General features: G+C 63.6%; 111 protein-coding genes and 1 pseudogene (1 of these 112 only partly in view). 53 read left to right on the top strand and 59 right to left on the bottom strand.

Going from position 1 to position 111,042, the window contains the following annotated elements:
- Positions 1-757 carry the 3' portion of an alpha-L-fucosidase gene (locus BBF93_RS00865; protein ID WP_162786357.1) on the top strand. 368 nt of this gene lie to the left of the window's left edge, so the window shows 757 of its 1,125 coding nt (coding positions 369-1,125); the start codon falls outside the window, past its left edge; its stop codon occupies positions 755-757.
- An 11-nt stretch (positions 758-768) separates the two neighbouring features.
- On the opposite strand, the gene BBF93_RS00860 is transcribed toward BBF93_RS00865, so the two are convergent.
- The 3 genes from BBF93_RS00860 to BBF93_RS00850 all read right to left on the bottom strand — a co-directional run bounded on the left by BBF93_RS00860 (position 769) and on the right by BBF93_RS00850 (position 4,231).
- Complete coding sequence (locus tag BBF93_RS00860; protein ID WP_114104727.1) at positions 769-1,239, bottom strand: hypothetical protein; 471 nt, start codon at positions 1,237-1,239, stop codon at positions 769-771.
- Between the two features lie 132 nt (positions 1,240-1,371).
- A complete protein-coding gene (locus tag BBF93_RS00855) occupies positions 1,372-2,262 on the bottom strand; it encodes a DUF6624 domain-containing protein (RefSeq protein WP_114104726.1) in 891 nt (296 codons plus the stop codon).
- Positions 2,263-2,419: 157 nt separating this feature from the next.
- A complete protein-coding gene (locus BBF93_RS00850; protein ID WP_114104725.1) occupies positions 2,420-4,231 on the bottom strand; it encodes an aminopeptidase P family protein in 1,812 nt (603 codons plus the stop codon).
- Positions 4,232-4,395: 164 nt separating this feature from the next.
- Here BBF93_RS00850 and BBF93_RS00845 point away from each other — a divergent pair, with 164 nt between their 5' ends.
- Together BBF93_RS00845 and BBF93_RS00840 are read left to right on the top strand one after the other, a co-directional pair.
- The gene (locus BBF93_RS00845; protein ID WP_035599162.1) at positions 4,396-4,590 is read left to right on the top strand and encodes a hypothetical protein; all 195 of its coding nucleotides are present in this window, start codon (positions 4,396-4,398) and stop codon (positions 4,588-4,590) included.
- Positions 4,591-4,819: 229 nt separating this feature from the next.
- A complete protein-coding gene (locus BBF93_RS00840; protein ID WP_114104724.1) occupies positions 4,820-6,094 on the top strand; it encodes an esterase family protein in 1,275 nt (424 codons plus the stop codon).
- A gap of 3 nt (positions 6,095-6,097) precedes the next feature.
- On the opposite strand, the gene BBF93_RS00835 is transcribed toward BBF93_RS00840, so the two are convergent.
- Positions 6,098-6,919, bottom strand: coding sequence for a 50S ribosomal protein L11 methyltransferase (locus BBF93_RS00835; RefSeq protein WP_233349226.1), 822 nt, complete (start codon positions 6,917-6,919; stop codon positions 6,098-6,100).
- 181 nt (positions 6,920-7,100) lie between these two features.
- Between BBF93_RS00835 and BBF93_RS00830 the strand changes: the two genes are divergently transcribed.
- The 6 genes from BBF93_RS00830 to BBF93_RS00805 all read left to right on the top strand — a co-directional run bounded on the left by BBF93_RS00830 (position 7,101) and on the right by BBF93_RS00805 (position 9,778).
- Positions 7,101-7,466, top strand: a complete 366-nt coding sequence (locus tag BBF93_RS00830; protein ID WP_035599153.1) for a PRC-barrel domain-containing protein — start codon at positions 7,101-7,103, stop codon at positions 7,464-7,466.
- Between the two features lie 164 nt (positions 7,467-7,630).
- Positions 7,631-7,921 (top strand): TM2 domain-containing protein, encoded by a 291-nt coding sequence (locus BBF93_RS00825; RefSeq protein WP_035599252.1) that lies wholly within the window; start codon positions 7,631-7,633, stop codon positions 7,919-7,921.
- A 196-nt stretch (positions 7,922-8,117) separates the two neighbouring features.
- Entirely contained in the window at positions 8,118-8,594 is a 477-nt protein-coding gene (locus BBF93_RS00820; protein WP_035599149.1) for a VOC family protein, read from the top strand.
- A gap of 4 nt (positions 8,595-8,598) precedes the next feature.
- Positions 8,599-8,973, top strand: a complete 375-nt coding sequence (locus BBF93_RS00815) for a cupin domain-containing protein (protein ID WP_051612573.1) — start codon at positions 8,599-8,601, stop codon at positions 8,971-8,973.
- Complete coding sequence (locus BBF93_RS00810; protein ID WP_035599147.1) at positions 8,970-9,317, top strand: helix-turn-helix transcriptional regulator; 348 nt, start codon at positions 8,970-8,972, stop codon at positions 9,315-9,317. The genes BBF93_RS00815 and BBF93_RS00810 overlap by 4 nt, the downstream gene beginning before the upstream one ends.
- Complete coding sequence (locus BBF93_RS00805; RefSeq protein WP_114104722.1) at positions 9,314-9,778, top strand: SRPBCC domain-containing protein; 465 nt, start codon at positions 9,314-9,316, stop codon at positions 9,776-9,778. Before BBF93_RS00810 ends, BBF93_RS00805 begins: the two co-directional genes overlap by 4 nt.
- Before the next feature lie 100 nt (positions 9,779-9,878).
- On the opposite strand, the gene BBF93_RS00800 is transcribed toward BBF93_RS00805, so the two are convergent.
- Positions 9,879-10,247 carry a GFA family protein gene (locus tag BBF93_RS00800; RefSeq protein WP_114104721.1) on the bottom strand — a complete coding sequence of 123 codons (369 nt, stop codon included), beginning with the start codon at positions 10,245-10,247 and terminating at the stop codon, positions 9,879-9,881.
- Between the two features lie 116 nt (positions 10,248-10,363).
- Between BBF93_RS00800 and BBF93_RS00795 the strand changes: the two genes are divergently transcribed.
- From BBF93_RS00795 to recR, 6 genes are all read left to right on the top strand, one after another.
- Positions 10,364-11,290, top strand: coding sequence for a peptidylprolyl isomerase (locus BBF93_RS00795; RefSeq protein ID WP_051612571.1), 927 nt, complete (start codon positions 10,364-10,366; stop codon positions 11,288-11,290).
- 246 nt (positions 11,291-11,536) lie between these two features.
- On the top strand, positions 11,537-12,829 hold the full coding sequence (locus BBF93_RS00790) for a macro domain-containing protein (protein ID WP_162786356.1): 1,293 nt from the start codon (positions 11,537-11,539) through the stop codon (positions 12,827-12,829).
- 156 nt (positions 12,830-12,985) lie between these two features.
- Positions 12,986-14,020, top strand: a complete 1,035-nt coding sequence (locus BBF93_RS00785) for a ribonucleotide-diphosphate reductase subunit beta (protein ID WP_035599141.1) — start codon at positions 12,986-12,988, stop codon at positions 14,018-14,020.
- Between the two features lie 202 nt (positions 14,021-14,222).
- Complete coding sequence (locus BBF93_RS00780; RefSeq protein ID WP_114104720.1) at positions 14,223-15,959, top strand: DNA polymerase III subunit gamma/tau; 1,737 nt, start codon at positions 14,223-14,225, stop codon at positions 15,957-15,959.
- A gap of 15 nt (positions 15,960-15,974) precedes the next feature.
- Positions 15,975-16,298: a YbaB/EbfC family nucleoid-associated protein gene (locus BBF93_RS00775; protein ID WP_035599135.1), complete on the top strand. Its 324-nt coding sequence runs from the start codon at positions 15,975-15,977 to the stop codon at positions 16,296-16,298.
- Between the two features lie 54 nt (positions 16,299-16,352).
- Positions 16,353-16,958: a recombination mediator RecR gene (recR, locus tag BBF93_RS00770; RefSeq protein ID WP_114104719.1), complete on the top strand. Its 606-nt coding sequence runs from the start codon at positions 16,353-16,355 to the stop codon at positions 16,956-16,958.
- On the opposite strand, the gene BBF93_RS00765 is transcribed toward recR, so the two are convergent.
- Both BBF93_RS00765 and BBF93_RS00760 read right to left on the bottom strand, forming a co-directional pair.
- Positions 16,955-17,611: a hypothetical protein gene (locus BBF93_RS00765; protein WP_162786355.1), complete on the bottom strand. Its 657-nt coding sequence runs from the start codon at positions 17,609-17,611 to the stop codon at positions 16,955-16,957. The genes recR and BBF93_RS00765 overlap by 4 nt on opposite strands.
- Positions 17,612-17,902: 291 nt before the next feature.
- Positions 17,903-18,787: a hypothetical protein gene (locus tag BBF93_RS00760; protein WP_114104717.1), complete on the bottom strand. Its 885-nt coding sequence runs from the start codon at positions 18,785-18,787 to the stop codon at positions 17,903-17,905.
- Between the two features lie 366 nt (positions 18,788-19,153).
- Between BBF93_RS00760 and BBF93_RS00755 the strand changes: the two genes are divergently transcribed.
- The 3 genes from BBF93_RS00755 to BBF93_RS00745 all read left to right on the top strand — a co-directional run bounded on the left by BBF93_RS00755 (position 19,154) and on the right by BBF93_RS00745 (position 21,807).
- Positions 19,154-19,495 (top strand): UrcA family protein, encoded by a 342-nt coding sequence (locus BBF93_RS00755; protein WP_114104716.1) that lies wholly within the window; start codon positions 19,154-19,156, stop codon positions 19,493-19,495.
- 301 nt (positions 19,496-19,796) lie between these two features.
- A complete protein-coding gene (locus tag BBF93_RS00750; protein ID WP_114104715.1) occupies positions 19,797-20,423 on the top strand; it encodes an energy transducer TonB in 627 nt (208 codons plus the stop codon).
- 121 nt (positions 20,424-20,544) lie between these two features.
- The gene (locus BBF93_RS00745) at positions 20,545-21,807 is read left to right on the top strand and encodes a sel1 repeat family protein (RefSeq protein WP_162786354.1); all 1,263 of its coding nucleotides are present in this window, start codon (positions 20,545-20,547) and stop codon (positions 21,805-21,807) included.
- A gap of 7 nt (positions 21,808-21,814) precedes the next feature.
- Here BBF93_RS00745 and BBF93_RS00740 read toward each other — a convergent pair whose 3' ends face one another.
- Positions 21,815-22,000, bottom strand: coding sequence for a hypothetical protein (locus tag BBF93_RS00740; protein ID WP_114104713.1), 186 nt, complete (start codon positions 21,998-22,000; stop codon positions 21,815-21,817).
- A 243-nt stretch (positions 22,001-22,243) separates the two neighbouring features.
- Between BBF93_RS00740 and BBF93_RS00735 the strand changes: the two genes are divergently transcribed.
- Positions 22,244-22,516, top strand: coding sequence for a TonB family protein (locus BBF93_RS00735; protein WP_162786353.1), 273 nt, complete (start codon positions 22,244-22,246; stop codon positions 22,514-22,516).
- Positions 22,517-22,623: 107 nt separating this feature from the next.
- Here BBF93_RS00735 and typA read toward each other — a convergent pair whose 3' ends face one another.
- Positions 22,624-24,456 (bottom strand): translational GTPase TypA, encoded by a 1,833-nt coding sequence (gene typA, locus BBF93_RS00730; protein WP_114104711.1) that lies wholly within the window; start codon positions 24,454-24,456, stop codon positions 22,624-22,626.
- A 179-nt stretch (positions 24,457-24,635) separates the two neighbouring features.
- On the opposite strand from typA, the gene pgeF reads away from it, so the two are divergent.
- Positions 24,636-25,400 carry a peptidoglycan editing factor PgeF gene (gene pgeF, locus BBF93_RS00725; protein WP_114104710.1) on the top strand — a complete coding sequence of 255 codons (765 nt, stop codon included), beginning with the start codon at positions 24,636-24,638 and terminating at the stop codon, positions 25,398-25,400.
- A gap of 93 nt (positions 25,401-25,493) precedes the next feature.
- A complete protein-coding gene (locus BBF93_RS00720; protein WP_035599105.1) occupies positions 25,494-26,432 on the top strand; it encodes a ribose-phosphate pyrophosphokinase in 939 nt (312 codons plus the stop codon).
- Positions 26,433-26,467: 35 nt separating this feature from the next.
- On the opposite strand, the gene BBF93_RS00715 is transcribed toward BBF93_RS00720, so the two are convergent.
- Both BBF93_RS00715 and BBF93_RS00710 read right to left on the bottom strand, forming a co-directional pair.
- Positions 26,468-26,752: a hypothetical protein gene (locus BBF93_RS00715; RefSeq protein ID WP_035599102.1), complete on the bottom strand. Its 285-nt coding sequence runs from the start codon at positions 26,750-26,752 to the stop codon at positions 26,468-26,470.
- Between the two features lie 88 nt (positions 26,753-26,840).
- Positions 26,841-27,551, bottom strand: a complete 711-nt coding sequence (locus BBF93_RS00710; protein WP_035599099.1) for a molecular chaperone DjiA — start codon at positions 27,549-27,551, stop codon at positions 26,841-26,843.
- A 234-nt stretch (positions 27,552-27,785) separates the two neighbouring features.
- Between BBF93_RS00710 and BBF93_RS00705 the strand changes: the two genes are divergently transcribed.
- From BBF93_RS00705 to BBF93_RS00695, 3 genes are all read left to right on the top strand, one after another.
- A complete protein-coding gene (locus BBF93_RS00705) occupies positions 27,786-28,316 on the top strand; it encodes a fasciclin domain-containing protein (protein WP_084324299.1) in 531 nt (176 codons plus the stop codon).
- A gap of 206 nt (positions 28,317-28,522) precedes the next feature.
- Positions 28,523-29,086, top strand: coding sequence for a fasciclin domain-containing protein (locus BBF93_RS00700; RefSeq protein WP_035599233.1), 564 nt, complete (start codon positions 28,523-28,525; stop codon positions 29,084-29,086).
- Positions 29,087-29,226: 140 nt separating this feature from the next.
- Entirely contained in the window at positions 29,227-29,769 is a 543-nt protein-coding gene (locus BBF93_RS00695; RefSeq protein WP_035599097.1) for a fasciclin domain-containing protein, read from the top strand.
- 69 nt (positions 29,770-29,838) lie between these two features.
- Here the strand turns inward: BBF93_RS00695 and BBF93_RS00690 are convergent, their stop codons facing one another.
- The 7 genes from BBF93_RS00690 to petA form a co-directional block, all read right to left on the bottom strand.
- Positions 29,839-30,315, bottom strand: coding sequence for a DUF4440 domain-containing protein (locus BBF93_RS00690; RefSeq protein WP_114104709.1), 477 nt, complete (start codon positions 30,313-30,315; stop codon positions 29,839-29,841).
- A complete protein-coding gene (locus tag BBF93_RS00685) occupies positions 30,293-31,255 on the bottom strand; it encodes a hypothetical protein (RefSeq protein ID WP_114104708.1) in 963 nt (320 codons plus the stop codon). Before BBF93_RS00685 ends, BBF93_RS00690 begins: the two co-directional genes overlap by 23 nt.
- Positions 31,256-31,325: 70 nt before the next feature.
- Positions 31,326-32,204: an S-methyl-5'-thioadenosine phosphorylase gene (gene mtnP / locus BBF93_RS00680; RefSeq protein ID WP_114104707.1), complete on the bottom strand. Its 879-nt coding sequence runs from the start codon at positions 32,202-32,204 to the stop codon at positions 31,326-31,328.
- 17 nt (positions 32,205-32,221) lie between these two features.
- Complete coding sequence (locus BBF93_RS00675) at positions 32,222-32,710, bottom strand: GNAT family N-acetyltransferase (protein WP_114104706.1); 489 nt, start codon at positions 32,708-32,710, stop codon at positions 32,222-32,224.
- Positions 32,711-32,726: 16 nt separating this feature from the next.
- The gene (locus BBF93_RS00670) at positions 32,727-33,686 is read right to left on the bottom strand and encodes a cytochrome c1 (protein ID WP_114104705.1); all 960 of its coding nucleotides are present in this window, start codon (positions 33,684-33,686) and stop codon (positions 32,727-32,729) included.
- A gap of 25 nt (positions 33,687-33,711) precedes the next feature.
- Positions 33,712-35,172 carry a cytochrome b N-terminal domain-containing protein gene (locus BBF93_RS00665; RefSeq protein ID WP_035599083.1) on the bottom strand — a complete coding sequence of 487 codons (1,461 nt, stop codon included), beginning with the start codon at positions 35,170-35,172 and terminating at the stop codon, positions 33,712-33,714.
- Between the two features lie 15 nt (positions 35,173-35,187).
- Complete coding sequence (gene petA / locus BBF93_RS00660) at positions 35,188-35,751, bottom strand: ubiquinol-cytochrome c reductase iron-sulfur subunit (RefSeq protein WP_035599079.1); 564 nt, start codon at positions 35,749-35,751, stop codon at positions 35,188-35,190.
- 174 nt (positions 35,752-35,925) lie between these two features.
- Between petA and hemF the strand changes: the two genes are divergently transcribed.
- Positions 35,926-36,846 carry an oxygen-dependent coproporphyrinogen oxidase gene (gene hemF, locus BBF93_RS00655; RefSeq protein ID WP_233349225.1) on the top strand — a complete coding sequence of 307 codons (921 nt, stop codon included), beginning with the start codon at positions 35,926-35,928 and terminating at the stop codon, positions 36,844-36,846.
- 4 nt (positions 36,847-36,850) lie between these two features.
- Here the strand turns inward: hemF and BBF93_RS00650 are convergent, their stop codons facing one another.
- From BBF93_RS00650 to BBF93_RS00625, 6 genes are all read right to left on the bottom strand, one after another.
- Positions 36,851-37,237 (bottom strand): type II toxin-antitoxin system death-on-curing family toxin, encoded by a 387-nt coding sequence (locus BBF93_RS00650; RefSeq protein ID WP_114104703.1) that lies wholly within the window; start codon positions 37,235-37,237, stop codon positions 36,851-36,853.
- Positions 37,234-37,458, bottom strand: coding sequence for an AbrB/MazE/SpoVT family DNA-binding domain-containing protein (locus BBF93_RS00645; RefSeq protein WP_035599074.1), 225 nt, complete (start codon positions 37,456-37,458; stop codon positions 37,234-37,236). The genes BBF93_RS00650 and BBF93_RS00645 overlap by 4 nt, the downstream gene beginning before the upstream one ends.
- Before the next feature lie 109 nt (positions 37,459-37,567).
- A complete protein-coding gene (locus BBF93_RS00640) occupies positions 37,568-38,773 on the bottom strand; it encodes a CCA tRNA nucleotidyltransferase (protein WP_035599071.1) in 1,206 nt (401 codons plus the stop codon).
- Positions 38,760-39,113 carry a DUF6111 family protein gene (locus tag BBF93_RS00635; protein ID WP_035599069.1) on the bottom strand — a complete coding sequence of 118 codons (354 nt, stop codon included), beginning with the start codon at positions 39,111-39,113 and terminating at the stop codon, positions 38,760-38,762. The genes BBF93_RS00640 and BBF93_RS00635 overlap by 14 nt, the downstream gene beginning before the upstream one ends.
- 77 nt (positions 39,114-39,190) lie before the next feature.
- Complete coding sequence (locus tag BBF93_RS00630; protein ID WP_035599066.1) at positions 39,191-39,814, bottom strand: CoA pyrophosphatase; 624 nt, start codon at positions 39,812-39,814, stop codon at positions 39,191-39,193.
- 7 nt (positions 39,815-39,821) lie between these two features.
- A complete protein-coding gene (locus BBF93_RS00625; protein ID WP_114106961.1) occupies positions 39,822-40,409 on the bottom strand; it encodes a DUF1285 domain-containing protein in 588 nt (195 codons plus the stop codon).
- Positions 40,410-40,484: 75 nt separating this feature from the next.
- On the opposite strand from BBF93_RS00625, the gene BBF93_RS00620 reads away from it, so the two are divergent.
- From BBF93_RS00620 to BBF93_RS00600, 5 genes are read left to right on the top strand one after another with little or no spacing between them, the layout of a single operon-like run.
- Entirely contained in the window at positions 40,485-41,480 is a 996-nt protein-coding gene (locus BBF93_RS00620; protein WP_035599063.1) for a MoxR family ATPase, read from the top strand.
- Positions 41,477-41,866, top strand: coding sequence for a hypothetical protein (locus BBF93_RS00615; protein WP_114104702.1), 390 nt, complete (start codon positions 41,477-41,479; stop codon positions 41,864-41,866). Before BBF93_RS00620 ends, BBF93_RS00615 begins: the two co-directional genes overlap by 4 nt.
- The gene (locus BBF93_RS00610) at positions 41,863-42,729 is read left to right on the top strand and encodes a DUF58 domain-containing protein (protein ID WP_114104701.1); all 867 of its coding nucleotides are present in this window, start codon (positions 41,863-41,865) and stop codon (positions 42,727-42,729) included. Before BBF93_RS00615 ends, BBF93_RS00610 begins: the two co-directional genes overlap by 4 nt.
- Positions 42,726-45,593: a DUF4159 domain-containing protein gene (locus BBF93_RS00605; RefSeq protein WP_114104700.1), complete on the top strand. Its 2,868-nt coding sequence runs from the start codon at positions 42,726-42,728 to the stop codon at positions 45,591-45,593. Before BBF93_RS00610 ends, BBF93_RS00605 begins: the two co-directional genes overlap by 4 nt.
- Complete coding sequence (locus BBF93_RS00600) at positions 45,590-47,629, top strand: hypothetical protein (protein ID WP_114104699.1); 2,040 nt, start codon at positions 45,590-45,592, stop codon at positions 47,627-47,629. The genes BBF93_RS00605 and BBF93_RS00600 overlap by 4 nt, the downstream gene beginning before the upstream one ends.
- Before the next feature lie 13 nt (positions 47,630-47,642).
- Here the strand turns inward: BBF93_RS00600 and BBF93_RS00595 are convergent, their stop codons facing one another.
- The 3 genes from BBF93_RS00595 to BBF93_RS00585 all read right to left on the bottom strand — a co-directional run bounded on the left by BBF93_RS00595 (position 47,643) and on the right by BBF93_RS00585 (position 50,579).
- Positions 47,643-48,992: an MFS transporter gene (locus BBF93_RS00595; RefSeq protein ID WP_114104698.1), complete on the bottom strand. Its 1,350-nt coding sequence runs from the start codon at positions 48,990-48,992 to the stop codon at positions 47,643-47,645.
- A 119-nt stretch (positions 48,993-49,111) separates the two neighbouring features.
- Positions 49,112-49,603, bottom strand: a complete 492-nt coding sequence (locus BBF93_RS00590; protein WP_114104697.1) for a GNAT family N-acetyltransferase — start codon at positions 49,601-49,603, stop codon at positions 49,112-49,114.
- Positions 49,604-49,673: 70 nt separating this feature from the next.
- Positions 49,674-50,579, bottom strand: a complete 906-nt coding sequence (locus BBF93_RS00585; protein WP_114104696.1) for a GNAT family N-acetyltransferase — start codon at positions 50,577-50,579, stop codon at positions 49,674-49,676.
- 242 nt (positions 50,580-50,821) lie between these two features.
- Between BBF93_RS00585 and BBF93_RS00580 the strand changes: the two genes are divergently transcribed.
- The 6 genes from BBF93_RS00580 (at position 50,822) to BBF93_RS00555 (ending at position 55,305) form a co-directional block, all read left to right on the top strand.
- Complete coding sequence (locus BBF93_RS00580; protein ID WP_035599038.1) at positions 50,822-51,262, top strand: response regulator; 441 nt, start codon at positions 50,822-50,824, stop codon at positions 51,260-51,262.
- A 95-nt stretch (positions 51,263-51,357) separates the two neighbouring features.
- Positions 51,358-51,972: a rhomboid family intramembrane serine protease gene (locus BBF93_RS00575; RefSeq protein ID WP_114104695.1), complete on the top strand. Its 615-nt coding sequence runs from the start codon at positions 51,358-51,360 to the stop codon at positions 51,970-51,972.
- 14 nt (positions 51,973-51,986) lie between these two features.
- Positions 51,987-53,114: a cell division protein ZapE gene (gene zapE / locus BBF93_RS00570; RefSeq protein WP_114104694.1), complete on the top strand. Its 1,128-nt coding sequence runs from the start codon at positions 51,987-51,989 to the stop codon at positions 53,112-53,114.
- Between the two features lie 411 nt (positions 53,115-53,525).
- Entirely contained in the window at positions 53,526-54,422 is an 897-nt protein-coding gene (rpoH, locus tag BBF93_RS00565) for an RNA polymerase sigma factor RpoH (RefSeq protein WP_035599022.1), read from the top strand.
- A 68-nt stretch (positions 54,423-54,490) separates the two neighbouring features.
- Entirely contained in the window at positions 54,491-54,823 is a 333-nt protein-coding gene (locus tag BBF93_RS00560; protein WP_035599019.1) for an RcnB family protein, read from the top strand.
- 125 nt (positions 54,824-54,948) lie between these two features.
- Positions 54,949-55,305 carry an RcnB family protein gene (locus BBF93_RS00555; RefSeq protein ID WP_084324295.1) on the top strand — a complete coding sequence of 119 codons (357 nt, stop codon included), beginning with the start codon at positions 54,949-54,951 and terminating at the stop codon, positions 55,303-55,305.
- A gap of 15 nt (positions 55,306-55,320) precedes the next feature.
- On the opposite strand, the gene BBF93_RS00550 is transcribed toward BBF93_RS00555, so the two are convergent.
- Both BBF93_RS00550 and BBF93_RS00545 read right to left on the bottom strand, forming a co-directional pair.
- Positions 55,321-55,836, bottom strand: a complete 516-nt coding sequence (locus BBF93_RS00550) for a hypothetical protein (protein ID WP_114104693.1) — start codon at positions 55,834-55,836, stop codon at positions 55,321-55,323.
- Complete coding sequence (locus BBF93_RS00545; protein WP_114104692.1) at positions 55,833-56,402, bottom strand: hypothetical protein; 570 nt, start codon at positions 56,400-56,402, stop codon at positions 55,833-55,835. Before BBF93_RS00545 ends, BBF93_RS00550 begins: the two co-directional genes overlap by 4 nt.
- Positions 56,403-56,438: 36 nt before the next feature.
- Here BBF93_RS00545 and BBF93_RS00540 point away from each other — a divergent pair, with 36 nt between their 5' ends.
- The gene (locus tag BBF93_RS00540; protein ID WP_114104691.1) at positions 56,439-57,263 is read left to right on the top strand and encodes an RNA methyltransferase; all 825 of its coding nucleotides are present in this window, start codon (positions 56,439-56,441) and stop codon (positions 57,261-57,263) included.
- A gap of 123 nt (positions 57,264-57,386) precedes the next feature.
- Here the strand turns inward: BBF93_RS00540 and BBF93_RS00535 are convergent, their stop codons facing one another.
- From BBF93_RS00535 to cysG, 6 genes are read right to left on the bottom strand one after another with little or no spacing between them, the layout of a single operon-like run.
- A complete protein-coding gene (locus BBF93_RS00535) occupies positions 57,387-58,121 on the bottom strand; it encodes a phosphoadenylyl-sulfate reductase (protein WP_114104690.1) in 735 nt (244 codons plus the stop codon).
- Positions 58,122-58,143: 22 nt separating this feature from the next.
- Positions 58,144-58,626, bottom strand: coding sequence for a DUF934 domain-containing protein (locus tag BBF93_RS00530; protein ID WP_114104689.1), 483 nt, complete (start codon positions 58,624-58,626; stop codon positions 58,144-58,146).
- Positions 58,613-60,271, bottom strand: a complete 1,659-nt coding sequence (locus tag BBF93_RS00525) for a nitrite/sulfite reductase (protein WP_114104688.1) — start codon at positions 60,269-60,271, stop codon at positions 58,613-58,615. Before BBF93_RS00525 ends, BBF93_RS00530 begins: the two co-directional genes overlap by 14 nt.
- On the bottom strand, positions 60,271-60,897 hold the full coding sequence (locus BBF93_RS00520; protein ID WP_114104687.1) for a glutathione S-transferase family protein: 627 nt from the start codon (positions 60,895-60,897) through the stop codon (positions 60,271-60,273). Before BBF93_RS00520 ends, BBF93_RS00525 begins: the two co-directional genes overlap by 1 nt.
- 12 nt (positions 60,898-60,909) lie before the next feature.
- On the bottom strand, positions 60,910-61,221 hold the full coding sequence (locus tag BBF93_RS00515) for a DUF2849 domain-containing protein (protein ID WP_114104686.1): 312 nt from the start codon (positions 61,219-61,221) through the stop codon (positions 60,910-60,912).
- The gene (cysG, locus tag BBF93_RS00510) at positions 61,218-62,669 is read right to left on the bottom strand and encodes a siroheme synthase CysG (protein ID WP_114104685.1); all 1,452 of its coding nucleotides are present in this window, start codon (positions 62,667-62,669) and stop codon (positions 61,218-61,220) included. The genes BBF93_RS00515 and cysG overlap by 4 nt, the downstream gene beginning before the upstream one ends.
- A 109-nt stretch (positions 62,670-62,778) precedes the next feature.
- On the opposite strand from cysG, the gene gcvA reads away from it, so the two are divergent.
- On the top strand, positions 62,779-63,711 hold the full coding sequence (gcvA, locus tag BBF93_RS00505; protein WP_035598992.1) for a transcriptional regulator GcvA: 933 nt from the start codon (positions 62,779-62,781) through the stop codon (positions 63,709-63,711).
- A 9-nt stretch (positions 63,712-63,720) separates the two neighbouring features.
- On the opposite strand, the gene BBF93_RS00500 is transcribed toward gcvA, so the two are convergent.
- Positions 63,721-65,736, bottom strand: a complete 2,016-nt coding sequence (locus BBF93_RS00500) for a hypothetical protein (protein ID WP_035598989.1) — start codon at positions 65,734-65,736, stop codon at positions 63,721-63,723.
- Positions 65,737-65,817: 81 nt separating this feature from the next.
- Positions 65,818-65,961, bottom strand: coding sequence for a hypothetical protein (locus BBF93_RS19425; protein WP_157532803.1), 144 nt, complete (start codon positions 65,959-65,961; stop codon positions 65,818-65,820).
- Positions 65,962-66,128: 167 nt separating this feature from the next.
- On the opposite strand from BBF93_RS19425, the gene BBF93_RS00495 reads away from it, so the two are divergent.
- Positions 66,129-66,515, top strand: coding sequence for an Hpt domain-containing protein (locus BBF93_RS00495; RefSeq protein WP_114104684.1), 387 nt, complete (start codon positions 66,129-66,131; stop codon positions 66,513-66,515).
- On the opposite strand, the gene BBF93_RS00490 is transcribed toward BBF93_RS00495, so the two are convergent.
- The 3 genes from BBF93_RS00490 to yghU all read right to left on the bottom strand — a co-directional run bounded on the left by BBF93_RS00490 (position 66,476) and on the right by yghU (position 68,751).
- A complete protein-coding gene (locus BBF93_RS00490; protein WP_114104683.1) occupies positions 66,476-66,820 on the bottom strand; it encodes a chorismate mutase in 345 nt (114 codons plus the stop codon). The two genes, BBF93_RS00495 and BBF93_RS00490, sit on opposite strands and share 40 nt — an antisense overlap.
- A 77-nt stretch (positions 66,821-66,897) precedes the next feature.
- The gene (locus BBF93_RS00485) at positions 66,898-67,875 is read right to left on the bottom strand and encodes a hypothetical protein (RefSeq protein ID WP_114104682.1); all 978 of its coding nucleotides are present in this window, start codon (positions 67,873-67,875) and stop codon (positions 66,898-66,900) included.
- Positions 67,876-67,878: 3 nt separating this feature from the next.
- Positions 67,879-68,751, bottom strand: coding sequence for a glutathione-dependent disulfide-bond oxidoreductase (gene yghU / locus BBF93_RS00480; protein ID WP_035598979.1), 873 nt, complete (start codon positions 68,749-68,751; stop codon positions 67,879-67,881).
- Between the two features lie 155 nt (positions 68,752-68,906).
- On the opposite strand from yghU, the gene BBF93_RS00475 reads away from it, so the two are divergent.
- Positions 68,907-69,614, top strand: a complete 708-nt coding sequence (locus tag BBF93_RS00475) for a class I SAM-dependent methyltransferase (protein ID WP_114104681.1) — start codon at positions 68,907-68,909, stop codon at positions 69,612-69,614.
- On the opposite strand, the gene odhB is transcribed toward BBF93_RS00475, so the two are convergent.
- The 7 genes from odhB to BBF93_RS00440 all read right to left on the bottom strand — a co-directional run bounded on the left by odhB (position 69,611) and on the right by BBF93_RS00440 (position 79,703).
- Entirely contained in the window at positions 69,611-71,152 is a 1,542-nt protein-coding gene (gene odhB / locus BBF93_RS00470) for a 2-oxoglutarate dehydrogenase complex dihydrolipoyllysine-residue succinyltransferase (RefSeq protein WP_114104680.1), read from the bottom strand. The genes BBF93_RS00475 and odhB overlap by 4 nt on opposite strands.
- Positions 71,153-71,181: 29 nt before the next feature.
- On the bottom strand, positions 71,182-74,190 hold the full coding sequence (locus BBF93_RS00465) for a 2-oxoglutarate dehydrogenase E1 component (RefSeq protein WP_035598973.1): 3,009 nt from the start codon (positions 74,188-74,190) through the stop codon (positions 71,182-71,184).
- Positions 74,191-74,344: 154 nt separating this feature from the next.
- A complete protein-coding gene (sucD, locus tag BBF93_RS00460) occupies positions 74,345-75,247 on the bottom strand; it encodes a succinate--CoA ligase subunit alpha (protein WP_035598970.1) in 903 nt (300 codons plus the stop codon).
- Between the two features lie 5 nt (positions 75,248-75,252).
- Positions 75,253-76,446, bottom strand: a complete 1,194-nt coding sequence (sucC, locus tag BBF93_RS00455; protein ID WP_035599218.1) for an ADP-forming succinate--CoA ligase subunit beta — start codon at positions 76,444-76,446, stop codon at positions 75,253-75,255.
- A 131-nt stretch (positions 76,447-76,577) separates the two neighbouring features.
- Positions 76,578-77,828, bottom strand: coding sequence for an MFS transporter (locus BBF93_RS00450; RefSeq protein ID WP_035598967.1), 1,251 nt, complete (start codon positions 77,826-77,828; stop codon positions 76,578-76,580).
- A 36-nt stretch (positions 77,829-77,864) separates the two neighbouring features.
- Positions 77,865-79,088, bottom strand: coding sequence for an alkaline phosphatase D family protein (locus BBF93_RS00445; RefSeq protein ID WP_114104679.1), 1,224 nt, complete (start codon positions 79,086-79,088; stop codon positions 77,865-77,867).
- A 69-nt stretch (positions 79,089-79,157) separates the two neighbouring features.
- The gene (locus tag BBF93_RS00440; protein ID WP_233349223.1) at positions 79,158-79,703 is read right to left on the bottom strand and encodes a DUF2306 domain-containing protein; all 546 of its coding nucleotides are present in this window, start codon (positions 79,701-79,703) and stop codon (positions 79,158-79,160) included.
- Positions 79,704-79,890: 187 nt separating this feature from the next.
- Here BBF93_RS00440 and BBF93_RS00435 point away from each other — a divergent pair, with 187 nt between their 5' ends.
- A complete protein-coding gene (locus tag BBF93_RS00435; protein WP_051612561.1) occupies positions 79,891-80,646 on the top strand; it encodes a LytTR family DNA-binding domain-containing protein in 756 nt (251 codons plus the stop codon).
- 2 nt (positions 80,647-80,648) lie between these two features.
- Here the strand turns inward: BBF93_RS00435 and BBF93_RS00430 are convergent, their stop codons facing one another.
- From BBF93_RS00430 to rsfS, 3 genes are all read right to left on the bottom strand, one after another.
- The gene (locus BBF93_RS00430; protein ID WP_233349222.1) at positions 80,649-81,944 is read right to left on the bottom strand and encodes a TAXI family TRAP transporter solute-binding subunit; all 1,296 of its coding nucleotides are present in this window, start codon (positions 81,942-81,944) and stop codon (positions 80,649-80,651) included.
- Positions 81,945-82,046: 102 nt separating this feature from the next.
- Complete coding sequence (gene rlmH / locus BBF93_RS00425) at positions 82,047-82,511, bottom strand: 23S rRNA (pseudouridine(1915)-N(3))-methyltransferase RlmH (protein WP_114104677.1); 465 nt, start codon at positions 82,509-82,511, stop codon at positions 82,047-82,049.
- 3 nt (positions 82,512-82,514) lie between these two features.
- Positions 82,515-82,868 (bottom strand): ribosome silencing factor, encoded by a 354-nt coding sequence (gene rsfS, locus BBF93_RS00420; protein ID WP_114104676.1) that lies wholly within the window; start codon positions 82,866-82,868, stop codon positions 82,515-82,517.
- A 281-nt stretch (positions 82,869-83,149) separates the two neighbouring features.
- Here rsfS and BBF93_RS00415 point away from each other — a divergent pair, with 281 nt between their 5' ends.
- The 3 genes from BBF93_RS00415 (at position 83,150) to BBF93_RS00405 (ending at position 85,304) form a co-directional block, all read left to right on the top strand.
- Complete coding sequence (locus BBF93_RS00415; RefSeq protein ID WP_035598957.1) at positions 83,150-83,845, top strand: BON domain-containing protein; 696 nt, start codon at positions 83,150-83,152, stop codon at positions 83,843-83,845.
- Positions 83,846-83,912: 67 nt separating this feature from the next.
- Positions 83,913-84,863 carry a glutathione synthase gene (gshB, locus tag BBF93_RS00410; RefSeq protein WP_114104675.1) on the top strand — a complete coding sequence of 317 codons (951 nt, stop codon included), beginning with the start codon at positions 83,913-83,915 and terminating at the stop codon, positions 84,861-84,863.
- A 27-nt stretch (positions 84,864-84,890) separates the two neighbouring features.
- Positions 84,891-85,304 carry a hypothetical protein gene (locus tag BBF93_RS00405; protein ID WP_162786352.1) on the top strand — a complete coding sequence of 138 codons (414 nt, stop codon included), beginning with the start codon at positions 84,891-84,893 and terminating at the stop codon, positions 85,302-85,304.
- A 12-nt stretch (positions 85,305-85,316) separates the two neighbouring features.
- Here the strand turns inward: BBF93_RS00405 and mutS are convergent, their stop codons facing one another.
- Positions 85,317-87,989 carry a DNA mismatch repair protein MutS gene (mutS, locus tag BBF93_RS00400; protein WP_114104673.1) on the bottom strand — a complete coding sequence of 891 codons (2,673 nt, stop codon included), beginning with the start codon at positions 87,987-87,989 and terminating at the stop codon, positions 85,317-85,319.
- Positions 87,990-88,138: 149 nt separating this feature from the next.
- Here mutS and BBF93_RS00395 point away from each other — a divergent pair, with 149 nt between their 5' ends.
- Complete coding sequence (locus BBF93_RS00395) at positions 88,139-90,406, top strand: NADP-dependent malic enzyme (RefSeq protein WP_114104672.1); 2,268 nt, start codon at positions 88,139-88,141, stop codon at positions 90,404-90,406.
- A gap of 22 nt (positions 90,407-90,428) precedes the next feature.
- Here BBF93_RS00395 and BBF93_RS00390 read toward each other — a convergent pair whose 3' ends face one another.
- The 4 genes from BBF93_RS00390 to dusA all read right to left on the bottom strand — a co-directional run bounded on the left by BBF93_RS00390 (position 90,429) and on the right by dusA (position 95,025).
- On the bottom strand, positions 90,429-92,165 hold the full coding sequence (locus tag BBF93_RS00390) for a beta-lactamase induction signal transducer (protein WP_114104671.1): 1,737 nt from the start codon (positions 92,163-92,165) through the stop codon (positions 90,429-90,431).
- Positions 92,162-93,652: an ATP-binding protein gene (locus BBF93_RS00385; RefSeq protein ID WP_114104670.1), complete on the bottom strand. Its 1,491-nt coding sequence runs from the start codon at positions 93,650-93,652 to the stop codon at positions 92,162-92,164. Before BBF93_RS00385 ends, BBF93_RS00390 begins: the two co-directional genes overlap by 4 nt.
- A 60-nt stretch (positions 93,653-93,712) precedes the next feature.
- Positions 93,713-93,973, bottom strand: coding sequence for a hypothetical protein (locus tag BBF93_RS00380; RefSeq protein WP_114104669.1), 261 nt, complete (start codon positions 93,971-93,973; stop codon positions 93,713-93,715).
- A 65-nt stretch (positions 93,974-94,038) separates the two neighbouring features.
- The gene (gene dusA, locus BBF93_RS00375) at positions 94,039-95,025 is read right to left on the bottom strand and encodes a tRNA dihydrouridine(20/20a) synthase DusA (RefSeq protein ID WP_114104668.1); all 987 of its coding nucleotides are present in this window, start codon (positions 95,023-95,025) and stop codon (positions 94,039-94,041) included.
- Positions 95,026-95,135: 110 nt separating this feature from the next.
- Here dusA and BBF93_RS00370 point away from each other — a divergent pair, with 110 nt between their 5' ends.
- The 5 genes from BBF93_RS00370 (at position 95,136) to BBF93_RS00350 (ending at position 100,020) form a co-directional block, all read left to right on the top strand.
- Complete coding sequence (locus tag BBF93_RS00370) at positions 95,136-96,197, top strand: site-specific integrase (RefSeq protein WP_114104667.1); 1,062 nt, start codon at positions 95,136-95,138, stop codon at positions 96,195-96,197.
- Positions 96,198-96,388: 191 nt separating this feature from the next.
- Positions 96,389-97,507 (top strand): Fic family protein, encoded by a 1,119-nt coding sequence (locus BBF93_RS00365; protein ID WP_114104666.1) that lies wholly within the window; start codon positions 96,389-96,391, stop codon positions 97,505-97,507.
- A gap of 190 nt (positions 97,508-97,697) precedes the next feature.
- Positions 97,698-98,063, top strand: coding sequence for a transposase (locus tag BBF93_RS19420; protein WP_162786351.1), 366 nt, complete (start codon positions 97,698-97,700; stop codon positions 98,061-98,063).
- The gene (gene tnpB, locus BBF93_RS00355; protein ID WP_114104665.1) at positions 98,060-98,407 is read left to right on the top strand and encodes an IS66 family insertion sequence element accessory protein TnpB; all 348 of its coding nucleotides are present in this window, start codon (positions 98,060-98,062) and stop codon (positions 98,405-98,407) included. Before BBF93_RS19420 ends, tnpB begins: the two co-directional genes overlap by 4 nt.
- A gap of 50 nt (positions 98,408-98,457) precedes the next feature.
- The gene (locus BBF93_RS00350) at positions 98,458-100,020 is read left to right on the top strand and encodes an IS66 family transposase (protein WP_114104664.1); all 1,563 of its coding nucleotides are present in this window, start codon (positions 98,458-98,460) and stop codon (positions 100,018-100,020) included.
- Positions 100,021-100,075: 55 nt separating this feature from the next.
- Here the strand turns inward: BBF93_RS00350 and BBF93_RS00345 are convergent, their stop codons facing one another.
- Entirely contained in the window at positions 100,076-101,188 is a 1,113-nt protein-coding gene (locus tag BBF93_RS00345) for an IS110 family transposase (protein WP_162786350.1), read from the bottom strand.
- Between the two features lie 69 nt (positions 101,189-101,257).
- Here BBF93_RS00345 and BBF93_RS00340 point away from each other — a divergent pair.
- Both BBF93_RS00340 and BBF93_RS00335 read left to right on the top strand, forming a co-directional pair.
- Positions 101,258-101,476, top strand: a pseudogene (locus BBF93_RS00340) (transposase domain-containing protein); the annotation flags it as partial.
- A complete protein-coding gene (locus BBF93_RS00335) occupies positions 101,473-102,042 on the top strand; it encodes a plasmid pRiA4b ORF-3 family protein (RefSeq protein WP_114104663.1) in 570 nt (189 codons plus the stop codon). The pseudogene BBF93_RS00340 and the gene BBF93_RS00335, both read left to right, overlap by 4 nt.
- A gap of 198 nt (positions 102,043-102,240) precedes the next feature.
- Here BBF93_RS00335 and BBF93_RS19415 read toward each other — a convergent pair whose 3' ends face one another.
- From BBF93_RS19415 to BBF93_RS00315, 3 genes are read right to left on the bottom strand one after another with little or no spacing between them, the layout of a single operon-like run.
- Complete coding sequence (locus tag BBF93_RS19415; RefSeq protein ID WP_162786349.1) at positions 102,241-102,840, bottom strand: hypothetical protein; 600 nt, start codon at positions 102,838-102,840, stop codon at positions 102,241-102,243.
- Between the two features lie 51 nt (positions 102,841-102,891).
- Complete coding sequence (locus BBF93_RS00320; protein ID WP_114104660.1) at positions 102,892-105,207, bottom strand: hypothetical protein; 2,316 nt, start codon at positions 105,205-105,207, stop codon at positions 102,892-102,894.
- Positions 105,197-106,333, bottom strand: a complete 1,137-nt coding sequence (locus tag BBF93_RS00315; RefSeq protein ID WP_162786348.1) for a hypothetical protein — start codon at positions 106,331-106,333, stop codon at positions 105,197-105,199. Before BBF93_RS00315 ends, BBF93_RS00320 begins: the two co-directional genes overlap by 11 nt.
- Positions 106,334-106,632: 299 nt before the next feature.
- On the opposite strand from BBF93_RS00315, the gene BBF93_RS00310 reads away from it, so the two are divergent.
- Positions 106,633-110,388 (top strand): hypothetical protein, encoded by a 3,756-nt coding sequence (locus tag BBF93_RS00310; RefSeq protein ID WP_114104658.1) that lies wholly within the window; start codon positions 106,633-106,635, stop codon positions 110,386-110,388.
- The last annotated feature ends 654 nt before the right edge of the window (positions 110,389-111,042 follow it).

Raw genomic sequence — 111,042 nt, 5'->3', positions numbered from 1 at the left:
CGGCCTCTGCCTCTGGCCGACGGAAGTGGAAAATCCCCACCGCCCCGGCTGGCACACGGAGCGCGACTTTGTCGGCGAACTCGCCGATGCCGTCCGCGCCCGCGGCCTGCGCTTCGGCCTTTATTATTCCGGCGGCCTCGACTGGACCTTCCGAGACACACCGATTGCCAATCTCGGCGACATGTTCGCCGCCGTCCCCACCGAGCAGGACTACCGCGACTACGCCCTCGCCCAGGCCAAGGAGCTGATCGACCGCTACAAGCCCTCGATCTTCTGGAACGACATCTGCTGGCCCAATGGCGAGGATGTGCCCGTCCTGCTTGACTATTATTACAAGGCCGTGCCCGACGGCGTCACCAATGACCGCTGGCTGGGCGCGCACGATTTCTTCAATTCCCTCCGCGATGACGCCACCCGCAAGGGCTTCAACGACATGATGAAGCAACGCTCTGCAGGCGGCGCGCAGGAAGAAACCCCTGCCCCGTATGCGGACTATCGCTGCGTAGAATTCGGCCTCGGCGTCGTGCCCAAGGAACACAAATGGGAAGCCTGCCGCGGCCTTGGGCTCGGCTTTGGCTACAACTCCGCCGAAATCCCCGAAGACTACATGACCAGCGATGAGGTGATCGCCCTCTACAAGGACGTCACCTCAAAGCGCGGCAACCTGCTGATCAATATCGGCCCCCTCGCCGACGGCACGATCCCCGATCTGCAGAAGACACCGCTGCGCGCGTTGGGCCAGTATCTGAAGGGCTGATGGCGGGGGCTTTACCCCGCCCGCTCCACAACATCCGCCACCGGCCGGCGCCGCGCGCCGTGCCGGCCCTTGAAGCGCACCTTCTGGCCCACCCGCACATACACCCGCCCCGGCGCCAGCTTGAACTGCACCGGGCTTTTCACCCGGTCACACCGGATGAGGCCCACGGCCTTGTACCGGTCAAGATGGATCACATTGCCCGACACCCATTCGTCCGGGTCAAGATCAGGCCCCCGGGCCGGGCCGGACGCGGCCTGCGCCAGCATCACCAGGGCCGGGCCGTCCGACAGAGCCACCGGCGCGGCCCCCGCCACGGTCAAGGGCGCCTTCGCCCCGCGCCCGCCGGTCAGCCGCGCAAGAACCGCCACCGCCAGAACCAGGATCACCGCTCCTGCCAGCCCCACCACCAGCATCCGCGCCGTCTCATCCCACGCCGCCGGCAACAGCGATGTCACCGGGCTCAGTATTTCCTGAATATCCAAGTCTGCCTCCCTCAAGCAGCAACCAGGATTAGATCGCCGCCCCCCGCCGCCAAGCACCGCTGCGATATTCGGCAACCGGAAACCCCGCGCTGCCTGATTTTCAGGCAGCGCCTGCGCCCCCGCCCTGCCGCGCTATTGCGGACACATGGCGTCGATGCGCGCCTTGTTCTCTTCAAAGGTCACCTGGATGTCGAAGGCCGCCCGCCGCGCATTCACCTCTTCTGCCGGCGCTTCGATTTCAAACGCCACCCAGTCGCCCGGCCCCATACATCTGCCCTGCGTGCCAAAGCGTTGCGGCCGCTCCTGCGCCACTGCCACACGGTCCCACAGATAGGCGTAATTGTTCCGGTTCACGTTCCCGGTCTCAAGCAGGGGCACCATCTTCTCCAGCGCCATCTGCTGGAAGGCGGGGGTCTGGTCGGCATGCTGTGTCAGCAGCCAGATATTGCTGGCCGTATCGGCGCCCACCTCCTCCACCGTCCACCAGCGTCCGCCGCGCGCCTCGAGTTCGCGCTGCAGAAACGCCGTATTGTCGAGATCGGTGCGGACAAGCGCACGCATTATCCGGTCCCCGAAGGCTACCCCGCCTTCCTCGTCCAGCTCAAACCCCAGGCGCGCGGCCAGCGCAACCGGCGCCTCCGGGGTCATCGGTCCATCCATGCGCCCATACTGATCCAGCGCCACGCGCCGGTAGACCTCCTTCACAAACGGGTCATCGCTTTCGTCGGAAGTCTGTTGGTAGTCTCTCATCTTCTGATGCCAGTCGAGGAAGGGCGCCTTCTCTCCTGCAAGGATGGCATCGCGCTCGGCGGTCCACGCCGCCAGCACTTCATCAGCCTGCGGATGAGGCGCCGGCGGCGTCGCCAGCCAGTCGCTGAGATCCAAGTTCGCTTTGGGCTTTTTCTCCTCTTCGGCCGCCTCGGGCGCGGTCTCTTCCGGCGGCGCGGCAGGCTCCCCCGCAAAGGAGGGCGCCGCAAACCCGCCGAGCGCCGCCATCACCAGACCCATCAGATAATACCGCATCCCTCAGCCCTCCTGATCTCCAGAGGAAACAGTCTAGCCGGGCATATCCCCAAGACAAGGAAATAATTGCTACCTTAGAGATTAATAATGATTGCCCTGAAACAAAACGCCCCAGCCTTTCGGGCCGGAGCGCTCGTGACTTTCTGTGATCGCGAAATCAGATTTTCGCGCACGCCTTCTTCAGCCAGTCTTTCACTTCGCCGTCGAGTTTGCGGCTGAGCAGTTTCAGAACGCGCTTGTGATAGTCGTTCACATATTTGCGCTCTTCCTTCGTCAGCATCTTCACATCGATCAGATCACGGGCGAGCGGCGCAAAGGTCAGGCATTCAAAGCCGAGCATCGCAATTTCCCCGCCCGGAATATCCTCCGCAGGCGTCACATATTGCAGGTTCTCGATGCGGATGCCGTATTCCCCGGCTTTGTAGAAGCCCGGCTCGTTGGAAACGATCATCCCCGGCATCAGCGGCACAGGGTTCCACGGCTTGGCAATCCGGTGGGGCCCCTCATGCACGCCGAGGTAAACCCCCACGCCGTGGCCCGTGCCATGCTGATAATCCAGCCCCGCCTGCCACAGCGCGTGGCGCGCCAGCACGTCTAGATGCGTGCCCGTCGTGCCCGGCGGAAAGCGCACGGTGGCCAGCGCAATATGCCCTTTCAGCACGCGGGTATAGTTTGCGCGCATTTCCTCCGTAGGCGTCCCGATCGGCACGGTGCGCGTTACGTCCGTCGTGCCGTCCAGATACTGCCCGCCCGAATCGATCAGGAACAGCGATCCGCGCGCCAGCTTGCGGTCAGAGGCCGTGGAAACCCGGTAATGCGGCAGCGCGCCATTCGGCCCCGCCCCCGAAATCGACGGGAAGGAAAGATCATTGAGATTGCCGAGCTCCTCGCGGAACGCTTCCAGCTTCACCACCGCGTCAATCTCGGTCACTTCCCCGCTCTGCGCTTCGGTGTCCAGCCAGTGGAGGAACTTCGTCAGGGCAATACCATCGCGCGCATGCGCCGCCGTCGTGCCCTTGATCTCCGCCGCGTTCTTGCACGCCCGCGGCAAGGCCACCGGGTCGCGCTGACGCAGGATATTGGCGCCCGCTTCCTTCAGCGCGTCGAAGAACCAGGCCGAGGCCACGTCCGGGTCAAGGCTGACGGTCTTGCCCGAAAGGCCTTTCAGCCCCTCGTCCAGCTTGCTCAGAGGGCGGAGCGTTACCTTGTTGCCCAGATGCCGGCGCAGCGCGGCGTCGGTCTTCTCCTCGTCGATGAAGAGGTCCGCCGAGCCATCCGCATGCAGGATCGCCCGCCCCAGCGGCAGCGGCGTACAGCTTACATCCCCGCCGCGAATATTGAATGCCCAGGCGAGCGAGGCCGGCGAGGTCAGCACCGCCGCGTCCGCCCCGTCGCGGGCCAGCTGCGCGCCAACCGCTTCCAGCTTGTCGGTATGCGCCACGCCCGCATGTTTTACCGCCTGGGGCACCACCTTCGCCATCGGCTGGGGCGGACGGTCCGTCCACGCCGCATCGATCGGGTTCTCGCTAACCGCCACCAGCTCCGCCCCGGCCTTCGCCGCCGCTGCCGCCAGCGCAGCCACGTCATTCGGGCTCATCAGGCGCGGGTCATACCCCACCTTCTTGCCCGCAAGGCTCTGCTGCGCCAGCCAGCCAAACGCGCCGGGGTCAGGAATCCCCACCACCTCAAACAGCGCCGGGTCTGTCTGGTCGCCCGCCTGCAAAGTGTAGCGCCCGTCAGCAAACAGCACCGCCTTGCCCGCAAACACGAAGGCCGAGCCGAACGAGCCGGTAAACCCGCTCATCCAGGCCAGCCGCTCATTTGCGTCGGGCAGGTATTCATTCTGATATTCATCGTCATGGGGCACGTAGAAGCCGTCGAGGCCCTGGCGCGCCAGTTCACGGCGAAGCAGCGGAAGATGGGCCCGGCCGTCCTGCGGCCCGCCCTTGATGTCGAATGTCTGTCTCATGCCCTTTCATAGCGCCAAGTCGCCGCGCCGGAAAGCAAGCAAGCTATGCAAATAAACATGGAAAAATGTCACTTTCCATACTGTTTTGTTTAGCTCGCACCCTATATAGGCCGCACACAGACATTGCTGCGCTGCAGCAAAACAAGAATTAACAAGGTATTAACATGAAAACCGAAATTAACCTCTCGCAATCGGCCGATATGGTGATCGAGAGCGTCCTGCGCCCGGCAATGGACACCCAGGCTGCAACTGCTGCTGCGCCCGCCGCGCATGAAAGCGCCCGCGACGCCCTCGTCCGCCTCAACATCCTGGCCCGCCGCCAGCAACGCTGGGATCGCCGCGCCGCCCGCGCGTCCTGATCCGTCCTTATTCTCCTGCCGCCCCGCACCCTCCCATCGGGGGCGGCAGCTGAAGATCGCCCGGCCATGCGTCCTCCCCCACGCGCCGGCGCGATCCCCTCCCCGCCCATCCCTCCCCAGGGATGGGCCGGAGGGCCAAGGGAGCCTCTCCAAAGTTTAACTTCCCGCCGAAATTATACCCCCTAAAGTTGCTCTTTAGACATCACCTGATGGGCAAGGGGAAACACCTATGGCGTTCTGGCACCACACGGGCGCGGCCTTCGCCGCCCTGCTCACGGCATGCAGCACCGCGCCCACGCCGTTGGCCGCTGCCGGCAGCACCGATGTTCGTCCGCGGTCGGTCGAGATATCCCTGCCCTGCGCAGACCATGCGGCCCGCCGCCTGGAGGAAACCAACCCCATCCAGCTCGCAATGCTCGATCTTCTGGCAAACGCCTGCGCGCTGCCTACGGACGATCTCACCCTGGCGGAAGCTGAAGCCACGCTCGCCGGCAAAGCGCTCGCCCTCACCGCCGAAGGGAACACGCTCACCCTCTTTCAGATCGCGGAAAGCCGGGAACCTTCCCTCTGCTGCTCCCTCCAGAGGGCAAACTGGCGCGACCTTGGCGATGGGCGCACCTATGCCGCCCGCTTTCATCTCAAGGATCTGCAGTCAGGCATGCTCAAACTGACAGCAAAGCCGCTGGATCAGGAGTGGGTGGAGGATGACTTCATCCTCTGGCGCGGGCCGGACGCGCCGGGCGAGCCCATCTTCAAGCCTGACCTAGAGGGCACACTTTCAGATCACACGCTTTACAGCCCCGAACTCGGCGAAACGCGCAAGCTGATCATCTACCAGCCTTCGCGCCGCGAAGAGGGCCGCCTGCCCACGCTCTATCTGGCTGACGGCGATGACTTGCATTTCCTGGCCCGGATCATCGAGCCGCTGATCGATGCGGGCGAAATCGCCCCGCTCCTGATTGTCGGTATGCGCAGCGGCCAGGAAGGCATCGTGGAGGATCGCAGCGAGTTGGGCCGAGACATCCGAAGCCTCGATTACCTCGCAGTTGACTTTCCCGGAGAGGCGCCCAGTCGGTTTGAACCCTATCTCGCCTTTGTCGCAGACACGCTGGTGCCGTGGGTGGAGGAAACCTTCCCGGCGGCGCCGGACCGCCAGATGCGTGCGGTTTCCGGCAAATCCAATGGTGGGGGCTTTTCCCTCAACGCCAGCTATCGCAGACCAGATGTCTTTGGCCATGCTTGGCCGATGTCCATTGGTGTCGGTGAGATCAAAACCGCCACCCTGCCAGAAGGCGAGCCCGCCCGTTTCCGCATCAGTGCGGGCTATTACGAACCGTATTTCCTCCGGGCCAGCCGGGTCAGCGCGCAAGCACTCCACGACGCCGGATACTCCGTAGACACCCATTGGTATGCCGCCGGCCACATGACTGACCAGTGGCACCACCGTCTGCTCGAAAACCTCAAATCCGTTTTCCCCGGACCGGCCAGCGCCAGCGCCGAGTAAGCCTCACCCCCGCTTCCGGAACACCAGCGTTGACCAGCCGTCGCGCTTGATGCGTTTCTGGAAGAGGAGGTTATGCCCCTCATAGGCGGCGCGCACCGGCGCGGCCTGATGGTGGAGCAGTCCGGAGAGGATGATCGTCGCGCCCGGCGCCGAAAGCTGTTCGATCTCTCCGGCAAGGCCAATCAGCGGCTTCATCAGGATATTGGCAAACACCGTATCATAAGGCCCCGCCTGCCGGATCGCCGGATTGTTGGCGCCTGCCACATGATGCACGAAGAAGCGGCTGACATGGTTCTTCTTGGCGTTCTCGCGCGCCACGAACACCGAGTCCCGGTCAATGTCGGTGCCAGAGGCCATCTCCGCGCCCACTTTCAGCGCCGCAATCGCCAGCACGCCTGATCCGGTGCCCAGGTCCAGCACACGCCCCGGCTTGCGATAGCGCCGCGCCTCCGCCAGTGCCAGGAGGCAGCCCAGCGTGGTGCCATGATGGCCCGTGCCGAAGGCAGGGCCTGCTTCAATCAGTACAGAGATTTTTCCCGGCGAGGACTGGGTCAGCGCATGGCTGCCCGCAACCACGAACGGCCCGGCATTTACCGGCGGCAGCCCTTCCAGCGACAGCGTCACCCAGTCCCGCTCGACAATCTCCTCGATCCGCGCGGTCAGCTCCGGCGCGGCTTCCTCGATGAGGGCGACGCATTCTTCGGCCTCTTCCAGCGTTTCGCAGAAGGCGTCGATCCGCCAGGCGCCGCGCGCATCTTCCTTGGCATCGACCGCGCCTGCGGGCGAAGGGTCCGCCCAGGCGAGCGCCTCCCATGCCGTTTCCACTGGCCCCCGCGGGCCTCTTGCCGTGATCTGGTACATGGACGCGGCGCTTAGCAGGCCGCCCCCGGCTTGGGAAGCGGGCAAGGCGCGCGGCGCCGCCCCCATCCTAACAAAGTTTAACACAACCTATGCGGGCTCGCGGCGTTGGTCCCGTACAGCAACCCCGAAAAAGGAGACGACCTTTATGCCGACCCCATCCGGACATACCAGCGCTATCCCCGCCAGCCGCACGATCGGCACCTCCGTCTACAACACTGCCGGCGACAAGATCGGCAAGGTGGAAGACGTGATGCTCGACAAGCTCGATAACTCCATCCTGTATGCTGTTGTCGGCTTTGGCGGCTTCCTGGGCATGGGCGAGAAGTACCATCCCGTTCCGTGGTCGACGCTCGACTACAACAAGGACAAGGATGGCTATGTCGTGCCTTTCACCAAAGAGCAGCTGGAAGCGGCCCCGGCCGATTCCATCGAACAGCTGACCAAGAATGACGGCTACGCCGCCCGCGACGCCGCCTACAACTACTACAAGGTCCAGCCCTACTGGCTCTGATCCCCTGCCAGTAAAGCCTGGATAGAGGGCGGTGGCTCCGGCCACCGCCTTTCCTATTGCTCCTGGCCCCTAATTCAAGAAATTGCCGTTTTTCGATAAAAAGTTCTGGAAACGCTCCCGCCCGTTCCTATATGATAATCGATAAGACAGCAGAGGAGCCGAAAATGGCCTTCACCACCGAAGACATGATCCTGATCGAGCAGCGCGCCGCCAATGAGAAGAAGAGCGCCGGCGCCGCCTATCTGCTCTGGTTCTTCCTGGGCTGGATCTCGGCGCACCGCTTCTATCTCGGCAAGCCGGTCACGGCGGTCCTGCAGATCGTCAGCTATTTCTTCCTCATCGGTTTTGTCTGGTGGGTGCTGGATCTCTTCCTCATCCCGGCGATCATCGAGCAGAAGATGGATGCCGCCCGCTCCGACGCGGCCTGGTCCATCCGCCGCAGCCGCTACGCCTGACAAGGGCAATACCCCAGCGGCTGCCCTCCTCCCACAGCCGCGCCCCAAGGCCCCGGAGCTTCCCGCTTCGGGGCCTTTTCGTTTCCCCCCCTCTCCTCGCCAGCCCTCACCCCGCCCCCTCCACCTGGCGAAACTTCCCCTTGACATATATTTTCACTTTTGTAGAAATATTATCAAGAAACGGAAGGAAACGCAGATGTCAGATTTCTCTCGCGGCAAGGGCGTCTCCAGCGCCGTCACCTATGTGGACCCCAACGCCGCCTTCCGCTGGCTGGAGGAAGCCTTCGGCTTTGAGCCGGTGATGGTGATCCTGGATGAGAATGAGCGCATCGCCCATTCGGAGATGGCCTTCGGCAATGGCCTCATCATGGTCGGCGGCGAATGGTCTGAAAACCATCGCAGCCCGAAAAGCCTCTCCGGCGTCAACACCCAGTCCGTCCACATACAGCTTGCGCCCGGCGAAGATATTGATGCCCATTGCGCCCGCGCGCAGAAATCCGGCGCCGAAATCCTTCAGATGCCGGATGATCAGTTCTACGGAGACCGCACCTACCGCGCCCGCGACCCTGAAGGCCACATCTGGACCTTCGGCGTCACCGTCAAAAAGATGAGCCCCACCGAATGGGACAAGGCCGCCGGCGGCAGCCTCCACACCCGCACCCGGCTGGATTGATCCGATGCGTTTTGATCTGGAAACCACCTATCTCGCCATCGATGGCAAGGGCGAAGTCATCCCCATGCCCGTCACCGACACCTTCTGGCAGACAATCGACGCCTCCCCCGCCGCCACCCGCTCGATGCTGGCCGTCTACCCGATGACGGCAGATTGGGTCAGCTGGGAGCGGCACCCGGAGGGAGAGGAAGTGCTCGTCCTGCTCGAAGGCCATATCGAGATGCTGATGGATGATGGCAACCGCCAGACCGTCGCCGAAATGCGCGCCGGCACCACGCTGGTTGTGCCCGCCGGCGTCTGGCACCGCGCTCTGGTGCGCACGCCCGGCCGCCTGCTGGGCCTCACCTATGGGCCGGGCACGGATCATCGCCCGGCATGAACAGCGCCCGCCTCGATACCGTCTTCGCCGCTCTGGCCGATCCAGACCGCCGCCGCGCGGTGGAGCTGCTGGGAGAGCGCCCCCGCAGCGCGGGTGAGCTTGCCAGCGCGCTTGGCCTGGCCGCTCCGGCGATGAGCCGGCATCTGCGCCTCCTCAAACAGGCAGGCCTGGCGCAGGAAAGCCATCCGGAATTTGATGCCCGTGTACGGATCTATTCCCTGAAGGAGGGCGCCATGGCGGATCTGAAACTCTGGCTGGCCGAAACCGAAGCCCTCTGGACCGGCCAGCTCGCCGCCTTCAAGGCGCATGTCGAGGGCAAGGCAAAGGCGCGGAAAAAGCCGTGAGCGCGGTGATCGTCTCCCTCCGCGTTGCCGCCAGCCCGGAAGAGGCCTTTGACATCTTCACCGCAGAGATTGCCGCCTGGTGGCAGCCCTCCGCCCTCTTCCAGCTTACCCCGCGCGGGGATGGCACGCTGAGCTTTGAGGAAGAAGTCCGCCTCATCACCACACTCCCCAATGGCAAGGTGTTCGAGATTGGCCGCGTCACCGCCTGGCAGCGCGGCCAGCGCCTCGCCTTCTCCTGGCGCCAGGCGACCTTCACGCCAGACCAGATCACCCATGTTGACGTCCACTTCGAGGCGGTCGGCGAAGAAACCCGCGTCACGGTGGAGCATCGCGGCTGGGACACGATCCCTCAGGAACACGTCGCCCGCCACGGCTTTCCCCTCGCCGCCACCCAGATGCGGCTTGCCGAATACTGGCGCGCCCAGCTCGCCGCGCTCAGCCGGGCCCGTAGATCGCCGTGAAGTGATCCCACAGCGCCGCGCGCGTCGTGGTGGACGCCTCCACCACCAGCGCATCCGTGGCGGCCACCGCATCGGGCCACGCCTCCTCGACGAAGATGTGCTAGGTCGGGATCGCCCAACCGGCAGCGTCCAGCGTTCCGGCGCAAAGGATGATCAGGTCCGGCGCCACATCCGGCCCGTGCCACAGGCGCGTCCCGCAATGACGGCAGCGATAGATGGAGATCTGATTGCCGCTGCCCCCGGTGCGCCGGAAAAGGTCAAGCTGGCCAGAGGTCACCTCAAACCCGGCTTTCGCCACATGCAGGTAAACCCCAAACGGCGCCCCGGCGAGGCGCTGGCAATCCCCGCAATGGCAGGCATTCACCGCCATCGGCCGCGCGCGCACCCGGTAACGCGCCCGGCCGCAATGGCATCCCCCCTCCAGCGGCAGGGAGGGCAAAGGCGGGCGCAACACATCCATCCGTTTCATATTCAAATCTTGCGCCGCCCACACCGCCCGAACAAGCCCCGCTTTTGCATGGCTCGTTTCCGGCCTGGCTCCGCCGGCAATTGACGGGCGCGCGGGGGTGGCAGACAGTTGCGCGCATGAAACGCGCTCTTCTTGCCTCCGCCGCCCTTTTCTGTGCCGCCTGCGTCACATCCAGTCCGGTCCTGTCCGAAACTGTCCCGGAACTGACCGAAGCTGACCCCGGCTGGCGCGCGGTTGACCCGGAAAATCTGATCATCGTCACGCTGGAAACCGGCACGGTCGCGATCGAGCTTTTCCCGGACGCGGCCCCCGCCCATGCCGCCCAGATAAGGGAAGCCGTGCGCGAGGGCTTCTATGACGGGGAATATTTCTACCGCGTGGTCGAAGGCCATGTGGCTCAGGCCGGCCGCGAATTCGACATGGCCATCGCCGCCTGGCCCACCCTGCCCTTCGAGGCGGAACGCGCAGTCGCCGCCGAAGGCTTTGCCCCGCAGGGGAACGTAGACCTTTACGCAGAAGAAGTTGGCCACAGACAAGGCTTTGCCGTTGGCCGGGAGGGGGACAGGGAATGGCTTCTCAACTGCCCCGGCGCCCTCGGCATGGCGCGCGATACCAACCCCGAAAGTGGCTCCACCGAGCTCTACATCCCCCTTCAGCCGCGCCGCTATCTGGACCGGAACTACACCATCTTCGGCCGGGTGATTGACGGGATGGAATTCATCCACCGCCTGCCCCGCGTTGATCCGGCCACGGAAGAAGAAATGAACGCGATGATGGGGGAAGACGAGGAACTCGCCCATCAGATCAGCCAGTATCGCCGCTCCAAACTGGCGGATAACCAGATCATATCGGCCCGTATGGCCGCCGATATCCCCGTGGACAGCCGCCCGGCCTATGACGTCATGATGACGCCCTCCGCCGAATGGGAAGCCCTGAAAACCTCCAAGCGGGATTACACCGGCATCGCCGCCCTCGCCTACACCCCGCCCAAGGTGCTGGACATCTGCTCCCTCCCCGTGCCCGCCCGCCGGGCGGGGGAGTGACGCACGGATGGGCACTGCCCGGCCTCCGGCGAACCTTACGCATTTATAATCTCCCGCGAATCCATCCGGAAACAGAGCACTAGCACGCGGCCTCTCCTGTCGGGCGAAGCGGCGGAGCTCTCCTGTCTTGCCAGCCTTGCCGGGCCATAGTTTCGTTTTGGTTCGGGTGCCCCGGGCTGCCGGTCCGGGCGGGTGGGCTTTGCGCCTTGCGGCGGGGTGCCGGAATGGCTTCGAGAGGCAGGGCGTGTGAGCATGGCGTTCGAGGGAAAGTCGCAGGGCGAGGGCCGCCCCGCCGAGACCGAAGGCAAGACCCAGACCGGGCGGCGCTGCTTCGTCATCCTGCCCTATCCGGCCAGCGAGGAAGCCGCATCCGGACCGGATTTCGACGCGGTGTATGAAGAGCTTATCCGCCCCGTGATCGAGCATCTCAACCTCGACATCCTCCGCGCCGACCGGGTGAGCCGCTCCGGCCTCATCCATAAGGAGATGATCGAAAACCTGCTGGAAGCCGACGTTGTGATTGCCGATGTCACCCTCGGCTCGCCAGACGTGTTTTTCGAGCTCGGCATCCGCCAGACCGCGCGCCGGGCGGGCACCGTCATCCTGCGCCATGCGAAAAGCGCCGTGCCCCTTGCCATATCGGGCATGCGGGCGCTGGATTATGATCTGGACGCGCGCGGGGGCATCTCGCGCCAGCAGGTGATCGAGGATTGCCGCATCCTCTTGCGCACGCATGTGAGGAACAGCCTCGACAATCCGAGCACGGACAGCCTCGTCCACACGCTGATGCCGGGGATGGACGTCTCCCTGCCCGGCCGCATCATTCCTGAGCGGCGCTACATCTCCTACCGCGTTGGCCCACAGGGGCCAAAACCCTCGAAGCTGATCGAACTCGTCACCGGCGACATTGCCGACATTGACGACATGGATGTGTGGGTGAACCCCGAGAACACCCGGATGGAGTTTGGCCGGTTCCACGAAACCACCATCTCGGCCGCCATCCGCTATCTCGGCAGCCGGCGCGACCGGCATGGCTTTGTGCGCGACGACATGATCGCCCGCCTCCTGGCCCAGCGCGCCGGCGGCCACCAGCTGCGCACCGGGGTGGAGCCGGCCACCGCGCTGATCACGGAAGCAGGCATGCTCAGCCGGTCCAACAAGGTGCGCCTGCTGGTGCACACCGCCGCCTATCAGGGCGAGCCGGGGCGCGGCTACCGGCTGATCGGGGCCTATCGCAAATGCGTCAGCAACGCGCTGGCCGCCGTGGACGCGGAAAACCGCCGCTTTGGGGTCAGCCCGAAACGGGCGCTGAAATCGGTGCTCATCCCCCTCTTCGGCACGCGCAGCAGCGGGGAAAGCCCGCATGAACGCGCCCAGGGCCTGATCCAGACCGCCCAGCAATACCTCCTGAACTGGCCGGACTCCCGCATCGAGCGGGTGGCCTTCCTCTGCCATACCCAGGCCGACCTCGACCTCGCCCAGGCCGCGCTCTACCGGATGGGCCTGCGCGCGGTTGCCGTGCCGAGGGGCGCGCGCTAGGCAGGCAGGGAGGGGCTTTTTTGTGGGATTCGCTGGGGTGCGGCACATGCACATCTTGCGGTATTAACCCATTTTAAGCACTATATGTGGTGTGTTGAGTGTCCGAACCGGCCGGATTCGCCGGCCTTAACCGACCTGATGAATGGAGCCCGCCCCATGGCAAACGTAAGCAATGATCGCCCCGGCCTGCTGACGCCGAGCCTTGCCTACAAGCCCTTCCGCTATCCCTGGGCGTACGAGTTCTGGAAGAAGCAGCAACAGGTTCACTGGATGCCCGAGGAAGTGCCCCTCGGCGAGGACTGCAAGGACTGGGCGGTGAAGCTCTCGGACGCCGAGCGCAACCTGCTGACCCAGATCTTCCGCTTCTTCACCCAGTCGGATGTCGAAGTCGGCGCCAACTATATGGAACACTACATGCCGCTGTTTAAGCCGGTGGAAGTGTCCATGATGCTGTCGTCCTTCTCCAATATGGAGACGATCCACATTGCGGCCTATGCGCTGCTGCTGGAAACCATCGGCATGCCGGATTCGGAATTCTCCGCCTTCATGGAATACAAGGAGATGGCCGCCAAGCACGACTATCTCGGCCAGTTCGGCACGGAGACGAACGAAGACATCGCCCTGTCGATGGCCGTGTTCGGCGCGTTCACTGAAGGCCTGCAGCTCTTTGCCTCCTTCGCCATGCTGATGAACTTCCCGCGCTTCAACAAGATGAAGGGCATGGGCCAGATCGTTTCCTGGTCGGTGCGCGACGAGAGCCTGCACTGCGAGGGCATGATCAAGCTGTTCCACACCTTCTGCGCCGAAACCGGCGTGATGACGGACGAGCTGCGCGAGCGTATCCGCGAAAGCTGCCGCACGGTGGTGAGCCTGGAAGACAAGTTCATCGAGCTTGCCTTCGAGATGGGCCCGGTCGAAGGCATGACCGCCGACGATATCAAGAACTACATCCGCTATATCGCCGACTGGCGCCTTGGCCAGCTGAAGCTGGAGCCGATCTACGGCATCACCAAACACCCGATCCCCTGGCTGACCGAAATCCTCAACGGGGTCGAGCATGCCAACTTCTTCGAGCAGCGCGCGACGGAATATTCCAAAGGCGCCACGAAGGGCGACTGGCACGGCGATGACGGCGTCTGGGGCCGCTTCGACGCCCGCCGGAAAGCCGCAGAGAACGTGCCGGCGGAGTGATCTGCTTCCAAAGCCCCTTCTCCCTTGGGAGAAAGGGTTGGGGATGAGGGGGAAAGCCCTCACCCGATCATGCTTCCTCTATCTTGCTCCCCCTCACCCCTGCCCCTCTCCCGCAGGAGAGGGGTGAGTTGCTCTGCGGAGGAGAAGCAGCTGAACTCCCATTTGCGCCCCAGCCCCGGCCCCGCTAAGGTCCGGCCGATCCATGAGCGCTGACGATTCCTCCACAGGCGATGACGCCACGGGCGCCCTTTTCGGGGGCGAGGACACGCCTGCGCGCGGCAAGGCGTATGAGGTGCTGGCGCGGAAATATCGCCCCCGCCGCTTTGAGGATCTGATCGGCCAGGAAGCGATGGTGCGCACGCTCTCGAACGCCTTCGAGACGGGGCGGATTGCGCATGGCTTCATGCTGACGGGCGTGCGCGGGGTGGGCAAGACGACCACAGCGCGCCTCCTCGCCCGCGCCCTCAATTATGAGCCCAAGGCGGACACCAAGGGCAAGAAGGGCAAGGCTTCGGGCCCCTCCATCCATCTGGACCCGCCGGGCGAGCATTGCGACGCGATCATGGCGAGCCGGCACCCCGATGTGCTGGAGCTGGACGCAGCCTCGCGCACCGGCGTGGCGGATATGCGCGACCTCCTGGACTCCGCGCGCTATGGCCCGGTTTCGGCGCGCTACAAGGTCTATATCATCGACGAAGTTCACATGCTGTCGAATGCGAGCTTCAACGCGCTCCTGAAGACACTGGAAGAACCCCCGCCGCATCTGAAGTTCATCTTCGCGACGACCGAGATCCGCAAGGTGCCGGTGACGGTTCTCTCGCGCTGCCAGCGGTTTGATTTGAAGCGCCTCGATACCGGGGAACTGGCGGCCCATCTAGGCAATGTGGCCCGCAATGAGGGGGCGAATGTTTCCGAAGAGGCGCTGGCGCTGATTGCGCGGGCCGCCGAAGGCTCTGTGCGCGACGGGCTGTCGCTGCTGGATCAGGGCATTGTTCAGACCACGGATGGCGAGGAAGTTTCCGGCGCCGCCGTGCGCGCGATGCTGGGCCTGGGCGACCGGGCCCGCCTCTTGGACGCGGTGGAGAAGGCCGTATCCGGCGACGCCAAGGGGGCCCTTGCCGAAGTGCGCGAGCAGGTAGCAGGCGGGGCAGACCCGGCGGTGATCCTGAAAGACATCCTTGATATTGCGGCCGATATTTCCGTGGCCCAGGTAACGGGCGATGACTGGACACCGGCCGGACCGGCAGATTGGGCAAACCGCACAAAGGCGCTGGCCCAGCGCCTGACCCCGGCGCAGGCGGCGCGCAACTGGCAACTGCTCCTGTCGGGTTATGGCGACCTGCAGGTGGCGCCGGACCCGGCGACCGCGCTGAACATGGTGATCCTGCGGCTGGCGGCGGCCTCCACCCTGCCCTCGCCGGAAGAGGCCGCGCGGATGATTGCCGAGGGGGCCCGGCCGCCGGGAAAGGATAGCCCGCCCCTTAAGGCCCCGCCGCAGGTGCCCGGCGGGATACACAGCTTTGCCGACATGATCGCCATGATGGACGCGACCCGCGAGGTGGCACTGCAGGTGGACACCGAACGTTTCGTGCGGCCTTCACGGTTTGAGCCGGGGCGGCTGGCCTGCGCGCTGGCGCCGGGGGCGCCGGCGGGGCTGCTGGGGCGGCTGAAGATATTCCTGGAAAGCTATAGCGATCTCGACTGGACCGTCGAGGAAGCCGAGACCGATGCTGAGTCCATGCGCGAGCGGGAGCGGCGGGAAAAGACCGAGCGGATTGAGGCGGCGATGCAGCATCCGCTGGTGGCGGCGACCCTTTCGGCGATCCCCGGCGCGGTGATCCTGGATGTGGGCCAGATGCCGCCGCCGCTTGAAATCGAGCCATCGCAGGACGATGTGGCCAGTAACATTATTCCTCTCAAAACCCGCCGGCCGGCCTGACGGAGACAATATCCCATGAAAGACCTCGCCCAGATCATGCAGCAAGCCCAGGCCATGCAGGCCAAGATGGCCGAAGTGCAGCAGAAGATCGAAAACACCGAAGCCGACGGCGTGGCCGGAGCGGGCCTCGTGCGCGTGAAGCTGCGCGGCAAGGGAGAGATGGTGTCCGTCACCATCGACCGGAGCCTGATGGGGGACGATCCGGAGATCGTGGAAGACCTGATCAAGGCGGCCCATTCGGACGCCCGCAAACGCCTCGACCAGGCGATGGAAGAGGCGATGAAATCGGCCACCGCCGGCTTTGGCGGCCTGATGCCGGGGTTCAAGCTGCCGTTTTAGGCGCAGACGCCGCCAGGATGACATACCCTTCAGACTCAGGCAGAAGCCCTTTCCATGTCCCAACGTTCTGCCGGTCCTGAGCTTCTTCGATTGATTGATCTGATTGCCAAGCTGCCGGGCCTGGGGCCGAGGTCGGCGCGGCGTGTGGCGCTGCATCTCCTGAAACGCAATGACACGCTGCTGAAGCCGCTGGCCGAGGCGATGGCGCAAGCGGGCGCGAAGATCCAGAAATGCCATATCTGCGGCAATTATGACACCGTGCAGCCCTGCGCCGTGTGCCAGATGCCGGGGCGCGATGAAGGCGTGATCTGCGTGGTGGAGGATGTTCCAGACCTTTGGGCGCTGGAGCGCGGGGGCGCGTTCCGCGGGCGCTATCATGTTCTGGGAGGGGCGCTTTCCGCCATTGACGGGATCGGGCCGGAAGACCTTGGCATTGCCAGCCTTGTGGCGCGGATCGAGGCGGGGGGTATCCGCGAGGTGATCCTGGCCCTGAACGCAACAGTAGATGGTCAGACCACGGCGCATTATGTGGCCGACCTGCTGGCCGGGAAAGGCGTGGATGTGACGCGGCTCGCGCACGGGGTTCCCGTGGGCGGTGAGCTGGATCATCTGGATGACGGAACGCTGGCGGCGGCGCTGCGCGCGCGGCGCGGGCTTTAACCGGTATCCCGCCGCATCTGCAGCAGGGCGCCCTCAACCAGGCCCTGCACCTGCCCCAGCAATCGGAAATTCACGGCATTGTCACTGGCAGCGCGGGCAGCCTCAAAGCCCCGGCGCGACAGGATTGCTTCCGGGCCGGGCGCCAGAAGGCGGCGCATCCGCAGAATGTTCGCCTCCGGATCAAGGAAGACGGTTTCCAGCGCCCGGAGGCGGCGGACCAGCCGCGCCGTGGGCAGCAGCGTGTCTTCGGTGAGGGGCGGCGCGGCATCGCCGGGATTGGGGGTAGGCGGAGGAACTTTCTTACCGATGCGGCGGCGCGCATCTGGTTCCGTCAGGCAGAAAAGTGGGGCACTGATGCGGGCCGGCGCATCGGGTAGAGCCCTGCCGCTGGAAGCGGGCCGCGCCTTTGACGGCGAAACCTCTCTCGGTAATGCGCCGCGCGCGGCGGCAATCAGGAACAGGGCGCGGCGCGCCATGGCTTCGATGAAGGTAAGCTCTGCCGCGATGGCCTCATGCACGGGCCGGGGCAGAAAGACCGTGAAGCCGAACCGTCCAAGACCAAGACGCGGGACGAGCGCAACCGCCAGCATCTCTGCCGCAATCTGGGCAAAGCGAATGAGGCTGGTGGCCCAGGGAGCGAAGTCTGCACGCATGGGCATACTCTAAAGCCGGGCCCGGCGTGTTGGATAAGGCGGAGCGGCGGAGGGGGAAAGCCCTTTCCTTTCAGGGCGCAGGCGGGGAAACGGCCTGCGGATTGGGGCGCGCTTATCCCCCTTTCTGGCGGTGTCAGAACGCGGACATTTCCGGACACCTGCGGACAGGCCCGGACAGGCGGTGGACAAATCCGGACATTTTCGGACAAAACGGGGCAAGGCGCGGACGCGCCGGAAGGAACCCCGCCCCTTCCCGAGGAGAGAGACTTCAGAAGATCGTCTGCTGGCGGATCACTGATCCAGATCGGGGAATTTTTCCTGCAGGGTGACTATCATGCGGCTGAGGAAGCCGGCATTTTCTTCCGCGCCGCTGCCCCGGATGGCCGGGGCGGCGCGGCTGAAGGCGGCGGCATGGGCGAGCGCGGCGCGGGCATGTTTGCGGGCCTCCCCGGGGCGGAACTCGTTGGCATAGACGGCGCGGTTGAAATAGGAGGCGAGCGCCCAGTCGAAATAGGCAGCCCGCTCCGGGCAGGCCGCCTGCAGACGCAGGAGACGCCCGGAGATGCGGCCCACGGCGCCCGGATCGGCCGGCGCTCTGGACAGCGCGCGGGCCTCATATTCCGCGCCGCTGCCACGATCTTCCGTATAGGGACAGGCTTCTAGCGGGGCATCCTGCGCGAAGATCGGATGAACCCGTTCCATGCCCGGCGTGGTGGCCAGCACGGCAAGCTGCGGGATGATGACCGATTCCAGCGTCGTGAAGGCCGGGCCGTAGAGATAGAGCTTCACCTCTGCGCCATCGGTACCGGTGACGACGGTGCCCGTGCCGTTGGCATAGGCGTGGTCGGCGCGCAGGGCCGCGTCATAGGCTTTGCTGAAAAGGGTCAGCTGGGTGCCGGGATCTGGCACGGCGCTGGCGAGGGAGACGAACAGGAGGGAAGCGAGGCCCTGAATATCGCTGCTGCCGGGACAATGGGTGGCGGCGATTTCGGCCGTCTCATAGATTTTTTCCAGCGTGGGGGCCGCGCCTAGCTCGATTGCGGCCTGCATGTTGAACACGATCTGGGCAGCGTTTTCGGGGCAATCGGGGGCCGCAGGGGCGCCCTGCCCCGTCTCCGCCAGCATCGGGGCGGCGGGCAAACAGAAGAGGGCAGCCGCAAGGAGCGCGCGAATCATGGGGGCAATCTTCCTGTTGTTTCCGCCTGACTGTGGCGAGGCGGGCAAGGCCGCGCCAGCCCCTGTCTCGGGGGGCGGATTTCAACGCCTGTTCAAAGATTGGGCAGGTTTGCCTGCCCGCGGGGCAGTGAGGAGTGAACAACAGCGGTTTTGTTCAGAAGGGGGCCGATTGTCATTGCTTTGTCGCACCTGCGAGCTAATTGTTGCGATGCAGCATGAGCTGGGCCGCTCCGGTCAAGGCCATGGCGCGAGGCACCCCGTCCACCGGGACCCCGCCCCATACCGGAGCAGGATAAGCCCCCGGACGCGCTGCGGGAGGAGTTTTCCTGCCGGCAAGACCGGCGCTAACTCTGAAGGACTGATCCAATGCTGAAAGCTACCTCGATGATCCTGGCTGCTGCCATGGCTCTCACCCCCGTTGCCGCTGCAGGCTCGCTGAAGGAAGTGACCCTGTCGATGGACTATGATCCGGCCCTGCTGACCACCGAAGCTGGTGTCGAGACACTGGTTTCCGAGCTTGAAAGCAAAGCCCGCAAGCTGTGCTCGCAGCGCGTGCCGGCCCTCGGCTCGATCTATCTCGACGCTGATTGCTCCGCTTCGCTGGTGAAGGCCGCCGTGCAGCAGATCCATGCTGACCAGGCCAACAGCGTTGAACTGGCGCCTGGCTTCCAGCGCCTGGCCGCTGTGGACTACGCGCTCGCCAACTGAGCCCCCCCGATTTTCCGGAACAACGCCAGACCAATGTTTCCTCCCGGTCCGCGGCGTTGGAGGGGCCATCTGAGGCCAAGGGTGGCCCCTCACTCCGGCTTTGCCTTTCACTGTGCCTGAGCACAGGGCGCCCGGCTTTCACGCCGGGATTGCGCCTTTCTCCACTTTGCCCTTGACGCAGCGTCACTCTCCCCTAGCGTAAAGCTGGGCAGCAAGGGGCTGCCTCATCCGTGACCGGGCCATCAGAGCCCTGCCGGATACCGCCCGCAGAGACGGGCCGCAAAGCTGGAGGAGAGACGACATGATTTCCATGAATACAGGACCCTACCGCCTGACGCTGGCCACGCTGATGGCGGCGCCGCTGGTCTATGGCCTGTTCCTGGCGGCCAATGCGCTGATCACGGTGCGCGAGGTGAACCTGGTGGCGAGCCCGCAGCGCGTGCTGGAAAAGGTGACGCCGCAGATTCCCGAGCCGAGCAAACCCAACACGAAGCCCAAGCCCCTGCTCCTGGAGGTCGCGCCGAAACCCCCGCCGCCACCGCGCCCGGCGGTGGCCAGCGAGGGCCTGGTTCCCACCGGCCCGGTCTGGAGCGGGGATACGCCGGAGATCTTCGACATCGGCAAGATCACGTTCGGCGCCATCTCTGCCAGCCCGATTGACGGGCGCGATCTGGTGGCGGTGCGCCCGCCGATGCCGGTGATCCCGCCGGGCGCCATTTCGCGGGGAATTTCCGGCAGCTGTAACGTCTCCTTCGATGTGGACACGGCCGGGCGGCCGCAGAATATTTCGGCGCAGTGTACGGATAATGTGTTCCGGGCCGAGGCAGAACGGGCCGTGCGCCGGGCGGAATTCCTCCCCGCCATCCGCAACGGCCAGCCCGTGATCCAGAAGAATGCGGTCTACCCGATCGAATTCATCGTGGAGTAGCGGGCCCCGGGGCAGGCCTGCCCTGCCCCGGTTCTGCGGCTTTTCCCCCCACCGCCCCCGGTGTTGACCCCTTGAGCGACGCCGCCAATAGTGCGCCGGGGTCGACAAGCGGGGCCAATGCATGAGGTTTGGATCGAGACTGGCGGGCCTTCTGGCGATGCTTGGAACGCTGGCGCTGATGCCGGCGGCGGCCGCGCAGGAGGCGGGCGCAGAGGGTGGCGTGCTGGAGGCGGCCTGCGGCGCGGGCGAAGCGGAGGCGTGTCTGGCGCTCGGGCATCTGGAGGCCGACGGGGAACGGGCGCTGGCGCTTTACCGGGAGGCCTGCGCGCTGGAGAGCGGAACAGGATGCCTGGCGGGCGGCGCGCTGCTCTATGGCGGTCGCGGCGTGGCGGCAGATATTCCGGGGGCGGTGGATCTGTTCGAACAGGGCTGCGGCCTTGGCGAGGGCGAAGCCTGCCTGCGCCTGGGCGGGGAGCTGGAATTTCCAGACTTTGGCGAGGCCGACAGCGCCGGCGCGCTGGAAGCCTATGCGCGCGCCTGTGAGGCCGGCCGGCCGGAGGGATGCGAGAAAGCGGGGATCGAGATGCCGGCGGCGCCTGTGGAGACGGCTGGCGCGCCGATGGCCCCGGCAGAAGCCGACAAGGACGCCGCCGTGATCGTGACGGCCTATGCCCCGCCCGCAGAGGATGAGACGCCGGCAGAGCGCGGGCCGAGCTTTGCGGCTGAGGCGCTGCCGGACCTTGATTTCGGCGCAGCGATGGGGGAGCCGGAGATTCTGCCCGAGGATGAGGCAGCAGAGGCGACAGCGGAGAGGGCCGAAGACAGTCCGCCCTCGGAGGAAGATCTGGCGCTGGCCGAGGAGCGCCGGACGATGGCCGACGCCTGCGGGCGGGGGGATCTGGAAGCGTGCGAGATATTTGCCGCCTGGCTGCGCGATGGCACGGGCGGGGAGGCAGACGCGGTGCGCGCGCGGCGGATATTCTCCGTGATCTGTACCGAAGGCTCGGTCAAGGGGTGCTATGAGCTGGCCTGGATGATGTTTGACGCCGGACAGGAACCGGAGGCGAGCCCGCTGGAGCTTTCGCGCGCGCGGTTCCTGTTTTCCGAGACGTGCAAGGCCGGGGTGATCGAAGCCTGCCTGCAGGCGGGCGATCTGCGCCGGGAGGGCGTTGGCGGCACTATCGATATCGCCGGCGCCGGGCGGCTCTATGCCATTGCCTGCGAGGCTGGGCTGGAGCCCGCCTGCCCGCTGGCGGCGGAGGGAACGCCGCCAGCGGAGGAGACCGCCGCGCCGGAGGAAGCGGACGAAGCGGCGGCGGCCTCAGAGGACGATCTGCCCGCGGACGAAGACGCCCCGGCAGAGGACGAGACCATTTCTGACTGAATGCAGCTTATTCGCTGGTGGGCGTGTGGTCTTTCTGGCGGGTTTTGCCGACGCCCATGACCATGCCGAGGCCGAGAAGGGTGACCGCGCCAACGAGGATCCAGGTGAGCGCGATGCCCAGAAGGAACGCGCCATAGGCAAGGCCGCCGACGAACAGCAGGAAGCCGATCAGATAAATGGCAAAGGATGACATGACGAACTCCAGACTCCTTGTGATGAGGAGTTAAACGGCTGCCGGGCAGCAAGGTTCCTTTGTTCTTTTTCAGGGCTTGGCGCGCCGCGCTTGACGGCGGCGCCTATAGGGATACACTTTCCCGCGGAGGTGGCGCGCATAAACCGCTTGACGTTACTGATCGCCGCAGGCCTGGCGGTAGCGGGCTGCGCCACGCAGGAGGCCCCTGCCCCTGAGCTGGCTGCGGTCTGCCCTGTGCCGGCAATGCCCCTGGTTTTTCCGCACCCATACTATCCCGAACCCGAAGCCCAGAATGGCTATGAGGATCGCTGCACGGTGCGCTTTGATGTCGGCGCGGCGGGCACGCCTGAAAATGTGACAGCGCGCTGCACCTACAAGGCCTTTGCCGACTCTGCCGAAGCGGCGATGCAGGACGCCCGGTTTGATCCGGCGCTTTCAAAGGCCCTGCCCCAGGGCGCCCAATGCGCGGGCTTCAACTTCGAATACAGCCTGGAGCCTCTGCCCGAGGCCTCCTGACGGGCAGAAGGACGGCATGAAAAAAGCCCTCCCCGGCCAGGGAGGGCTTTTTTGGGAGAGAGGGTCCCGGATAAGCGCTTTTGCGCTTTCCGGGATGACACCGGGGCCTAAGCGTCGGCGCTCTGTTTGGAGCGGCGCTTGCGTTCGTTGGGGTCGAGGTAGATTTTCCGCAGGCGGATGTTTTTCGGGGTAACTTCGACGAGTTCATCGTCTGCGATGTAAGCCAGCGATTTTTCCAGCGTCATCATCAGCGGCGGGGTGAGGCGGACGGCTTCGTCCGAGCCCGAGGCGCGCATGTTGGTGAGCTTCTTGCCCTTGAGGACGTTCACTTCCAGATCATTGTCGCGGTTGTGTTCGCCGACGATCATGCCGCCATACACCTTGTCGCCCGGATGGATCATCATCGGGCCACGGTCTTCCAGGTTCCAGAGGGCGAAGGCGACGGCTTCGCCCTGCTCCATGGCGATCAGCACACCGGTATGGCGGCCCTGGATCTTGCCCTTGTGGGGGGCGTATTCCTGGAAGATGCGGTTCATGATGGCGGTGCCGCGCGTATCCGACAGAAGCTCGCCCTGATAGCCGATCAGGCCGCGCGTCGGCGCATGGAAGACCAGGCGCGTGCGGCCAACGCCCGAGGGGCGCATGTCGAGCATTTCGGCTTTGCGCTCGTTCATCTTCTGGACGACGATGCCGGAATGTTCGTCATCCACATCGATGATGACTTCCTCGATCGGCTCGAGCTTCTCGCCGCCGGGGCCTTCCTGCATGACGACCTGCGGACGGGCAACGCCCAGCTCAAAGCCTTCGCGGCGCATGGTTTCGATCAGGACGGAGAGCTGCAGTTCGCCCCGGCCGGAGACGGTGAAGGCTTCGGCATCGGTGGCGCGCTCAACCTTCAGGGCGACGTTGCCTTCGGCTTCTTTCAGGAGGCGGTCCCAGATCATCCGGCTCGTGACTTTCGTGCCTTCCGTACCGGCGAGCGGCGAATCGTTGACGCGGAACGTCATCGAGATGGTCGGCGGGTCAATCGGCTGGGCGGCGAGCGGCTCGGTGACCGAGGGGTCGCAGAAGGTATCGGCGACGTTGGCCTTGGTCATGCCGGCGAGGGAGACGATGTCGCCTGCGGAGGCTTCTTCGACCGGCACGCGCTCAAGGCCACGGAAGGCGAGGACTTTGGAGACGCGGCCCTGCTCGACGAGCTGGCCATCGCGCGAGAGTACCTTGATCGACTGGTTCGGCTTCACCGTGCCCGAGGCGATGCGCCCGGTCAGGATACGGCCGAGGAAGGGGTCTGCCGAAATCGTGGTGGCGAGGAAGCGGAACGGGCCTTCGGAAACTTTCGGGACCGGCACATGGTCGACGACGAGTTGGAAGAGCTCGTCCATGTTGGCGCGGGTCTCTTCATACTGTTTCGACATCCAGCCCATCTTGCCGGAGCCGTAAAGCACCGGGAAATCGAGTTGGTCGTCGGTGGCGTCGAGATTGGCGAAGAGATCGAACACTTCGTTGAGCACCTCATCGACGCGGCGCTCGGCCTTGTCGATCTTGTTGATGGCAACGATGGGGCGCAGGCCGAGCTTCAGGGCCTTGGACACCACGAACTTGGTCTGCGGCATGGGGCCTTCTGCCGAGTCGACGAGCACGATCACGCCGTCCACCATGTCGAGAATACGCTCCACTTCCCCGCCGAAGTCGGCGTGGCCGGGGGTGTCGACGATGTTGATGCGGTAGCCGTTCCATTCGACCGAGGTGGTCTTGGCGAGGATGGTGATGCCCCGCTCTTTTTCCAGATCGTTGGAGTCCATCATCCGCTCGGCCGTCTTTTCGTTGGCGCGGAAGGTTCCGGACTGTTTCAGGAGTTCGTCAACGAGCGTGGTCTTGCCATGGTCAACGTGGGCGATGATGGCAATGTTGCGCATCTTTTCGAGCGGCGTGGTCATAAGAATAGGCTTTCCGGCGGGCGGCGTTTGGGAGGAAAACGGGCGCTGTCTGGTGGATTTGGGCGCCCCCTAGCAGACATGCGGCGTTTTGCATATGGCAGAGCGGCAGGTTTTGACGCAGCCCCTGCAGCGGGGAGCGGGTCTTGACGGAGCCGCCGGGGACCGGCAGCACGGGAGGCATGAGCCCGCCGCTGACCCCTGCCCCCCTGCTCTCCTGTATTTCCGGGCTAAGTCATGGTTTCTTCGGGCGGCGCGGCGGGGTTTCCGGCGGGATTTATGACAGCCTGAACTCCGGCGAGGGATCGGGCGATGATCCGCGCAATATTGCGGAAAACCGGGCGCGGATTGGCGCGGCAATCGGGGCGAAATGGCTGCTCTCCTGCTATCAGGTGCATTCCCCGGACGTGGTGCGGGTAACCGCGCCCTGGGACGAGCGGCCGAAAGCCGATGCGATGGTGACGGACCGTCCGGGGCTGGGCCTCTGCATCCTGTCGGCAGACTGCACCCCAGTCCTTTTTGCGGACCCAGATGCGGGCATTATCGGCGCGGCCCATGCCGGCTGGAAGGGCGCGATTGGCGGCGTGCTGGCGCGGACGCTGGACGAGATGGAGGCCTTGGGCGCGCGGCGGGAGCGTATTCGCGCCGCCATCGGGCCGACCATCCAGCAGGCGAGCTATGAGGTGGGCCCGGAATTCCGCGATCAGTTTCTGAGCCAGGACAGCGCCAGCGAAGACCTGTTCATTCCCGGCAAGGGCGACCGGTTTCACTTTGACCTGCCGGGCTTCTGCCAGCGCCAGCTCACCTCTGCCGGGGCGGGCGAGGTGTTCAACCTTGGCCATGATACCTGCGCGATGGAGGAGATGTATTTCTCCAACCGGAGGCGAAATCTGCGCGGGGAGCCCGACTATGGACGCAATGCGTCGGCGATTGTGTTGCTTCCATAGACCGCAGAGATTCCAGAATCCTGTGGCTTGCGACTCGGGCCGCCCTGTTACAAAAGCGTCGCGAACCCCGCCCGGTCACGAGAGAGCCCTCCCATGAAGCTGATTTCCTGCAACGCCAACCGGCCCCTCTCCGAAGCCATCGCCGATTATCTGGACATGCGGCTGACCCGGTCAGAGGTCAAAACCTTCGCGGACCAGGAAATCTTCGTCCGGATTGATGAGAATGTGCGCGGCGAGGATGTGTTCGTCATCCAGTCCACCTCTTTCCCGGCCAACGACAATCTGATGCAGCTGCTGATCACGATGGACGCGCTGCGCCGCGCCTCGGCCCGCCGCATCACCGCCGTGATCCCCTATTTCGGCTATGCCCGGCAGGACCGCAAAACCGATGGCCGCACGCCGATTTCGGCCAAGCTGGTGGCCAATCTGATCTCTACCGCAGGCGCTGACCGCGTGCTGACGGTGGACCTGCATGCCGGGCAGATCCAGGGCTTCTTCGATATCCCGACCGACAACCTGTTTGGCGGCCCGGTGATGGTGGACGACATCAAGGAACGCTACGGCAAGGAAAAGATCATTGTCGTCTCGCCTGACGTCGGCGGCGTGGTGCGGGCGCGCTCGCTGGCCAAGCGCCTGGACGACGCAGACCTCGCCATCGTCGACAAGCGCCGGCCGGAAGCGGGCAAATCCGAGGTGATGAACATCATCGGCGATGTGAAGGGCTGCCGCTGCATCATGCTGGACGATATGTGCGATAGCGGGGGCACGCTGGCCAACGCCGCCGCCGCGTTGAAAGAGCATGGGGCAAGCTCTGTTTCCGCCTATGTGACGCATGGGGTGCTGTCAGGCTCAGCCGTCAGCCGGATCGAGAATTCGGTTCTGGACGAGCTGGTGATGACCGACACGATCCAGCCTTCGGAAGAAGCGCTGAAATCAAAGAACATCCGCGTTCTGCCGATCTCGCCGCTGCTGGGCGAAGCGATCCGCCGGATTGCGAACGAGGAAAGCGTATCGAAACTGTTCGACCGCTGAGGGGACGGCCCCTCCCTGCTCCGGAATTTTGAAGTTTACTCGACCGTCCAGCCGCGCGGCGTGCGGCGGGCTTCCAGGGTGATGGCGCCTTCCGGCATCGCGGACGCCTGCGAGGGGCCGGCGCGGCGCGCGGCGGTGAGACGCATGGCGATGGCCGCCGCGGCCAGCGTGATACCGGCAATCGCCGTGACCAGGGCCACAAGGCCCGCCACCAGTACCAGCATCAGCCCGGCCAGCACCTGAACGGCGAGGGCAACGCCCATCCGCAAGGCGGTGAGCAGGCTGGCGACGGGATCGGAGGGGGCGCGTGTATGTACCATGTGTGTCACTTTCGCATCGCAAGATGGCGCGATGATGGCGGAGCGTCAACGCTGGTGAGGCATTCTGCGCGCGAACAAGGCAGCCGGGCTAATCCTGACGTACCAGCAGGCCGCGTTCAGCCCGGATCTTGGCATAGGCCGCCGTGATGGCCGCCGCCTTGGCATGGACGCTGTTTTCGAACTCGCGCGGGGCGCCCTTCTGGATGATCAGATCGGGATGGTGGTCTGCCATCAGGCGGCGATAGGCGGAGCGGATGACGGGAAATTCCGCGTCATGGGGCACGCCGAGCACATGATAGGGATCGTCCCGGTCTGGCCCCAGATGGCTGGCGCGGATGCGGCGGAAGGTGGCTTCGTTGAAGCCGAAGGCATCCGACACGGTGCGCAGATAGGTCAGCTCCGGCTGGGTAATCACGCCGTCTGCGCCTGCGATCTGGAACAGGCCATCGAGCACGCCTTCCAGGAGGCAGGGCCGGTCACTGTACCGCCGGCCAATGCGCCGGGCATAGGATTCGTAGCCCTTCACCGTCTGCCGGGCGAGATTGAATACCCGGCGGACATTCTCCGCCTCTTCCGGCGGGGCGCGGAAGACGCGGGCGAACACCATGATTTCCTGATCGGTGACATGGCCATCGGCCATCGCCATCTTGGCGCCGAGACCGACAACCGCCGCCGTGAAGCCGACATCATTGGCATCAGGCGCGCAACGTTCTCCATTCGGTTCCGGCGGGGGGGCCGGGTCCGGTCCGTGGTCAAACAGGCGTCTGCCGCTCTCGAGAAGTGTCGTCCATAAACTCATGATCAACCCTGAGTATAGCAGGGGTTCGACTGCCTTGGACAGAGACGGTTTCTGACAAGCACGTGAAGTAATCTCAGCCATACCCCGTATACGGGCGGGGGCGGTGATGGTTGCGGGGCGAGGAGATCATTAAAGTTCGGTCATCAAGTGAGCTATTTCGTATACGGCTCCGTATGCGAAACCAGCTGGAGAAAACTTCAGCGCGATTTTTCCAACTGACAGGACCGACGCCCCATGAAGATGTTTGTATCCGCAGCTGCTGCTGCGCTTCTGATCGCCCTTCCCGCCGCCGCGCATAACCATGGCGACAAGCCCGCCGCCGAAAAGGCGGACAAAGCCGAGTATGCCAAGGCGACCGCCGACATTGTGGACACAGCCGCCGCTGCCGGTTCGTTCACCACGCTGCTGGCCGCTGCCGAAGCGGCCGGCCTGGTGGACGCGCTGAAGGGAGATGGCCCGCTGACCGTGTTTGCGCCGACCGATGAAGCCTTCGAGAAGCTGCCCGAAGGCACGGTGGCGTCCCTGCTGCTGCCGGAGAACCAGGACCAGCTGGCCGGCATTCTCAAGCTGCACGTGATTGCCGGCAAGGTGAAATCGAAAGATCTCGCCGGCCAGCAGATCGAAGCAGAAACGCTGAACGGCACCGTCTCGATTGACGGGACCGACGGCGTGACCGTGAACGGCGCGAAAGTGATTTCCGCCGACATCAAAGCCTCCAACGGCATCATCCATGTCATCGACACGGTGCTGCTGCCGGCAGGCTGATCCTACCCCTCCCCTCCTCAGACACCCCGAACCTTGCCTGGGCAGCCTCCTCGCTGCCCAGGCTTTTTCGTGCGATTGGGGTATGCCCGGGACAAAAATTAACCATTTTGAAAGAATCCGCGCTTGCTCCGGGAACGAATCTTTCCGCGCGCCGTTTGATCTTCATCGAACAGAGAATCCACGCCGAGCTTGCCGGAGGATCGAAGATGAAGACGTTTGCCTTTGCTGCCCTCGCAGCCCTGATGATGAGCCCGGCAGCCTTTGCCGATGCCGACAAGGCCGCGCCCGCGAGCGCCAGCCTGCAATTGGGCGCCGCCCGCGCCGTAGCCGCTGTGCCCGCAGCCAAAGGCGAGCGCGCGGTGGAGAAAGCCTCCAAGACCGGACGGTTCAACACGCTGATGGCCGCCATCGATGCCGCCGGTGTGCGCGATGATCTGGGGCAGATGGGCACTTACACTTTCTTTGCGCCAACCGACGCCGCCTTTGAAAAACTTCCCCCCGGCGCCATGGAGCGCCTGATGCGCCCGGAAAACCGGGATCAGCTGATCAGCCTGCTGCGCATGCATGTGGTGGCCGGCGAAGAACTGACGGCAGAGCGGATGCGCGGCGCTCAGATGACTGCCGAAACCCTGAACGGCCCGGTTGCCATTGACGGAACCGATCCGTCCACGGCCGTCTGGGTCAATGCCGTGACGGTGAGCGGACCCGACATCCGCGGACCGGACGGCGTTTTCGTGGGCATCGACACGCTGCTGTTGCCGACCGGCTGAACTGATAATTCCCGCCCGAGACAGCGCGGGGATTAAAGCTTGGTCATTTGGAGGAACTTGGCCGGGCCTCAATCGTCATTACTGCAGCGAGTGAGGCAACAAAGCCTGTTTTCAGCCAAATCCCGGAAAGGCGCGATCTCATGAAAAGCATCCTTCCCCTTGGCGCGGCCCTACTGCTTTGGGCGTCGCCCGTGATGGCCGCGCCGCAGACTGCAGGCGACGAACCCGCCCAGCAAAGCGCCGCGCAGGATAATCAGCCCACGAATGACCTGATTGAAGTGGCCAGCCATACCGGCGCCTTCAATACGCTTGTGGAAGCGGCGGTGGCAGCCGGGATTGAGGATGATCTGCGGGCAGAGGGGCCGTATACGGTCTTTGCGCCGACCGATGCAGCCTTTGCAAAATTACCAGCCGGCACGGTTGACCGGTTGATGCAGCCGGAAAACCGGGGCGAGCTTATCAGCCTCATCCGGATGCATGTGATCGCCGGGGCGCGGCTGACGACGGCAGACCTGGCCGGGCAGCAACTGACCGCAGAGACCCTTAACGGCCCGCTGGCGATTGACGCTTCGGATGCGATCACCGGTGTGCGTGTCAATGATGCGTCGGTGACGCTGACCGATATTGAAGCTTCGAATGGCGTGATCCATGCCATCGATACCGTTCTCCTGCCGGCCAACTAGGCCGAAAGGAGAGTACCCCGTGTGTGGGCCCCGTCTGGACTTCAAATCCAGGCGGGGCTTGGCGAGGGATTACTCAGCGGCGGTTGTGGTGTCCGAAACGATGCGCCACTCGCCGCCGGTCTTGCGCAGGACAAGCGTGTAGAGGCCCCAGGGCTGCTCACCCTGCCAGTCGAGCTGCCATTTGCCATGGGCGATGGCGGCATCGGCCGAGAGGATTTCGATTTCATGATCGGTGGTGGTCAGCGTGCCCATCTCGGCGCCGGTGCCATAGCGCGCCTTGTAGCGGGCAAGCGTCTCGTCCCAGCCGCGCGTGATATTGCCACCCGAGGCAAAGCGCAGATCCGGCGAGCGCAGATAGCCGGCCATGAAGCCCTCGATGTCGCCCTGGTTCCAGGCGCTATCCTGCGCTTCGAGCAGGCTGAGGATGGCGGCTTCGTCAGCGGCGCGCGCGGCCGGGCTGACCCCCGAGGTGGCGCAGGCGGCCAGCAGCAGGAAAGCGGCGCCCGGCAGCGCAGCGGTGAGCCTAGTTGGTACGCTGAGGATCATGGTCTTGCCCGGGGATGTCCTGTTCCTCCAGGGAGGTCTCGTCTTCATAGGTGTAGCCGGTGTCCTGGGGGGCGGCCTGCTGATAGGTGACCTCTTCAGCGGCAACCTGATCCTCTGGGCCCGGATCGTAGGCGGCGGCAGGCGCAAGCTCTGCGGCGTCATCTTCTACCGGCGCGTCCTCTTCCTTCTTGCGGCCAAAGCCGAAGAGGCCGCCCTTGCCTTCGGGCTTTTCCTTCTCTGCCTTTTCCGCCCGGCGGCGGCCAAGGGGCCCGCGCTCATCGGCGTGACGGTCATACTGCATGGAATAGTATTCCCAGGCTGTATGTGTCAGCGGGCGGGGCGTCAGTTCCAGGCCGTAAAGGCGCAGGCGCTCGACCACCTCATCGCGCAGGTGCATGCCGGGGAAAGCATCGGCGCGGAAATTCTTGGTCTTCATCCAGTCGCGCACCGACCAGCTGCGCACCCGGCCAATTTCGGCGGGCAGCGCGCCCTTGTGGACTTCCCAGATATAGAGCGCGGCGATGCCGTTGATGGCCGCGTCCATAGCATCGTCCAGCTCGGTTTCCGGCGCCCTGCCCTGAGCGAGGATGGCGCGCAGGCCGAGCTTGCGGGCCTCCATCTCCTGATAGGTGGAGCCGAGAACGGCAATGCCGTTGCGGTTGGTGTTGATCAGGGACCGGTTGACCCCATCCAGCTGCGGGCTGCGGATCGGCAGCAGCACATCCGGGCCAACGCCGGGATGATGGGCGACCTGGGACAGCTCGCTGATCATCCGGTGGAGATTGATGCGCAGCTCATGCGCGACGCCTGCCAGCGCCGAGGCGCGGCCCGCGCTGGCTTCTTCCCGCATCCGCCAGAGGTTCCAGGCGACCAGGATCAGCAAAGCGATGGCCAGCGAGAGGCCACCGGTCAGAAAGGTATAAAATTGTGCTTCGCTCATTCTGAGTCCCCCTGCGACCAGCCCGAAACGGGGCAGCGCGCGCCGGGCTGACGCCAAGCGTTACCAACTTCTAAACGCCGAGCGCGCGGCCTGCAATCGCCTGCAGCTTATCAATCATGACAGGATCGCGTAGCTGCGGCGCCGTGATGAGGGCAGAATCCAGACAGGATTCAATGCCCTGCGGAGAGGGTGTACGCGGCGTACCGCTCAGCCGGGCGGCAAGCAGGAGGATGGCGCGGCGGGCAAGAGCCGTATTCTGCGCCATGATTTGGAGCACATGGGTGACGCTGACGGCCTCGGTATCGGCGCGCCAGCAGTCATAATCGGTCACCATGGCGAGGGTGGCGTAAGGCAGCTCTGCCTCCCGCGCGAGCTTGGCCTCTGGCATGGCCGTCATGCCGATCACATCGCAGCCCCATTGCCGGTAGAGATGGCTTTCGGCGCGGGAGGAGAATTGCGGGCCTTCCATGGCGAGATACGTGCCGCCGCGATGGACGGTGCCGCCGGCCGCTTCCATGGCGCCGGCCGCCAGGGCCGACAGGCGGGCGCAGACCGGCTCTGCCATCGAGACATGCGCAACAAGGCCCGCGCCAAAGAAGCTGGACGCGCGCGAGACCGTGCGGTCGATGAACTGATCCACGGCAACCGTGTGGCCGGGGGCATAAGCCTCCTGCAGGGAGCCGCAGGCGGAAATCGAGAGGATGTCGGTCACCCCGGCCATCTTCAGCGCGGCGATATTGGCGCGGTAGGGCACCTCGCCGGGGGAAAGCCGGTGGCCGCGGCCATGGCGCGGCAGGAAGACAAGCTCCACCCCGCCGATCCGGCCGGAAACCAGCCTGTCGGATGGGGCGCCCCAGGGCGTCTCGACCTCTGTTTCGTGCCGGTCTTCCAGCCCATCGAGCGCATAGAGGCCGGAGCCGCCGATGATCCCGAGTTTCCAGCCGCTCATGGCGCGCTCCCCTGCCCTCAGAACCACTTGCGCATGCCGATGGGCGGGGGCGAGCGGGGGTTGGGCGTTGTCAGTTCAACATCTCCGGCAAGGACGTAGCCAAGACCGGCATAGAAGTCGATCAGGCGGGGCTGGTCGGTGCGGATGGCAAGCTGGGCGCCGGCGAGGGCCTGTTCCCGGCCCATCTCTTCGAGCGCTTCAAGGATGCGCGCGCCAAAGCCGCGCCCGGTAAATTCCGGCAGGACGCCGATGCGCTTGATTTCCATCCAGCGGCCCTGCCCACCGGGGCCGGGCACGCCGACCCAGCGGCCAGACCCGATGGGCCCCGCCCCCGCCTCGAGGATCACGGCCCCGCCCTTGGCGATCTGCGCGGCAACGGTTTCGGGTGTTTCGCTGAAGACTGTGGATTCGGCCGAGACCCGGCCTGTCCAGATGCGGCGCGTCAACGCCTCAACGAGAAAGCCATCCGAAGGGGTGGCCCCGCGGATGGCTATCAGTGGATTCATGCTGGACGGGGTGAGACTAGTGCTCAACCTTCCGCCAGATTTGCTTGTAGGAGAACCACAGCAGCGTGCCGAGGATCAGCAGGAAGACCATGGTGCCAAGGCCGGTCCGCTTGCGGGCTTCCAGCTTGGGCTCAGCGGCCCAGGCCAGGAACTGCGACACGTCATAAGCCATCTGGCTGACAGTTGCTTCGGTGCCGTCGGTATATTCCACGCGGCCCGGCGTCAGCTGCGGGGCCATGGCGAGGAAGCCGCCCGGCGGGGCGTGGCGCGGGTCGCCCTCATAGTTCGGCTTGGTGTCGCCGGCCATGTAGGGGTTGTAGTACTGGCCAGCCGGCTGGACGAGATAGGCCGTGTGCTCAGGGCGGTAGTGGCCGAGTTTCTCGAACTTCGAAACGTCGAGCACCTTCTGATACAGCGTTTCGCCATTCTCCTGGACTTCACGGTCCTCGAAGAGGGCCGGGTCCGGATAGCCGGTCATCAGGTTGTAGACATAATCGGCGCCATAATGGCGGGCCTTGACCATCACCGACAGATCCGGCGGCAGAGCGCCGCCATTGGCCGCGCGGGCAGCCGCATCGTTCGGGAAGGGCGAGCGGAAACGGTCTGCCGGCATGGCCGGACGGAAATCAAATTCGCCAGCCTCGTTGGGCTCGGCATTCATGACTTCGTTCTCAGCCGCCAGCGCCTTCACGAACGGGTTGTCGTTCGGGTTGGGATAGGCCGGATCATAGAACGGGCCGCCCGGCTCACCGAGGTTACGGTAGCTCAGCAGTTTCATGCCGTGGCAGCTGGAGCAGACCTGTTTGTAGACCTGATAGCCGCGCTGGACGGACGCCTTGTCATACTGACCCGTGACGCCTTCGAACGGCCAGCCCCCTTCGGGACCGTGCGGGTGCTTGGCACCGCCAGCGGCATGGGCGAGGCCCGCAAAGGCCAGGCCGGCAAGACCAGCAGCGAGGATGCGGAAGGTTTTCATGTTCTTTCTTTCCCCAGCTTGCATCTTACTCAGCCGGCACTGCGTTGCCCGTATCCTTGGGCTTACGCTTGAGCACGGATTTATGGATCGATTCCGGCAGAGCCTTCGGCTTCTCGGTCAGGCCGATGAAGAACAGGGCCACGAAATAGCCGAAGTACAGGAATGTCAGGATCAGCGACAGGTGACGGAAGGCGAAGGTCGGCGCCGGGACAGCCGCAAGGCTGGGATTGGCGCCGGCCGGCAGGCTGGCCATGAAGGCCTTTGCCTGCTCGAAGGCTTCTTCGCCGCCTTTATAGCTGGCCGTGGCGGGCGCGCCTTCGACCGTGTAGCTGACCACGAGGCTCGGATCGCCTTGCAGCGCCGGGATCACCGCGTCATCCGGATTGGCCGCGCCGCACCAGCCGAGCAGGAAACAGACCACGACAAAGCCGAAGAAGAACTGACGGGCCACCGGACGGTAGCGCATCGATTTGACTTTCGACGTGTCGAGCCAGGGCAGCACGAAGAGGACGGCAATGGCGGCGAACATGAAGATCACGCCGAGCAGTTTCGCATCGATCGGGCCAAGGTCGAAGGTGATGGCGCGCAGGATCGCGTAGAAGGGCAAGAGATACCATTCAGGCACGATGTGGGCCGGGGTCACCAGGGCGTTGGCTTCGATGTAGTTGTCGGCATGGCCCAGAACGTTGGGCGCATAGAAGACGAAGACAGCGAACATGATCAGGAAGATCACGATGCCGAAGGCGTCCTTCACCGTATAGTACGGGTGGAAGGGCACGGTGTCTTTCTCGACTTCCTTCACTTCAACGCCGGTCGGATTGGTGTTGCCCGGAACGTGCAGCGCCCAGATGTGCAGGACGACGGCGCCGGCAATCATGAAGGGCAGAAGGTAGTGCAGCGAGAAGAAACGCTGGAGCGTCTGGTTGCCGATCGAGGGACCGCCCATCAGCCAGGTCTGGATGCTTTCGCCGACCAGCGGGATGGCACCGAAGAGGCCGGTGATCACGTTCGAGCCGTGATAGGACATCTGGCCCCAGGGCAGCATGTAGCCGAGGAAGGCGGTGGCCATCATGAGAAGGTAGATCACGCAGCCGATGATCCAGAGCACTTCGCGCGGGGCCTTGTAGGACCCGTAGTAAAGGCCGCGGAACATGTGGATGTAGACCGCGAGGAAGAACATTGAGGCGCCGTTGGCATGGATGTACCGCAGCAGCCAGCCATAGGGCACGTCGCGCATGATGCGCTCGACCGAAGCGAAGGCGCCATCGACGCTGGCTTCATAGTGCATGGCCAGGATGACGCCGGTGATGATCTGGATGGCAAGGCAGACGGCCAGGACGCCACCAAAGATATACCAGTAGTTCAGGTTCTTCGGCGTCGGGAAATTGATCATCGTGTCATTCGCGAAGCGAATGATCGGAAGACGGGTGTCGAGCCAGCGCTCAAAGGCTGAGTTCGGCTTGTAGGTAGACTCATGTCCGCTCATCTAAAGGTATCCTTCTCAGAGGGAGATGTTGACGACCGAGTCGGAGACCCAGCGATAGTTGGGAACGGGAAGGTTCGACGGCGCGGGACCTTTGCGGATGCGGCCTGACGTATCGTAGTGCGAGCCGTGGCAGGGGCAGTACCAGCCGCCATAGTCGCCCGTATTGCCCTGAGAGGGACCGACAGGCACGCAGCCAAGGTGGGTGCAAGAGCCGGAGGTGACGAGGATCGCCTTGTTCAGCGAGCCATCGGCCTTCGGGCGAAGACGGGCATCATCGGTTTCCGGATCAGGCAGGATCGAGATGTTGACCGATTCGGCAGCCGAGATTTCAGCCGGCGTGCGGTGGCGCACGAAGAACGGCTTGCCGCCGATCAGGATGCGGATCTCGCCGCCCAGCGGAACCTTGGAAACGTCGACGTCGAGCGCCGAAGCCGCGCGCGTATCGGCGGCCGGGTTCCACTGGTCCACCAGCGTCCAGGCGAACATGGCGGCGCCGCCGAGAGCTACTGAACCGGTGGCGATGTGAATAAAGTTGCGGCGGTCTTCATCGACCGCCTCGGCGTGGGTCTCTGTCGTCACGTTTCTATCCGTCCCTGGTGCGTGGCGTTAGCCGCTGTCTTTACTAAAGCTGCGCGGGCCGCACATTGCGGCAAGTAGGCGCGGGGCGCGGCAGAAACTGCGCGTCCTGCCCCCAGTTGGGAGAGGGCGTTACCGCCGTTCCGCCCCTGTGACAACTGGGGACTTGCGAGGCAAATGCCCACAGCGCAACAGTCGGGCATGATCAGTGCCACCCAGACTGCCGAGTTTACGGCGCGCAAGGCGCAGGCAAGCGCCTGGTTCCGCGCGCTCCAGGAAGACATCATAGCCCGGTTCGAGGCGATCGAGGACGCCGCCCTGCCCCCGCTCTATCACGGGGACGCGGGGCGATTCGTGCTGAAGGAGTGGCGCCGGGGCGATGGCAGCGCGGATCTGGGTGGGGGCCGGATGGGCCTGATGCGCGGGAAAGTGTTCGAGAAGGTGGGCGTGCATTTCTCCGAAGTTCACGGCACGTTTTCCGAGGCCTTTGCCGCGCAGATCCCGGGGGCGGACAAGTCTGGGGGGCAATTCTGGGCGAGCGGGATTTCGCTGATTGCCCACCCGCTGAACCCGCGCGTGCCGGCTGCGCACATGAACACGCGGATGCTGGTGACCAGCGAGGCCTGGTTTGGCGGGGGCGGCGACCTCACCCCCCTGCTGGCCTATCAGCGCGACCAGAGCTTTGAAGATACGGTGGATTTTCACGCCGCCATGAAGGCTGCCTGTGATACCCATCCCGGCGCCGATTACGCGCACATGAAAGAGTATTGCGAGACCTACTTCCACCTGCCCCATCGCAGCGAGCCGCGCGGCACAGGCGGCATTTTCTATGACCGGTTCAATACTGGCGACTGGGACAAGGATTTCGCCTTTACCCAGGAAGTGGGCCGGCAATTTGCCCATATATATCCGGCCCTTGTGCGCCGGCGGATGAACGAGGCCTGGAGCGAGGCCGAGCGGGACGCTCAGCTGATCCAGCGCGGGCGGTATGTGGAGTACAACCTGCTCTATGACCGGGGCACGACCTTTGGCCTGAAGACCGGCGGGAATATCGAGAGCATTCTCTCGTCCATGCCGCCCATCGTGAAATGGCCTTGAAAGATCAGACCTTTTCGCAGGACCGGCGGAGCCAGGCGGCGTAAGCTTCCTCGGAGATTTCGCTGGCGGCGAGCTGTAGTGTGTAAGCCAGGCGCTCGGCCATGGGCGCAGCCATCTTCCAGCCATTGGCCTCCAGGAAGAGCAGCGCGGCGAGAAAGCCGATGCGTTTGTTGCCATCGAGGAAGGGATGGTTCTTGATCAGCCCGCCTGCATAGAGCGAGGCCAGCGTGAAAAGGTCCGTCTCGCCATAGGACCAGGCGTTCAGGGGGCGGGAAACGGCGCTTTCCAGCAAGCCGGGATCGCGCGTGCCGGGAAGTCCGCCATGCAGGTCAATCTGCCGGTCATGCAGGCGGATCAACAGGTCGAGAGGGAGCCAGAGGGGCTCGCTCATTTCGCCAGCGCCCGCAGAACCTCACGGTTTTCATCCATGATGCGCTCGGCCATCTGCATCAGCTTGTCCACCTCTTCATCGGAGATGGAGAGCTTCACGCCCGTTTCGGTGGGCACGACATCCAGCGTGTCGCCCTCTTTTACCTTCAGCTGGTCGAGCACCTCCTTGGGCAACACGACGCCGAGGGAGTTGCCGATCTTGCGGATTTTCAGCTTGGTCATGGGGACCTCCTGATGGAATAACATGCGTTATAACATGGGGCGGGAATTCTGGGAACCAAGGGCGGCCAGCGCGGGTTCATCCGGCGGACAAAGCCGGACACGCCCTGCCTCACTTCAGGCGTGAGAGCAGGTCTTCGCGGGAGAGCCGGAAGCCGGACGCAATCCAGGCCTCTTCCAGGGCGTGGAGCCGCTTGCCGATGTCGGGGCCCTTGAGGCCGGCGGTCAGGGCGTCCTCGCCCCCGACCGGAAAGACCGGGCGCATCCAGCTGGACTTGTCCGTCAGGATCGGGGCGAGCTTGTCCTCTCCCCCGCTGGCCGCTTCGATCAGGGCGCGGTCGAGCACCGCCTGGGGGGTAAACCGGTAGAAGGCTTCCCGCCGGGCGCTTTGGCCGAGGCCGAGCATGTGGCCGAGCGCCGGATCGGCCCAGGCCTGCAGCCGGGCGGCCTCCTGATTGGAGAGGCGCAGGGCGGTGGCTGCCTCCGACATGTTGCGCGGGCGGCGGGGCAGCATCGCCATCAGGCGCTGCATGGGATCTGCGGCCAAGCCATGGGCGGCCTCGACTTCCACCAGCCCGGGCACAAAAGCCGCTGTCGCGCCCGGCAGGACGATGGCCAGGACGCCGGCCTCTTCCATCGCCATCAGGGCCGTGGATGGATCGGGCGCTGAAAGCGTGCGCTTCAGCTCCTTCCAGATCCGCTCGGCAGCGATTTTCTTCAGCCCCTCCCGCTGGCGGGCGCAGGCCGCCTGCCCGGCCCCATCAATTCCGGCGCCATACCAGGCATTGAAGCGGTAGAAGCGCAGGATGCGCAGATAGTCCTCGATCAGGCGCTGATCAGCCTCACCGATGAAGATGACACGGCCGGCAAGGGCGTCTTCGATCGAGCCGGGCACGACTTCGTAAAGCGTCCCCTCCGGCCCGGCATAGATGGCGTTCATGCGGAAATCGCGGCGGGCGGCGTCTTCGGCCCAGTCTTCCGTGAAGGCGACGACAGCGCGGCGGCCATCGGTTTCGACATCCCGGCGCAGGGTGGTGATCTCCACCGGCACGCCCTTGAAGAAGGCCGTGACGGTGCCGTGCTCTATCCCTGTCGGGATGACGCGGATGCCAGCCGCTTCCAGCGCGGCGACGGTTTCGGGCGGGGTGAGCTGGGTGGCGACATCGACATCATCGGCGGGCAGGCCGCGCAGGGTGTTGCGGACGCAGCCGCCGACATAGCGCGATCCATCCTTGCGGGCTGCTTCCAATGCCGCCATCACGGCCCGGCTTGAGGGCGCCTCCAGCCAGCTTGCCGCAATTTGCTCAGTTCGGGTCATCTGCGGGCGGGGTCTCGGCAGGCGCCGCAGGGGGCGCGAGACGCCCGCGCTGCAGGCCAACATCTTCGGGATGGCGCTCGCACGGATAGGTGCGCTGCGGGATCAGCTGGCCGTTTTCATAGCGCGCGGGCTCCACACACATGTCGCGCTCACGCGGCTCCAGCGCGATCAGCACGAACCAGGCGATGGTGGCCAGCCCCAGGCCAATGGCGAACAGCATCTGTATGGGCCATTTGCGTTTGCCGGCTTCCTCGGCCGAGCGGGTCGCGAGCGAGTAGATGCCGAACACGAGGAAGGGCAGTGAGAATATAAAGACTTCAAACAGCAGGCGTCCGGCCATGTCGGTACTTTCCCCGCAACTCTTACAAGGTCTACATAAGGCGCTGAAAGGGTTTGAGAAACCCTGAAGCGCCAAGATCAGTCGCTTTCGTAGAGCGTCTGGTAGAGGCGGCGGATGATGCCGGCGGTGACGCCCCAGATGCGATAGCCGTTATAGGGCATCTCGTAATATTCCCGGTGGGCGCCCTTATAGAAGGCGGTGCCGGTCAGGTAGTTCTTGGGGTTCATCAGCAGTTCGAGCGGGGTCTCGAAGATGGCGGCGACTTCGCCCGGCTCCGGCACCGGCTGGAAATCAGCCGGCAGCAGGCCGACGACCGGGGTGATGCGGTAGCGCGTGCCGGTGATGTAGGGCGAGGCCTTGCCCAGAACGTCCACATCGTTCGGGTGGGCGCCGACTTCCTCATGCGCTTCGCGCAGGGCGGCGGCGACCTCATCCAGGTCAATCGGGTCCACCTTGCCGCCGGGCAGCGCGACCTGGCCGGCATGGTCGGCCATCGTGGTGGGGCGTAGGGTGAGGAGCGCCGTGGGGCCTTCCCGGCGCGGGATGACGCCGAAGAGGACCGCCGCCGGGCGGATGATGGCGACTTCTTCGGGCGTGAGGAAATCCATGTCGCCCATTTCGGTAAGCCGCCCCTGCCCTGCGGGCGGGTCGAGCTTGGCGGTGACGCGCTCTACAAAGTCATCAAGGGTGCGAAAGGACATCGGGGGCCTATGCCGCAGGTCCGAGCGGAAAGAAAACCCCTTTGCTCCAGACGCCCAGCAGATTCTCGTCCTCCAGCGAGGGTTCGGCGAGGTCCACCAGTTCATAGAAGACCGGGCGGGCGAGCTTGGCCTCGAGGCGGCCGCGCACGAGAACGTAAGGCGCAGGCTCGCCGGTTTCGGGGTCTGTCTCGACGCGGATAGGGCGGTCTGGCCCGGCAATGGTTACGTCGCCCACCGTGGTGACAAAGCCGATTTCCTGATCCCGGCCCGGCGCGCCCAGCAGATCCAGCCGGCCGGCAATGAAAGGTGCGTCTTCGACATGCACGATCACTTTTTCATGAGGGGTGACCAGGAAAGTCTGCCCATCGGCGTCCTTGCGCAGGATGCGGGCGAAGAGTTTGACCAGGCTGGCGCGCTTGATCTCGCCGCCTTCATGCCACCAGCTGCCATCGGCGCGGATTTCCATGCCAATGTCTTTGACCCCGGCAGGATTCCATTTCTCCACAGGGGGTAACTCAGCACCAAACTTGCCTTCCGGCAGGATGGCCTTAAGCGTTTCCTCAACGCTCAGAATTGTGCCGGGACTGGATGTCACATCTTTCTCCGCCAAAATGACGCCTTAGACATAGGGCTGATAGCCAGAGACGTGAAGCCGGAGGCGCCTGAACACATGGCCGATACCACAAACACCGAAACTGCCGTGGCAGATGCAGAGGCTGCCGCCGAAGCCCTTGCCCGCGTGAAAGCCGAGATCGGCAAGGCCGTGTTTGGCCAGGAGAAGGTGGTGGAGCTGTCGCTCGCCGCCGTGCTGGCCGGGGGGCATGCGCTGCTGATCGGCGCGCCGGGCCTGGCCAAGACACGGCTGGTAGAGGCGATGGGCACGGCGCTGGGCCTTGCCAATCAGCGCATCCAGTTCACGCCCGACCTGATGCCGTCCGATATTCTCGGCTCTGAAGTGCTGGACGAAAGCCCGAGCGGGGAGCGCAGCTTCCGCTTCATCAAGGGGCCGGTGTTCACCCAGCTTCTGATGGCCGACGAGATCAACCGCGCCTCGCCCCGCACCCAGTCTGCCCTTCTGCAGGCGATGCAGGAGAAGCATGTGACGGTGGCCGGCGCCCGGCATGACCTGCCCGCGCCCTTCCATGTGCTGGCCACACAAAACCCGATCGAGCAGGAGGGCACCTATCCCCTGCCCGAAGCCCAGCTTGACCGGTTTCTGCTGAAAGTGGACGTGGCCTATCCCGACCTCGACACCGAGCGGCGCATTCTGATCGAGACGACGCGCGGCGCAGAGGCGCCGGTGAAAGCCGCGCTGAACGCCGCCGAGCTTCTGAAAATCCAGGCGCTGGTGCGCCAGATGCCGGTGGGCGAGAAGCTGGTGGCGACGATCCTGAACCTCATCCGCGAGGCACGGCCCGAGCAGACCACGGATGCGCGCGTGAAGCGGCTGGTGGATTGGGGGCCATCGCCGCGGGCGGGCCAGGCGCTGATGCTGGCGGCGCGCGCGCGCGCGCTGCTGCGCGGACGTCTTGCCCCGTCGATGGAGGATATTGAAGCCCTCGCCGACCCCTGCCTCGGCCACCGGATGGCGATGCGCTATGACCCCACGGGCGACGCGCCGAAGCTCAGCGAGCTGATCAATGATCTGGTGAGGAAGGCTGCATGAACTTTCGCATACTGGCGGGGGCCGGAACCGGATTGCTCGCGTCTGCCTGCGCAGGCGGGCCGCAGGCCGGGCTGGACGCGGCAGTGATCGCCTGCGGCGATACGCTGGCGCAGAACGCTGCCTATGTGCGCCAGCATGTGGAAGCGCGCGAGGAAAAGCTGAAGGTCATCCGCTTTGCCTCCGAAGAAGCGATGGACGCCTATAATGAGGTGACCGACACTTTCACCGTTCTGGGCATCGACCTGGTGGCCATGCGCAATGTGATCGAGACGGAACGCGGCCTGCCGGATGACACGGCGACCTACACATTCGATCACACTACGGATGAAGAAGCGACCGCGCGGATCGAGGCGGCCAAGGCGTGCGCGGGTCCGCTTCTGGAATGAGCCTGCCTTCTGACCTGCGCGCCGAAGCGGAAAGCCTGGCACGGCAGTTGCCCGGCTTGAACTTCAAGGCAGAAGCCTCCGAAGCCGCGCATATCGGCTCGGCCGGGCGGCGGCGTGCGGGGACGGGCGAGAATTTCTGGCAATATCGCCGCTTCACCCAGGAAGACGCGCCGGGGCGCATTCACTGGCGCCGATCGGCCAAGGGCACGGAGCTGTTCGTGCGCGAGAGCGAGCTGGAAACAGCGCGCACGGTCTTGTTCTGGGTCGATGATGCGGCGGGGTTTCGCTGGAAGGGCGCGGGCGACCTGCGCACGAAGGCCGAAGAAGCCACCCTCCTGATGCTGACGATGGCCATCCTGATGTCGAAAGATGGCGAGCGCATTGGCGCGCTGGGCTCTGGCCGAAGCCCCAGCTTTGGCAAGCGCGCGGTGGACCGGCTGCTGGACGACCTCTCGCGCGGCACCAAGGGGCAATTCCCGCCCCCGCCGAAGGCAAGCGCAACGATGGTGGTGGCGTCTGACTTTTATGATCCGCCAGCGGAATGGCAGGCGCGGCTCGGCCCCCTTGCGGGAAGGTGTCCCGAAGGCGTGCTGCTGGCCGTGTCGGCGCCGGTGGAGATTGCGTTTCCCTTCGAGGGGCGCACGAAGCTTTCCCGCCCCGGCACGGGCGATGAGCGCATCCTTGGCCGGGCCGAGACGATGCGCGAGGAATACATGCGCCGCTTCACCGAGCAGCGCGAGGCGCTTGCCACGCTTGCCGCGCGCATGGGCTGGGGACTGGTGACGCATGTGACCGGCAGCCCGGCGCTGTCTGGCGCCTCCCGCCTCAAGGCCGAGATCGAACGCTTCGGAGTGGCGCGGTGACGGCAATCGGGCCTTTTCTGCTGGGGGCGCCGCTGGCGCTGTTTGCGCTGCTGGCGCTGCCACTCATTTGGTGGGTGCTGCGGGCGACCCCGCCTGCGCCGAAGGAGGCCGAGCTTCCCTCGCTGCGCCTGCTGGAAGGGGCAGAGCCTGAGGAAGAGACGCCCGCGCGCACGCCCTGGTGGGTGTGGCTGATCCGTACACTGGCGGTCATCGCGGCGATCCTTGGCCTCTCCCAGCCCGTCTGGGCGCCGGGCGCGCGCACGACCGAGGCAGGCGGCGGGCCGCTGTTGATCGTGATCGACAATGGCTGGGCCTCTGCCCCGCGCTGGGGCGAGCTGACCAATGCGGCGAGCGCCACGCTGGACGCGGGCGACCGCGACGGGGCGGTGCACCTGTTGCTGACAGCGCCGCGCCAGCTCAACGCCGACCCCGCCGAGCGGCTTTCCCGCGCAGACATGGCCCGGCGCCTTTCCAGCCTTGATCCCCAGCCCTGGGCGACCGACCGCGGCGATGCCCTGGCCCGGCTGGACGCGTCAAACCTCACACCGGCGCGGATATTCTATGCCAGTGACGGGCTGGAAACCGAAGGGGGCGCCGCCTTTGCTGCGGCCCTGGCGGCACGCGCGCCGCTGACCGTGTTTGCCGCACCGCCCGAGGGCCCTGCCGTGATCACCGGACTTTCGGCGCAGACCGATGCGGTGACCGTGCGCCTGGCCCGGGCCGATGCGCGGGGTAGCGCGCGGGCCTTTGTTTCAGCGCTGACGCAGGACGGCTCGGCGCTCGCTTCTGCCGAAGCGGTGTTTGCCGAGGGCGCGCGCGAGGCCGAAGCGCAATTTTCCATTCCCGCCGCAGCCCTCGCCCGGATTGCGCGGTTCAATGTGACCGGGCGGGCGGGCGCGGGCACGGTGTGGCTCTGGGATTCGGCGAAGCGGACGCGCCGCGTCGGCATCGTCGACACGGGCACGGCGGCCCAGCCGCTGCTCTCGGACATGCACTATATCCGCAAGGCGCTGGAGCCCTTCGCCTCAATCTCCACCGGAGACATCGAGACGCTGGTGGCCGCCGCGCCCGACGCGATCATTCTTTCCGATGTCGGACAGATACCGAGAGCCGATACCGAGCGGCTGACAGAATGGGTGGAGAATGGCGGGGCACTGATCCGCTTTGCCGGGCCGCGCCTGGCCGCGCAGGGGGACGACCTTCTCCCCGTGACGCTGCGCCGGTCTTCCCGCGCCATTGGGGGCGCGCTGGCCTGGGAAGAGCCGCAGGGGCTGGCCCCCTTCCCCGATACTTCGCCCTTTGCGGGCCTGCCCGTGCCCGGCGATGTGCGCGTGCGCCAGCAGGTGCTGGCGCGGCCCGAGCCTGATCTGGCGCGCAAGACCTGGGCACGGCTCACCGATGGTTCGCCCCTCGTCAGCGCGGACAGCCGGGGCGACGGGACGCTGATCCTCTTCCACATCACCGCTGGGCCGGACTGGGGCGACCTTGCCTATTCCGGCGTGTTCGAACAGATGCTGCGCCGGGCGATTGCAGCGGGCCGGGGCGAAGCGGTGGAAGATGGCGACGGCACCTATATGCCCCAGCTTTCCCTCGACGGATTTGGCCGCCTGACACGGGCGAGCCCCAATGCCGCGCCGGTCAGGGCTTCCGAATTTGCCACGATGAAGCCTTCCGAAATCCACCCGCCGGGGCTTTATCAGGGGCCATCGGGATCGCGCGCGCTGAACATTGGCGCAGGCGCCGCGCCGCACCTGATGACGCAGTGGCCGGCTTCGGCCCGCCTTCTGGGCGACGCAGAGGCCCGCTCCCTGCGCCTGGCCGGGCCGATGCTGGCGATTGCCGCAGGCCTTCTGGCGCTGGACCTTTTCATTGCCTTGTTCGTAGCCGGACGGCTGCGCGGGCTGACACGCCGGGGCAAGGCGGCGGCCAAGAAAACAGGGGGGGCGGTGGGCGCGCTGATCCTGGCCTTTGCCTTCCTGCCGCAGGAGCCGGCCCACGCCCAGGGCGGCTATGAGCTGTTGCCCGATGGCAGCTATCGCGCGATCCCCTCGCCCTCCACCCGCGTGGTGCCCCTGCCGGCGGGCAAGGCGAGCGAGAAGGAAATCGAAGCGGCCCTGGTAATGCGGTTTGGCTATGTCGAGACCGGCGACCGGACCCTCAATGAGCGCACGCGCGCGGGCCTGCGCGGGCTGTCCAATATCCTCAACATGCGCACGTCAGTGGAGCCGGCAGAGCCCCATGCGCTGAACCTGGAAACCGACGCGCTTGAGCTTTATCCGCTGATCTTCTTTGTGGTGCCGGAGAATGCCGCGCCGCTGACAGACCGGGCGGTGGCGCGGCTCAACGCCTATCTGCGCGCGGGCGGCGCGCTGGTGATCGACACGCGCGTGGGCGGGGACCCGGCAGCGCAGACGGATGTGTCCCGGCTGGAAACCCTGCTGGCAGGCCTCGACGCGCCGCAGTTGCAGACCGTGCCGGACAATCATGTGCTGTCGCGCAGCTTTTATCTGATCAAGGATTATCCTGGCCGGTTTGCCGGGCGGCGCCTCTGGATCGAGAAGACGAGCGAGCCCGGCGCCACGCGCGGGGACGGCGTCTCGCGACTGTTCATCGGCGACGCGGACTGGGTGTCCGCCTGGGCTGTGGATGAGAATGGCCGCGACCTCTATTCCGTTGACGGAGGACCGCAGCAGCGCGAGACCGCGCGGCGGTTTGGCGTCAACCTCGTGATGTATGTGCTGACGGGCAGCTATAAGGACGACCAGGTGCATATTCCGGCTCTGCTGGAACGCTTGGGCGAACAGAATGAAACCCCCGAGCCTCTGCTGCCGGGCGGCAATCTGCTGGATGGGGGGCCGCGATGACTGAAGCGGTGCGCCTCAGCCTTGAGCCTTTCCTGGGCTGGCCCCTGATCTGGGCGCTGGTGACGCTGACGGTTGGCGCGTGGACGGCGTATTTCTTCCTGCGGGGCCGGGCCTGGCTGACACGGGCGGTGGGCCTTCTGGTGGTATCTGCCGCGCTGCTGAACCCCACTCTGGTGCATGAGGAGCGCGAGCCCCTGCCCTCAGTGGCGGCGCTGATCCTCGACAAATCCGAGAGCATGCAATTTGGCGAGCGGGACCGGGCGGCGGCAGCCGCTTATGAAGCGCTGAAGGCAAAGCTCGCCGAAGATACGAGCCTGGAAGTGCGCACGCTGGAGACAAGCCCCGGCGATGACGGCACCTATCTCTATGGCGCGCTGGAAGGTCTGATGGCGGATGTTCCGCGCGACCGGATTGCCGGGGCGATCATGGTGACCGACGGCCAGGTGCATGATCTGCCTGATCCGGCGCGCGTGGAGGCGATCATCGGGCCGCTGCACGGCGTGATCGCGGGCGATGAAGACCTTGGCGACCGGCGGATCGAGATCGTCAATGCGCCGAATTTCGGCATCGTGGGCGAGACAGCCACCCTCATGGTGCGCGCCGAAGACCCGCGCGGCGGAACGATGGACCTTGCCGTTTCGCTGAATGGCGGGGCGCCCGAGCGCGTGCGCGTGGAGGCGGGCAAGGAGACGCCCGTGCCGATCGAGATCGAGCGGCGGGGCGAGAACATCGTAGTGATCGAGGCGCCGCCGGGGCCGGAGGAACTGACGCTGGCCAACAACCGCGCGGCCACTTCCATTGCCGGCGTGCGCGACCGGCTGCGCGTTCTGCTGGTGACGGGCAAACCCAACCAGGCGGGGCGCGTGTGGCGCGACCTGCTCAAATCCGATCCGTCCGTAGACCTTGTACATTTCACCATTCTGCGCCCGCCCTTCAAGGTGGACTATGCGCGGCCCGATGAGCTGGCCCTCATCGAGTTTCCCACGGAGGAACTGTTCGAGCAGAAGCTGACCGAGTTCGACCTGATCATCTTCGACCAGTATGAGCGCCAGGGCGTGATCACGCAGGCCTATCTCAACAATATGTCTCGCTACGTGGCGGATGGCGGGGCATTGCTGATCGTGGCGGGCGAGCAGTTTGCCGGGCCCGCCAGCCTCGCGCGCTCGCCGCTCGCCTCGGTTCTGCCTGCTTCCCCCACCGGCGTGATCCGCACCGGCGAGTTCGTGCCGCAGCTGACCGGTCCTGGCAAACGCCATGCCGTCACCGCGCCACTGGACGGGCAGCAATGGGGCGGCTGGATGCGCTATATCGAGGCCAACGCCGTAGGCGGCGATGTGCTGATGAGCGGGCCGGACGGGCGCCCGCTGCTGATCGTTGACCGCGTGTCCAAGGGGCGCGTGGGGATGCTGATGTCGGATCAGGTCTGGCTGTGGGCGAGCGGGCATGATGGCGGCGGGCCATTTGCCGAGCTGATCCGCCGGGTGGTGCACTGGATGATGAAGGAGCCGGAGCTGGAAGAACGCCGGCTGGCCCTGACCATCGAGGCAGGCGAGGCAAAGATCGAGTTGCGCACACTGCTGGACGCGGCCCCGCCGCTGGAGGTGCAGACGCCGGAGGGCGAGGTGCTGACCCCGCGCTGGGCCCCGGCCGGTCCCGGCGTCTTTACGGCAGAGGCGCCGGTCGAGGAGCTGGGCATCTACCGCGCGCGCTCGGGCGGGCTGGAGGCGATTGCGCTCAGCGGGCCGGAAAACCCGAAGGAATATGCCAATCTGGAATCGACCACGGCGCTGATCGCCCCGGTGGCGGCAGCGACCGGCGGGGGCGTGTTCCGGCTGAATGATACGGGCACGAACATTCCGGATGTTCGCCGCGTTGGGCCGCGCGGCAACGCCGCCGGGAATAACTGGCTGGGGCTGCGTGAGCGGGGCGCCTATGCGGTGCGGTCCTCCACCAGCCAGGGGCTGGTGCCCGGCATTCTGGCGGCAGGCCTTCTGGTGATCTTCCTGCTGCTGGCCTGGCGGCGCGAAGGGCGCTGACGCCCCCCCTGTGTCAGGGTGGCGGCGCGGCTTCCGCCTGCTTCATCCGCTGGCGGACCATCCAGATGAGGATCAGCGGCGGAAGGGCGGCCAGCGGGCTGAGTGAGAAGTAGAGCGCAAAGCCGCCCATCGAGGAGCCGGTGACGCCCTGCAGCGCGGTGACCCCCAGCCCGGCAAAGCCGCCGAGAAAACCGCTGAGCAGAGACATCAGCGAAGAGAGCAGCGCGAACTGGGCGGCGGTGGCGATGGGGTTGGTGAGGCGGCTGGCCCAGGCGACGATGGCCGCCATGGCGAGGCCGCCGCTGAAGCCTTCCACCACCGTGATGCCAGCCCAGATGAGCTTCGAGCCACCTGACAGGGCAAGGATGCAGAAACCGAGATTGGAAAGGCCCGCCAGCGTAACCCCGATGGCCATGGCCGCGAGCGTGCCGAAGCGCAAGCCTATAAGCCCGGCGGCGACCACCCCGCCCAGCGTCGCCGGGAAGCCGATGGCGGTGCGCATGCCGGCAATTTCGGCGGTGGAGAAACCAAGGTCTATATATAAGGGCCCGACCATCGGCACGATCAGCCCGTCCGGCAGGAAGAACAGCGCGATCAGCGGCAGGAATACATAGAGGTTGCGGCCATGGTCCTGCCAGAAAACCTTCACGGGACGGACGAGCGCGCCGCCAACCGAGGCAAGGCCTGTCAGCGGCTCGAAATTACGCGGCTTCTGCGGCTCCCGCGCCAGCAGGAGCGCCGAGAGGCCCGCAATACCTCCCAGCGAGGCAAAAGCGTAAGCCATCTGCCAGCCAACAATGCCGGAAGCGGCCAGTAGCGGCACATTGCCGAGGAAATAGCCCGAGCGCAGGCCAAGGATATAGGCCGAGGCCATCAGATCCTGCTCTTCATCCTTCGCGCTTTCGATGCGCCAGGCATCCACCGCGATATCCTGCGTGGCGGCGGCAAAGGAGGTGAGCATGGCGAAGCCGGCAAACACCGCCAGCCCGCCGGAAGGGCCGGTGAACGCCATGCCAAGAATGCCGATTGTGACGAAGATCTGTCCAAGGAGCATCCAGGAGCGGCGATGGCCGAGCCGCTTGCCGAGGAGGGGCAGCCGGATCCAGTCCACAAAAGGCGCCCACAGGAATTTGGCGGAAACGAAGATGCCAACCCAGCCCATGAAGCCGATGGCGGTGAGCGCGATGCCTTCCTGCCGCAGCCAGTAGCCGAGCGTGGCGCCGACCATGACGGGCGGCATGCCCGTGGCAATGCCGAACACCATCGCAATGGCGACCTTCGGCTGGCGGAGTGATCCCAGAACTTCGCGCAGGCCGGCCTGTGGCCGAACCGGCTCGTCCTGGCCGGTCACAATGTCGGCCATACTTCCTCCCGAAGCGCAGCCGGCCAGCCCCTCGCCTCATGGGCGGGCAAGGTTTTGATGTACGGTCATTTGCGCTGAGGCGGAGTGTGTCAGCGCCTCCCCCGCCCTGCAAGCAGAAATCAGGCTGCCGTTACGAGACCTTCGAGCAGGCTGGCATCGCCTGCCAGATCCTTCACCATAACGCGGGACTGGTCCTGGGGCCCTGGGAAAGTCAGGCGGCCGCGCGGCGTGACGGTGAAGCCCACCTTGCCGAAAAGGCTGTGCGCGCCAATGAGAATGGCTGCCGGCCAGCCAGCTTGCCTGCCTGCGTCGAGGGCCGCCTCGGTAATCTTCAGGCTGAGGAAACTGCCGCGATAGGCGGGGTCAACCGCCACCGGGCCATAGAACAGGGCCGGCATCCGGGAGGGCCCGACCACCAGCGGCCAGACGCGGCAGACGCCGATCACTTTTCCGTCATCGAGGGCGACGCGGTTCACCTCCGGCAGCGAGTGGGAATACTCGCGCAGGCGCTCTGCCGTCTTGGCAAAGTGGCCAGGGCCGAAGGTGCGGTCGAAGAGGGCTTCGATCGCTTCGGCATGAAGGCTTGGATTTTCCGGTACAATCTCGATCATGGCGGGGCGCTCTAGGGCGCATTTGCCCGCCCCGCAAGCGCCTTGGTGTGAACGCCCGCCCTGCCCCCATTTACACCGGGCGAAAGCGCGCGTCCGGGTTCTCCAGAAGGGCGTAAGCGACATGCGCCTTCAGGGCTTCGGTCAGGGCCACTGGGTCGCCGGCCAGGGCGGCGGGCGGGATTGTTTCGCCAAAGGTCATCCGGAATTGCGAGCCGCGCTTGTTCAGAAGCTCGTTGAAGAGGGTGATGTCGCGCAGCTCGTTGGAGAGATCGCAGAAAAGATAATAGAGCGCCGAATTGCGGGCATCGAGATTGAGCGGAATGACCGGCGCACTCTGCTTGCGGGCAAGGCCCACCACGGTGGGGAACCATTCCTTCTCGATCATCCGGCCATCCTTGCGCAGCGCCAGGCGGCCGGAGGGGAAGATGACCACGCATTTCTCCTCGGCAAAGGCGGCGGCAGCGCGCTTCAGGGTTTCGCGCGTCTTGGCGGGCGAGCGCTTCTCCGCCACCCATTCGACCGGGATGATGACATCCTCAAAGCGCGGATTGACCCGGATGGCGTCTGCATTGGCGAAGAAGACGATGTCGTCGCGCTTCTGTTTCAGCAGATCCCAGACGGCGATGCCGTCGGCAAGGCCCGTGGGATGATTCGCGGCCACGATGCAGCGGCCCTTCTCCGGCAGGCGGTCCAGGCCACCCACGGAAATATCAAAGGCCAATTGTTTTGAGAGGCGGTCAAAACTTTCCCGGCCCGTCAGCTGAACCAGTTCATCGGCCATCCGGCGGGCCTTGCTGTAACCCAGAATGGAATAAAGCAGCGGCCGGGCAACCGGCCAAGCCGGGCTGGCGCGCAGGCGCGGACAACGCTCCTCGATCAAAACATCAACAATATGCACGTCACGGCGCTCTGCCTCGGGCAGAAATGCCGATTGCGCAGCGGGAACTGCAGGATGGGAGAGAGGGCCGTCTGTCATCGAGAATGTGCTTCCTTCCACCCCAAATAGGTGTGCGCAAAGCATAGAGCCGGCCGGATAAAACGGAAAGATGGCTGCTTTCCCCTGCGGCCAACCCTGAAATCCATCGGAATTTCAATACTTCGGAAAGTTTCGCTTTACCAAGACGCAAGACGCCCGTGGCATTGTGAACGTCAGACGGGCAGCGGCTTAACACCTCTTACCCCGCTGCCATTCAAAAACATCCAATGGGGTTGAGTTTCATGAAGGTGCTTTGGATCGAAGATCACGAGCCGGTGCGTACGATGCTGGCGCATGCAGCCGACAAGGCTGCGCGCGCGCGTATTCCGGTGGATCTTGTTATGGCGGAAGGCCTGCTGGCGGCTGAGCGCCGCCTGCGCCTTGAGCGCTTTGATCTCGTGATCGTCGATCTGCAGCTGCCGGAAACCGGCGATGATGTGGATATGGCGGTGGCCCGCGTGGCCAATATGGGCAAGCACCGCATTGCGGTGGCCTCTTCCCGGCCGGAACGCGACGAGGTGGTGTCTTCGGCTGTGCGCTGCGGCGCCAATATCCACCCGCAGGCGGTTTTCAAGGCGGGCCTCAACTTCAACCGCTTCATCCAGCGGCCGGAATCCTTCGAGGATTTCCTGCTGGAACTGATGCCCGCCGCCGGCGCGCGCAGCACCGTTCGCGCAGCCTAACACCGCCAGGCGCTTGCCGCCCCACGGCCAGACTTGCTAAGCCGCCCGAAGGCCCTTCGGGCGGTTTTTACTTCTGAAGGGAAAGACCAAGGCGCATGGCAGACATCTTTTCCTACCCGGCGACGCTGACACTGATCGTGCTGAATGTGTTTGCCAGCCTCATTGCGCTGCGCAACCCCGCATTCAACGCCCAGAACATCCTGTGGGTGCGCCCGATGCGAGAGCAGGGCGAATGGCACCGGCTGATCAGCTCCGGCTTCCTGCACGTGAACGGGTTTCACCTCTTCATCAATATGTATGGTCTCTACATGTTCGGCCCGGTGATCGAGCATGTTCTGGGGGGCGTGAACTTCCTCATCATCTATCTTGCCTCCCTGATCGGCGGCAGCGTCTGGGCCTATCTGTGGAACCGGGCCAATCCGGATTACCGCGCGGCGGGCGCCTCGGGCGCGCTTTCGGGCATCATCCTGGCCTTCTGCATGATCGCGCCTTTCTCCACCCTGTTGTTTCTGTTCATCATTCCGATGTGGGGCATCGTGTTTGGCGTGGCCTTCGTCGCGCTGAGCTATGTCTTCTCGCAGCGGGCTGACCGGATCATTGGCCATGAGGCGCATCTGGGCGGGGCGGTGGTGGGCATCGTGACGACGCTGCTGGTGGAGCCGCGGGTGTGGACCTCCTTTCTGGCGCAGCTTGCTGAAAAGTTCGGGTGAGGACAGTTCAGACGATGGGCGGTGTGCGCGCGAAGTATGAGGCGAAGGTGGCGAGCGGCGCGCTGTCGGAGGATCCGGCGCAGGCAGAAGCCGCCGGACTGCTGGATGACCTTGCCCGGCGCCTGGCCGACCAGCCAAAACCCGGTTTGTTTTCAAAGCCGAAGCCTGTGCGCGGGGTATATCTCTGGGGCGGTGTGGGCCGGGGCAAGTCCATGCTGATGGACCTCTTCTTTGGCGAGGCCGTGACCCAGCCCAAGCGCCGGGTTCACTTCCATGAGTTTATGGCGCAGGTGCATGAGCGGCTCGGCATCTGGCGCAAGATGACGGACGCGGAGAAGAAACGCTCGCCCTGGCGGGTGAAATCAGCCGGGGATGACCCGATCCCGCCGGTGGCCAAGCAGATTGCGGCGGAAGCCAGGCTGCTGTGCTTTGACGAATTTCAGGTGACGCAGATTGCCGATGCGATGATCCTGGGGCGGCTGTTCGATCAGCTGTTCCAGCGGGGTGTGACCGTGGTGGCGACCTCCAACCGCCACCCCGACGAGCTTTACAAGGACGGCATCAACCGCCAGCTTTTCCTCCCCTTTATCAAGGAGTTGAAGGATCGCTGCGCGGTGCTGGAGCTGGTATCGGCGCGCGATTACCGGCTGGACCGGCTGGTGGAAGCGCCCGTCTGGTATGCGCCGCTGAACGCCGCGAGCACTGCCGCGCTGGACAAGGCCTGGGACCGGCTGACCCTGGGGGCCGAACCGCAGCACTGCGTGCTGACGGTGAAGGGCCGCAAGCTGGAGGTGAGCCGGGAGGCCGCCGGGGTGGCGCGATTTACCTTCGAGGAGCTGTGCGCGCGGCCGCTGGGGCCGATCGACTACCTGGCCATTGCCGGGACGTTTCACACGGTGATCCTGGAGGGCATTCCCCTGCTCTCTCCGGACAAGCGGAACGAGGCAATGCGCTTCGTCAGCCTGATCGATGCCCTCTACGAGGCGAAGGTGAAGCTGGTGGCGAGCGCGGAAGCGGAGCCGGGCGCGCTTTACCCGGAAGGCGACGGATCGTTCGAATTCGAGCGAACGGCGAGCCGGCTTTTCGAGATGCGGTCGAAAGATTATCTGAGCCTTGAGCGCCAGGATGTCGATCTGAGCTGAACACCCTGAAAAATCAGGACATTTCAGGTATTTTGAGCGCCCACGGCGGGACAGGGCGTGACACCGGATGGACAAATCCGGACAGTTTCGGACAAATCCGGACACTTCCGGCACGGTGATGGCCACAACTTGCGCTGGGCGGACGGTTTCTTACATTCCCTTCAGGACCGGCCCGGATATACCCCGGCCCGACCTGACAACACGAAGGTGTGAAGCCGGCGGGAAACCCGTTACCGGCCCTCTTCCACATGCATGCCTCAATTCCTATTTATGCATCTGCGCGATGAGTGAATTGCGCACGCCTGGAGACGACGCCGCCGCTAAGCGGGGCTAAGGTTTCAAGGTGAGCCCCAAAGACGGGAACAGGCTGCCGCGCCAAGACGGGGCCGGTTCCGAGAAGGAGGAATGAACATGGCGAATGCGAACGCAAAAAGCTCGGTTGCCCTTAGCCCCGAACAGGGCATGAGCCGCTATCTGAGCGAAATCCGCAAATTCCCGATGCTCGAGAAGAATGAGGAATTCATGCTGGCGCGCCGGTGGCGCGACCATGAAGACACCGAAGCGGCCGAGAAGATGGTGACCTCCCACCTGCGCCTCGTGGCGAAGATTGCCATGGGCTATCGTGGCTATGGCCTGCCGATGGCCGAGGTGATCTCGGAGGGTAACGTTGGCCTGATGCAGGCGGTGAAGAAATTCGACCCCGACAAGGGCTTCCGCCTGGCCACCTATGCGATGTGGTGGATCCGCGCGGCCATTCAGGAATACATCCTGCGCAGCTGGAGCCTGGTGAAACTTGGCACCACGGCCGCGCAGAAGAAGCTGTTCTTCAACCTGCGCCGCCTGAAGGGCGAGATGCAGGCGCTGGAAGAAGGCGACCTGAAACCTGAGCAGGCCCGGCTGATTGCCGAGAAGCTGAACGTCACCGAAGCCGAAGTGTTCTCGATGAACGGGCGGATGAGCGGGTCTGATGCCTCGCTGAACGTGCCGATGGGCACCGATGGCGACATGGAATGGCAGGACTGGCTGGCCGATGATGAACCCGGCACGGCCGAAACCTTCGCCAACCGCCAGGAACTCGACGCGCGGATGGACCTGCTGACCCAGGCGATGGAAGACCTTTCCGAGCGCGAACGTCACATCCTGACCGAGCGGCGCCTGATCGACGAGCCCAAGACGCTGGAAGAACTGTCGGAGCAGTACAATGTCAGCCGCGAACGCATCCGGCAGATTGAAGTACGCGCTTTCGAGAAGCTGCAGAAGGCGATGAAGCGCATGGCCAAGGAACAGGGCCTGCCCGTCGGCGCCTGACGCATATGTGAGGGAACCCTCCGGAGCAGTTGCGGGTTTATTCCGCGTAACTGCAACGGAGATCCCTCATGTATCTCAAGACAATTACTCTGTTGATGGCCGGCGCCATGGGCGCGGGCGCCGTCGCCTTTGCTGACCCGCCGCACCGGCGTGGGCATGACCTTCCCCCTGGCCTTGCCAAGCAGGGGAAAATCCCGCCGGGACACGCCAAGAAGATGTGGCGCAAGGGCGATCATCTGCCCGTGCATTACCGCGAGGTATATGTGCGCGATTACCACTATTACGACCTGCGCGAGCCGCCCCGCGGCTACCGGTGGGTGCATGTGGATGAGGACGCCTATCTCGTTGAGATTGCCAGCGGGCTGATTGCCGAAGTGCTCGTCAACGCGCTGTCGAACTAACCCGGCGCTGCGCCCCCCTCCCGTTTACGCGCCGCCCCTCTCAGACCCCGCCTCTGCTGGCCGTTTCCCCGGCTGGAACCAGAGGCGGGGTTTTCGCGTTGGGGAATTGAGAGGAGAAAATTTCAATGTCTTTGCGCGCCGTGATCCTTTTATTGGCATCTGCCATGGGTGGAGGACTGACGGCGTTGGCAGACCCGCCGGCAAGCGAGGCGCCGGCGCAGGCGTCGTTTGATCTGGCCAGCGTTGACCAACCTCACCCCGGCGACGCGCCCGTGATGGCGCCTGACCGGACGCCGATGTGGGGGAGAGGGCAGATCCTTCCGCCGGAATTTCGCGGCGAGGAGTTCCGCGACTGGGAAACCTATCATCTCTCCGCGCCTCCCGAAGGCTATCGCTGGGTGCGCGTTGAGCGCGGGGCGTATCGCGTGAAACAGGAAGACGGCTATATCGCCGAGGCGGTGTTTGGTCTGCCCACAGACTGACGAGTTGAAGGTGCACTATTCAGCGCGCGCGTCCTGCATACTGAAATCATCCACATACCAGGCGCCGCGCTGGCGAACCCAAACAATTTCGACCGAGCGCTGAACATTATTCAGGAAATCCGCTTGAGCGAGGCAGGTGACGAAATCCCCTTCCCGCGCCTCCGCGCCGCGAGAGGAATGGGCGGTGCAGCTCGGCTTTGAGATAAAGAGGGCGCCGCCGGTTTCAGCGAGGCCCGCATTGAGGCGGGTGAGCGCTTCGGGAGAAAGCTGCGCGCCCTCTGCCAGGCGGGGATCGCCCACTGGCGCGAAGCCGCGCTGCGCCGTGACCGAAAGGATCAGGGCGCGGGTGGGCTCAACCCGCTCCAGCGAATTGGCAATGAGACCGCCAAACAGCCAGGCACAGCCGGCAAACATCAAGACCATCAGCCCAAGGACGACCAGCGACGCAATTTTCAACGCTTTGGGGAGGCGCGAGGGCGGACGGCGCAGGCGATGGAAGACCTCCAGCTTTGGGCGCTCTGACGGGGTCATTGCGAACCGGCTTCGGGCACTTCCTCGCCCGCCTCGATCCGGTCAAGCTTTTCGGCCTTGTCGATCAGCACGGTATTGTCGGTGAAATGGGTCTGGAAATCGAGGAGCTTCCAGGTCTCATCCTCCCGCACCCAGCGCACGGCGATAGTGACCGGAGACAGCTCTGCCGTGGCAGAGAGCGTGCAGTTGGCGAAGGTACCCGATTGCGCAGGATCAGCATTCGCGCTGCTGACGATGTTGCAGGAAGCCGGGGTGAACTGGGACACCTTGCCGAACTGTTTCATGAACCGGTTGAGGGAATCGAGCGAGCCCTGCTCCACCCCCGCGCGGCGGGCATAGACCGGATCATCCGCAGGCGGCAGACCTTCCGCCATGAAACGCTGGGCGAGCATCTCTGTCGCGGCGTTGCGGGCGGTGACGGCCTTGTAGAGATCAATGCCACCCTTGACGCAGCTGCCCAGAACATAGAGGAGCAGCGCGCCCCCGCCGAGGATCCACCACAGCCGGCGCGACTTGCGCGGGGCGGGCGTTTGCTCATATGGCTGCGTAGTGTCCGGTTCCGACATTTCCCCGCTCCGTAAGGTTGCCCCAGAGACAAGCAGATGAAACCTGATCAGGCAATACGCATTGAGCGCCCCGATGACCCGCGCGTGGAGGCCTATGTTTCCCTCCGCGAGCGCGACCTGACGGGCGGGCATGGCGGGCGGTTTATCGTGGAAGGCAAGGTGACGCTGGAAACGCTGCTGCGGCGGGGCCGGTTTGAGGTGGAGAGCCTCTTCCTGTGCGAGACGCGGCTGGCGCCGCTGGCGGACATTCTGGCCCAAGTGCCGGAGGGCGTGCCGGTTTATGTGGCGGCGCAGGGCGTGATGGATACGGTGGCAGGGTTTCCGATGCACCGGGGGGTGCTGGCATGCGGGCGCAAGGGGGAGAGCGTTCCGCCTGCGGAGTTTCTGCGCCGGGCGCCGCCGGGCGAGCGCTCCACGCTTCTGCTCCTGTCGGAGCTGTCCAATCATGACAATGTGGGAGCGTGTTTCCGCAATGCGGCGGCGTTTGGGGCCGATGCCGTGCTGCTGGACGCGGCCTCGTGCGATCCGCTTTACCGCAAGGCGATCCGGGTTTCTTCCGGCGCGGCGCTGTGGCTGCCCTTCAGCCAGGGCGGCACGGGCGGCGGACTGATCGAGGCGGCCGAAGCGGCCGATTATGAGGTGTGGGCACTGACGCCGCGCGCGAATGCCGCGCCCCTGCCCTCGCTGAAAGTACCGGCGCGCGTGGCGCTGCTGATGGGCGCAGAGGGACCGGGCCTGCCGGCGGAGATGATCGCGCGGGCGCGGCCGGTGCGCATTCCGATGACGGATGGGTTTGACAGCGTGAACGTGGCGACGGCCGCGGCGATTGCGCTGAGCCATGTGTTTGCGGCGCGGGGGTAAAGCTCACCCACTCTTATCCTTCGGCTTCGTTCAGGATGAGCTCAAATACGGAGCGCCCCACAAGCAAGGCGCAGGCGCAGCGGCGCTGAGCCCGAAGGGCTCAGCAATAGCGGCGAGCAATAATCAGAAAACCCTTGGCCGTTCGTTGCGGTCTACGTGGAGGCCGCATTCGGTTTTCTGCTGGCCGGCCCAGCGGCCGGAACGCGGATCGCTCGGGTCTGCGGCGGGTTTGGTGCAGGGCCAGCAGCCGATGGAGGGATAGCCCTGGGAGACCAGCGGGTGGCGCGGCAGGTTTTTCTCGGCGAGGTAAGCGTCGACATCGGCCTGCGTCCAGCTGGCGAGCGGGTTTACCTTGTAGCGGCCATCGGCATATTCAAACACCGGCAGGCTCATCCGGGCGCCGCCATGGAAGCGTTTGCGGCCCGTGATCCAGGCGCCGAAGCCTTCCAGCGCCGGCTCCAGCGGGCGCACCTTGCGCAGGGCGCAGCAGGCGTCCGCATCGGACTTCCAGAGCATGTTCTTGGGATCGAGCACCTTGCGCTCGGTCTCGTTGGGCGTGATCTCGCGCACGCCGGTGAGGCCGAGGCGTTCGATGACCTCATCCTTATAGTCCAGCGTCTGGGGGAAATGCATGCCAGTGTCGATGAAGACGATCGGCAGGGAGGGGTCTACCTCGGCAATGAGGGAGAGCATGACGACGCTTTCGGCGCCGAAGCTGGACACATAGGTGAGCTCGCCCGGCCATTCGCGGGAAATGGCCGCGCGGAGGATTTCCTGGGCCGACGCCGTGCGCAGCTCTGCATTGAGGCGCGCGAGCCGGGCTGCGGGCTGCTCGGGAATCTCGGTTTCAAATGCCATGGGCCGGGGCCCTTCCTGCGGATCAACTGCGTCTGCGGAAGGCCGGGACCGAAGGGTCTGCTGCGGGCTGGTAGACCACGCTGTATTCGTTCAAGGCTTCCAGCACTTCAGATAGGCCAGCGCGGGCGGTCTCGTAAGCATCGAACCCTGAACGGTGCATGTAGAATATCTGATCCCTCAGCACATGGCCGACCGCGCGCAGCTCGCCCGTATACTGATAGCGGCGGCGCAGGAGCTGGGCATGGCTGTAGCCGCGCCCATCGGTGTATTTGGGAAAATCGATCTCGATGAGGGCGAGTTCCGCGAGGTAAGGCTCCAGATCCTCGGCCTTGTCTGCCGGGGAAAGGCGCACGCCATCGGGCAGCGGGCCGTTCTCCTGCCCCTGTTTCAGGGCGAGGAAACGGCCAAGGGATACAGAAAACCTACCTGTTTCCGGAAGTGGCTCGCCCTCGGCGACGAAAACCCAGTCATTGGCGATCTCGGCGCCGTTCTTAATCAGCGGCATAGAGCGCCTCCTGGAAGGGCTGGTGGCCGAGGCGTTCCAGCGTGTCGATGAACTTCTCGTCCTTGGACGTGCGCTGGGCCCGGTAGAACTCCACGACGCGGTGAATGGCGCCGGGCACTTCTTCTGCCCTGAGGCCGGGGCCGACGATATTGCCGAGGGCGGCTTTCTCATCGGCGCGGCCGCCGAGAAGGATCTGGTAGAATTCCTCCCCTTTCTTGTCGACGCCGAGGATGCCGATATGGCCGACATGATGGTGGCCGCAGGCATTGATGCAGCCTGAGACGTTGATGTGCAGGCGGCCGATATCTTCCTCATAGGCGGGGTCTGCGAAGAGTTTCGAGACTTCCAGCGAGACCGGGATCGAGCGGGCGTTGGCGAGGTTGCAATAATCGAGGCCGGGGCAGACGATCATGTCGGTGATGCGGCTTTCATTCGCCGTGCCAAGGCCGGCGGCGTCCAGCGCGGCGTAGATTTCCGGCAGGTCATCGAGCGCGACATGCGGCAGGATGAGGTTCTGCGCATGGCTGACGCGGATGTCTCCGTGGCCGAACTTTTCGGCGAGGTCTGCAACGAGTTCCATCTGGGTGTCAGTCGCGTCACCCGGCGCGATGCCCTGCGGCTTCAGGCTGACGGTGACGGAGGCATAGCCCGGCGCCTTGTGGGGGTGGAGGTTTACCCGCGTCCAGCGCGCAAAGGCCGGGTCTGCGGCCTTGGCCGCTTCCAGGCGCTCGGAGACGGCCGGTTTTGCGGCCAGCGCCGGCGGGGCAAAATAGGCATGGATGCGGTCGATTTCGTCCGGGGTCAGCGCAATTTTCTCATGCGGGCGCTGGGCGGCGTATTCTTCCTCGACCTGGCGGATGTATTCAGCTTCGCCAAGCTCTGTGACGAGGATCTTGATGCGGGCCTTGTATTTGTTATCGCGGCGGCCATAGCGGTTATAGACCCGCATAATGGCTTCGAGATAGTCGAGGATCTCGCTTTCCGGCACGAAGGAATTGACCAGCGTGGCGATGACAGGCGTGCGCCCCTGCCCGCCACCGACCCAGACTTCAAAGCCGGTGACGCCGTCCTTCCGGCGGATATGCAGGCCGACATCATGCACGCGGATGGCGGCGCGGTCATGCTCGGCCGCGGTGACGGCGATCTTGAACTTGCGCGGCAGGGCAGCGAATTCGGGATGGAAGGTGGACCATTGGCGGATGATCTCGCACCAGGGGCGCGGATCGAGCAGCTCATCCTGCGCAGCGCCGGCGAAATGATCCGTGGTCGTATTACGGATGCAGTTGCCCGAGGTCTGGATGGCGTGCATCTCCACCTCGGCAAGCTTTTCCAGAACGTCCGGAATGTCTTTCAGGGCGACCCAGTTGAACTGGATGTTCTGGCGCGTGGTGAAGTGGCCAAAGCCCCGGTCATAATCGCGCGCGACCTCTGCCAGGCGGCGCAGCTGGCGGGGGGAAAGCTGGCCATAGGGAATGGCGATGCGCAGCATATAGGCGTGAAGCTGGAGGTAGACGCCGTTCTGCAGGCGCAGGGGCTTGAACTCGTCTTCCAGAAGCTCTCCCGAAAGGCGGCGGGCCACCTGCCCCCGGAACTGGGCGACGCGCTCGGCAACGATGCGGGCGTCGAACTGGTCGTATCGGTACATTAGACTAACAACTCCTGCGCATGGGGAATGCCCAGCGCATCTTCGGTGCGGGATACCCAGCGCGCGACTGCCGGGTAAAGTCGGATATCGAAGCCGCCCTCATGCGCCACGCGCGTGTAAGCGACAAGGGCAATATCAGCGATGCTGAGATCATTTCCGGCAAACCAGTCGCGCCCTTGGAGGCGCTGCTGCATCACGCCGAGGGCGTTGTTGCCGCGCACCAGCAGAGCGGGGTCGATCTCGGTGTCGGATTTCTTGAGATAATGCTTCTGGAACCGGCGCACGGCGATGGCGGTTTCATGGGAATATTGTTCCCAGAAGAGCCAGCTGAAGGCCTCGGCGCGGGCAAAGCGGTCTTCCGGGATGAGGCGCGTGCCTTCAGCGAGATAGAGCATGATGGCGTTGGATTGGGGCAGCACGCGGCCATCGGCCCAGCGCGCCACGGGCACCTGGCCGGCCGGGTTGATGGCCAGGAATTCCGGGGTGCGGGTTTCCCCCTTCACCACATCCACATTCACCCAGGTGTAGGGAATGCCGAGCAGATCGGCGGTCCATTTGGGTTTCAGGCAATTGCCGGAGACGGGGTCTCCATAGAGCGTGAAACCGCCGAGATCAGACGCAGACATGTGGCCCGTGCCCTATGCGTTTTCAGACGCGGCGAGGCCGCCTGCGGAGAACTGCGCGCGCAGCGATTCGCGCAGCGTTTCCCGGCCGGTGATTGCGCCCGCCTCGCTGACCTCCATGAAATAGGGATCGGTGACGAGACCTTCCTGTTTCAGCGCGGCGGCAAGGGCGGCCTCAGCCGCCTCGCCGGTGAAGACGCCAAGCTGGGTGACGTCCTCCGTCCACGACCCATCGGCTTTCAGCCAGACGGTGCGGCCCGTGGCGGTTTCCCAGGCGGTGATAGATTTGGGGGTTTCGGGCTTGAGCTTCGGGCGAACGGAGGTCATGCGGCGGACTCCTTGAATGTGTGCTGGCGGGCGTCGGGGCTGAACCAGGCGAGGCCGGACGCTTCAGTGACGATAGCGGCGATGCGGCCCTGCTCTGCCGGAAGGCCCGCCACTTCGCCGATGATCAGCAGCGCCGGGCCGGCAATGCCTTCTTCCTCGACCAGGAAGGGCAGCTCGGCCAGCGTGCCGAAGACGCGCAGCTCGTCGGGGCGTGTCCCGTTCTCGATGACGGCGACGGGCGTGGTGGGGGCGCGGCCGGCAGCGACGAGTTTTTCGGCAATCGCCGGCGCCGTGTCGACGCCCATGAAGACCACCACGGTCTGCGCGGGGCGCGCGAGGGCCTGCCAGTCAAGATCGGGCACGCCGCCTGCCTTGGCATGGCCGGTTACGAAGGTCAGCGTCTGTGCATGGTCGCGGTGGGTGAGCGGCACGCCGGCAGAGGCGGCACATCCGAGGGCAGAGGAAATGCCCGGCACGACATGCACCTCAATGCCTTCGGCGCGGACGGCTTCAAGCTCTTCCCCGCCCCGGCCGAAGATGAACGGATCGCCGCCCTTGAGGCGCACGACGCGCAGACCTTCGCGGGCCGAAGCGATGAGGCGCTCATGGATTTCGGTCTGCGGGACGGAATGATCGCCCTTGGATTTGCCGACGGGCACGCGGGCCGCGTCACGCCGGATGAGGCCGATGATCTCCGGGCTGACGAGACGGTCATAATAAACCACATCGGCTTCCTGGATGAGGCGCAAGGCTTTCAGCGTGAGGAGTTCCGGATCGCCGGGGCCGGCGCCAACGATATGCACGACGCCGCGGGCGCGTCCAGCGGCGCGGGCCTGCTGGCGCAGCAGGGCTTCGGCGCGTTCAAGGTCTCCGGCATAGGCAGCCTCTGCGGCGGGGCCGGAGAGGGCGCGCTCCCAATAGCGGCGGCGGGCGGATTTGTCGGGGATGGTCTCGCCCACGAAACCGCGCAGGGAGCGGGCAAGCGCGGCAAGGTCGCCGATGCGCTGGGGGAGCAGGGCCTCCAGCTTGGCGCGGATCGACTTGGCGAGCACGGGCGCGGCCCCGCCCGAACCGATGGCGGCGACAATCTCGCCCCGGTCGAGGATCGACGGGACGGTGAAATCGCAATCCTCGGGCTGGTCGACGACATTGACCGGAATATTGCGGGCGCGGACAGCGGCGAGCGCTTCGGCCCGGTGGGCGGGGCTTTCCTCCGCGATGATGGCGAGGCGGGCGCCTTCGAGGGCAGACGCGATCTGGCTGCGCGCGCGCGTATCCACCCAGTCGTCAAACTCGGCGGCCAGGGCGGCCTCGTCAAAGCCGCCAACAAGCACGACCTCTGCGCCCGAGGCATGGAAGAGGCGCAGCTTGCGCGCCGCTTCTTCGCCGCCGCCAAAGACGACGATCCGGGCACCTTCAAGGTTAAAGAAGGCCGGGAACTGGCGCATGGGCGCTATCTTTCTTATTAGTGACACTACAAGGACGGATATAGAAAACCTCCTTGACGCTTCAGACGCAACGGGCAACCCCTACAGCGATCATTTAGAGAAACTATTCATGTCCGACGCCTCAGATCGCCTCCCCCCGCTCAACGCGCTGCGCGCTTTCGAGGCAGCTGCGCGCCGCCTGTCCTTCACGCAGGCGGCCGAAGAATTGAACGTCACGCCCGGCGCCATTTCCCAGCAGATTCGCCAGCTGGAGGACTTTGCCGGCACGCCGCTGTTCAAGCGTACGGGGCGTTCCGTTCTGCTGACCGACGCCGCGCAGGCGAGCCTGCCGCTGGTGCGCGAGGCGTTCGAGAAGATTGCCGAAGCGGGCCGCGTGATGCAGGCCCCTGCCCGCAAGGGGCGGGTGATGATCTCGTCTGCCCCCTCCTTTGCCGCCAAATGGCTGGCGCCGCGCCTGGAGAGCTTCCACCGCGCCAATGAAGGCATCGAGGCCTGGATTTCGGCGGACATGTCGCTGACCGATTTCAACACCGCCGATGCCGACATCGCCATCCGCTATGGCCGGGGCAATTATGAGGGGCTGAAATCGGAAAAGCTGCTCGACGAGATGGTGCTGCCGGTCTGCTCGCCGCGCCTGCTGGAAGGCCCGAACGCCATCCGCAAGCCCGAAGATTTGCGCCACCATACACTGCTGCATGATGAAAGCTCGGAGAATGACCCCTCCTGCCCGGACTGGGCAAGCTGGCTGAGGGCGCATGGCGTCAGCGGTGTGGATGGCAATCGGGGGCCGCGCTTCAATCAGGGCATTCTGGTGATCGAGTCGGCCGCTGCTGGCCGGGGCGTGGCGCTGGCCAAGCAGGCGATTGCGGCGGCAGACCTGGAAGCGGGCCGGCTGGTGGCACCCTTTGCCAATGGATCGATCCCGATCGATTTCGGCTACTGGCTGGTCTGGCCGAAGGGCCGGCATCTTTCGCCGGATGTGCGCGCCTTCATCAAATGGATCAAGGAAGAAGCTGCCGGCACGGAAGTCGTCGGCGTATAGCCTTCGCGCCTAGAGGGCAGCGTCCAGCATCAGGAAGGCAGCGAGGCGCGGGCTGGCATTGCGGCTGGTGCTCTGGGTCTGCTCGAGCGCGGCCAGGGCGTCTGTCCGCTCGAAGCGGACGAACTGTTTTGCCATGTCCATCAGGCGCGGATCGCCCCGCAGGCGCTGGACAACGCGGTCAAACTGCTTGCCGCCCTGCTCAATGGTGGCGGCGTGGCGATCCTTCTCGCCGCGCTGGGCGGCTTCGGCGATGCGGCGCTTGGCCTTGGGCTTGAAAGCGTCCGACAGCGGAATGCCGGAATTCTGCAGGCGCTCCACCACCGCTTCGGCGATGGTTTCCCGGTCTGCCTGGGGCGGAGCCTGATCCTTGCTGATATCGGAAATGATCTCGCGCCAGGGGGCCGGGCCGCCGCCATTGCCGGAGCTGTGGCCGTTGCCGTTATGGCCGTTGTTGTATCCACCTGCGCCATTGCCATTGCTGCCCTGGGAGGGCGGCGTGGGCGCATAGTCAGAGGCGCGGCGGCGCGGCGTTTCGGGCGGGGCATCATCGTGCCGGCGCCGCAGGGAAACCGGCGGGTCCGTATCCCGTTCCCGCGCGGGCGGGGCCTGGGATGGGCGGGCCGCGATGGAGGGGACAGGATCGAGGATATCGTGATCCTCATGGCCGCGCGCAGCGGCGATCATGGCTTCGGCGCTGGCTTCGAAGAGGTCATCATCCATGCTGGGGCGCGGCGGCGTGGCCGGCGGAGTGATCGCGGCATTTCCGTAGGCGGAGGGACGCGCTGACTGGGCCGGGCCATTCTGGAAGGGCTGAGCCTGCTGGAAAGGCTGGGGCGGCGCCGACGCAGAAATCGGTGTGCGGACGGCCGGCGGCGTCAGCGGGGCTGCGGCGGCGGCAGAGCCTGCCGGCATGTACGGCCCGGCCAGACGGTCGAGCGCTTCGCTTTCGAGACGGGCGGCAAGGCCGGCTGCGCGCAGGGCGTAAGCGGCCTGCTCACCGGTTTCACGCAGCTTGGTCAGCGAGCGGGCGGCCTCTTCGGCGGCGGCGCGGGTGGCGGCATTGATCTCGGCATTGGCATGGCGGGCGCCCTCGATGGCGGAGGAGACCGCATTCTTCAGCGCGTCGCCCGTGGTCGCCGCAGCCGCGGCCGCCACTTCGCTGGCGCGGACGGCCGCGTCCACCGTGCGGCGGGAGTGTTCGAGCTTGTCTTCCACGCGGCTGATCGAGAAGGTCAGCGCTTCGGTGCGGCCAGAGGCATCGCGCGCGAGATCATCCAGGGATTCCATCCGGCGGGTGAGTTCCTCACCGGCATGATGCATGGCGATCAGGCGCTGCTCCAGGGCCGCATCCGCGCGGCCGACTTCCTCGCTGGCGACACGGGCAGCCGACACCATCAGCTGGGCCTGGCGCGGAATGGCTTCATTCATCGCGGTGACCTGCGCGCGCAGATCCCGGGCCAGGGTTTCGAGGGCGTGACGCTCCTCACCCAGACGTTCTGCCAGGTCGCGCGCATTGTCTGCCGCCGCATAGGAAACAGATTCGAGCCGCAGCCGCTCATCCCCGATCTCGCCGGCCATGGCCTTCATGGCGGAGAGGGCGTGGGCCATCGCGTGATCGATCTCGGCGGCAGACTGTTTCATCTGCTCGGCAAAGGTGATGCCTTCATGGCCGGCTTCGCGCGCGGGGGCCATCAGGCGGGCGGCCGCTTCGAGCACCAGCGCATTGGCCGCAGCGGCGCGGCGATTGGCGCGGGCCATCTGGCCAGCCGTCACCATCAGCAGCGCGGGGACCACGGCGCCAATGGCGGCCGCGACAATCAGGGCGGGATGATACTGGCTGACAAAGCCGATGCCGCCGAGCCCGATCAGGGCTGCGCCGAGACCTGCGAGCCAGAGAAAAGCCGAGACATAAGCGAGCGTGACCATCCAGCCGCCACCATGTTGCGCAGTTTCAAAATTCTGCGAGGCCTCGTGTCGGACGAGGTCGTCCCGGCCGGACCGGCGCGCAGAGGGGGCTTCCGTCATAATATCTGTATAACCCGCCTTGCGGGTTCCTGCGAGTGCTGATTGCACGCCGACGGAGGGCTAATGCCCTGTTTTTTCGAGTCAGGGCAGCAGGGAGAGCGTTACCGATGAGTCACCCTTGTCCTCGGGTGCCTTTTCGGGCGTCTGCGGAGCAAACTGGAGACCGATCAGAGCGAAGATCGCGGCCAGCACAAGATTGCGGACGAAAATCAGAAATTCGGTCATGATCGTAAAACCCAATGGCGCGCGGCCGTTTTAACCCGTGCGGCGCTATTATCAGAAAGAGACAGGCCGGGCAATCTGTCCGGGTTGAAAGAAACTGCCCCAGCAAGCGAGGTTAACGCCCTGCTAACCGCGCCCGATCAGGTTGACCCGGCCCATAGGAGCCCCTGATGCCCGCTGACACGCCCCTGCCCGTTCTGGACCTTGCCCATCTGGCCGCGATGACGGGGAATGATACCGATCTCTCATTGGAGGTGATCGGCATCTTCCGGGAACAGGCCCAGCTCTGGTCGCGCCTGCTGGACCCGATGAGCGAGACGCGGCAATGGGCCGATGCGGCCCATACGCTGAAAGGCGCAAGCCTGGGCATCGGCGCGCTGAAGCTGGCAGCGGCCTGCGAGCGGGCAGAGAAGGCAGGGCGGGCAGAAACCGCGCCCAGCAAAGCGCATGCAGCCGTGCTGCTCAGCGATGTGAAGGAAGCCCTTGGCGAGACGCTGGAAGCGGCCGCGCGCGCGGCTTACGATTTGGCCTCTGCCGCCAGACGCAGCGCGTCATAGCTTTCAAATTCATAGGCGATGCAGCGGTCGATCAGGGTGCGCCAGACCGGCTCTGCAATCGCAGGAGAAAGGCCGTGTCTTGCGCATTCAGCCTTCACCTTGGCCACAACATCCTCAATCCGCGCCCGGTCGTGCACGGCGGCGCGGGCGCCCTTGATGCGGGCAGCAGCGTCCATCATCGACTGGCGCTCGGCCAGGATCTCGACCAGCAGGCGGTCGATCCGGTCGACCTCATAGCGAACATCCGCCATTGTCTCGGCGGTGTCGGATGTGTGCTTGCGCGCGTCGGAAGTATAGGTCGTCATGCGGCCTCTCAGTTCTTTCGCCCTGCCCTATATGGGCATCGGCCCCGCCGCAAGGGAACGGGGCGCTGCGCCGCAGCTCAGGCCTTGAGCTTTGGCAGGCCGGTTTCCGCGCGCAGCCGCGCAATCATGGCAGGTACATTGCGCCCGGCGATATAGCCCCAGGGCGTCTGGAAGGCCGTGGCGCCGATCGCCGAAAGGTGGGGCTTGAGGCGTGCCGTGTCCTTGAACAGGGCGAGCAGCACGGCGAAATTATTGTGCGCAAACCCGGCCTCGGCGAAGGACAGCTCCGGCCCCGCAGTAAAGCGCTGCCGGAAATGATCGTCGAGTTCGGCAATCTCCGCCCGGAAAGCAGCTGACTTCACCTTCTCTCGGAAGGCGGCGATTTCGGCCCCATCGTCATTCATGGCAGTCTGGTAGAGCCATTCCTCGATCCAGGCACGGGCCTTCAGCGCCAGAAAAGATGCATTCGGCGCCCCGTCCATGGCGTTTTCGGCCGCCGCGTGCATCTCGCCGACACTGCCATGCCATTTGGGGGCGAGGTAGTTCATCCGGGCAAGCTCGGCCAGCACATTGGCCTCGCCGGTGGCGCGCAGATCCGCTGTGGCCGCTTCAAAGCCACCCGCAGGGGCGCCGGTGAGCATCATGGCGCGAAAGCGGAAGCCATGCAGCGCGCTGTCACCGGGCGTTGCTTCGGCAGCCGCTTCCAGCAGGTCTTCGGCGACGGCGGCCATCTCGGCCATGTCCATCACCTGCGTGTCGCTGGTGCGGTCTGCAGTGGCAAAGCCGCGCAAGCGGTGGGCCCAGACGTAATGCAGCGCCCCGGCGATGGCATAGAGCGCGGGATGATCGTTCAGCGCCGGCAGGGGCGCCCCGATCTCCGACAGCTGACCGAGCCCATCGAGGAAATGGATACGGTCTGGCGGCGGCAGGCCGGCATAAAGCTCAGCCAGCCCGCGCCCCTTCCCGGCCTCCAGCAAGGCAAGGCCCGGCGCAACATGGCGGTTACCCTCGGCGAGATCGAAGGCGGCTTGTTTCTTCCCGAACAGTCCGAACACGGCCTAGCTGCCAGGCTGCAGCTTGTCCTGCGTCTTGGTGTCGAAATCGCTGGCGTCATGGCGTTCCCAGAGCTGGGATTCCGGCTTGCCGTAGACGCGATTGACCATGCGGCCACGCTGGACGGCGGGGCGTTCGGCAATCTGCTTCGTCCAGCGCTGGACGTTCTTGTAGCTTTCCACTTCGAGGAATTCGCCCGCCTCATAGAGGATGCCCTGCGCCAAGGCGCCATACCAGGGCCAGATGGCCATGTCGGCAATCGTGTATTCGTCGCCCGCCATGTATTCATGATGGGCGAGGTGGCGGTCCAGCACGTCCATCTGGCGCTTGGTTTCCATCGCATAGCGGTCGATCGCGTACTGGATCTTGACCGGGGCGTAGGCATAGAAGTGGCCAAAGCCGCCGCCCAGGAAAGGCGCCGAGCCCATCTGCCAGAACAGCCAGCTCAGCGCTTCGGCGCGCTTGGGGTGAGACTTCGGCAGGAAGGCGCCGAACTTCTCGGCAAGGTACATCAGGATCGCGCCGGATTCGAAGACGCGCACACCCGCCTCTGTGGACCGGTCAAACAGCGCCGGGATCTTGGAGTTGGGGTTGATATCGACAAAGCCGGAGGAGAACTGGTCGCCATTGCCGATATTGATCAGCCAGGCGTCATATTCAGCGCCCGAATAGCCCAGCGCCAGCAGTTCCTCGAGCATCACGGTGACCTTGACGCCATTGGGCGTGCCCAGAGAATAAAGCTGCAGCGGATGCTTGCCGACGGGGAGTTCCTTCTCATGCGTGGGGCCGGCAATCGGGCGATTGATGTTGGCGAACCGGCCGCCCGCATCCTTGTTCCAGGTCCAGACTTTGGGCGGGATGTAATCTGAATCGCTCATGGCAGTCCTCCGATCGGGGCTTTGTTCTGTTGTTCCAAGGTCATGTTTAAACGGCATTTTACAAGGCCGAAACCTTCAAGCGCGCGATCAACCCTTGCCGGCGCCGGCAAAAGGCCATAGGGGAGAAGGATATTTCGTAACTAACGGAGTTTCGTATGAGCCCTCCCCGCCCGTCCCTAGCGCTCTCGGGCGCGTTCAGTGAAGACCATGCCAAGGCCTATGATACCCAATTCTCCGCGCTCAGCGGAATTCAGGCCTGTATGTACCTTCTGACCGATGCCTATCTCAGCCCGTTGCCGGAAGAGGCACGCATCCTGGTGGCCGGGGCGGGCACGGGCGCCGAAGTGCGCTATCTTGCCCCCCGCCATCCCGGCTGGCGCTTCACGCTGGTGGACCCTTCCGCGCCGATGCTGGCCATCGCCCGCCGCCATGCCGAGGCCGAAGGCTTTGCAGACCGTTGCAGCTTTCACGAGACGTATGTGTCCGAAACACCGGTGGAGGCGCATGACGGGGCCACCAGCCTGCTTGTCTCCCACTTCCTCACCGATGCCGCCGCGCGCCAGGCCTATTTTGCAGACATTGCCGCCCGCCTGAAGCCGGGGGCCCGCTTCATCAATGTTGATCTCAGCACGGATGATAACGCGCCCAGCTTTGCAGGCGTCATGGGCCTCTGGATGGATATCTTCCGCCTTGGGGGGCAGACGGAGGAAAACCGGGCCAATTACCTGAACGCCTATGGCAAGCAGTTTGCCGCCCATGGGCCGGAACAGGTCGCCCAAATGATTGAGGCGGGAGGCTTCACGCCCCCCGCCCCGGTATTTCAGGCCGCGCTGATCCGCGGCTGGACGGCGACGCGCGCCTAGACTTCCAGCAGCATCCGCTCGGGATCTTCCAGCGCCTCTTTCACGCGGACGAGGAAGGTGACGGCTTCCTTGCCGTCAACGATGCGGTGGTCGTAGCTGAGGGCAAGATACATCATCGGCTTGATGACGATCTGGCCACCCCGGACGATCGGGCGGTCCTCGATGCGGTGCATGCCCAGCACGCCGGACTGCGGCGGGTTGAGGATCGGGGTCGACATCAGGGAGCCGTAGATGCCGCCGTTCGAGATGGTGAAGGTGCCGCCCTGCAGGTCGCCGATGGTGAGGGCGCCATCGCGGGCCTTCTTGCCGAGATCGGCAATGCCCTTTTCGATTCCGGCCAGCGACATCTCGTCAACACCGCGCAGGACGGGCGTGACGAGGCCCTTCTCCGTGCCGACGGCAACGCTGATGTCGTAATAGTTCTTGTAGATGATGTCCTGGCCATCAATCTCGGCGTTGACTGCCGGAACTTCCTTCAGGGCGTTGGCCACGGCCTTCACGAAGAAGCTCATGAAGCCGAGCTTGATGCCATGGCGGGCGACGAAGGCGTCCTGGTGTCTCTTGCGCAGGTCCATGATGGCCGACATGTCGACATCGTTGAAGGTCGTCAGCATCGCGGCCGTATCCTGAGCTTCCTTCAGGCGGCGGGCGATGGTCTGACGCAGACGCGTCATCCGTACACGTTCTTCACGGGGGCCAGTTTCGCGCGGCGGCTTTGCAGCGGTGTCGGACATGGTCGAGGAGCTTGCTTTCGGTTGATTGACGTAGGCCAGGGCATCAGCCTTGGTGGCGCGGCCATCGCGGCCCGTGCCGGGAATGTCGGACGGGCTGACGCCGGCCTCGGCGGAAATGCGGCGCACGGACGGAGACACAGGACGGTCGCCCGTGGCAGCCGGCTGGGCAGCGGCTTTCGGCGCTTCGGTTTTGGCCGGGGCTTCAGCCGCCTTGGCCGGAGCCGCGCCGGAAGCGCCGATCCGGGCAATGACGGAACCGGGGGTGACCGAGTCGCCTTCCTTCACCAGCCATTCGAGGATCACGCCGTCAGCGGGGGCGGGAACTTCCAGCGCCACCTTGTCGGTTTCGATCTCGGCGATGGTTTCGTCCTTCTTGACGCTGTCGCCGACCTTCTTAGCGAAGTTGGCGATCGTGCCTTCGGCAACGCTTTCACCCATCACCGGGACTTTGACATCCGTAGACGCGCCGCCCGAAGCGGCAGCAGCAGGCTTGGTTTCCGCCTTCGGCTCAGCCTTGGCTTCGGCCTTTGCCGGCTCCTTGGCCGGAGCGGGCCTGGACGCGGCAGCGCCGCCCGCATTCAGGCGGCCGAGCACGGCGCCGATATTCACGGTATCGCCCTCTTTGGCGACGATTTCGGAAAGGACGCCGTCTTCGGAAGCGGAAACCTCAACGGATACCTTGTCGGTTTCAAGTTCGACGAGGACTTCGTCCTTCTTCACCGCATCACCGGCCGATTTCAGCCATTGGCCGACGGTGGCTTCGGTAACGCTTTCGCCGAGTGTGGGAACAACGATGTCTGTCATGTGTCGTGTCCGTCTCTTCTTATGGATTATCAGGGAGAAACGATCCGGTCATCGACCGGGTCGGGCGAGAGGGCTGTCTTGATCAGGTTGGCCTGTTCGGCCTGGTGCTTGGACAGAAGGCCCGTCGCGGTCGCCGCAGAGGGCGGGCGGCCGGCATATTTCGGGCGCGGCTGTTTGTAGCCTGCCTGAGCGGCACACCATTCGATCTCATCACGGATGAAGGTCCAGCCGCCCATATTGCGCGGTTCTTCCTGACACCAGACAAGCTCGGCCTGCGGGAAGCGTTTCAGCTCGTTGATCAGCGACTTGCGCGGGACCGGATAGAACTGTTCCACGCGCAGCAGGTAGATGTCGTCCTGCCCCGAAGCCTCACGGGCCTCGAAGAGGTCATAATAGACCTTGCCCGAACACAGCACGACACGGCGCACCTTGTTGTCCTTGGCGAGCTTCACCTTGCCTTCACGGCCCGGCGTTTCAGCATCGTCCCAGAGGATGCGGTGGAAGGTGGACTTCGTGTTCATATCGTCCAGCGTCGAGGTGGCCAGCTTGTGGCGCAGCAGCGATTTGGGCGTCATGATGACCAGGGGTTTGCGGAACTCGCGGTGGATCTGGCGGCGCAGGGCGTGGAAATAGTTCGCCGGGGTCGTCAGGTTGCACACCTGCATGTTGTCTTCCGCGCACATCTGCAGGAAGCGCTCGAGGCGGGCCGAGGAATGCTCCGGACCCTGACCCTCATAGCCATGCGGCAGAAGCATCACGAGGCCCGACATCCGCAGCCATTTGCGCTCTGCCGAGGAAATGAACTGGTCATAATAGACCTGCGCGCCGTTGGCGAAGTCGCCGAACTGGGCTTCCCAGCAGACCAGCGAATTCGGATCGGTCAGCGAGTAGCCGTATTCATAACCCAGCACCGCCTCTTCGGAGAGCAGCGAGTCGATCACCTCATACGGCGCCTGGCCATCACGGATCTGGTTGAGCAGCGTGACGCGGTCGCCGGTCGTCTGGTCGACGATATGGCTGTGGCGCTGCACGAAGGTGCCGCGGCCGCAATCCTGGCCAGAGAGACGCACCGGGAAACCTTCGTCGAGCAGGCTGGCGAAGGCCAGATGCTCGGCGCCGCCCCAGTCAATGTCCTTGCCGGTCTCGTAGCTTTCGCGGCGGCGGGCGATAACGCGCTCCACCGTCTTGTGAACGTCAACGCTTTCCGGAATGCGGGTGATGGCGTCGCCCAGTTCCTTCAGGCGCGTCTTGGACACGCCCGTCTTGCCGCGGCGGTCATCATCCAGCGGCAGGCCGAAACCCGACCACTGACCTTCCAGCCAGTCTGCCTTGTTGGTTTTCAGCGTCTTGCCAGCGTCAAAGGCGCGGTCGAGGAAATCCTCGAATTCCTTCACCTGCGCGTCGACTTCGGCGGCGGTCAGCAGGCCCTCGGCGACGAGGCGCTGGGCATAGATTTCGCGCGTGGACGGACGATCCTTGATGACGCGGTACATGACCGGCTGGGTCATCGTCGGGTCATCGCCCTCATTGTGGCCGAAGCGGCGGTAGCAGAACATGTCGATGACGACATCCTTTGCAAACTTCTGCCGGTATTCGGTGGCAACCTTGGCGGCGTAGACCACGGCCTCCGGATCATCACCGTTCACATGGAAGATCGGTGCCTGCACCATCAGCGCCACATCCGAGGGATAGGGCGAGGAGCGCGAATACATCGGGCTCGTGGTGAAACCGATCTGGTTGTTGACGATGAAGTGGATGGTGCCGCCGGTGCGGTAACCCTGCAGGCCCGACAGCGCGAAGCATTCGGCCACAACGCCCTGCCCTGCGAAGGCAGCGTCCCCGTGCAGCAGCAGGGGCAGCTTGTGCGAGCGGTCGAGCTTGCCGGTCTGGCGCGATTCCATGAATTGCTTGGCGCGCGTGCGGCCGAGCACGACGGGGTTGACCGCCTCAAGGTGGGAGGGGTTCGGGTTCATGGTGAGGTGAACGACATTGCCGTCAAACTCACGGTCAGACGAAGCGCCGAGGTGGTATTTCACGTCGCCCGAGCCGAATTCGCCGGCGCCCTGTGTCGAGCCGCCCTGGAATTCGTGGAAGATCTTCTCATAGCCCTTGCCCATGACGGCCGCGAGCATGTTGAGACGGCCCCGGTGGGGCATGCCGACGACGATCTCGTTCACGCCGAGGGCGCCGCCGCGCTTGATGATCTGCTCCAGCGCCGGAACGGCAGCTTCGCCGCCATCGAGACCAAAACGCTTCGTGCCCGGATAACGCTTGTGCAGGAAGCGCTCGAAGCTTTCCGCCTCGATCAGCTTGCGGAGGATCGCCAGCTTGCCCTCGCGCGTGAAGGCAACGCCCTTGTCAGGGCCTTCGATCCGTTCCTGCAGCCAGGCTTTCTCTTCGGGATCGGAGATGTGCATGAACTCGATGCCGAGCGTCGAGCAATAGGTGCGGCGGAGAATGTCCAGCATCTGCGCCGGGGTGGCGTGTTCGAGGCCGAGATAGCCGTCGATATAGATGCTGCGGTTCATATCTTCCGGGCCGAAGCCGTAGCTGGCCGGGTCAAGTTCAGGCTGGTCGCCGAAGCCGGAGAGGCCGAGCGGGTCGAGCTGAGCGGCGAGGTGTCCGCGGATCCGGTAGGCGCGGATCATCATCAGCGCGTGGATCGAATCGGTCACCGCGCGGGTGACTTCCTCAGCACCCATCGCAGGGCTGGCGGATTTGATCTTCTTTTCGAGCTTGGGCTCGATCAGCGCCCAGTTGCCATCAAAGGCGGCAATCTGCTCGCTGGCGGCCGGACGCGGCCAGTCCTTGCGTTTCCAGCTGGCGCCCTCCGCGTTCTGGGTGGCGCTTGCAGCTTCATCGCCGAGTTCAGCGAAAAAGGCGCGCCAGCTCTCAGGCACGGAATTGGGGTTTTTGGCGTAAGCCGCCTGCATCTGTTCCAGCCAGTGGGCAGAGCCCCCATACAGGAACGCAGTATCCAGCATTGCCGCATTGCCCGTGCTGCGGGGACCATTCACCGGGCTGCCATCGTCGGCCATCTAATGTCCATCCTTCCAGAGTTGCCGCCCCCGGCGACTGATATAGGGACGGACCTTACCCCCTGCCCCTACGTGAAGCAGGTTATGCTGCAACGCCCGCCCCAGGAATACGCCGAGGGCGGGCGTCACGAATCTATAACACTATAGGGTCTTTCTAACCCTTTAGCACCTCGACAAGTGTGGTGCCGAGACGGGCCGGGCTGGGGCTGACGCGGATGCCCGCCGCTTCCATGGCCGCGATCTTCGATTCTGCATCGCCCTTGCCGCCGGAAACGATAGCGCCGGCATGGCCCATCGTGCGGCCGGGAGGCGCCGTGCGGCCAGCGATAAAGCCAGCCATTGGTTTCTTGCGGCCCTTCTTGGCCTCGTCGATCAGGAACTGAGCGGCCTCTTCTTCGGCAGAGCCGCCGATTTCGCCGATCATGATGATCGATTGGGTTTCGTCGTCAGCCAGGAACATTTCCAGGATGTCGATGAATTCGGTGCCTTTGACCGGGTCGCCGCCGATACCGACAGCCGTGGTCTGGCCAAGGCCGACATTGGTGGTCTGGAACACGGCTTCATAGGTCAGCGTGCCCGAGCGCGAGACGATGCCGACGGAGCCCTTCTTGAAGATGGAGCCCGGCATGATGCCGATCTTGCACTCATTGGCCGTGATCAGGCCGGGGCAGTTCGGGCCGATGAGGCGCGACTTGGACTTCGCCAGCTTCGCCTTGACGCGGACCATGTCCATCACCGGAACGCCCTCGGTGATGCAGACGATCAGCGGGATCTCTGCGTCGATGGCTTCTTCGATGGCTGCGGCTGCGCCGGCCGGGGGAACATAGACCACGGACGCGGTGGCGCCGGTCTTTTCCTTGCCTTCGGCGACGGAGGCGAAGATCGGGAGTTCCTGGCCGTTATCGGCCTTCCACATCTCGCCACCCTTCTTGGGGTGAATGCCGCCCACCATCTGGGTGCCGTAATAGCCGAGCGCCTGATTGGTGTGGAACGAGCCGGTGTTGCCGGTCATGCCCTGCGTCAGGACTTTCGTGTTCTTGTCGATCAGAATGGACATGGAACTTAACCCCGCACCGCTTTGACAATTTTCTGGGCTGCATCGTCGAGATCGTCGGCCGGAATGACGTTCAGGCCGCTCTCGCGGATGATCTTCTTGCCGAGGTCGACATTCGTGCCTTCAAGGCGAACCACCAGCGGAACCGCCAGGTTGGTTTCCTTCACGGCTGCGATCACGCCTTCGGCGATGACATCGCATTTCATGATGCCACCGAAGATGTTCACGAGGATGCCCTTCACATTGGGGTCCTTCATGATGATCTTGAAGGCGGCTGCCACCTTCTCCTTGCCGGCGCCGCCGCCGACATCGCAGAAGTTCGCCGGCTCTTCGCCGTAGAGCTTGATGATGTCCATCGTCGCCATGGCGAGGCCTGCGCCGTTGACCATGCAGCCGATGGTGCCGTCGAGGGCGACATAGGCGAGATCCCATTCAGCCGCTTCGAGCTCTTTGGAGTCCTGCTCAGTCTCATCCTTGAGGGCTGCGATGTCCGGGTGGCGGAACAGCGAGTTGCCGTCGAACGACACTTTCGCGTCGAGCACGCGCAGGTGGCCGTTCTTCATGACGATCAGCGGGTTCACTTCCAGCATCGCCATGTCTTTCTCGACAAAGGCTTTGTAGAGGATCGGGAACAGTTTGAGGCCGTCTTCAGCGGCCGAACCGGTCAGATTCAGGGCTTCGTTGATCTTGGCCGAATCAGCTGCCGTCACGCCGGTCAGCGGATCGATGCCGAGGGTCAGGATTTTCTCAGGGGTTTCATGGGCGACCTCTTCGATGTCCATGCCACCTTCGGTGGAGACAACGAACGAAACTTTCGAGGTGGAGCGGTCGACGAGGATCGAGAGGTAGAGTTCTTTCTCGATGTCGGCGCCGTCTTCGATGTAGAGGCGGTTGACCTGCTTGCCGGCGGCAGAGGTCTGGGCCGTGACGAGGTGCTTGCCGAGCATCGCTTCGGCATGTTTTTTCACGTCTTCCTTGTTGAAGGCGAGGCGAACGCCGCCTTTTTCACCGGCTTCCGGCTCGATGAATTTGCCCTTGCCGCGGCCACCTGCGTGGATCTGGCTTTTCACAACCCAGAGCGGGCCGGGGAGCGTGTCGATTGCCTTCTGCACATCGGCGAGCGAAAGCACAGGCACGCCTTCTGCCACAGGCGCCCCGAAGGATTTGAGCAGCGCCTTGGCCTGATATTCATGGATGTTCATGGAGTGGTTTCCCTGTCCGGCCTCACGGCCCGCCAGCATTCCGCTGGTTACCGTTTCCGTTCCTCTTTGACAGGGCGGCTATATACACGCCTGAAATGATGCTGCAACAGGCTGAGTACCAAGTCGCGTACTTAGCTTTGCTCGCCTTCCGTGGGGTCACGGGGCACGATTTCAACACTCGCCAGCGGGCTGGGGAGGATGGGGCCGCGCTCGCCTGCCGGGGGAGACTCGGCCGGGGCGCGCTGGCGAACCCGCACGATCATGTAGACGGCCAACAGGCCCAGCATCACGCCGGCAAAACCAAAAAGGCCGACCGCGCCTGCCAGCCGCATCACGACGCCGGAAATCAGCGGCCCCGCAATCGACCCGGCAGCCCAGACAAATAACAGCCCCGACATGACCTGCGGCACCTGTCCCGGCGGGGTGCGGTCAATCGCATGGGAGACGCAGATGCCGTAAAAGCAGAGCGCCCCTGCCCCCCAGATGCCGATCAGCACGAGCACGCCGGTCTCGCCGATCACGGCGCCGAATACGGCAATCAGGATGGCCGCTGCCCCGGCGATGCCGGTAAGCCCTGCGACGACCAGCCGCCGGTCGATGATGTCGGAAAGGCGCCCGGCGGGCCATTGCACGATCAGGCCGCCGATCCATGCAATGGCAATCGCGATGGCCGCCGCTGCCGTGCCGCCGCCCGCCAGGTCGAATTTTTCGAAATAGACCGGCAGCAGTGCCAGCGTGCCCGTATTCACGAGTCCCGCGCCGACCACCCCGATCACGGCAGCGGGCGCGATGGCGAATAGCTGGCCCAGCGGCATGGCTTTCCGGTCTGGCGGCGGGGGCTCCTTCAGCGTCGTCAGGCAGGTGGGCACCAGCGCGAGGGCGAGGAAGACGCCCGCCCAGATGTAGGACCGGCTATCGAGGGGGGAGAGCCCGGCCAGGAAGAACGGCCCGACGATCAGCGAGAGCTTGGCGGCGGTGTGATAGATACCCATCACATTTCCGCGAGACCGGGCGGGCACCGCCTCCCCCAGCCAGCTTTCGATACTGGTGAACATATAGGCGAAGGCAATGCCTTGCAGCACGCGGATCAGCGCCCAGACGGGTGCCTCCTGGATCAGGGCCAGGGAAAGGATGCCCGCCGCGCTGACCCCTGCCCCGGCTGCGAAGAGGCGGATATTGCCGACCAGCGCGAGGGCCCGCGGCGAAGTCCACGCGCCGAGCATGAAGCCGGCCGCGTTCATCGCGGCGACAAAGCCGATCAGCGAAGCGTCCACCCCCAGCCGCTCAAGGCCGAGCGGCGTCAGGATGCCGGTCAGCCCGCCTGCCAGTTGCAGGATCATCACCGACAGGATCAGCGCAAGAACAGAGCGGGTGTCGGTCATGGCCTCGTCCCGGCGGGCCGGGCAGCGGCGCGCCTGTTACTCTCCGGCTGCGGCCCGGAACGGGGCAACCACTTCATTGACGGTTTCGCCGGTGTCGCTGTTGATGGCAAGACGGACCGTACCGCTTTCCCAGTCAATCTCGATGGCGCCGAAATTCTGCAGGGCATAGCCCGCCCCGATCTGTGCCCGGTCCATTTCCGAACTCGTTTGCGAGAAAGACGCATTCATCGAAGATGCCGTAATCTCGTAGGCCGGATAGGGCAGCACCGTCTCGTCCTTATAGAGAAAGGCCGTGTGGCGGTCGCCGGAAACAAACACCACGCCTTCCGCCTCCGTTTCGGCAACCAGGCTATAAAGACGCTCCTGTTCGGCCGGCAGGCGCGACCAGGCCTCAAAGCCGTGGCCATCGGTTGTCATCACCTGAATGGAGGAAACGATGAGGCGCAGATCAGCCTCTTCCTGAAGCTGGTTTTCCAGCCAGGTCCACTGGTCATTGCCCAGCATATCCTGCCCTTCCGAGGTGGACGGAACGTACCGCTCCTTACCTTTGGCGCCCCATTCGTCAGTCGGCTGGAGGGGAGAGCGGAAAAAACGGGTGTCCAGCATGATGATCTGGACGCGTTGGCCCTGCGGGCCAAAGCTGCGGGCATAATAAGTGCCGGGCCAGGCGCCGACATCCTCATTCTCCAGGCCCCAGAAGCGCTCATGAATACGCTCGGCCAAGCGGCGGAAGGGGAACTCGCGGCCCGCATCATTGGCGCCATAGTCATGATCGTCCCAGGCCACCATCATCGGATGTTTCGCCCGCAGAGCCTGAAATTCGGGGCGCGCAGCCAGATCGCTGAAACTCTCGCGCAGCTCATCCAGGGTCGCCTGATTGTTGACATAGGCGCGCCCGTTCATGTCGCCATAGACATTGTCGCCGATCATCAGGAAGAGGTCCGCCTCCTGCGCGGAGACCGTCGACATTGCCGTTCCGTCCGGCGTCTCCTCATTGAAACAGGAGCCGACGAGGATGCGCGTCAGCACATCCTGATCGCCGGGCAGCGGGAGACCTCTGGGCGCGCGGGGGAAGAAGTCTTCCGGCAGCGTGCGGTAATAGAGTTCCAGGGCCGCTTCGGCGCTGGCTGGAGACAGAAGCTCATCGGGCAGCAAGGCGACCTGGCTCGCCGGTATACCGGTGGCAGGTGGCGGCGTTTGACACGACGCCAGCGCCAGAATGGCGGCCGGGATGACCGCAAGTGTCCGAAACTGTCCCATATTCTCCTCCTGAAATCCCTCGGAGGAACTGTAACGGCGCTTCGTGACAGGTTTAAAGCGGCGATTGGCTCAGACGGCAAAGAAGAGGTGCCACATCAGCCGTCCGGGCAGAAAGCTGAACAGGCCGGCCACCAAAAGGCCCCCCACGAATATGCCCGTCATTTCTTTCCGGTGTCTGGCGATGTTCTTCCGCCGCGCAGCCGCCAGCCCCATTGGCAGGACGATCATGGTCCAGGCCGAGAGCGCATGAATGAGGCTGAAGCTGCCCGGATTGATGCTCTGCAGGAAGAAGGAGCTGAGGGCGGTCACAACCATGGCCGCCACCCAGACATAGCCCAGCGTGCGGTGCATGGCCCGCCCCTTCACGCCCGCCAGCAGAATGCAGCCGATGACGAAGGCCAGCGCGGCGCCCACCACATGGGCCTGCAGCACCAGCGGGGATTGCAGCAGCGGAGTGAGATCCACCCGCACCCGGACGGGCCCCTCCCCTTGCAGCATCATGTGGCTGATCAGGGCATAGACACCCACCGCCACGCCGGCGGTGATCTTGTAGGGATGGCGCTGGCGCAGGCGGCGAAGGGGGTTTTCAGGTTTGGCGGCGGCGGTCGAGATCATGGGTCTGGGCTCCAGAGGCAGGCTGTTTGGGCGGGATCAGCGCCGACGGGCATGGGCCGCCGGCTCTGATGCCTTCAATCTGCCGCCCCTTCCCGCTGCTGCCAGCGGGAGTGCGTGTCTGGTCTGGAATCCTTCGTGAAATACAGCCAGAACAGCTCACGAAGCGCGAAATGCGAGGGGGGGTCGTTTGCAAAACGCGGGTGACTGGACGCGGCGCCTCAGGGAGATCGGCATCTATGCCGTGATCGGCGCGTTCCTCACCATCATCAGCCCGTATAACGGCTCCGGAAACCTGCCGCTCTGGGGCGCCTACCTTTACTGGACCGGCCTGGTGCTGACCGGCAGCCTCTCCGCTGAGGCCACCCGCACGTTGATGGAGCGCACGGGCCGGAAGTTTGGGGTGCCGGTGATGTTGGCGCTCATGTCCGTCACGTCCGCCCTGGCCGTCACCGCCATGATTATTCTGCTGGAAGCGCTGACCTCGGGCCGGTCCATTCCGCCAGGCTACCTGCCGCGCCTGTTTGGCCTCGTCTGGGTGATCGCCGCCGCCGTAACCGCTGTCGGTATCATGATCGAGCGCACGGTTCTGGCGCCGGTCACCGAACCGGTAAAAGGCGCCAGCCCCGAGGAAACCTTTCTGTCCCGCCTGCCGGTGAAATATCGCACCGCGGAGCTCTATGCCGTCAGCGCGGAGGACCATTACCTGCGCATCCATACCAGCCATGGCGAGGAGCTGATCCTGATGCGGCTGGCCGATGCGATGCGGGAGCTGGCCGGGGCAGACGGCCTGCAGGTTCACCGGTCCTGGTGGGTGGCAAAAAGCGCCGTGCGGGACACCCGCAAACAGGGCAGCAAGCTCAGCCTCGTGCTTCCTTCGGGCAAGGAAGCCCCTGTCTCCCGAACGTTTCAGGCAGAGGTGAAAGCTGCCGGCCTTTCGGCCTGACGCTATATCGTCACGCCGGTGACCGGCTCATGCGAAACCAGCAGCTGTTTGACGAACTCGATATGACTGCGCAGACGGTAGAGATCGTCGGTATAGGAGAGGGGCACTTCCAGCTTGCCCACCTCCACCTGAAGCCGCTCCAGCTGCTTTTCGACACTGATCCGGGCTGACCCCTTCGGCAGCGCCCTGCCCTGGGCTTCCAGCTCTCGCAGATCCTTGTACCAGACATAGATCTTCCGGCGCACGCGCCAGCGATAGATGGGCGGAGCGGCGCGCACCAGCGGGAAGGCCAGCGTCAGCAGCGGAATGGCCAGCACCCAGGCGCGATCCAGGAAATTGGCCACACTGAACGGGAAATACCGGCGCAGGAAAGACGGGCCATCCTGATAATAGCGGGCCACCTGCTTGCTGACCGGCAGGTCTACATTCGTCATGTTCGGGAACTGGCCGCCCTTGTTGAAGAGGCTCGGCTCCGAATGGATGAGCATGGCGGTATCAAGCAGCACCGCCTCGATGGCCGGGTGAATGTCTCTGTGGACCGTCAGCTGCGCGATGGCGGCCACCAGCGGCACGTCTCCGACGGGAATGTCAGCGCCGACATCGATCACGCCGCGGATCAGCGTCACCGCCGAGAGGGCTTCCTCCCGCCGCGCCAGCGCTTCGGCCCGGTCAAACGGCAACAGCCGCACCTCGCCGGAGCGCATCAGCGCCTGGATGTAGGCGGCGCCCGGAGAGGCAGCAAAGGCGGCCGCGTCAATCTCGCCCGCAAACAGCGCGGCCTGGGAATCGGTGCTGCCGAGCGACTGGCGCGCGGCCTCCGGCCAGACGCCGCCATATTGCTGCTGGATCGAGAGGGCGAGGGCCCGCGTTCCGGAACCTTCCGCCCCGATCGACAGGCGCGCGTCCCGCAGCTCCCCGAAACTCTGAGCGGGATGATCGGCGCGGACAAACACCCAGAAGGGCTCTTCAAAGATGCCGCCCGCCGAGCGCAGGAGCTCGGCATCCCTGGCCGTGGCCAGGCCGCCCTGAACGATGGCGACATCCACCTCCCCGGCTTCCAGCATCCGCAGATTGTCGATGGAGCCCTGCGTATCGACGAGGTGAACCTCAATCCCCTGCTCTTCGAGCAGGCGCTGATACCGTTCGGCATAGGCATAATAGGCTCCGCCCGGGGCGCCGGCGGCAAAGCGGATGGATTTGGGTGGGGCGGGGTCCATGGCCGACAGCGCCCAGATGAAACCGATCAGCGCCACGACAATCAACGGGCCGTAGATTTTCCAGAAGTCCCTGCCCGGCATTCGTCTTCCTGTCCCGCTCATGCTGATAGCCCTGTTCCAGCCGGGGCCATTAGAACCGGCAATGCCGCAAGCGCAACTACCGAAGCGGCCAGAACCGCGATCTCAGGCCTTGTGATAAGGCGTTCCGGCGAGGATCGTCATCGCGCGGTAGATCTGCTCGGCCAGCATGGCGCGCACCAGCCGGTGTGGCCAGGTCTGAACACCGAAGGCCAGCGTTTGCGGCGCAGCGGCGCGCACGTCTGCCGAGTAGCCCTCAGCCCCGCCGATCAGGAAACAGGCGTCGCGCATTCCATCGTCCCGCCAGCGGGAAAGGCGGGCGGCAAAGGCATCTGATGTGAGGTTCTCTCCGCCCTCATCCAGGCGGATGATACGGGCGCCTTCCGGGATACGGGCAAGCAGGCGGGCGCCTTCGGCATCCATCCCGCCGCCACTGGCCACCTCGGCCTCCTCCGGCCCCTTGAAGCCAAGGCCGCGCGCCATGGCAGCAGCCCGGCGGAGATAGTCATCCGTAAGGTCACGCTCCGGCCCGTCCTTCAGACGTCCGACGCCGAGTATCTGAAGGCGCATGCCTCAGGTCGCGCTGGCGCGGTGGGCCGATTTGTCGGAAACCCAGATCTTCTCGAGATTGTAAAATTCGCGCACTTCGGGACGGAAGAGGTGGACGATTACGTCACCGGTATCGATCAGCACCCAGTCGGCATTGGGCATACCCTCAACGCTGGGCTTGCGCCCGGTGAGCTTTTTCACTTCTTCAGCAACATGGCTTGCCAGCGCCGCCACATGGCGGCCCGAGCGTCCAGACGCGATGATCATGAAATCGGCGAGAGAGGATTTACCCTGAAGGTCGACCAGGATCAGGTCTTCTGCTTTGTCGTCTTCGAGGGCTTTGCAGAGCGCATCGGCGACCGATCTGATCTCTTCGATCGTGACGCTTTTCGGCGGCTGTGCGCGGGAGGGGGCGGATGACAGGGCGGGGGCTCCTTTGGCTGATAATGTCCTGAAACTACCATGTCAGGCGGGTTTCAACCAGCAAAAAGCCCATCTGGGCCAATCAGGGCAGCCAATCCCCCCGTCTGCCCGGTCCCGCAGCCTTAAGACCTCGTTCAGCAGGGATACAGGGAATTAAATATAGTTTGCCGGAAAATCGCCGTATCTTTCGGCAATGTAATCGGAAAATTCCGCTGCCAGTATCAGGATACCCCATTATGCGCGCCCCTTTTCTCCTTCTTCCGCTGATTGCCCTTCTGCCGCTTTCCAATTGCGCGGTAGCCGCTGTCGGGGCTGTGGGCGCGGCCGGTTTTGCCGCCTCCAAGGACCAGACCGTGGGGCAGACGATTGATGACATCGGCGCCTCCAACGAGATCAAGGCGCGGTTGCTGTCGGAAAGCTCCAGCCGGTTCGGCGAAGTGGCCGTGGAAGTTTCCGGCGGTCTGGTGCTGCTGACCGGCCGGGTTTTCTCGGCCGAGGACCGCACCCGCGCCGAAGGGATCGCCTGGACATCGGTTTACACCCAGGACGTCGCCAATGAGCTGGCCATCGAGCAGCCGGGCGGCTTCTTCGCCAATGTCGCCGATGAGATCATCAGCGCCCGGGTCCGCTCGCGCCTGATCGGCTCCAGCTCGGTGAAAAGCATCAACATCAATGTGGAGACCTATAACGGCGTCGTCTATCTGATGGGGGTTGCCCGCTCGGCTGACGAACTGCGCCGGGCCGCCGAGGAAGCCAGCGTGGTGGGCGGCGTGAAGCAGGTGGTTTCGTATGTGCGGCTGACCGAGGACAATCGCCGCCCGGCTGCCCCGACGACGCAGATGCCGGTTTCTCCTTCCCCCTCTTACCAACCGGCGCCGGACACGTCATATGACAGCCAGCCGCTGCCCGAACTTCGCGGCGTAAGCTATTAAACCGGAAACGGGCGGGGGCTGCGCGCTCCCTGCCCCACCTTCCGGCAACGCCGGAAGGAACTGACGCGTGACGCTTCGCATTGCCATCCAGATGGACCCGCTGGAACGGGTCAACATCGACGGGGATACAACCTTTGCCCTGGCCGAGGCGGCGCAGGCGCGCGGCGCCGAGATTTTCGTCTATGGCCCCGGCGACCTTTCCTTCCGCGAAGGCCGGGTGACCGCCTGGGCCCGGCCGGCAAAGGTCCAGCGCGTACGCGAGACACCCGGCATTTTCGGGCCAGCCCGAACCCTGGATATTGCGCGGGATGTGGACGTGGTGCTGATGCGCCAGGACCCGCCCTTCGACATGGCCTACATCACCGCCTGCCATCTTCTGGAGATCGTCGCCAATCAGACGCTGGTGCTGAATGATCCGGCCGGGGTGCGCTCCAGCCCGGAAAAAATCTTCCCGCTGCTGTTCCCCGAAATCATGCCGCCGACGCTGGTGAGCCGTGACCGTCAGGTGATCGATGCGTTCCGCGAAGAATACCGGGACATCATCGTCAAACCGCTTTTCGGCCATGGCGGCGCCGGCGTTTTCCGCCTCCAGTATGAGGATTCCAACCTCGATTCCCTGCTGGAGCTGTTCTTTTCCCGCTCAGCCGAACCGGTGATGGTGCAGGCTTTCCTGCCGGCCGTCTCCGAAGGCGACAAGCGCATCATTCTGATCGATGGGGAACCGGTGGGCGCGATTAACCGGCGGCCAAAAGCCGGACAGGTGCGGTCAAACCTGGTCGTGGGCGGCACTGCGGAAGCTACGGAGCTCTCCGGCGCCGACCGGAATATCTGCGAAGCCATCGGGCCGGAGCTGCGCCGCCGGGGCCTGATGCTGACCGGGATTGATGTGATCGGGGGCCGCCTCACCGAGGTCAACGTCACTTCGCCAACCGGCGTGCAGGCGCTCAAGCGACTGTCAGGCATTGATGCGGCTGCCAAATTCTGGGACGTTGTGCAGGCAAAGCTTGCTGTGGGCTGACGCCTGCGGCATTTACGGAGAATGATCATGAAACCGCTGACCGCTGCGCTTCTCTTCTCCTTCGCCCTTACCGGCGCCGCCTGCTCGGACCCGGCAAAGTCCACCGCAGAGGCCGCACCGGCGGCGCCGGTGGAAGGGGAAACACTTCCCATCGATACCTCAACGGCAAGCGCCGGGGGCGAACTCAGCGGCACGCTGAACCTGAATATCGGACCGCAACAGGACAGCGGCACGCGTCTTCTGGGATCAGGCGGCCTCGGCGGCTCCGGACAGAGCAGCACCGTTCTGGGCGCCGGCGGACTTGGCGGTGGCAATTTTGGCGAGAGCCTGGATCTCGGCATCAACCTTGATGAACTCGAAGATCCCGCTGCGCCGCTGGCTGATCCCGCCCAACCGGCCAAACCTTCCGATGAAGACGAGATCGTGCGCCTGCCCAACTGAGCGGGGCTGGCGTTAGCCGCCCCGGCTGAGTTCCTTCAGGCGATAGACAAGCTGCAGGGCCTCACGCGGCGTGAGGTTGTCAGGGTCTGCTGCGGCAAGTGCCTCGATCACGGCGGAACTTTCCTCTGAAAACTCCGGGGCCGGATCTTCGGCAACCATGGCAAAGAGCGGCAGGCTTTCTGCCGCCGCCGGGCCTGCCTCCAGTTTCTTGAGGATCTGGCCTGCGCGCGTCACTGCCGAGCGGGGCAGACCCGCCAGCCGCGCCACCTGCACACCGTAGGAGCGGTCTGCCGGGCCGGGCTGAACCTCATGCAGGAAGATCAGATCCTGCTTCCACTCGCGCGCCTTGAGGGACGCGTTGGCCGCTGCCGGCAACCGGGCGGCCAGATCTGTCAACTCGTGATAATGGGTGGCGAAGATGGCGCGGCATCTGTTCGTATCGTGAAGATGTTCAGCTGCCGCCCAGGCAATGGCGAGGCCATCCCAGGTGGCCGTGCCGCGGCCCACCTCATCCAGAATGACAAAGCTTTCCGGCGTGGCCTGATTGAGGATCGCGGCGGTTTCCACCATCTCGACCATGAAGGTTGACCGGCCACGGGCGAGATCATCCGAAGCGCCCACGCGGGAGAATACCCGGTCTGCGAGCCCCAGCCGCAAGGAGGCTGCTGGCACGAACGCTCCGGCCTGCGCCAGGATCACCGCCAGGGCAGACTGGCGCAGATAGGTGGATTTACCAGCCATGTTCGGGCCGGTGACCAGAAGGAAACGGGCGCCTTCTGTTCCGTCCGCATCCAGAACAAGATCATTCGCGGTAAAGCCCTTGCCTTCCCGGCGCAGCGCCGCCTCCACCACGGGGTGGCGCAGGCCCTTCGCCTCGAATACCGGGCGCGGATCAAGCTGCGGGCGCACGGCGCCAATCTCTGCGGCCCAGACGGCATGGCTGGCGGCAACATCCAGTTCGGCCAGCGCGGCCGCGATGATCGCCAGGGGCCCGGCGAGGTCCTCTGCCTTGCGGCAGAAGGCGTCAAAAATTGCAATTTCGCGCGCCTTGGCTTCGTCTTCGGCCCGGCTGATACGGCCCGCCAGATCGGCAAGTTCATGCGTTGAGAAACGCACCGCGCCCGCCATCGTCTGGCGGTGGATGAAGTCTGAGGAAAGCGGCGCGCGGAGCATCGAATCCGCCTTGGCCGCCGGCACCTCAATGAAATAGCCCAGCACATTGTTGAACTTGACCTTCAGGGCAGAGATGCCCGTTTGATCAGCATACTTCGCCTGAAGCTCGGCAATCACGCGGCGGCTACCATCTCTCAGGGCACGGACTTCATCGAGGCCCGCATCCCAGCCTTCAGCGACGAAGCCGCCATCGCGCGCCAGCATCGGGGGGGCTTCGGTCAGCGCGCGCAGCAGGTCTTCGGCAAAGGCGCGCACGGACGGCGCCCCGGCAAGCCCCAGCGTTTCGGCCACATCTGCCAGGCGAGGCGGCAGCCCCTGCCCGAGGACTGCGGCAGCCTCTGCCCCGGAAAGCACCGCTTTGGAAATCGCCAGAAGATCGCGCGGCCCGCCGCGCCCAAGGCTGAGGCGCATCACGGCGCGCTCAAGATCGGGCGCCGCTTTCAGCCGGACACGGACATCTTCAAGCAGGCCCGCATCGCCCAGGAGGTGGGAGACGGCATCATAGCGCGCGGTGATTTCCGCAATGCTTCGGGAAGGACGCGCAAGCCGCGACGCCAGCAGGCGCGCGCCCGGCGCCGTCACCGTCCGGTCAATTACCGCCAGCAGCGTGCCCTCGCGCCCGCCGCTGATGCTGCGGTCAATCTCGAGGCTGGCGCGGGTGGCCGGGTCGATCAGCAAGAGGCCGCCTGCATCAGGACGGCGCGGGGCGCGCAGACGGATCGGGGCGCCCGCCTGGGTGAGCTTCACATAGTCTAGCAGCAGGCCCGCGGCGGCAAGTTCCACCCGGCTGAATTCTCCCAGAGAATCCAGCGCGGCGATCCCGAACACTTCCTTGAGCAGGGCTTCGCCGGTTTTGGCGCTGGCCGCGCGGCCAGGACGCTCGGTAATCGGCGCGCTCAGAAATCCGCGCGCTTCCTGGATGAGCGGGCGATCGGCATCCTCCAGCGCAATCACCAGCTCGCTCAGCGGCCAGGCGAGCAGCGCTTCGCCGAGCCGCGCGGCCGGGATCGCTGCCAGGTCAAACGCGCCGGTGGAAACATCGCACACGGCAAGGGCCGCCTCCCCCGTGCCGGCAAAGGCAATCGCCGCCAGCGCCTGGCCCTGGCGGGCGGGCAGAAGAGCGTCTTCGGTCAGCGTGCCCGGTGTCACGATCCGGACGACACCGCGCTGGACAATGGATTTGGAGCCGCGCTTCTTGGCTTCGGCCGGGGTCTCGATCTGCTCGCACACGGCCACCCGGCATCCGCCCTTGATCAGGCGGGCGAGATAGCCCTCTGCCGCATGATAGGGCACGCCTGCCATCGGAATGGGCTTGCCGTCATGTTCGCCCCGGGCCGTCAGGGTGATGTCCAGGATGCGCGCTGCCTCTACGGCATCGTTGAAGAACAGCTCATAGAAATCGCCCATGCGGAAGAACAGGAGCGCATCGGGATGTTCTGCCTTGATCGACAGATACTGCGCCATGAAAGGCGTCGGTTCTGCGGCGGCGGGGGGGCGGGCGGTGTCTGGCATGGCGCGGCAAGCTAGCCCGCATCCCGCAGATTCGCAAAGCAGTGCGGCACCTGCGCACGCCATTTCACTGTTGGCAGGGCGTCCGGCGCGGCCTAGACGGGGATTGATAATGACAACAACAACAAAACAACCGTCCGAGCGAACCTGAGATGACCATGCAGCGCCCGAGCTTCACTGACCAGGAAGCCCTTGATTTCCACTCGCAGCCGACCGCCGGCAAGATTTCCATGGTGCCGACAAAGCCCATGGGGACCCAGCGTGACCTCTCGCTCGCCTACAGCCCCGGCGTGGCCATCCCCGTGCTGGCCATCGCGGAAAATGCCGACAGGGCTTATGACTATACCTCCAAGGGCAACCTTGTGGCGGTTATCTCCAACGGCACGGCGATCCTCGGGCTCGGCAATCTGGGGCCGATGGCCTCAAAGCCGGTGATGGAAGGAAAGTCTGTTCTTTTCAAACGCTTTGCCGACATCGACAGCTTTGACGTCGAAGTCGACACAACCGATGTCGAAGACTTCATCCGCACGGTGCGCAATATCGGCGCCACCTGGGGCGGCATTAACCTGGAGGACATCTCCTCCCCCGCCTGCTTCATCATCGAGAGCCGGCTGCGCGATGAACTGGACATTCCGGTCTTCCATGACGACCAGCATGGCACCGCCATCATTGCCGCCGCCGGCCTGATCAATGCCTGCCACATTACCGGCCGCGAGCTGAAAGATGTAAAGGTGGCCGTTTCCGGCGCGGGCGCCGCTGGCCTGTCGGTCGCCGGCCTCATCCGCCATCTGGGCGTGAAGCGCGAGAACATTCTGATCTGTGACACCGGCGGTGTGGTCTATGAGGGCCGCACGGAAAAGATGGACCAGTTCAAATCTGCCTTCGCGGTCAAGACAGCCAAACGGACCCTTGCCGAAGCCATGGACGGGGCCGATGTGTTCCTCGGCCTCTCGGTCAAAGGCGCGGTGACCAAGGAAATGGTCAAGTCGATGGCGAAAGATCCCATCATCTTCGCCATGGCCAACCCCGACCCGGAAATCACGCCGGAAGAGATCAAATCCGTCCGCAGCGATGCCATCATCGCCACGGGCCGGTCGGACTATCCCAACCAGGTCAACAACGTTCTGGGCTTCCCCTACATTTTCCGTGGCGCCCTGGATGTGCGCGCCCGCGGCATCAACGAGGAGATGAAGGTCGCCTGCGCCCGCGCGCTGGCCGAGCTTGCCCGTGAGGACGTGCCCGATGAAGTGGCTGCCGCCTATCACGGCGCCCGGCCGAGCTTTGGCCGCGAATATATCATTCCCAGCCCGTTCGACCCGCGCCTGATCAGTTTCATTCCGCCCTTCGTGGCGCAGGCCGCCATGGATACCGGCGTCGCCCGCAAACCGATTGCCGACATGGATGCCTACCGCCGTAGCCTTGTGCGCCGCGCGGATCCGTCTGCCGCCTTCCTGCAGGGCGTGCAGGCCCGCGCCCGCGAAACACAGCGCCGCATCGTGTTCGCCGAAGGCGAAGAGCCCGCTGTCGTGCGCGCCGCCTTCAGCTTCAAGAACCAGGGCCTTGGCCATCCGATCCTGATCGGCCGCGAAGCCCAGGTAGAGCGCGCGATGGAGCAGATGGGCATCCCCCTCGGCTCGCTCGACATCATCAATGCGCGCCTGTCAGACAAGAACCCGATCTATGTGGACATGCTGTATGCACGCCTGCAGCGGCAGGGCTATCTCAAGCGCGATGTCCAGCGCCTGGTCAACCAGGACCGGAACATCTTCGGCAGCTGCATGCTGAAGAATGGCGATGCGGACGGCATGGTGACGGGTGTGACCCGCAATTACGACGCCGCCCTGAAAGACGCGATGCTGGTGCTCGACCCGATCGGTGGCCAGGCCGTTATCGGCATGTCGATGGTGATCAATCTCGGCAAGACGATCTTCATTGCCGACACCAGCGTGCATGAACTGCCCGATGGCCCCACACTGGCGAACATCGCCCTGGAGGCAGCCCGCGCCGTGCGCGGTCTCGGCTTCACCCCGCGTGTGGCTTTCCTCTCCTACTCCACCTTCGGCAATCCGATGGGCGAGCGCGGAGACCGTGTGCGGGAGGCCGTTGCGCTTCTTGATCAGTGCGCGGACGTTGACTTCGAATATGAGGGCGACGTCAATGCCGATGTGGCGATGAACCCGCATCACCGGCTGGTCTACCCCTTCTCCCGTCTCAGCGGGCCGGCAAACGTCCTTGTCATGCCAGCGATCCATTCGGCATCCATCGCGACCAACCTTCTGGAAGCGATGAGCCGGGCGACCGTGATCGGGCCGATGCTGTTCGGCCTTGAAAAGCCGGTGCAGATCGCCTCGCTGGGCGCTACGGTCGGCGACATTGTCGACCTTGCCACCATCGCCGCCTACGACACCGACCGCGTCTAGGCGACCCGGAAAATCAAGACCTTCAGGCTCCGGCTGCGTCCTGCGTGGCCGGAGTTTTCTGTCTGGCGATGCGCAGCCATTCCAGCAGGGAAAGGACAACCGCCACTCCGCCAAGCCAGAAGGTTACGATGAACACGGTATAATATCCGTGAACCTCGATCATCTCACCCAGCCAGGGCCGCCCCAGCGTGCCGATCAGCATGGTGAGCGAGCCGAGCAGCGCATATTGCACAGCGGCAAAGCGCGGGTTCACGACCGAGGTGAGATAGGCCACGACGGCAACACTGGCAAAACCACCCGCGATGTTTTCGCCGCCGATGGCCAGCATCAGCCGCGCCATGCGGGCGCCAGCCTCAGCGCCCTGCCCTTCCGGAGAAATCGAGGCTGCCCAGCCGGCGAACATCCGGATCGGATCGGCAAGCCGCGTCCATTCCAGGAAGGCGTCAATCGCCATGCCTCCGCGCGCAAGGTCTGCGAAGAGGAGATTGGTGGCGGCCGCCAAGATGGCGCCGATCACCAGAACCGGCATCCGGCCGATCAGGCTGATCACCACCACACCAATCGCGGCGCCTGCCATGGTCATCAGCACTCCGAAGAATTTTGACGCCACGGCCACATCCGCCATCGTGTGGCCAATCGCGCCATACTCGTCGCCGAGATAGAAGGGATAGGCAAACGCGCCCCAGACGGCATCAGCGAACCGGTAGGTCAGCGCCAGAAGCAGCACCAGCAGCGCGCCCCAGCCGAGACGCCCGATCATTTCCATCAGCGGATCAAAGATCGCGCGGAAGAGAGAATTCAGCACGCGCGCGGCCTGTCCATCCTCTGGCCGGTTCGGCAAGGTGGCGCCCGGCGTGCGGCCATATTTCCAGAGCAGCACGGCGGCCAGCGCGGCCGGCAGCATCACCGTCAGCAGCACGATCACCGGCCCCTGCTCGCGCACAAAGGCGCTGCCACTGGGCGGAGGCACCTGCGTTAGCGAGGCGAAGACATGCCAGGCAATCATGGCAATCGCGACGGCCCAGCCGATGGCCACCGCCAGCGTGAAACCGCGCAGGGCTTGCAGCGGAATGATGGACTGATAGCTCTCGCGCGCCTCTGCAGGTTTGCTGGACATTTCCGGTTCGGGCGCGATGAACGTGCCTGAAATGGCCAGAACCATCATCAGCGCGATCAATCCGTACACCATCTGCCAGCCGATGAATTCGGCCAGCAGCAGCGCCATGAACCCCGTGACAAACGTGGACGCCCGATAGCCGAACTGGTAGAGCGCGGCCATCAGATCCTTGTCTTCCTCGCTGCGTGCCACTTCGATGCGCCAGGCATCGAGCACCGTATCGTGCGTGGCCGACAGCAGCGCCACGCCGAGGGCGACAATGGCGATCAGCCCGATCTGGCTGGCCGGATTGGAAAAGGGAAGGATCAGCAGCAGAACCGCAATCGGCACCTGCAGCGAAATCAGCCAGGTGCGCCGGGGCCCCAGGAAAGGCTTGGGATGGCGCGCTACCTGAAAGGCCGGCGACCAGAGATATTTGAACGCGTAGCCGAGCGTGATAAGGGAAAGCGTGCCAATGGTCGAGGGGGTGACACCTTCCACCGTGAGCCAGGCATTCAGCGTACCGAGTACCGCCCCGAAGGGCAGGCCTGCGGCCAGCGACAGGAGCAGCATCGCCGCCATGCGCCGGTCGTTCAGCGCCCGCAGCGCGCGGATGAAGCGCGGCGTCTTGTCGGCCTCTGCGGCCTGCACCGCCTCTGTCATGCCGCCCCCGCAACGGCGCTGGAGCGGCCTGTCCAGCGCAGTGCCAGCTGGCGCAGCGCCTCGGCGTCGAGCGGCTTGGCGGCCACACCATCGGCGCCCGCATCCCGCGCCCGGCGCTCGATGTCGGGATTGATTTCAGCGGAGACGGCGATGATCGGCGCGGGAAATCCTTCGGCCCGCAGGCGGCGCATCGCCTCGAACCCATCCATTACCGGCATCCGTAGATCCATCAGCACCAAATCCGGCTCCATCCTTGCGGCAGCTTCCAGCGCTTCGCTGCCTGTTGCCGCAACTGTTACGGTAAATCCGGCCGATTCCAAGGCACGGCGCGCAATCAGCGCGTTTACAGGATTGTCATCTGCGATCAGCACGCGGCCGGCCCCGGCGACCGCTTCCTGCTCCTCAACCGCATCGGCGCCGGAGCGCGCCAGCAGGATGCGTTCGGCCACAGATCCCATGCGCAGCGGCCGGACGAGCCAGCCTACGCAGCCCAGGGCACGGAAACGGGCTATGGCCCCGCGATCCTCCGGGCGCAGAACAACCAGAGAAGCGGTGCGCCGCGCGAGGGCTGCAACCACGCCCTCGGGCAGGTCAGCCCCAACGAGCAGGACATCAATCCCCTCCGGTATCTGCGCCGCGCCCGTATCGACCAGGAAGACATCCGCGCCCATTGCAGACAGGCTGGCGCAGAGCGCCAGGCTGGTCGCCGGCGGCAGCCCGGCCAGACCGATCCTGCCGCCGATCATCGGCAGGGGCTCTGCCGGCGCCGCCCCGGAGCGCTGCAATGGTAGGAAGACGCTGAACCGCGCGCCCTCCCCCAGGGCGGAGGCGACTTCAACGCGCCCGCCCAGCAGATCTGTCAGCCGTTTGACGATGGCCAGTCCCAGCCCAACGCCGCCATCGCGGTAAGCATCCCCCGCGGCGGTCTGGCGGAACGCTTCGAACAGGCGCGCCTGATCGGCGGGCGAAATGCCCGGTCCGGTGTCGCGGATATGAAAGGCGAGCCCTTCCGGCACGATCTCGGCATCCACTAGCACCGCGCCGCGCGTGGTGAATTTCAGCGCATTACCGACGAGATTGAACAGGATCTGCCGGATGCGGCCGGCATCGCCCAGAAATCCCGGCATCGGTGAGGGCAGAGACCGCACAGCCAGATCCAGCCCCGCTGCATGGGCGCGGGGGCTGAGCAGTTCGATCACCTCCCCGCAAAGCCGCGCGGGGCAGAACGCCTCCGCCTCGATCTCGACGGCCGAAGCGTCCAGGCGCGCATAATCGAGCACATTGTTCAGGAGGTCGAGCAGCCGCGCGCCGGAAAGCCGGATTGTCTCGGCATATTCGCGTTGTGCTGGGGAAAGCTCTGTTTCCAGCAGCAGGGAAACCGTGCCCAGGATACCATTGAGCGGCGTGCGGATTTCATGGCTCGCGGTCGCGAGGAAGGTCTGTTCGGGCGTCTCGGCGCCGCCGGGGCGGTTGGAATCCTGGGTCATGGGCCGGTAACCTAGCCGAAAGCCTTAAGCAGAGGCTTAACCGGCGCCGCTCTTCGCAATCTACCGGGCGGGCGCGGCGGCGCCCGGCTGGGAGGTTTCTGCGCCAGGGCGCCGCCGGTAGCTGAGCGTTTTGGCGAGGTGTACGCGGCGTATGCCATCTGCCCCATCCAGATCGGCAAGGGTGCGCGCGACTTTCAGAACGCGGGTATAGCCGCGCGCCGTCAGCCGCTCTTTCGCCGCATCCGAGAGAAGCAGGGCGCCCGCCGCGTCCCGGAGGCTCTCGATGCCCTCGAATGCAAAGATTGCAACCGAGCAGACCATCCCGCGCCCCTTCTCCCAACTTAGCAGAAGGTTAACAGGGGCCCGCGAACAGAGAAGGAGCGAATTTAGCCTGCCAGCGCAGCGCCCTCAACCGCGCCGAGCGCTGCGCGCAGGACATCGAGCCCCGCCCCCTTCTTCACACCCTGCTCGGACAGAATGCGCCGCCACTGACGCGCGCCCGGCTGGCCGGTAAACAGGCCGAGCATGTGCCGGGTCATAGCATGCAGGCTGACGCCCTCGGCAAGGCGCGCGGCGATATAGGGCTCATAGGCGCGCACAGCGTCGCCCGGCGCGATGACCTCGCCTTCACCGAAGAGGGCCGCATCCACCTCTCCCAAAAGCCCCGGCGTCTGATAGGCAGCCCGGCCGAGCATGACACCGTCAAACCCGGCGACATGGTCCCGGCACTGATCAATCGTCGAAATGCCGCCATTGAGGATGATGGCAAGATCTGGCCGGGCTGCTTTCAGCTCCGCCACCAGGCCATAGTCCAGCGGCGGCACTTCCCGGTTCTCCTTCGGGCTCAGCCCTTTCAGCCAGGCTTTGCGCGCGTGTACGGTGAACACGGAGCATCCCGCCGCCGAAACCTTGTCCACAAAGGTAAACAGCGTCTCGCGGGCCGGCAAATCATCAATTGCGATGCGGTTTTTCACCGTCACCGGGATAGATACCGCCCCCCGCATCGCCACCACACACTCGGCCACCAGATCCGGTTCAGCCATGAGGCAAGCGCCAAAAGCGCCCGATTGCACGCGTTCGGACGGACAGCCGCAATTGAGGTTCACCTCGTCATAGCCAAAGCCCTCGGCAATCCGCGCGGCTTCGGCAAGCTTGCCCGGCTCCGATCCGCCCAGCTGCAACACCAGGGGATGTTCCACCGCGCTATAGCCAATCAGACGCTCTCTCTGCCCGTGGATCACGGCGTCCGCCGTCACCATCTCCGTCCACAAGATCGCGCGTTTTGTCAGCGTGCGATGGAACGCCCGGCAATGCCGGTCGGTCCAATCCATCATCGGAGCGACAGAAAATCTATAGTCTTGTTTTTTCGACATTTTTTATATACAATCAAGGGACTAAAGAGAGAACGTGTGCAGTTTGTGTGCACCAATTTGCACACGTTTGTACCTGATTTGACCCCTCTGTGCACACGGAGCGCACACAAATGTCGACGATTTACAGGATGCCGAAGGGGCAATGGCGGGCACAGGTGCGACGTAAGGGTCGCTATGTCTCTCAATGCTTCGTCCGGAGGAAGGACGCCGAAGAGTGGGCGCTCAAAATGGAACGACGGGTCGACCGGGGCGAAAGTGTCTCGAAGAACATCCCGGATGACCTCTCGACCTTCTCCCATCTCATAGACCTTCATATCTCCGACATGCTGGAGGTCGGCAAGGCGCTGCGTAGGTCGAAGACCTATTCTCTCGAAAAGCTCAAGGCCAGGCTCGGCCATGTCCGGCTTGAAGTACTCGACCGTGAACGGATCATCCAGTTCGCGCGGGAACGCCGGGCCGACGGCGCTGGCCCACCCACCATCTCAGCCGACATTTCCTACATCAAAACCATTCTCGTGCATGCCTCGGCCGTTCACGGCCTCCCGGTCAGCCCAGAGCAGGTCGACCTTGCGCGGGTCGCCCTGAAACGCCTCGGCCTGGTCGGCAAGGCGCAGGAGCGTGACCGCCGCCCGACACAGGAGGAGCTGGACCAACTCCTCGCCTACTTCGAAGGCAACTCCCGACAGAAGTCGCCGATGGCACGTCTTGTCACCTTTGCGGTGGCAACCGCCATGCGTCAGTCCGAGATCTGCTCGATCGAATGGCCTGATGTCGATGAACGCCGCCGGACGGTCACTGTCCGTGACCGGAAGGACCCCCGGCACAAGGACGGCAATGACCAGCGCGTCCCGCTCGTAGATCTCACGGGCTATGATGCCTGGGACATCCTGATGGCGCAACGCCGGAGCACGACGAATACGGGGCGCATATTCCCCTACAACCCCCGCTCCATCGGAACCGCGTTCCGGAGGGCCTGCGTGGAACTCGGGATTGAGGACCTCCACTTCCATGACCTGCGCCACGAGGGCACGAGCCGCCTCTTCGAAGCCGGCCTGCAGATCGAACAGGTTGCGCTCGTCACGGGCCATAAGGACTGGAAAATGCTGAAGCGCTACACCCACCTCTCCCCCGACACGATCGTCCGCATGGCACGGGACCGGAAGTTGGGGTGAGGCTTTGTCTATAAATATGAAGACATCCTGGGCCACATTGTCCTCATATTTATAGACAAGGGTGTCCTTTGAGGGGGCTCATTCAGGCCTTTGAACAGAATAACCCCCTTATTCTCATCATATAATGATAAGAATATACTGGCTATTCTCATCAGATTGCGCTACAATCTACTCAGGAAGTGAGCAGATTAATGTACATCCACGCAAGCGACGACTGGCCGGAGTTCCGATGGAATGAGGGGCTTATAACCAAGCAGCTAGCAAGCCTCCGGCTACGTCAGGGCAAGCTGATCGGGCGTATGGAAGCGCTCGGCCTCACCCTGCGCAGCGAAGCGGTCCTGCGCACGCTCACCGAAGATGTCCTGAAAACAAGCGAAATCGAAGGCGAGAAGCTCGACCCTGACCAGGTTCGCTCCTCCCTTGCCCGCCGACTTGGTATCGAGATCGGCGCGCTCACGCCGGCCGACCGGGATGTCGAAGGCGTGGTCGAGATGATGCTCGATGCGACCCAGAATTATACCAAACCACTCGATGAAGAGCGGCTGCTGGGATGGCACGCCGCCCTCTTCCCGACAGGCCGCAGCGGTATGAGGCGGATCATCGTTGCGAACTGGCGTGATGATTCCGATGGCGCCATGCAGGTTGTCTCAGGGCCGATCGGCAGGGAACGGGTGCATTTCGAAGCGCCGGAGGCAGGCCGCCTGCCCCAGGAAATGAAAGCGTTCCTGAAGTGGTACAATGCGGACACGGAAATTGACGGTGTGCTCAAGGCCGCGCTTGCGCATCTCTGGTTCGTGACAATCCACCCGTTCGCTGACGGGAATGGAAGGATTGCGCGCGCAATTGCGGATATGAGCCTCGCCCGCTCGGAAGAAAGTGCAAACCGCTTCTATTCCATGTCGGCGCAGATCCGGAATGAGCGCAACGCCTATTACGACATCCTCGAACATACGCAGAAAGGTGATCTAGACATCACCGACTGGCTCGTCTGGTTCCTCGACTGCCTCGACCATGCATTCGTTGGTGCAGAGACAATCCTCGCCTCAGTCCTGCGCAGGGCGGAGTTCTGGAAGAGGCACGCCGACGCTGATCTCAATGCGCGCCAGAAGCTGATGCTCAACAAGCTCCTCAACCGATTTGAAGGCAAGCTGACCTCATCGAAATGGGCGAAGATCACAAAGTCTTCCCAGCCCACCGCTGGCCGTGACATTGATCACCTTCTCATGCTCGGCATTCTCCGCAAGGACGCTGGTGGCGGGCGAAGCACGTCCTACTCGCTGGCCGAGGAACATGGCCCCTGCTCCAACTGATCTAAGGCAGCCGGATATTCCCGCGCAGAAGTATCCCGGTTAGCAATGCCGCAAGGTACCGTCTTGACGAATGAACGTAAGCGTCCGGCCTGACTGACCTTGCGGCCGTTTCTCATCCATTGATGCTGGTGTGCTCGATAGAGGGCGATGGTGTCCACTATCGATAGTGGACACCAGGACAGGTCGATCGATGCCGGGCAAGCGGATACGTCGTTTTTGGGCCGACGCGGAGAAGATCCAGATCATTGCGCAGACCCGGGTGCCAGGCGTGTCAGTTGCGCAGGTCGCCCGGCGCTACGACGTGAACGCCAACATGGTGTTCAAGTGGCTGCGCGATCCTCGCTTTTCCTCTGCACCGGACCTTGGTGTCGATTTCCTGCCCGTTACGATCACGGCGGACCTGGATCCGCCGCCGTTAAGGGTCTCACGCCCGGCAGTTCCTGCGCCGGCAGAACTCCGCGCCGAGATCACGACACCGGGCGGCTGCAAGGTGCGCATAGAAGGCGGCCTCGATATCAGGGGTATCTGCGAGCTTGTCCGCGGGCTTGAGCGATGATCCCGGTTCCGGCCTCGACCAAGGTCTGGCTGTCGGCCGGCGTGACGGACATGCGCAAGGGCTGGGGCAGCCTCGCTGTCCTGGCCGAGAAGGTGCTCGCGGAAGATCCCTTCTCCGGACATCTGTTCGTGTTCCGTGGCCGGCGCGGTGACCTCGTGAAGGTGATCTGGTGGGACATGCAGGGCGCCTGCTTGTTCTCGAAGCGCCTCGAACGCGGCCGGTTTGTCTGGCCCGCCGCAAAGAACGGCAAGGTGCATCTCAGCCAGGCCCAGCTCTCGATGCTGCTTGAGGGCATCGACTGGCGGATCACGAGAGCGACCTGGAGGCCCCTGACGACGGGGTAGCGCGATTTTCCGGATTCACCGGCAGCGCAAAGCGGGGTAGATTCCTTTCCATGTCGGATGTGGCTGATCTTCCCGATGACATCGAGGCGCTGAAGGCGATGATCGCCGCGCAAGGCGCCGTCATTGCCCGCCAGGATGCACAGCTTCGCCATCACCAGCTGCTGATTGAGAAGCTGAAGGCACGCCTCGACAAGCAACTTCGTGACCGGTTCGGATCTTCAGCGGAAGGCCTCGAACAACTCCAGCTGATGCTGGAGGACCTCGAGATCACCCACAGCGCCAGTCTCCTGGCCTCCGAGCCTGAGCCTGCACCCAAGGACAAGCCGGTTCGCCGGCCGCTCCCGGGTCACCTGCCAAGGACTGAGCAGATCCTTGAACTTGGGGACGTCTGTGGTGATTGCGGCGGCAAGCTGAAGCGTGTCGGCGAGGACGTGACCGAAGAGCTGGAGTACGTTCCCGGCCGGTTCGTCGTGAACCGCTTTATCCGTCCACGTATGGCCTGCAGCTGCTGCGAACGGTTCCACCAGGCACCGCTCCCCTCGCGCCCGATCGAACGCGGACGCCCCGGTCCCGGCCTCCTCGCGCATGTGCTCGTCTCCAAGTATGCCGACCACCTGCCGCTCTACCGCCAGAGCGAGATCTATGCCCGCGAGGGGATCGATCTGGAACGCTCCACGATGGCCGATTGGGTCGGCAAGGCCGCTACCCTGCTGGAGCCTCTTGCTGATGCGATCGGCGCGCACGTCCGCGCCGGCACTGCGCTCCATGCTGACGACACACCCGTCGATGTCCTCTCGCCGGGTCACGGCAAGACAAAGACAGGCCGCGTCTGGGTCTATGCCCGCGACGAGCGACCCTGGGGATCGGATGCGCCGCCAGCGGCGTTCTACAGGTTCAGCATGGACAGGAAGGGCATCCGCCCGGCCGAGCAACTCAAGGGCTATACCGGGTTCATGCATGCTGATGGCTATGCCGGGTTCGAAGAACTCTACCGGTCTGGCACGATCTCGGAAGTCGCCTGCCTCGCCCATATCCGGCGCAAGTTCTTCGAAGAGGCCCAGTCGAAGGGCACGCCGATCGCTGCCGAAGCGCTCACCCGTATCGCCGCGCTCTATGCGGTCGAGGCAGAGATCCGAGGCCAGCCACCCGACCAGCGCGCTGCAGCCCGCCAGGCAAAGGCGAGGCCAGTGTTCGACGACCTCATCCGCTGGCTGCAATCAGAGCTGCCGAAGATCTCCGGCAAGTCGGATCTGGCCAAGGCCATCCGCTACGCCCTGACGCGCCTGCCGCGGCTCGAAGTCTATCTCTCGAACGGGCATCTCGAGATCGACAACAATGCAGCCGAGCGCGGTATGCGCGGCCTCGCCATAGGCCGTAAGAACTCTTATGACCGTTGTCAAACTAGCGCACAAAAAACTATAATTGCGCGGCCACGGCGCTGGCTACTTTTCATCCGTCTGCAGAAGACAGGGCGCGACGCGATTTCGGTGGTCGCTCAAACTCTTATCCGGGGATCGATACCCCATTATGCAAGATACGTCCGGAAGCTATCTCGATCTGGAGGCTGGCATGGGACGAGCCCGCCACAATTCTTGCTCGAGGGTTCTTCCTGACCAGATGCATCGCGCCCTGACCGCTACAGAAGAATGATTCAATGAAAGTATGCGCTTATCCTTTAACCGGCACTCGCCGGGCGATGTCCCATATGAAGCCGACGAGTTCACGCGCAACTGCAGTTATCGCGACGTTGCTCTTCTTCCCCCTTGCGATCAGTCGCTTGTAGCGCCCGTTCAGCCGGAGCTGTGCTTTCCACGCAATGTCCTTGTAGATCTGGTCGACTTTTGGCCGGTGCACAATCTGCCACTGTCCAACCTTCGGCGGCGTCCGATAGCTCCATGCGGCCTCGAACAGCAATGCACGTACAAGTGCATTTCCAGACTTCGTAATGCCCCGTCCGCGGATCGAGCCGCCACTCGAATGCTCTCCTGGTACAATGCCAAGATATGCCATCAACTGGCGCGGGGAGGCGAACCGTCCAAAATCGCCGATCTCTGCGATGACGGTGCTCGCAACTATAAGGCCGACGCCCTTCAACGCCTGCAGTGCGTTGACGACTGGCGCCAGCGCCCAGCTTTCGCTCAGCTCTTTTATCTGTGCGTCGAGCTGCTCCTTGCGCGACTCTGCCTGCTCCAGCCGATTCAAAAAACTCGAAAATGCCACTTGTTGGCCCGCATGCTCAAAGCTGCGATCTGCAAGCCAAATCCGATGCCGATAACTCCACGACTTGGCCTCATACCGGAGGCCATTCTTCAGAAGAAACATCTGGATATGTCCGCGGGCTTCGCGAACGTCGCAGGCTGCCACATGCCGAGCGCGAACCAGGTCGCGCATCGCTTCGTGTACGGGATCGGGCACCCAGACGAAGTTGAGCTCACCAGACCGGAGAAGTCTGGCCAGCATCTCTGAGTCCTTCGTATCATTCTTGATCCGCTCGCCTGGCACTCGCGGAATCCGGCTTGGCGCTACTATTCTGCACGTACACCCCAGCTCGGTGATTTGTCGGTAAAGAACGTAACCACACGGGCCCGCCTCATAGACAAACTCAGGACGGGAATGCCGCGCTTTGATTTGTCTCACCAACTTGGCAATAGAATCAGGTCGATTTGGGATTTGCCCAAGCCGGCGAACTTCGCCGGATCTCGCCGGATCCGCAATCGCGATTGATATGGAATCTTTGTGAACATCCAAGCCCACGAACGCATCGAAATCCATGATGACCATCTCCTTGTTTTTGAAAGCCCCCTTTTGCGAGAGTGCAGCGGAGAACTGCGTTCGCAATGGCTCTCAAACGGTCATCTCATCTGGATGTTTGCAGGCTCCGAGGGCGGAGGACATAACGCGGCCATCGCCTACACGCTGATCGAGACTGCAAAGCTGAACGCTGTGGATCCGCAGGCCTGGCTTACGAACGTCCTGTCACGGATCGCCGATCATCCGATCAACCGCGTCGCAGACCTCGCACCCTGGAACTTCCCCGATCGCAGCGTCCGGGATAATCTCGTGGCATGATTGACGCCGCGCGCCTCCGGATCACACTTCACGACATTGATCCGGCGCCATGGCGCGAGATCGAAGTTCCGCTATCGATGTCGTTGAAGAACCTTCACGACGCGATCCAGGCCGCCTTCCTCTGGAAGGACTATCACCTCTGGGAGTTCGAGATCGGTGATAAGCGCTACGGCATGCCGTTCGACGACGATCCGGAAATGAAGGTCCACAAGGCCAGCATCGCAAAGCTCACACGGCTTAAAAGCATGAAGGGTGAGAGCTTCCTCTATACCTATGACTTCGGTGACAACTGGGAACACCGCATCGATGTCCTGGATGTCTTCGAAGCCGAAGCCGGCGCGCGTCTGCCACGGTTCATCGAGGGGGAGTATAGGACGCCGCCTGAAGATGTCGGTGGTCCTCATGGATTCGAGATGTTCCTCGAGGCCATCTCTGACCCTTCGCATGAAGAACACGATCAAATGCTCGAATGGTATGGCCGGAAGTTCGATCCCCAGAATATCGACCGGCAAACCGTTCGCCTGTGGTTCGGAAGTCTCGCAAAGGCCAGGCCGGCGAAAAAGTGATCAAGGGCGGTCAGGCCGGACGCTTACGAATGAACTCGCTGCGGATGGCCACAACATTCTCTATCTCTGGGTTGGCCTCTACGATAACGCCCCCAAGGCTGTGATAAGCCAACTGGCCATTGGCTTTCTCAAACAAGGCAATCAATGGGCCCCCACTGATTCCGCCGAGATCCTTGTGAGGGGGGAGCTGCGGCAAGCCTAGAACGTCAATGTGATGCTCTCTGTCCGGCGACCAGGTAATCTGCTTTTCAGAAACGCGACGAGCGACGCCGACCGCGCCAACATGCCCCACTCAACTACTGACGGGCTAACTTCGCGTCGCTCCTGCCCAACATATCCTCCCAACAGGATACCGCGCCCCTCCTGAGGAACATCATGAGGGCGAGGCAAGGACAGAGGCACGATTTTTTTGCCCAGCTCACTCAGAACCTGCTCAGGAATATCCAATGTGATAAGATCGAGCCGCTCCGAACGGGCGATAACCTTGGGTTCATAACGAGCCTGGAAAATCTGTGCCACCAGACCCTCAGAGCCAATCAAAGCCTCATAGTCCTGAATGACATGGTTGGCGGTAACCCCGAATGATCGCAAAGGTGTACGAACGAACGTGATCGTACCATTGGCAATGATACCTCCCCTGCCACCCGCAACAGAACGATACCAATAGATTGGCGCACACGACTGCTGGATAATTGTCAGGTAGTGAGCCCCCAAACCACCGCGCAGCAGCGCTTCGGCGCGTTCACGCGAGATGGGATGACCTTCGGGGTAAGACCAATTCTCGCTGAAACCTGCCATTGTTGGCTCCGATGTAATGAGGGCATCTTATGCCTGCACGCTCTTTGGCACTCAATCGGCGTCTTCCTGGGAGGGCAAGAACTTAAGCTCGAAAATTGGAGTGTCTCGCCAGTCCAGCTTCGGCTTTGCCAGCAGTCTGAGCATCCCTGTTTCTTCATCTTCGGGGACATATTTTACAGCTGCGTACAGATTAGTTTCAGGCAGCTTTTCAAAGACGATCTGCTGCAGCATTTCTGCAGAGAAGAGCCAACTGACGCCTGGTGGAATACTGGCGCCGAACACATCGATGCCGTTCACCGTTGCAATGTAATTGCGCTTTGCGCTTTTTGTCGGAACGGACTCAATCTTTATCCCCTCACTGAGGTTCGACAGTCCATACAATGACTTTCGCAGCACGCTTTCCTCTGTTGGGCTTGGTACCAAGAGGATCGGATTTGGCTGAACTTGGGGGATCAGTGTGGAGACTTTTTCCCAGAACGCAAAATCCCGTATTGTCACGTCAAGATCATGTATCTGCCGTGGCTTCTGGAGAAAATTTCCCCATACTCTACGCCAGAGAAGATCATCAGCTGAGCGAGCCAGGCTCGGAGCGAAATCAGCGAGATCGTAGTCCATCAGCGGTGTTGTGAGCTGACCCTTTTGAACAGTTAAGATTGGAACATCCAAGACCGTACCACCGCCGGAATCCTCGGTGCGTACAACCTGGAAAGCTTCAAAGAAGGGAAAATCAAGCGGCTCATCCAGCAAGCGCCGTTCAAAAAGCGAGCTCAGGTCCAACAGCTTTTGTTGATCTATCGCCCGTTCTCTGAGGCGGCTCCGACGAGCAGCCTCCACGCCTTCAACAACGCTTTTCAAAATATTCGACAGTTCCGGCAAAGACTCCGGGTATTCGGCATTGCGGACATACTTCACCCCCTCGCCTATACCGGCAGCGCCGGTTTCCAGAGATTGCAGTATCCGCTGAAGATGATTTAGCAACCTACGAATAGAGTCATCTGAAGCGGGCCAGAGTGCCTCATTCGCAGAGAGCTGCGCGATGTACGCTCGCAAGCCATCGTCACCGGTCATTGGCGCCGACGCTGCGAGGATGGATATCTCAGAAGACATTAGCCCTCCCCGCCCATGCAATGTGGAAGGCGTGTATATGCGACCCGGCACAACGTGACGTTCCGTCATGTTGTCGAGCTGTTGAATGAAATGATCCAAGTCAGCGGCGTAGGACGTTTCACCCTCCAGAACCGGCGCGACTTCAAAGCGCATCATGTCCAGGAATCGGCTTCTTAGACTGAGAGGTCGGGCCGAGGGAGGTTCATCTCCATGTTCAGCCGGCCTTAGCAGTAAGAGCCTGTTGGCAACGCGCGCACCAATGTCGGTTAACTGCTTTTGCGAGACGGTCCAGAACAGAAATAGCTGGGCGGTCAGTAAAATTACGTCGTTGTGGGCGCTTGTCAGTAGGCTGGAGAATACCGCTTCTGGAGAGACATGCACACTTCTCTGTGGAACGAGGATTGCTACTCGACCTTCGACCTCGCCCCAAGACTGGCGAAACATCGTAGGATACAGAAAGCGATGATACGGAGTGTAGAAGTGCTCTGCATCAAGCTCATGCTTTAACGCCGAGCGCCAACTCAGCAGGGCGTCCAGGTAAGCGGAAGCGCCTGCCTCATCTTCATTCCACACGCACGCAGCAAGACAATAAGCTGTGTTTGTAAGATGCGCCCAGAAAAACGGCCAACTCTCCGCGTAAGCTGTCCACCTCTCCGGCACCTTCTTTTGACGACGCAGCTTGTTCCACTCAAACATCAGCGGAGCATAGCGGACCAGTGCTTCCCACGCCCCAATTAGCGAGGGCAGTGTATTGGCATAAGCACGCGCTTCGGAGGGCGCCAGGTCCAGTTTCGGCTTCGCCTCTTCGCCCAAAGGTACTTGCACAGTGGTGCGTTTGCTCCGCCATCCTTGGAGCCGGTGGACCATCATGGGTCCTAGATCAAGTACAGCAGAAGTGATCTCCGGGGTCCGCGCATAAGTTCTACTGAAGGAAAAAAGATGGTGGGGAACGTGCGCGAGAGTTGAGATGAAGTCATCGTTTTCCGTAATCTGATCAGCGGCAAGCGCGAACAGGCGCCGGTAATGCCGGATCCAAGTGCGGTGTGGCTCGTTCCATAGGCCGCCAGATATTTGCGCGTAGTTGAATTGAGAACCATCCTCTGAACGCGCGCTATTTAACGCCAGTAGAAATTGATGAAACCGCTCCATCTCCTCAAGGGAACGCTTAAAGGATACCATCTTTCCGCGCTCAATTGCGGTGGCGACTTTTTCGGCAAGCTCCTCGAAAATATCGTCCGGCTCGGGAAAATCAGACTTCATCTCGAACCCTCCTGAAGCAAAATGCGTAGCGCAAAAGAAGCTTCTCCAGCCGGGTCAACTCTGCGCCATGTCGCTGAAAGCAGATTGGCGTTGTTCCCTGTACAGGCAAATTGAGATCAATAGGAAACCAGATAAGTGGCCTGCGACCACCACCCATACCTTCATCTCTGGCCGCGTCTCGCAATGTCCGAAGAGATCGATTTTTCCAACGTAGGAGCACCCATTTCACAATGCCCATATGCACGTCGTGGAGCATGACGGAATGGTGGAATGTCGCTTCCAGAACTGCGTCCTGAGGCTCGTCAAAGCGGGAACCGAAGAACACTGCCGCCTGGTCATCCTGTCCCGCTGCTTCGCTGGCCGATCGCAAAATAGACAGGGAAGCGTTCCTGTAGGCTGACCGCCTCATACGCGCGGATAACTCGCTTGGGTGCGTGATGTTTACAATATAGCGCTCGCGGATCTCCTGCCGTGATTTGTCCTGAACAAATCGCAGTGTCGTGGCGATGAAGAACGCTACAGTCAGAAGATTCAGCGTCAGCCAAACAAGATGGACGCCCAAAAGAAATGGCTTGAACGTGATGAGCGTCGCTGAGGCGCCCAACAGCGATAACACAGTCTGAAAAGGCCAGAGCAGCTGCAGGCAGAGGACTGTGAGAAGCGCGACATTGCTCGCCACTAATTCGAACGCCAGAGCCTCGTGATAGTAGACCTTCACGTCTGTCTCAGCGTTCTCACGCTGAGCTATCAAAGATACAAGAGCGATCGAAATCGATACGACGCTCAACAGCCCCACCTGAGCGCCGATCAGATAGCCAGAAATGTTGAGAAGCAATGCATCCTGATCTGACAATGGCCAGGGGACTGGCGGAAGCCATTGAGCAATCTCCTGCTCGCCGAACTGGACGGCGAAAGTCTCCGCAGCAACCACCAGCAAGCAAAGGCAGACATACAACCCTATGAACCGCGCGAAGGTCGCGATGCTGAAGAACCCTCTCAGCAATCGATGCGCCCACGTATAACGCGCCTTCCGAGCTGCGGGGTTCGCCCGCAAATGCAAACGCACTTCCCGGCTTACCCAGGCATTGAGGCTTCCTGTGGGCCCACCACCCCGCCAGTCGATCAAGTTCGCTGTCTCCCTCCAGAGCTGCCTACCTCGACATTAATGCGCAGATGCTTCTTTTCAAAGCAAACGCGAGGTTGAGCCCTATTGATGGATGGGGCGGCGTTTCGACCAATGGATTTGGAAGTCCAAAGGGTCTGCTTGCAAGTATATTGACCGGTACATTAGCCGATGAGGTGCAACCGTATCTCCATTACGTACGCCGCTCGGGAGCCTCAGTCGCCAAAGTTACCCGGTACTCAGAGTTAGCAACCTCAAGTCGAGTCTATGCAGAGCTAAGCAGCCGCCATAATGTGCATTTCATGAAATGGATTTCGATCGACCAACTCGACAAATGGGCCTCAACACTTCAGGCACGAACTGAAATTCCGGAACTCGTGGCCGATCTGATACGTGCGTCGGCCGACACAATCAGTGACATACGCTTCCCAAGCAGAGGCAAAGGACAAATCAGAGGGTTCGACGGATGGCTTGAAGCGGTTGGCACCCCCCCCTTTGTGCCCGATGGCAAGTCGGTCTGGGAATTCGGCGTCTCGGGAGCGTCCGGTTCCAAACTGACGAAGGACTACAAAAAACGGACAGCAGAGGTGCCGGCATCAAATCGAGCAAACCTGACGCTAGTTCTAGTAACTCCATTCACTTGGGACGACCCGAAAGTAAAAGTTGTCGACTGGGTACAGGCAAAGCAAGCGGAAAAGGCGTGGAAAGACGTGCGCCTTTTGGAAGGCCCGCACCTTATCACTTGGCTTGAGGACTGTCCTTCCGTTGCCGCGCGCTGGGCTCGCAGTATTGGTGCCCAGCCTGCCGAGGTTCGCTCTACCGACGAATACTGGGACGAATACGTTGTGCGATTCAAGACCCCGATTTCTGAAGATGTCATACTTTGCGGTCGTGCGAAGAAGGCCGCAAAATTGATCGAAGGACTTTTGCAGCCAAACGGGTCCGTAGCCTTCGTAGCCGATTCTCCAGAGGAGGTCGTAGCATTTGCTGTTGCCGCGATCCGTAAAGCCGACGCGACGACGCGGGAATATCTTGAAGCACGAACATTGGTGGTCGATTCGGAAGCGGCGGGGCGCGCACTTCGGACGGCCAACCAGGGAGTATTCCTCCCGCGAGGTCAAGGCATGGCGTCAATCGCCCTTCTGGCGGCCAACGGACCTACGTTGAAAGCGGGAAGCTATGACCGTCCCGACCAAGGTGCCGAGGTTCTAGACCGACCCTCGACTCACGACCTCGCTAAAGCATTTGAGGATATGGGCATAGAACGAGACGAGGCAGCGAAAATTGCTCGCGACTGCGGCCGCTCGATCACGGTGTTGGCCCGCACTTATGCAGGCGCAGGTCACGCCGACATTCCGAGTTGGCAAGCTACTGGCGACAAACTTATCGTGCCGCTACTGGCCGTGGGCTGGGACGCGCTACACACCATGGATCGGGACGTTCTGGCATTACTCGGTGGAAGACCCTATGAGGACATCGAGCGTGAGCTACGCCCATTTTTACGTACTGAGGACCCGCCCCTCGAACAAAACGGCTCGGTCTGGCGCCTTCGCGCGCCTGTCGACGCCTTCGTCAACGTTGCTCACCGGCTAGGATCAAGCGATCTCGAGAGATTCCGGTTAGCAGCCATCCAAGTTCTTTCGGAAGTCGAGCCCGATCCTAAACCGGACGATTATATTCGGACCCTCGAGGTTCAGACGACTCGCTATAGCGATTGGTTGCGTGACGGCATCGCCACCACAGTTTTGCAGATTTCTGCACTGTCGAAGGCGGCCGGCCTGACTCTGAATGGGGTATCGCCCCAAGTCTGGGTAAATGAGCTCATCGGGGCGTTAAACCTCGACAAGGATCACCGGTTGCTTGCCAGCCTGCGCAACCAGCTAACCTATCTTATGGAGGCGGCACCCGGCCCTTTGTTGGAAGCCCTCGAGCATCTGCTCGAGGGTGACAAGATCGCGCCTATTTTCGCTGAAGTTGACGGCCCGATCTTTCCCCAGAGCCGTCATACAGGGCTACTCTGGGCTTTGGAAACGCTGGCCTGGGACCCGACTCACCTGATCCGTGTCTGTGATATTTTAGCTCGGCTCGCCCTCATTGATCCAGGCGGCCGCATGACAAATCGACCGATTAACAGCCTGCGCGAGATACTTCTGCCTTGGAGCCCGAATACCTTCGCTAGCGACGAGCTAAGGTTCGCAGCGCTCGAAACCATCGAGCGGCGCAGCACAGATATCGCCTGGCTTGTCTGCGTATCCTTACTGCCCCGCGACCACGATATCTCTTCACCCACAACAAAACCAAGGTTCAAGGAAGCGGGTCAGGACAATGCCGTCGATCCGACCCACGAAAGTCTAGCGGTGTTCTACACTGCTCTTGCGCGGCGGGTATTGTCCTTAGCGAGAGGGCACGCTGTTCGAACGGCAGAGCTAGTACCAATCTTGGAACGGCTCGGCGGTGAGCCATGGGATGAGGCGGTATTTCAGATCAGCGCGTTCATGTCTAACGCGACACCCGAAGCTCGTCGTCCGGTGTGGGACGCGCTCGTTCATCTTCGGGATCGTCATCGCCGGTTTGCTTCTGCCGAATGGGGACTGCCCCCCAATCATCTCGAACAGATCCAAATCCTCGTTGAAGAATTTGCTCCCTCTGATGCGACGGCGCGACTTGGAGACTTGTTCGACGACTGGTTTCCCTCCATTCTTGGGGCGATCGATCCAGACGATACTGCGATACTCGCCGCGCGTCGCCAAGCAGCCCGAGAAATCCTTGATCAATCTGACGCAGAAGAACATCTGATCGATCTTGCTTCTCGGTCTAAACTGCCTTGGTCGGTCGGTCAGGCCGCCGCCTACGAGATTGACGAACTCGACATTCTTGCGAAGCTAATCGCGCTGGCCCTGCGTGAACCTACCGATTCGAGGGTCGAGTTTGCTGGCTCTGTTTCATCAATCGCGCGACTGCGGTTCCCCGACGCTTGGCCGGCGCGATTGAAAGCGCTGATTCTGGAAGAAGCGGTCCCAACAGAGCAAGGTATCAGGCTGATCTTCCCTTGGCCGGAGACTGACGTTACTTGGGATTTCGTTGAAAGCCTCGGATTGGAGTTTGATAGGGCGTTTTGGAAATCCAAGCGCGCATTCCGAGTTCAACCGGGCGACGCCGACCTGATCCGCACTGTTCGCAAGTATGTCGAAGTGGGGCGTCCCGACGCCGCGCTGGATGCGGCGTCGGCTCGGTTGGAAGAACTCACAGCGCCCATCGTACTCCAACTGCTGGACGCATACATCAATGTCATCGTCGATACGAGAAGCGAGGATTTCGACGGCGTTATGGGCCGCTACAAACTCGAGCAAATTTTCAAATTTCTAGACATAAATGGAAAGCTTTCACTAGAAGAAATTGTGCGCCGAGAAATCCGCGTTTTCCCCTTACTTCATCGCGGTCAACGACCGCTTTCGCTTCACGCGCTGATGGCGAAAAGCGGAACATTCTACGGTGAGATTCTCGCCCTAGTTTATCCGCCAGAGGCACTTGGTGAGCTGTCGGACGAAGAAAAGGAGACACGCAAGCGCCGTGCGCAAGTAGGGTTCAAGGTACTCCACGACTTCAAGCAATCACCAGGTAAATCTGGCGAGCCAACACAGCCAAACAAACAGGCAATCCTGACTTGGGTGGCTGAAGTGCGCGCCGCCAATACAAATCCGGAACGCAATGCACTCTACGACATCTATGTAGGCCAAGCCTTAGCGAACATGCCGATTGATCCCGACGGCGGTTGGCCACATCGAGCACTTCGAGACGCCGTTGAAGAACTGGCAGCGGCCGATATTGAGCGAGGCATAGCGACACGGAGATACAATATGCGCGGGGTCTTTATGAAGTCGATTTATGAGGGCGGCGGCCAAGAGCGCGCAATTGCCACCGAATATCGAAAGTGGCGCGACCTTTCGACTGCATGGCCTAGAACAAGCGCGCTTCTTGAGAGCATCGCCGTTCGCTGGGACAGAACCGCAGAAGAGTCAGATACGCGCGCTAGCCAAGACATGATGAAAGATTCATGATCAGCGACGGAGTATCGCCCCTTCCTTGATAGGCCGATTTGACGGTCTACCGCTCGGAACGTGCCCTCCTCGAAGCTCATTTTCCTTGGCGCCAGCTATGACTGCAGTAGCTGCTACGATTCACGCAAGACTAGGCGTCTCGACGCTGTGCAACAGGCGCCGAAAAACTGTTGTGCAGACAAGGCGTTACCCAAGGGGTGGCGCCACCTCTTTTATCTTGCCCTCCCGGGTTCGCTCGTAACCGTCCGATGACTGCACATCGATTCCGGGTCGCAATAGTTCTCCATTTGGCCTTCCCTTCCTGGTGAGGAGCTGAACATGGATTTGAAACGTTTTGAGAACACCGCACANCCAGAGCTATTGGAGCGTACATATTGAAGCCTGGCGTCAGAGCGGTGTGTCGCGCACCCGCTATTGCCGGGATCATGGTCTGAACCGGCATACGTTTGGGAGTTGGGTGATCTATCTGATGGGGCGCGACGAGGCGCGGAAACATGAAGAATATCAGGCCGATCTGCGCCGTGAACAATCCCGCAGGAACCTCGAAAAAGGCCGTTCCAGCAAGCGCCAATGCGTGCGGTTCGGGGCGCGTACGGACACGCGTAGCCNATACTACGTGTAGTCCTTCTGGGCGATGCACCTGGAAGCGCTGAA

Origin of the sequence: Hyphomonas sp. CACIAM 19H1, from assembly GCF_003325995.1 — a bacterium.
Lineage (GTDB): Bacteria > Pseudomonadota > Alphaproteobacteria > Caulobacterales > Hyphomonadaceae > Hyphomonas > Hyphomonas polymorpha.
The sequence above is the reverse complement of the archived record's forward strand: the minus strand, read 5'-3'. Positions and strand labels throughout refer to the sequence as shown.

Bases quoted from the DNA above. Each gene is read 5' to 3' on its own strand.
- BBF93_RS00855 (WP_114104726.1), bottom strand. From the start codon at position 2,262: ATGCGGTATTATCTGATGGGTCTGGTGATGGCGGCGCTCGGCGGGTTT.
- BBF93_RS00850 (WP_114104725.1), bottom strand. From the start codon at position 4,231: ATGAGACAGACATTCGACATCAAGGGCGGGCCGCAGGACGGCCGGGCC.
- BBF93_RS00845 (WP_035599162.1), top strand. From the start codon at position 4,396: ATGAAAACCGAAATTAACCTCTCGCAATCGGCCGATATGGTGATCGAG.
- BBF93_RS00840 (WP_114104724.1), top strand. From the start codon at position 4,820: ATGGCGTTCTGGCACCACACGGGCGCGGCCTTCGCCGCCCTGCTCACG.
- BBF93_RS00830 (WP_035599153.1), top strand. From the start codon at position 7,101: ATGCCGACCCCATCCGGACATACCAGCGCTATCCCCGCCAGCCGCACG.
- BBF93_RS00825 (WP_035599252.1), top strand. From the start codon at position 7,631: ATGGCCTTCACCACCGAAGACATGATCCTGATCGAGCAGCGCGCCGCC.
- BBF93_RS00820 (WP_035599149.1), top strand. From the start codon at position 8,118: ATGTCAGATTTCTCTCGCGGCAAGGGCGTCTCCAGCGCCGTCACCTAT.
- BBF93_RS00815 (WP_051612573.1), top strand. From the start codon at position 8,599: ATGCGTTTTGATCTGGAAACCACCTATCTCGCCATCGATGGCAAGGGC.
- BBF93_RS00810 (WP_035599147.1), top strand. From the start codon at position 8,970: ATGAACAGCGCCCGCCTCGATACCGTCTTCGCCGCTCTGGCCGATCCA.
- BBF93_RS00800 (WP_114104721.1), bottom strand. From the start codon at position 10,247: ATGAAACGGATGGATGTGTTGCGCCCGCCTTTGCCCTCCCTGCCGCTG.
- BBF93_RS00795 (WP_051612571.1), top strand. From the start codon at position 10,364: ATGAAACGCGCTCTTCTTGCCTCCGCCGCCCTTTTCTGTGCCGCCTGC.
- BBF93_RS00785 (WP_035599141.1), top strand. From the start codon at position 12,986: ATGGCAAACGTAAGCAATGATCGCCCCGGCCTGCTGACGCCGAGCCTT.
- BBF93_RS00780 (WP_114104720.1), top strand. From the start codon at position 14,223: ATGAGCGCTGACGATTCCTCCACAGGCGATGACGCCACGGGCGCCCTT.
- BBF93_RS00775 (WP_035599135.1), top strand. From the start codon at position 15,975: ATGAAAGACCTCGCCCAGATCATGCAGCAAGCCCAGGCCATGCAGGCC.
- recR (WP_114104719.1), top strand. From the start codon at position 16,353: ATGTCCCAACGTTCTGCCGGTCCTGAGCTTCTTCGATTGATTGATCTG.
- BBF93_RS00765 (WP_162786355.1), bottom strand. From the start codon at position 17,611: ATGCGTGCAGACTTCGCTCCCTGGGCCACCAGCCTCATTCGCTTTGCC.
- BBF93_RS00760 (WP_114104717.1), bottom strand. From the start codon at position 18,787: ATGATTCGCGCGCTCCTTGCGGCTGCCCTCTTCTGTTTGCCCGCCGCC.
- BBF93_RS00755 (WP_114104716.1), top strand. From the start codon at position 19,154: ATGCTGAAAGCTACCTCGATGATCCTGGCTGCTGCCATGGCTCTCACC.
- BBF93_RS00750 (WP_114104715.1), top strand. From the start codon at position 19,797: ATGATTTCCATGAATACAGGACCCTACCGCCTGACGCTGGCCACGCTG.
- BBF93_RS00745 (WP_162786354.1), top strand. From the start codon at position 20,545: ATGAGGTTTGGATCGAGACTGGCGGGCCTTCTGGCGATGCTTGGAACG.
- BBF93_RS00740 (WP_114104713.1), bottom strand. From the start codon at position 22,000: ATGTCATCCTTTGCCATTTATCTGATCGGCTTCCTGCTGTTCGTCGGC.
- BBF93_RS00735 (WP_162786353.1), top strand. From the start codon at position 22,244: ATGCCCCTGGTTTTTCCGCACCCATACTATCCCGAACCCGAAGCCCAG.
- typA (WP_114104711.1), bottom strand. From the start codon at position 24,456: ATGACCACGCCGCTCGAAAAGATGCGCAACATTGCCATCATCGCCCAC.
- pgeF (WP_114104710.1), top strand. From the start codon at position 24,636: ATGAGCCCGCCGCTGACCCCTGCCCCCCTGCTCTCCTGTATTTCCGGG.
- BBF93_RS00720 (WP_035599105.1), top strand. From the start codon at position 25,494: ATGAAGCTGATTTCCTGCAACGCCAACCGGCCCCTCTCCGAAGCCATC.
- BBF93_RS00715 (WP_035599102.1), bottom strand. From the start codon at position 26,752: ATGGTACATACACGCGCCCCCTCCGATCCCGTCGCCAGCCTGCTCACC.
- BBF93_RS00710 (WP_035599099.1), bottom strand. From the start codon at position 27,551: ATGAGTTTATGGACGACACTTCTCGAGAGCGGCAGACGCCTGTTTGAC.
- BBF93_RS00705 (WP_084324299.1), top strand. From the start codon at position 27,786: ATGAAGATGTTTGTATCCGCAGCTGCTGCTGCGCTTCTGATCGCCCTT.
- BBF93_RS00700 (WP_035599233.1), top strand. From the start codon at position 28,523: ATGAAGACGTTTGCCTTTGCTGCCCTCGCAGCCCTGATGATGAGCCCG.
- BBF93_RS00695 (WP_035599097.1), top strand. From the start codon at position 29,227: ATGAAAAGCATCCTTCCCCTTGGCGCGGCCCTACTGCTTTGGGCGTCG.
- BBF93_RS00690 (WP_114104709.1), bottom strand. From the start codon at position 30,315: ATGATCCTCAGCGTACCAACTAGGCTCACCGCTGCGCTGCCGGGCGCC.
- BBF93_RS00685 (WP_114104708.1), bottom strand. From the start codon at position 31,255: ATGAGCGAAGCACAATTTTATACCTTTCTGACCGGTGGCCTCTCGCTG.
- mtnP (WP_114104707.1), bottom strand. From the start codon at position 32,204: ATGAGCGGCTGGAAACTCGGGATCATCGGCGGCTCCGGCCTCTATGCG.
- BBF93_RS00675 (WP_114104706.1), bottom strand. From the start codon at position 32,710: ATGAATCCACTGATAGCCATCCGCGGGGCCACCCCTTCGGATGGCTTT.
- BBF93_RS00670 (WP_114104705.1), bottom strand. From the start codon at position 33,686: ATGAAAACCTTCCGCATCCTCGCTGCTGGTCTTGCCGGCCTGGCCTTT.
- BBF93_RS00665 (WP_035599083.1), bottom strand. From the start codon at position 35,172: ATGAGCGGACATGAGTCTACCTACAAGCCGAACTCAGCCTTTGAGCGC.
- hemF (WP_233349225.1), top strand. From the start codon at position 35,926: ATGCCCACAGCGCAACAGTCGGGCATGATCAGTGCCACCCAGACTGCC.
- BBF93_RS00650 (WP_114104703.1), bottom strand. From the start codon at position 37,237: ATGAGCGAGCCCCTCTGGCTCCCTCTCGACCTGTTGATCCGCCTGCAT.
- BBF93_RS00645 (WP_035599074.1), bottom strand. From the start codon at position 37,458: ATGACCAAGCTGAAAATCCGCAAGATCGGCAACTCCCTCGGCGTCGTG.
- BBF93_RS00640 (WP_035599071.1), bottom strand. From the start codon at position 38,773: ATGACCCGAACTGAGCAAATTGCGGCAAGCTGGCTGGAGGCGCCCTCA.
- BBF93_RS00635 (WP_035599069.1), bottom strand. From the start codon at position 39,113: ATGGCCGGACGCCTGCTGTTTGAAGTCTTTATATTCTCACTGCCCTTC.
- BBF93_RS00630 (WP_035599066.1), bottom strand. From the start codon at position 39,814: ATGTCCTTTCGCACCCTTGATGACTTTGTAGAGCGCGTCACCGCCAAG.
- BBF93_RS00620 (WP_035599063.1), top strand. From the start codon at position 40,485: ATGGCCGATACCACAAACACCGAAACTGCCGTGGCAGATGCAGAGGCT.
- BBF93_RS00615 (WP_114104702.1), top strand. From the start codon at position 41,477: ATGAACTTTCGCATACTGGCGGGGGCCGGAACCGGATTGCTCGCGTCT.
- BBF93_RS00610 (WP_114104701.1), top strand. From the start codon at position 41,863: ATGAGCCTGCCTTCTGACCTGCGCGCCGAAGCGGAAAGCCTGGCACGG.
- BBF93_RS00600 (WP_114104699.1), top strand. From the start codon at position 45,590: ATGACTGAAGCGGTGCGCCTCAGCCTTGAGCCTTTCCTGGGCTGGCCC.
- BBF93_RS00595 (WP_114104698.1), bottom strand. From the start codon at position 48,992: ATGGCCGACATTGTGACCGGCCAGGACGAGCCGGTTCGGCCACAGGCC.
- BBF93_RS00590 (WP_114104697.1), bottom strand. From the start codon at position 49,603: ATGATCGAGATTGTACCGGAAAATCCAAGCCTTCATGCCGAAGCGATC.
- BBF93_RS00585 (WP_114104696.1), bottom strand. From the start codon at position 50,579: ATGACAGACGGCCCTCTCTCCCATCCTGCAGTTCCCGCTGCGCAATCG.
- BBF93_RS00580 (WP_035599038.1), top strand. From the start codon at position 50,822: ATGAAGGTGCTTTGGATCGAAGATCACGAGCCGGTGCGTACGATGCTG.
- BBF93_RS00575 (WP_114104695.1), top strand. From the start codon at position 51,358: ATGGCAGACATCTTTTCCTACCCGGCGACGCTGACACTGATCGTGCTG.
- zapE (WP_114104694.1), top strand. From the start codon at position 51,987: ATGGGCGGTGTGCGCGCGAAGTATGAGGCGAAGGTGGCGAGCGGCGCG.
- rpoH (WP_035599022.1), top strand. From the start codon at position 53,526: ATGGCGAATGCGAACGCAAAAAGCTCGGTTGCCCTTAGCCCCGAACAG.
- BBF93_RS00560 (WP_035599019.1), top strand. From the start codon at position 54,491: ATGTATCTCAAGACAATTACTCTGTTGATGGCCGGCGCCATGGGCGCG.
- BBF93_RS00555 (WP_084324295.1), top strand. From the start codon at position 54,949: ATGTCTTTGCGCGCCGTGATCCTTTTATTGGCATCTGCCATGGGTGGA.
- BBF93_RS00550 (WP_114104693.1), bottom strand. From the start codon at position 55,836: ATGACCCCGTCAGAGCGCCCAAAGCTGGAGGTCTTCCATCGCCTGCGC.
- BBF93_RS00545 (WP_114104692.1), bottom strand. From the start codon at position 56,402: ATGTCGGAACCGGACACTACGCAGCCATATGAGCAAACGCCCGCCCCG.
- BBF93_RS00540 (WP_114104691.1), top strand. From the start codon at position 56,439: ATGAAACCTGATCAGGCAATACGCATTGAGCGCCCCGATGACCCGCGC.
- BBF93_RS00535 (WP_114104690.1), bottom strand. From the start codon at position 58,121: ATGGCATTTGAAACCGAGATTCCCGAGCAGCCCGCAGCCCGGCTCGCG.
- BBF93_RS00530 (WP_114104689.1), bottom strand. From the start codon at position 58,626: ATGCCGCTGATTAAGAACGGCGCCGAGATCGCCAATGACTGGGTTTTC.
- BBF93_RS00525 (WP_114104688.1), bottom strand. From the start codon at position 60,271: ATGTACCGATACGACCAGTTCGACGCCCGCATCGTTGCCGAGCGCGTC.
- BBF93_RS00520 (WP_114104687.1), bottom strand. From the start codon at position 60,897: ATGTCTGCGTCTGATCTCGGCGGTTTCACGCTCTATGGAGACCCCGTC.
- BBF93_RS00515 (WP_114104686.1), bottom strand. From the start codon at position 61,221: ATGACCTCCGTTCGCCCGAAGCTCAAGCCCGAAACCCCCAAATCTATC.
- cysG (WP_114104685.1), bottom strand. From the start codon at position 62,669: ATGCGCCAGTTCCCGGCCTTCTTTAACCTTGAAGGTGCCCGGATCGTC.
- gcvA (WP_035598992.1), top strand. From the start codon at position 62,779: ATGTCCGACGCCTCAGATCGCCTCCCCCCGCTCAACGCGCTGCGCGCT.
- BBF93_RS00500 (WP_035598989.1), bottom strand. From the start codon at position 65,736: ATGACGGAAGCCCCCTCTGCGCGCCGGTCCGGCCGGGACGACCTCGTC.
- BBF93_RS19425 (WP_157532803.1), bottom strand. From the start codon at position 65,961: ATGACCGAATTTCTGATTTTCGTCCGCAATCTTGTGCTGGCCGCGATC.
- BBF93_RS00495 (WP_114104684.1), top strand. From the start codon at position 66,129: ATGCCCGCTGACACGCCCCTGCCCGTTCTGGACCTTGCCCATCTGGCC.
- BBF93_RS00490 (WP_114104683.1), bottom strand. From the start codon at position 66,820: ATGACGACCTATACTTCCGACGCGCGCAAGCACACATCCGACACCGCC.
- yghU (WP_035598979.1), bottom strand. From the start codon at position 68,751: ATGAGCGATTCAGATTACATCCCGCCCAAAGTCTGGACCTGGAACAAG.
- BBF93_RS00475 (WP_114104681.1), top strand. From the start codon at position 68,907: ATGAGCCCTCCCCGCCCGTCCCTAGCGCTCTCGGGCGCGTTCAGTGAA.
- odhB (WP_114104680.1), bottom strand. From the start codon at position 71,152: ATGACAGACATCGTTGTTCCCACACTCGGCGAAAGCGTTACCGAAGCC.
- BBF93_RS00465 (WP_035598973.1), bottom strand. From the start codon at position 74,190: ATGGCCGACGATGGCAGCCCGGTGAATGGTCCCCGCAGCACGGGCAAT.
- sucD (WP_035598970.1), bottom strand. From the start codon at position 75,247: ATGTCCATTCTGATCGACAAGAACACGAAAGTCCTGACGCAGGGCATG.
- sucC (WP_035599218.1), bottom strand. From the start codon at position 76,446: ATGAACATCCATGAATATCAGGCCAAGGCGCTGCTCAAATCCTTCGGG.
- BBF93_RS00450 (WP_035598967.1), bottom strand. From the start codon at position 77,828: ATGACCGACACCCGCTCTGTTCTTGCGCTGATCCTGTCGGTGATGATC.
- BBF93_RS00445 (WP_114104679.1), bottom strand. From the start codon at position 79,088: ATGGGACAGTTTCGGACACTTGCGGTCATCCCGGCCGCCATTCTGGCG.
- BBF93_RS00440 (WP_233349223.1), bottom strand. From the start codon at position 79,703: ATGATCTCGACCGCCGCCGCCAAACCTGAAAACCCCCTTCGCCGCCTG.
- BBF93_RS00430 (WP_233349222.1), bottom strand. From the start codon at position 81,944: ATGCCGGGCAGGGACTTCTGGAAAATCTACGGCCCGTTGATTGTCGTG.
- rlmH (WP_114104677.1), bottom strand. From the start codon at position 82,511: ATGCGCCTTCAGATACTCGGCGTCGGACGTCTGAAGGACGGGCCGGAG.
- BBF93_RS00415 (WP_035598957.1), top strand. From the start codon at position 83,150: ATGCGCGCCCCTTTTCTCCTTCTTCCGCTGATTGCCCTTCTGCCGCTT.
- BBF93_RS00405 (WP_162786352.1), top strand. From the start codon at position 84,891: ATGAAACCGCTGACCGCTGCGCTTCTCTTCTCCTTCGCCCTTACCGGC.
- mutS (WP_114104673.1), bottom strand. From the start codon at position 87,989: ATGCCAGACACCGCCCGCCCCCCCGCCGCCGCAGAACCGACGCCTTTC.
- BBF93_RS00395 (WP_114104672.1), top strand. From the start codon at position 88,139: ATGACCATGCAGCGCCCGAGCTTCACTGACCAGGAAGCCCTTGATTTC.
- BBF93_RS00390 (WP_114104671.1), bottom strand. From the start codon at position 92,165: ATGACAGAGGCGGTGCAGGCCGCAGAGGCCGACAAGACGCCGCGCTTC.
- BBF93_RS00385 (WP_114104670.1), bottom strand. From the start codon at position 93,652: ATGACCCAGGATTCCAACCGCCCCGGCGGCGCCGAGACGCCCGAACAG.
- BBF93_RS00380 (WP_114104669.1), bottom strand. From the start codon at position 93,973: ATGGTCTGCTCGGTTGCAATCTTTGCATTCGAGGGCATCGAGAGCCTC.
- dusA (WP_114104668.1), bottom strand. From the start codon at position 95,025: ATGTCGAAAAAACAAGACTATAGATTTTCTGTCGCTCCGATGATGGAT.
- BBF93_RS00370 (WP_114104667.1), top strand. From the start codon at position 95,136: ATGTCGACGATTTACAGGATGCCGAAGGGGCAATGGCGGGCACAGGTG.
- BBF93_RS00365 (WP_114104666.1), top strand. From the start codon at position 96,389: ATGTACATCCACGCAAGCGACGACTGGCCGGAGTTCCGATGGAATGAG.
- BBF93_RS19420 (WP_162786351.1), top strand. From the start codon at position 97,698: ATGCCGGGCAAGCGGATACGTCGTTTTTGGGCCGACGCGGAGAAGATC.
- tnpB (WP_114104665.1), top strand. From the start codon at position 98,060: ATGATCCCGGTTCCGGCCTCGACCAAGGTCTGGCTGTCGGCCGGCGTG.
- BBF93_RS00350 (WP_114104664.1), top strand. From the start codon at position 98,458: ATGTCGGATGTGGCTGATCTTCCCGATGACATCGAGGCGCTGAAGGCG.
- BBF93_RS00345 (WP_162786350.1), bottom strand. From the start codon at position 101,188: ATGGTCATCATGGATTTCGATGCGTTCGTGGGCTTGGATGTTCACAAA.
- BBF93_RS00335 (WP_114104663.1), top strand. From the start codon at position 101,473: ATGATTGACGCCGCGCGCCTCCGGATCACACTTCACGACATTGATCCG.
- BBF93_RS19415 (WP_162786349.1), bottom strand. From the start codon at position 102,840: ATGGCAGGTTTCAGCGAGAATTGGTCTTACCCCGAAGGTCATCCCATC.
- BBF93_RS00320 (WP_114104660.1), bottom strand. From the start codon at position 105,207: ATGAAGTCTGATTTTCCCGAGCCGGACGATATTTTCGAGGAGCTTGCC.
- BBF93_RS00310 (WP_114104658.1), top strand. From the start codon at position 106,633: ATGAAATGGATTTCGATCGACCAACTCGACAAATGGGCCTCAACACTT.